Consider the following 114,422-nt stretch of genomic DNA (forward strand, 5'->3'; position numbering starts at 1 on the left):
TGCCGCCCACAGCGACGGATGCTCGCTGCGTTGCTCTTGAACCAGGCGTACGGCTCTCTCTCGGACCTCGGGGGAAAACTTGGTTTGCTTGCTCATGGGCTCCATTCTCTCAAGAATTGGAGCCTCCACTAAACCCGGGGCGGTTCAGACTGCTAGACCTTCTGGAAGAGCAGGTAATTCTTTTCGATCGCGGAGAGCAGCCGAACTACAACTTGATGAGTTCCATCATCTATTACATGCGAAGTTTCGGCGATCGCGTTCACCATCCCCGTGAGGATGTTGCATACGCGCGGCTCGTTGAGCGGGACCCCGGCATGCAAATTGTGGTTAGCCGATTGCAGCAGGAACATCGTGTGATTGCCACGGTTGGCGAGGCGTTATCAGACCGCCTCGCTGAGGCTGAAGGAGATGTGATAAGTTCGCGCGCGGCTTTGGAGGCCGCTGGAGCAATGTACCTTGTGTACTATCGAAATCATCTTTCGACAGAGGAGCGACACGTCATGCCGCGCGCTGCTCAGCTACTGACGCGCGAGGATTGGGCAGCAGTTGACACTGCCGTTCCGGCGAGCGACGACCCGCTCTTTGGGGAGAACTTCCAGGAACGTTTCGCGATGCTGCGCAAGCAAATCGAAAGCGAGGCGAGTGTGTCCGGCCATAGCTAGATTCGGCATCCCCGCCATCAACCAGATCAATTGCCAACATGCCGGTCCGGCTTCTTCGCGCAAGAAGCTGGCGATGCTATTCGGAGAATACTCTGGGGCTCAGCCTCCTGATTTGCTGCCGGCGCGTTCGGCCGGCAGCGTCCCGAGGCGCTGCTGCTACAGACTAAAGTCCATCACGATGCGGCCCTCGATCTGGCCGGCCTTCATGCGATCGAGGATGCCGTTGATGTTCTCCAGCTTCTCGGTGGACACCGTCGCTTTCACCGCGCCGTTGGCGGCGAACTCGAGCGCTTCCTGCAAATCGCTGCGAGTGCCAACGATCGAGCCGCGGATCGTGATGGCCTTCAGCACCACGTCGAAGATCGGCGTGGGGAAGTTGCCAGGCGGCAGACCGTTGAGCGAAATCGTGCCACCCCGGCGTACCATGCCGATGGCCTGGGAGAATGCCTGCGGCGAGACCGCCGTGACCAGGACGGCATGGGCACCGCCGATTTCCTTTTGCAGGAAGGCAGCGGGATCGGTGGTGCTGGCGTTGACGCCGACTTCGGCGCCGAGCTTGCGGGCAAGCGCGAGCTTTTCGTCGTCAATGTCAACGGCCGCCACGCGCAGGCCCATGGCGCGCGCGTACTGCACGGCCACGTGGCCGAGCCCGCCGATGCCGGAGATCACCACCCACTGGCCGGGGCGCGTGTCGGTGACCTTGAGCCCCTTGTAGACCGTCACCCCCGCGCACAGAATCGGCGCAATCTCAACAAAGCCGACGCTATCCGGTAGCAGGCCGACGTAGTTCGGATCGGCCACCACGAATTCGCCGTAGCCGCCGTTGACGGAGTAGCCAGTATTTTTCTGTTGCTCGCAAAGGGTTTCCCAGCCTTGCAGGCAGTGCTCGCAGTAGCCGCAGGCGCTGTAGAGCCAGGGAACGCCGACGCGGTCGCCTTCCTTCACGCGTGTCACGCCCGCCCCTACACCGGACACGAACCCTACGCCTTCATGGCCGGGGATGAACGGCAACGAGGGCTTGACCGGCCAGTCACCCTGGGCAGCGTGCAGATCGGTATGGCAGACGCCGGATGCTTCGATCTTGACCTGAATCTGGCCTGGGCCGGGCTGCGGCACAGGAACTTCCTCGATGGACAGTGGTGCGCCAAACGCATGCACGACCGCGGCTTTCATCATGGCTGACATAGGAGCTCCTTTTCGACGACGGCTGCATGTCACGCCGGGGTTGTGCGGAGCAACATGCCATCTTGGCGCCGCTGCGGGCACGCAAGTCATGATAGGAATCAGGCCACTGCGAGTCCAGAAGGATTCGGGGTCGGTCCCTGCCACGCGTACTGTTCTCGGCAGGGACATTCCTGCTGTTTCGACATAGCGATGACCTGCTTCATGTCCTTGCGTCCAAACACATCGGCAATCCAAAAGTCAGGCTTTTTCGATGCATCGCGATAAAAACTCTGGCATACCGGCGCCGTTAGTAGACGCCGGCGACACCTTCAAATTTGGCCCATGCACTGCGTCCCGCGAACAAATGTGCGAGTCTCCAGGTGTCGAAAAGGCTACGTCTCATCTGAACCTTCAACTGATTGAAGGCCTCCCTTAGGTGCGCGCAACTCCGTTTCGCCTTTGGCCTAAGGGCCATTGCAGTCGGATAGGCAAACACTACAATTGGATCAACGTGGTGAACAGCAGACAAAGCCACGGATTCAGTTTGGCATTGGGCTCAAAAGGTAAGTCGCGCCTGACCGCCGTTTCTACCCAGCACGGAGGAGGTGAAAATGGTCGAATCAAGAAGCGGACTTTGGAGGCGGAAGGGCGCAATGCTGGCCGCAGCCGGACTCCTGGCGCTATCGGGGGCTGCCCTGGCCACCAACCAGTCGCAACAGCGCCAACAAGGCAGGGACGCAAACCAGGCTGCCAAACAGGAAGCGCGCGCAGGTAAGGTCGACTGCCGGGCTGCAAACCAGAAGAGCAACTCCCAGTGCCGGCAAGACAAGCGCGACACGAAGCAGGAGGGCCGCCAGCAAAAACGGGACATCAAGTACTAGCGCGGCCGATGCGCGCCGACGAAACGGTTCTGCGGATCGTCCTTGGCATGGGGCACGGCATCAGCGTCAGGCCGAAAAACACACCAGACAGGTAATGCAGAGGATCTGTCATCGAGCCCTCAAGGTCCGAAGCCTGAACGATGGCTCCCGCTCTACGTTGCATGCACGACGCCCCGCGGGCATCAGACTTGACGATACGAAGGAACAAAGGCGAGCACCAGCCCTTCACGCACCATCGCCTGCCTCGTCCTTCCAATCACCACCCAACGCCAGCAATAGTGCGATGCGCTGGTTGAGATGATCGGCCTGGACGTTGATGAGATCCATCTCCGCGGCCACGAGGGCCTGCCGCTGCATCAGCAGGCCCCGCGTATCCGAAGCGCCGATGCCCGCGCGCGCCTCCTCTCGCAGCACCAGTACACGGCTGTCATCCACCCGCTCGCGCAGTTGCCTGGTGCGCTCGACATAGCCGGATTCGGCTTGCAGTCCCGCTTCCACTTCGCCCAGTGCCTGCAGCGCGGTGTTGCCATAGGCAATCAAGGCGGCTTGCTCTTCGGCGCTGTAGTAGTCCGCCCTGGCCTTGAGCTCTCCGCCGGTGAAGATCGGCGCGAAGAACGAACCATTGAGTCCCTTGATTGGGCTACCGGCCTGGTTGAGCAGGAACACGTCGCTCCGGATGCCGGTGATGGCCGCGCTGATGGAGATCTGTGGCAGGCGCGCCGCCTCCGCCGACTGCCGCATGTCGAAGGCCGCCGCAACACGGTGCGCCGACGCAGTCAGATCCGGCCGACGCCCGACCAGGTTTGCCGGCAAGCCCGCAGCAGGGGCCGGGGGCATGGCCGGCAGTTCTGGCCCGGTCGCGATTTCCCCCGCGGGATAGCGGCCCAGCAGCAATTCCAGCGCTTGCGCGGCCTGGCTTCTGACCAGCTCGGCTTTCCCGATTGCATCGCGTTGCGCGCGAAGCGCATTCCGCGCTTCCAGCAGCTCGGTCTCCGGCGCTATCCCGATCTCGACGCGCTGGCCGGTGATCCGCACCAGGTCTTCCTGCATCGCGGCGGTCTGCCGCAGTCGATCCTCCAGCTTCGCGCTGTGGATCAGCGTGAACCATGCCCTGGCGGTAGTTGCCGCGACCACGCGCTGGGCCCAGAGATAATCGTCCCTTGTAGCCGCATACTGTGACTCCGCAGCGCGCGACTGGGCGCGGATGCGTCCCCAGAGGTCGATTTCCCAGCTCGCGCCGATCGATAGGATCTGCGTTTCCGAATTGCCCGCCCTCCCTTTCACGCCTGCGCTCGGGAGCAGGCCGCTGCGCTGGATGGCGACCAGCGCCTGCGCCTGCTGAACGCGCACCGCGGCCAGCCGGAGATCGCCGTTGTGCGCAATGGCTTCCCGCACCAGCCGCTGCAGCTCGCCATCGTCGAAGGTGGCGAGCCAGCCATTAGCGGAGGTGCCGGCCGTGGCCGCGTTCGCCCACGTGGCCTGTCCTTCGAGTGCCGGCACGGCCTGGCGTCGAAGGTCCGCGCCCTCGGGCGGTGTCTGCAAGGCGCAGCCGCAAAGCATGGCGACCGGAAACGTCAGCAGCAAGGTCTTTTTCAGTTGAAACGACAACACGGACTTCCCTCTTCCAAATCTCTGGCAAATCTCAAATCGAGTGGACCTAGTGAAGCTTGAACACCAGGTAGTTCAGCTTGGAACTGACGCGCAGGAAGACCATGCGAATGATGTGGAACATCGCCATACGCTCCGTATAGATCGCGCCCGCACCGATTGCCCCAACCGGAAGCATCAGCCCGCTGGATTCGTCACGCAGGTCGAGCTTGACCGCGAATCGGTTCGGCACCACGTCGGTGGCGCCGGTGTTCGGGATCATGCCGCCCTGAGTAAACTGGCCTTGCGATTGCGCCCAGACAATCGAATCGACTTTCGCCTTGATAATCTCGCCAGGACTCGTCGGCAAATAGATCTCGGCGAGATCGCCCTCCTTGACGTTGTAAAGCTCGTTCTGCTTGTAGAAGGCAACGACCTCCTGCTGGTCCTCCACAAAACTGAACGCAGGCGAGAACGGGAACGGCACGAGCATGGTGCCCACGCGTACCTGCAGGTTCACGACCGTGCCATCGGAGGGCGCCCGGTAGACAGTCTGCTCGAGCTCCCATCGGGCGTTCTCGAGCATGACCTCGGTTTCCGCCCGCTTCGCGCGCGCCGTCGCAATGGCGGCAAACTCCCCCTGGCTTCTGGCCGACAGCTTCTGACGGGCCTCATCCTCTGTGGCCTGCGCGCTAACCACCTCGCCTTCCAGTTCACGCTGGCGGGTCAGTGCATCTTCCCGGTCGAACTTCGACCCGGCCCCCGCCGCAAGCAGCGCGTCATGCTCCTTGAGCCGCTGACGGGCAAGCGTCAGCCTGGCCTGCACGGTGCTGACCCGTCCGGCCGCGCCGCGCACCGATTCGCCAAGCTGGCGCGCCGATGCCTCGGCTTCAGCCAGCGCGGCATCATCGGCCATCAGCCTGCCTTCGAGTTGCCTGATCGAGGCCTGGTAGGGAGTCGGGTCGATCCGCAGCAGGACATCGCCCCTCCTGTAGCGTCGGTTGCCTTCGGCCGGCAGTTCGACGATGCGGCCGCGGACCTGCGGCACGACCTGCAGTACCTTGCCCACCACCCGCACGTCATGGGATGACGGCGCCACCACGTTGAGCGTAAGAACCAGCATCGTCATCGCCACCACGGGAATCGTGACCACGATGATCATGGACGTCGTGTTCCAGGGTAGCCATTTGAACTTGAAGAAGATCAGCCATACGGCCAAGGCGTAGACGCCAAGCAGCAGCGCATCCATTCAGATCCGCACCTTTCCGGCGTGCATGCCGCTGGTGATGCCCATCGTCGTGGATGCCTGCAGGCTGACCATCTGCGTCGGCCCGTAAGCCCCTTCATGTGCCGGCACGTGCGTCGACGGTACCGTGTCGCGGCCATGCTCGTCATCGTCTTCCGGCGCCTTGTCGGTGCCATACGCGGCCCGGTAGAACACGGGCTTCGTGTGCGCCCAGAGCCAGGCCAGCGGCCACAGCAATCCTCCAAAGAAGAGCGACAGCAGACACAGCGAATGGATGGCTTCCTTTTGCGGATGGCGCTTGCGATGCGCGATCTTCTCGGGCCAGATATGCAGCATCCAGAACAGGTAGAGCCCTGCCACCGGGACGAAGACCAGGACCACCCAGGAGATGGCATTGGCCGCGGTCTCCAGGGCCTTGCCACTGAGTGCGGATGCGAAAGCAGGTTCGCTCGATGCCAGCAGGCCGATGCCTGCCAGCAGATAGGGGCGCAGTTTCATCGAGTTGTCTTGAGATGGATTGTTGGCACGCGATTGCACAATGCACCGGCCGGTCAGGAGCCGGTTGCCTCGTCGCGCGGGTCGCCGCGGTAGGCGTCATTGCGCGCGCTTCGCGCTTGCCGGCGCAATGGTGATTCATCCGTGCCTTCATCCGCGGGGGCATCGTCGGCGTACAGAAGGTTGTACTTGCTGCTGGCCGGCTCGCCGGCAGCGCGACAGACCGCAGGTGTGGTGGGTAGTCCGACTCCCATGCACGCATCGGACTGGTTTCGCAGCGCTTGTGACTCCGGTCCGCGTGAGTGCTGCGCATACGCTTGCCCAATGCCCGCGATCAGCAGCGCAACGCCAAAGGCTCGGATGGCCGAGGGGCAGTTCTTGATCATGTCTGCAGGTTCCTTCGATTGACATCGGATGTCGTCGATATGCGTTGGCACTGTCGCGACATCCCGATAGAGCCCACACGTTATGGCAACGCGTCAGTCGTGACTATCAAAGGAATTAGAAAAATGCGCCTCGTACTCCGGGGCGGACCAATGCCGAATGCCGGCACTTTCTAAGTTCTTAGATAGAACTCATGGCATGGCCGACCTATCCTGTGCGCAGTCGCACATCCCTCGGGCGTAGTCCAAGCTTGCCCGACCTGCATAGTTCAATGAATAGTGTTTCCTCGATCGCCGCGAGCATCGTTGTCGTCGCAACCGCAAGCACCCTGTCCGGGTGCGCAATACCAACTCCCGAAACCTTGGGCCCGTTCCAGGAACCGTGGCCATGGATGAAGATCGTCGCCGTCAATCGTACCGATCATGATGTGCTGGCGGTGCACGCCGGCCTTTGCGAAACCGGGCCCACGTCGCGGCAGTCGCAATCCATCCCTTCCTATTGTTTCCTCGGCAAGAAGCCCGAGGGACCCATTGCGATCACCTGGAACGATGCCAGCGCCGGTGCGCAACACACCGCCACGGTGCCGCTTCCGCCCCTGTGGCCGGAAGATCCCCGCCCCGAGGACTTGACGGGCGGCTACCTGTGCGTGCTGTTGCGCAACGATGCGCGAGCGAGCCTGACCATCACCGCCACCGCGGAAGGCTGCGCCGTTCTGTAGAGGATCGCGATTGCGGGGGTGCAGGGCGCCACAGGTTGGCGCGTCGAGCCACTTTGGACCGGCTATTTCAGCACGGTCCACCTGACAACTGCGCTTACTGCACCGAGTAGCCTCGGCCCGTCATGCAGGCCCGCGAGGCTTGCCAGTACGACGTCGCGGCCCAGTCATTGCTGGCTTGCATCTGTGCACTGGCGGCAACGGCCTGGCGCCGTTGCTGGCGATGCGCCACGCCACCCGCGATCGTTCCGACTGCCGCGCCCGCCGCAGCGCCCTTGCCCGCGTCGCCACCGATCGCGCCCACAACAGCGCCCGCAGCAGCTCCGCCCGCAGCGCCGCGAACACGCTCGCCACCGGGCAGGATGACCGGAGTCGGCGTGCTTGCCACGCGGTACGGATCGATGCCGGTCTGCTGTCGGGCCCAGCCGTAGCAGGCCCCATCGTCATTGTTCTGCTGATACGCCGATTGCCCGCGCGCCGGATAGGCGATGGGCTTCTGCAGCATGGTCTGAGCCCGCGCCGTTCCGGCCGTTCCGGGTACCGCGCCCGACATCAGAACGAATGCCGCACACGCGACAAGCGTTAAGTCTGGACGATTGCTCATGAACTCTCCTGATGAGGTGCCAGGTTTGGGGCGCCTACGGGGCATCGGACTGCCATGCCCACGTGGTAGTCGGCTCACGCACAGGCGTGACGACCATCCGATCGTCGCCAACTCCGCGCCGTCCATCCCTGGCCAAAGAAAAATGCCCGCCGGGGAGACGGGTAATCTGAGCGGCCTTGCCTTTGTGGAGATACCCGAGGCACATCCGCAGAGGGGTCGGTCACCCGTCGCCTCAATGCTGACCATGCAGCGGAGCGCTCGCAATCACAGGAATTAGAAAGCGATAGATCGCGTACCGTCCGTACCGGCATTGCGCTGGCGATACGCAGACAGGCGCTCGCACAACTGCCGCAGACTCCCCGCAATATGCGCGGACTGGATCTCGATCTCGTCGTCCCAACCGTCGGCTTCCGCAGCGTAGTCGCGCAGGTCTTCGCACAACTCCGCCAGTGCCGATGGCCCGACGACCGCCAGGCTGCCCGCGATGCGGTGCAGAAGTCGCGACAGCCCGATCACGTTCTGCTCCGTCCGAATCGCATCGTACTCATCGAGGTCCGCCCCGGTCTGCGCGAGGAATGCGTCGGCATACCTGGCGGGTATCTGCGGCAGCTCGGGGAGATCATCGTCCGTATGGCCCACGCCATCCTCACCGCGTGCAAGCACCGACGCCAGTCCGGCGAGAGACACCGGCTTGGTCAGATAGCCCGTGAAACCCCTCGCCCGCGCTTCCGCGATGTCCTCCGGTCGTGCGTTTGCGCTCACCGCATAGACGGGGATGTCGATGACGGCGTGCTGCATTTCCCGAAGCAGGTCGAAGCCGTTCATGACGGGCATGTCGATATCGGTCAGGACCATGTCCATGTGCTGCCCGGCCAGTGCCGCCATCGCCTCGCTGCCATTGCCCGCGACGATGACTCGTGCGCCCAGGGCAAGAAGCTGATCGCGCAGCAGATTCCGGTTCAGCAAATTGTCTTCCGCGATCAGCACGGAGTGGCCCGCAAGCGGCGAGGTGGGTCGCGCGATAAGGCCTTCGTCGCTCCGCTTCGGCGGGTGTTCGCCGGTGATGACCGCCAGCGTTGCTGCGTGGATGCCCGCGAGGCTGTAGCTGGACACCTCGCGACCGCCATCCAGCCGTGTCGTTGCAACCAGCGGCCCCAACTGCTTCAGCCAGACGATCGAGACCGGTTTCGGCCACCAGGCCAGGACGTGTCCGGGATCAAAGGCTTCGGTCACCAGCAGACAGTCATATCTGTCTGCATCCACGGGATCATCCAGGTTTGAGCGCTCCGACGGCTGGCACGCGCCCCAATCAAAATGGTTCAGCAATCCCTCAATGCACTCGGCTTCGCGCGACAGCACCAGTGTCCGGTTCGGCGGCAAGCCCGGGCGCGCACGGGGCGGCGCCGTATCGGACGCACCAAGCGGCAGACGAACCGTGACGCGTGTTCCCTCGCCCAGGGTGCTATCCAGCATGATGCGGCCACCCATCCGTTCCGCGAGTCGCATGCAGATCGACAGGCCCAGCCCGGTGCCGCGCGCCTGGGCGATCCGGTTGTCGGCGACCTGGGAAAACGGCCGGAAAAGCTGGTCCTTGAAGTCTTCCGGTATGCCAATGCCCGTATCGGCGATGACGATCTCCAGATTCCCTTCCTCCCATCGCGCACGCAGAACGACCTTGCCCGACTGAGTGAACTTGAACGCGTTGCCAAGCAGGTTGTTGACGATCTGGCTCAAGCGCACCGGATCGAGATCGAGCCGCGACGGAATGCCGCTGCTGTACACCGCCAGGAAGCTCAGTCCGCGCTGCGCGGCAAGCGGGGCATGGGCAATCGCGATACGGCCGAGAAGCTCGGTGAGTGAGACGGGCTGCGCCTTGATGCGCAAAGCACCCACGTCGATCTTCGAGAAATCGAGTACGTCGTTGACGATCTGCTGCAACCCCTCGGCCGACACCTGCATCGCACCGACCCGCATTCGCTGCTCCGGCTCCAGCGGCCCCATCGTGACGAGTTCCATGTTCCCCAGCAGCGAGGCAAGCGGCGTGCGAATCTCGTGGCTCATCGACGCGAAGAAGGCCACCCTGGCGCTGGCCGCTGCTTCCGTCGCGAGTCGGGCGTCGTGCAGGAGCTGCTGCGCACGCGCCGCTTCCGCATAGGTGCCGGTCAGGAAGCGATGGTTCCAGTAGCGGTGCAGCGCGAACAGCAATGCAAGCAGCACGATGACGATCGCACCGGTGACAATCAGTTCCTCCGTCATCGCCCGAATCTGATGGCCGATCGGGAGCGCGAATATCAGGTGCCCGAAATCGGCCACGAGTGGCGGGCGGCGTAGTGCCCAGCCATAGTCCGGGACCCAGTGAAACATTCCGTCCTGCCGGGCTTCCAGCTTGGCATCCACGCGTTGCGCGTTGGCACGTGCGCGGGGCACGACCAGCGGCGTGCCAACGCTGTCGAATACGATCGGTTCAGGGATCGACAAGCTTGGCCCGGTGGGCCGCAACAGTTCGTGTAGCGGGATGCGCGTCAGCACGACGGCGTAGAGCGCATCGCCCTTTGCGACCAGCGAGGCACCAACCATCTCCGGATCGATGCCTGCCGCACTGCCCGGGACGCCCAGCCATTCGACGCGCTTTTCCCGCGCGGCCTGCAGGACGTCGATATCGCGACTCCGGAAGCGATCGAGGATTGTCTTGACGATGCGTGCCGGCGGCATGGGCGGCAGCACCCGCCGCGCCGCCGCGCCCGATGCGTCGAGCGATTCATAACGATACGTTGCACCGCTGGCGATCGAGATCATTTCGATCGACGGCCTCTGGCTGGCGGCAATCAGCGTGCGGACTGACTGGTCGCAGCTCCGCTGCAGGACGTCGTCGGCCGGCGCGGACGGCAAAACCTGCACGCAGAGGCCGTCCTGACTGCGCGGTGAGAGCGGAAGCGTGCGATTGGCACGCAGCTCCAGGATCAGATTGCTCGCGGCCAGTGTGCTCCGGCGCTCAAGGACGGCATCGACGACGCCCTGCTCATAGAGGCGCGCCACCTGCTCCTGGGCGCGCAGCGAGCCGTTGAGCCGAACGAGCACGCTCGTGGAGGCGATTGCGACGGCAAGCAATCCCAGCAACACGATCACCATCGAGAAGACCCGGCGTTCCCGCTGCAGATTGCGTTCCACAGCGCGGAGGTCGGGCGACGGCTCGAACGTGCCCTGCATCAGGTCAGACCGTTGTCGCGCGCGTATGCGACGAGGTCTGCGTTGCTGGTGATGTTCAACTTGCGCATGGCCGAGCGCTTCTGTGTCGCCACGGTTCCCAGGGTGCGTTTGAGGTATTCGGCGATTTCGGTGACGGTGCTTCCCACGGCGAACATCCGCACGACTTCGATCTCCTTCGGAGACAGCCGGCTGGCGCTTCCGCCCGCCAGCGCGCCGGCCCTCGACATCCTGGCCGAGATTCCCGGCGAAAGGCGCAGGCCCCGACCAGAGATCGCATCCATGCAAATCTGCCGCAGAATGTCTGGGGCCTCGTTCTTCCCCACGATCCCCGCGATACCTGACTCCTGGAGGCGCGTAAGCAAACCGCCGTTGGTGAGCATCGTGAAGACGACAATCGGCGTATCGGGGCTGTAGTGCTTGAGTCGCTGGATCAGGCGAAGCCCGTCATCGCTCTGTTCGGAATGGCCCATTGTGAAATCCGTGACAATGAGATCAGGCCGGTGCGCCTTCAGCGCAGCGCAAAGCTCCCCACCGGAAGAGCACATTGCGGAAACCTGGACATTCGGGATCTCGCTCAGGGTGGTCTTGACGGCGAGCTGAATCACCGGGTGATCGTCGGCGATCACAGCGGAAATGGTACGTCGGGACATGCGCGTTAATTCTCCACACCCCGAATCGGCTCCGGGATGCTATCTGCTTCTACAGCCTGCAACGGATGGTCCTGCCTTGACGCGAGAAATACCTTTGCTCGTTCAGTGGGACAACAATTGAACGGAGCGGTAACGCACCAGCCGGGGAACAGCCTGCATAGGGCTCGCGATGTTAGCAACTTGCACAAAGTCCCGTTTGACGAATCGGGTCAGTGACTTGACTAATCGTCCCACGGCTCGGACAGGCCACAAGCCACCGACGTCGCCACCGGCGTCTTCAGGATAACGCCCGGCCCATGGCAGCCTTTCTGCCGCGAGCTGCAGTATTAGCCTTTACCGTCCGCACCTCCCCCGGGTCAGATTTCAGCGCAATTCAACAGACGGCCGAGCGTGGAAACCCGGTTGGAGCGTTTGCAATGGCTTCGGCCAGGGTTACGGCCTGTTCACCCGCGAAGGAACCGTCTGGCGGCGCACAGCGCCGCGTGCGGTGCGGCTTTCCTTGGGGCTGCAACCAAATTGCGCGTGATACCAGCGCGAGAATCCGCTCGGCGCGGAGAATCCGAGCAGGGTCGCCACCTCGGTCAGCGGCCGGTCGGTCTCCATGACATGGCGCGCCGCGAGTTCCATGCGGATGTCGTTGACGATCGACGAAAAGGGCTGCCCCTCTTCCGCCAGCCGGCGCTGGACCGTGCGGCATCCGATACCCAAGTGCTCGGCCACCTGCTCGATGCTGCAGCGCCCGCTTGGCAGCAGCAGCAGGACAATGCGCCGAACGTCCTCAAGCATTGTTGCCTGCTGTGACACGACAGAGGCGTCTATCAACTGCTGCACGTAGCGCGCCATGGCCGGATCGGCATACGGGTTACGGGCGTCAAGATCGGCCTTCGAGCAGATAACGCAGTTGAAGTCGTAGTTGAACTCGACGTTCGGGCCAAAAAAATGTTGATGCACGCTGAGGTCGCGCGGCGCCGGGTGCTCGAAACATACGCGTGCCGGCTCCCAGTCGGGCTTGTGGAGCTGGCGTATCAACCGCACCATCACCCCCAGCGCCAGTTCGACCCGCTGACGCGTGGGCTCGTGCGCATGGCCGGCCATAACCACTTCGCGGATGATGACCAGGTCACCGCACTCCTCGATCGCCAGTGACAACGAACCGTTGAGCAACGCCTGATAGCGCATCAGCATCCGAAGCGAGTCACGCAACGTCGGCTGATCGCGGATCAGCAGCCCTACCGGCCCAAGATTGGACAACAGGCGCGACTCGGCCATGCACAGGCCGAAACTCTCGTTGCCTGACAGGGTTGCGGACGCCTGAAGCAGGCGTCCGAGACGCTCCACAGGAATCATGACGTCCGGCTCGCGCAGCACGCTCGGACTTAATCCCGCATCGAGGAGCATTCGTACCGGATCCAGGCCGGCGGCGCGAGCGACCTCGTTAAAGTTCGTGAGGGCTGCGGCGCGGACTAGTGACGACATTGGGCGTGTAGGGTGGGTTTTGTCACTTAATGATAAAAGCCTGTCGCGTTGTGTCAAGCAAGAAGCGCCGGCAGCATCCACACTGCTCTGAATCGATCGGCACAATCGATCACAGGAGACAACGTCATGAATCAGCCCCTGGAGGCGGCACCCGCCGTGGTCCGCGCAACATCCCTGAGCAGCTCGATCCGGGTCGAACCCGTCACTTGCACGATCGGTGCGGAACTCAGCAACGTCAATCTGGGCGCGGCTGCCGAGGATGACCAGCAGATGGCGGAGATCCGGGCATTGCTCCTCAAGCATCGTGTGCTTTTCTTCCGCGACCAGGACATCACGCGCGCGCAGCACGTGGCGTTTGCGAGCCGCTTCGGCCAGCTGGAAGACCATCCCGTGGTGGGGAGTCACCCCGACTACCCGGGACTGGTTCAGATCTACAAGACTCCTGACAGTCCTCCCGAGCGTAACGAGAATTCCTGGCATACCGATGCCACCTGGCGCGAACAACCGCCGCTGGGCTGCGTGCTGCGCTGTATCGAATGCCCGCCTGTGGGCGGCGACACGATGTGGGTCAACATGGTCGAGGCTTATAACCAGTTGCCTGAGGAGATCAAGACGAAGATCGCTTCATTGCGCGCGCGCCATAGCATCGAGGCCAGCTTCGGCGCCGCGATGCCGATCGAGAAGCGTCTTGCACTGAAGGCTCAGTACCCTGACGCCGAGCACCCGGTGGTGCGGATTCATCCCGAAACCGGAGAGAAAGTGTTGTTCGTCAACGGAAGTTTTACGACGCACTTCACCAACTACAACGTGCCAGCCAACGTGCGTTTTGGGCTGGACAAGGCACCGGGCGCCAGCAATCTACTGAACTACCTGGTCAGCCAGGCCATGATCCCCGAATACCAAGTGCGTTTTCGCTGGAAGAAGAACAGTGTCGCGTTCTGGGACAACCGTTCAACGCAGCATTACGCGGTGATGGATTACCCGCCAAGTCACCGGAAAATGGAGCGCACCGCCATCATCGGTGACACGCCTTATTGAGAATTGGCACTGTTAGTCAGACATGGTTTCTACGACCCCCACCGTTCTCATCGTTCCCGGCTTGCGCGACCATGTTCCGGAACACTGGCAGACCCTGCTTGCGACGAAGCTGCCTCGCGTCGTTTCCGTCGCTCCGCTCGAGCAAGACAAGCTGAGTTGCGCTGCCCGTGTCGACGCGATCGATCGCGCTCTGGCCACCATCGACGGGCAGGTCATCATCGTGGCGCACAGCGCAGGAGCGATGATGATCGCCCATTGGGCGGCCCGAGGCGCCGCACGCAACATCCGCGGCGCACTGCTTGCTGCACCCGCGGATCTCGAGACGCCCATGCCGGCAGGCTATCCGCCGACCGATACACTGCGCGACCACGGCTGGTTGCCCATCCCTCGGGGAAAATTGCCGTTTCCGAGCATCGTCGCGGCGAGCAGCAACGATCCTCTGACGCCCCTCGATCGCGCGCGTGAACTGGCACAGGCGTGGGGAAGCCGCTTCGTCGAACTCGGCGAGGTCGGGCATCTGAATCCGGTTTCGGGCTATGGCGAGTGGCCGCCGGCGGAAGCGTTCATTCGCGAGCTCTCGTGATTGGCCCACGGACCTCGGACATCTGATTACGGCACGTGGCTGTGCAGACCCGGATCAGGCGCAACAAAAGCCGTCGCGCCTGATTTCCACTAGAAGCCAGGCGGGACGAAAACCCGCCCTCCCTCCGCAAAATAAACACGCCAGATCGGCGCCGGCTCATGGTTGCGCAAACCTGTTCCAAGGTACCGTGGCGAGTTCAGTCGAAGTCTCTTCGTATTATTCCGGCTGGTAGTTAATGGACCTCAGCAGGGCGGCCTGTTGCTGGTATGCCTGCTTCAGGTCCGCCATCAACTCGTCCGAGGTGGCGGCATCACCCTGCTCCATGCCCATTTCCTTGATGCGGTTCTGCACCGCGGATTGCTTGAAGTACGCCAGCGTTGCCTCGCGAACTTTTTGCTGGACTGCCGGAGCGACATCCGGGCGCGACCACACGGCGAACCAGCCTGCTTGCGACAGCTGCGGGTAGCCGAGCTCCTGGAACGTAGGCACATCCGCCAATCCGGAAATCCGGGTCGGATAGGCCACCGCAATCGCCTTGATCTTTCCCGCCCTGATCAGCGGCAATGAGGTCGTCACCCCATCGAACATCAGCGGTACATGGCCGCCCATGAGGTCGTTCAATGCCGGAGGAGAGCCCTTGTAGCCCACATGCCGCATTTGCATGTGGGTGAGTTGCCCGAGCAGCATGCCCGAGGTGTGGCCCTTCAACCCCGGAGCGTAAGACGCAAAAACGAGGCCGTTCTTTTGCGATTTTCCGTAGTCCACCAACTGCTTCAGGTTGGAGACCGGTACATCCTTGTTGGCAACCAGCACCAACCCCGTTCTGCTGATCTGGGCCAGGGGCTTCAGGTCGCCAAATGGTTTGTAATGGACCTTGTTGGCCAACGGCGCTTCGCTCACGATACCGCCCTGGATGACCAGAAGGGTATGACCATCCTTGCCGGTGGACTGCAGATCGCTGATCGCCAACGCACCGGCGGCGCCTGCCTTGTTTTCCACGATTACCGGCTTGCCCCATGTCTTCCGCAGGCCTTCCGCCAGCAGCCGCGCCAGTGCGTCAGCGCTGCCGCCGGCCGGCCCGCCCACCACAAGGCGGATCGGCTTCGTTGGCCAATCTTCCTGTGCCTGAGCCGTGGCCATCCAGCCGGCGACACCAACACCGATTGCCAGGGCGTATCCGCTCCGCCAGAAGTCATTGTTATGCTGCTTCATGTCCGTACCTCTTGATTAATGCGCTTGCGCGTCTGGAAAGCCTTGTCGATGACGAGCTATTCTCGGATCGCACTGCTCAACCGGCTTGACCGAGCGCGACAAGTTTTTGCCGATTCGCGCAAACAGAGGGAAAACCCTGCAGAGATATTGCAAGCCGGATTTTCCGGCGACGACTTTGGTCTGGCGGTTATCCTTCACGGGCGCTGCCGTGGCGATCCGCTGGCAGGCCTAGGATGCGCTGCCCTTGAACGTCTCGGTACCGAGTTTCACAAATGCGCGTACCGCTGGCGATACTTCCCGGCGTCTGTAAGCCAGCGCCAGGTTCACCGAGAGCCGGAAGTCGCTGATCTGCTTGTAGGTGACACCCGGCTGGGAGAAGTTCTGCATGGATTCCGGCACGATGGCCATGCCGTATCCCGCAGAGGCCAGGCAAATTGCAGAGATGAAATCCTGGACGCGATATTCCAGGTGAGGCGTGAACCCTCCGGCCTCGCCTAGGGCGGATAACGCGGCCCCGAATCCTTCCTCCTCCGCAAACTGCGGGACGATGAATGATTGATCGGCCAGTGCGCGCGCGGAAACTGTCGCTCGTCTTGCAAGGGGATGGCTTTCTGCCATGGCAGCCAGCAGACGTTCAGTCTGCAAGACTTTACTTATTACACCAGCCGGATAGAGCCGTCTCGGCCTGACGATTCCCACGTCAATCTGCCCATCGCTAAGCGCTTCGAGCTGCCTTGGCGTTTCCATTGGCACGATCTCGAGCCGGACCATCTCGCGTGATTTCCGGAACTCGCTCAGCAACATGGACAACAGGCCGCTGCTCACGCCGGAGGCCACATAACCAACACGGATCACGCCAGCCAGCCCTCTGGCAGCCAGGCGTCCGACCTCGTCGGCACGCTCGATGTGCCGCAACGCAGCGGCAGCCTCGGCATGGAACAAGTGCCCCGCATCGGTCAGTGACACCGGCTTCCTTTTGTTCCGATTCAGGAGCGTAACTCCGAGGCCTTGTTCCAGACGCTGGATCTGGGTGCTGAGCCCCGATTGCGCTACGCCCAATCGATCTGCTGCCTTCGCAAAGTGAAGCTCTTCCGCCACGGCGAGGAAGCACTGCAACTGGCGTACGTCGATCATCGTTTTAATCTTAATTGTGGAACAAAGATTATAGTTTTCCGTCTGGAACATATCAAAGAATCCGGATGAAATAGCGCCATCCCACATCTCGGAGACCAATCGATGAACGCCCCGCTTCCCGCGGCATTGCTTGCCGGCAATGACGAGCCCCGCTTCCAACTATCCGCGCACCCGGACCACGATCGCATCGTGCATGTGACCATTGATCGCGATGCCCTGCTTGCGTTTCTGCATGAGGCGCGCAAAGTCGATGTACAGAATCTCGAGTACGTTCCGTTCATGCGCTACGAGCTCGCAAGCACACTCGCCAGGCATGTCGGCGATGACTTCGCGGCAACTGTCAACGGCATCGTGAAAGACCGGCAGCACGGCGGCTTTACGGTAGGACTCCAGGAACTGACGGCGGACGCCGACGATTTCGTGCGCTTCGGCACGGCCATCGGGCACCTGCTGGGTCCCGGCAACCACGACGCGATGTCGGGCACCTACTATGCCCGCTTCGTGGTCAAGCATACGGACAATAGCGACTCCTATCTGCGCCAGGCCTATCGGCTCTTCACCATGCACACCGACGGCACCTTCGTTAGCGAAGCGACTGACTGGCTGTTGATGATGAAGTTTGCGGAACGGAATGCCGTTGGCGGCGAGTCCCGATTCCTGCACCTGGACGACTGGGAGGACATCCACCGGTTTGTATGCCACCGCCTCGGGACAAAGCCTTTCCTCTACAAGGCTCCAGGGTCCAAGAATGTCAGCGATAGCGTCGAACGCCCGCTCTTCTTCCAGAGCGAGTTCGGGTTGTCCATTTCCTTCATCGATCAGTTTGTACAGCCTCGCAATCGTGAGGAAGCTGCGTTCCTGAACGACCTGTCGACTTCCATGGAGGCCTCGCCGGGAACCAAGGAAGTGTCGTTGCCCGTTGGCGATCTGGTTGTCCTGAACAACTACTTCTACGTCCATGGGCGCGCGCCGTTCGAAAAGAATGCTTCGCTGTTCCGAGAACTGATGCGCCAGCGCGGGACACTCGCATGAGTGTGTAATGAGATTCGGCACGGCTGGCCGTGACGGCGACCGAGCCTGATAAACGCTTCAAACAAGATGACATCTCGAACAGAAGTTGTAGCAAACCAACTCGCTCCGAGCGCTGGATTGCCTGCCAAGGCGGCCGATGCCGCCTATGGCGCCAACCGTCAGGTTCATCGACGACTACGCCCCATCCTTTCGCTCGCCGATTTTGAAGTCGCCGCAAAGCGGGTGCTTCCGCGTCCCATCTTTGGCTATATTGCCGGAGCCGCGGAGGATGAAAAATCGCTCGCCGCCAACCGGACGGCATTCGACGAGGTCAGGTTTCGCCCCAAAGTCCTGGTCGACGTCTCAGGACGATCGCAAGCGACCGAGATCTTCGGGCAACGTTATGCGTCTCCCTTTGGGATAGCGCCTGTCGGAATCAGTGCGATTGCCGCATACCGTGGCGATGTTGTCCTGGCGCAGACAGCGCGCGAGGAGCAGATACCTGCAATAATGAGCGGCACGTCCCTGATCCCGATGGAGGTCGTTCACGCCGCCGCCCCAGGTACGTGGTTTCAGGCCTATCTGCCGGGCGATGCCAGGCGACGGGACGCCCTGATCGAGCGGATTTGCGCGGCCGGGTTCGCTACGCTGGTCCTGACGGTGGACATTCCCGTCTGGGCCAACCGGGAGAATAACGTCCGTACTGGCTTCTCACTGCCCTTGCGGCCATCTGTCCGCCTGACATTCGACGGCTTGTCCCGGCCACGCTGGCTGGCGGGGACGTTCGCCAGAACGCTCCTCTCGAACGGAATGCCGCACTTTGAGAATTCCTTTGCCAATCGGGGCGCTCCGATCCTGTCGGCCTCAGCGATTCGCGACACGACAGGACGCGATCACCTGAACTGGACGGACATCGAACGCATCCGGCAAAGGTGGCGCGGCAACCTGGTCATCAAAGGCATCTTGCACAGGTCCGACGCAGAACGTGCTGTCGCCCTGGGTGCCGACGGCATCATCGTCTCGAATCACGGCGGTCGGCAATTGGACGGTGCCGTGGAACCGCTTGCCGTATTACCGGAAATTTGTGAAAGCGTTGCGCACAAGACGACCGTCATGATGGACAGTGGTATCCGGCGAGGTGGTGATGTTCTGAAAGCGCTGGCGCTGGGAGCCCGCTTTGTCTTCCTGGGGCGGCCCTTTATCTACGCTGCGTCCGTTGGAGGAACCGAGGGCGTTCGCCACGCCATCACTCTCTTGCGCGACGAGGTCGATCGAAACATGGCCATGCTTGGGGCGAACACCCTCGCTGACGTGAACAATTCCGTTGTTGTCTAGTCCGATACACCACGGAAGCCCCACGGGAGCGGAATCGCTCCGGTGGGTCAAGGGGAACGCCATGACTCCAGCAAAAGCCATTTACCTCGATCCCCCAACTGCGCCGAGCCGAGGCCTGGAGCAGGCGTCCGAAACGCTCGACTGGAATCACGAGCTCCGGCTCACGGACGTTGGCCCGGCCGAAGTACGCTCGGACTTGTTCCGGCGTCAAACATCATCCGTTGCAGGTCGAGCCTGACGGTGCACGCGACTTCACTGTAGTTGGTGAGGGCTGGGGCGCAGTAAAGGCATCGGGCGACGGGCCGCGCTCGCACTCAGAGCTCCTGAACGAGTTCCTCTGCCAGTGGCCACGTTCCATAGCCATCCGCCGGTCCAAGATGCCCGACTTCACCGGCGTCGACGAACCGGCTGCCCCAGGCCTGCGCCAACTCGCGGATTCGCTCAAACTTCCCGAGCGGATCGTTGCGACTCGCGACTACGATACTCGGGAATTTCAGATGCCGCCTCGGAATTGGGATCCAGCCCTCATCTGCCAGCGCCTGCGGATCCTTGTAACCGGGCGGCAACGGGCTTTCGTAGTCAGTCGGCGCGGCAAGCAATACGCCCTGCACAGTGCGCTCCGTCTCCTCTGCCCAGTGAACGGTAATCAGGCAGCCCACACTATGAGCAACGAGGATGAACGGCCCTGAGATGCTGCTGACGACACACTCAAGGTTCGCCACCCTGGCACGGCGCAGCCTCTTGTCCTGATCAATCTGGGGCACGACGCGCACCGCTCGTCCCCGCTGCTGCAAACGCTCTGCAAGCAGCGACTGCCAGTGCTCCGACATGTGATCGCGAAAGCCGGGAACAATCACAACCGTTGGCTGATCTTCGGATGTCATGAAACTTGAATTCCTCGTTTGATTTGAAGACTCGTCAGTACAGTCCTGCTTGCTCCTCCAGAGCCGCCCATCAGAACACGTGGCGGATACCCACGGCGGCGCCAAACATCGAGCTCTGTCCATTGGACAGCGTGTAGTTATTGACCGTAAGACTGGTAGCGAAATGGCTCGCTGCCGATTCCATGGCCAGCCCGGCGTTCTTCGCGTAGGCCATGGTCAGATAGATATCCGTACGCTTCGAGAACGAGTAGTCGGCAATCAGGGCAATCTGCCAGGGATTGGCAACTTGCGTGTTACCGCCAAGGCTTTTCACGTTCTGATAGTCATACTCGAGCGTGAAGTCGAGTGCTGAAGACAGGCGGTACTGACCGCCTATCCAATAGAAATCGTCACGCATGGTCACGGCACCGTTCTGGTCCTTGTTCTTGCCCCAGCGATAGCCGCCCATTACCTTCGCCGTGTCATTGAAAGCGTAGCTGCCCATGACTGCGGCCTTCCTGAAGGTACCGCTGCCAGTACCGATCGTCGGATTCCACTGATCATAGCCAACGCCTACTCCGAAAGGCCCAGAGATATAGCTCAATCCTGCGCCATAGGCGGAGTCGCGGCGGAACTGCCCGGGAACTTCACCATTGCCACCGGCAACCGGAACGTTGGCGGCAACCTGCGGAAGCGTCGTCCCTACGCCGAACGACATGTTGGCCTGTGCGGTGAGGCCACCGAACACCCCGACATACTTCACCGCATTGTCCTCGCGGAAGTTGGCTCCGGCGACCACACCGATCGGTTCATACTGGGTGGCATACCGGGCCGGGATGAAGTTGGCCAGCGTAGAGAACAGCGACTGATATTGCCGACCGAAGGTGATCTGCCCATATTCCGAGCCAAGACCAACAAAGGCCTGGCGACCAAACAGGCGGCCGCCTTGTTGCGACGTGCCAGTATCGAGATTGAAGCCGCTTTCCAGAACGAAGATGGATTTCATCCCGCCGCCCAGATCTTCCGTGCCGCGAAGACCCCAGCGCGATCCGGAATACCCACCGGAGTTCTCGCGGACAACGCTATGGCCGGCACCGGACTTGAAGCCGTTGGTGGCCGATGGCACGGCGGTGCCGACGCGGTTGACATATTCCACGTTGACGTCTGTGACACCGTACAGGGTCACGCCGGATTGCGCACTCGCTGCCCCACATGCACTGACAGCGGCCAGTGCAAGAATCTTTCTTTTCACCAGAGCTCCTCCACGTTAATTGTTGTAGTCTCCAACCTTGTGACGCGCGGTTACCACGAGGTCAAAGCGTTGCCACGAGACGAATTGAGATTCGATTCCTGCCCTTTGCGCAAAACAGCCGCGCGTATTCATGGGCGAGCGCGGCCCCTCGCCCTTCGGGCGAGCGATTGCGCTTCGTCCTGTTCTAAAGCTTGAATTTCCTGAAGGCCTACGGGGGTAGCAGGGCCAATGTTTGCACCGCTTCGAGTCGCGGATTCAACTACGCCGCCAGTCTCGGCTCGCTTTCGCGTTCACATCACACAGCGCGCATCAAGAGCATCCGAATCGCAGTCTGATTGCAGAGATTCCCTGACAGGGGCGATTGCTCCAGGTACGGAGCTCAACTCTGTCAGATCACGTCTGGTCTCTTACGCCTCGCTACCCGCTAGTTGAGAGCACTCTGTCAGCACCCCGTTAAACAGCACAGTTCACTAGTCGATCTGGATCCCTGCATCGGCAGCGATCTTCGACCAGAGCTGCAGATCGTGGCTGACCATCTCGCGGAACTGCTCCGGAGTCTTTGCAGGTGGCGGCCCAAAGTTCATGGTTTTCATTGTGGCTGCGACATCTGGAGATTTCTGGACCTTGTTGATTTCATCGGCCAGCCTCTTCAAAATCGCCGGGTTGGTTCCCGCCGGTGCGAAGACGCCGAACCACCCCACTGCATCGAACTTGTAGCCCTGTTCACCCATGGTCTTGACATCGGGCAGTTGCGGTGCGCGCGCATTGCCTGCAATGGCAATGGCGCGGACCTTCCCCGAGCGCAGGAAGGGAACTGGCGCGCCCGGATCGGTCCAGCCGATTTTCACGACCCCTGAAGCGAGGTCCGTCAACAACTGATTCGAAGTCCGATATGGCACGTGATCGGTCTTCATGCCGGTTTGCTTCTTGAGCCACTCCATCATCAACTGCGCGGAAGATCCCGTGGACCAGGTGGCGTAGCCGTACTTGTCCGGATTCGCCTTCACGAACTGGATAAGCTCCGGCAGGTTGTGAACCGGCAGATCGTTGCTCACCAGCAGCACCACCCCACCCTCGGCTGTCTCGGCGATCGGCACGAGGCTCTTCTTCGGATCGTAGGGGATGGTCTTCAGTACGGCTGGGGAAATGACCATGTTCGATGCCGTGGTGTAAAGCAGCGTGTACCCGTCGGACGGTGCCTTGACAACTGCGCTTGTCCCAACGATTCCACTGCCGCCTGGCCGGTTGTCAATGATGACCGGTTGCTTCAAGGCTACCGACAGGCGTTGCGCCATCAGGCGTGCCAGGGAATCGGTTCCTGATCCTGCCGATGACGCTACGATCATCTGAATCGGGCGTGTGGGCCAGGTATCCTCCGCCCACACCGGCGCCGAAGCGCTCAACGCCACAAGCGCTGCCGTGCCCAGCGTGACCGCAAACAGCTTTTGCATTTGAGATGCCATTGTCACCCTCCATATAACTGCCCTGTCAGCGATCGCTCTGCCTGCGCTCTTTCCAGGTGCCTCGTCCTGGCAGCAAGGCAACGCCAACTGCAAAGGCCATGCAGCCCGATGCGGCACGAGCAACGCTGACGCGAAGCACAGCGCGCGAAGGTCGCGTGAACCGTTGGCTAACACTGCGTGACTCGATGACGAGACCCGGCCTATGGCTGCCGCAAGCGCCGGGATTCGTCGCCTGACCTCAGGCCGGCAGATTTTCCTGCTTGCGCAGGAATCCCTGGTGGCCACCGTTTCGATTGGGCGAGAAGCCATTGGCCTGAAGCGTCTCTTCCACGGTGTCGTAGAACACGCCAAGCTTCAGGATCTCTCGCGTCTGCTGCGCAGTCGCGATGGGGCGACCGAACTCGCCGGAGATGCGCACCAGTTGCTTGATCTGCTCGACAGAGCTCATCTTGCCCGTTCGGGTCTGGTTCCAGAGTACATCCTCGATGCCGCACCGGACGTGCAGGCCCAAGGCAAGGCCGATCATGTTGATGGGCAGCACGTTCAGCACCGAGCTCTCCACCGTTACCACGGCGCCGTCCGGCACGGCACGCAGCATGTTTGCCAGGTTGAAGATATTCGCCTGATCCATGCCGCCGCTGATAGCCACCCAGTTCATCACCAGTGGGCCCTTGTAGACGCCGCGGCGGATCATCCGCTCGATCGTTTCAAAGCTGTTGATGTTGTAGACCTGAAACTCGCTCTGGATGCCGGCGGCCGACAGGCGTCGGATGTGTTCCTCGGCCCAGCTGGGATTCGAGGGCACGATCATGTCCTTGTACGTGTCGTAGAGATGTGAAAATCCGCGTGACACGCCCTTGAAGTCATCCAGTCCGGCATGCTCCGTCACGTTCATCTGCGTCGTGTTGACTGTCACCGTCACCTGATCGGGCTTCGGATCGAGGTCGGCCAGCATATGCCGCGTGTCGTCGCTCAGCCATTTGGCGGCCTGGCCCTCTTCGGGCGCGAAGCTGATGGAGCCCCCAACCTGGATCACCATTTCGGGCACGGCGGCGCGCACCCCGGCGATCAGCTCGTTGAACATGGACAAACGCTTGCTGCCCTTGCCATCGGCTTCGCGGACATGCAGATGCAGCACCCTGGCACCGGCTTCGTAGCAATCCACCGCCTTCTGGATCTGTTCTTCCATGGTGACAGGGATATCTTCGGGGAAGTCCGCGGGAATCCAGCCCGGCGCATACGGAGCGGCTGTAATGATCAGCGGTTGCTGGTTCTCGGGATACAGGTGGCCGTCAAGGAAGTTCATGGTGATGGATGTCCAGGATGAATTGTGAATATTGAGAAGGTCGGATCAGATGAGAGAGTTTCCCGGGCGGGGCACTGTCAGATCACAAAGATTGACGAGCCCGTGGTCTTTCGAGCCTCGAGGTCCCGGTGTGCCTGGACGGCATCTTCCAGGCCATAGCGCTGATTGATCTCGATACGGATGCGGCCTGCCGCGACATGGCCGAACAGCTCATCGACCAGTTCCGCTTTTTCGGCTGGATCGGCGATATAGTCGGCAAGGCCCGGGCGCGTCAGGTAAGCTGAACCTTTGCGGGCCAGAATTGCCGGATCGAACCCGGTGACTGGGCCGGAGGCGAACCCCACGCATACCAGCAGGCCGCGACGCTTGAGGGAGTCCAGCGAGGCCATGAAGGTGTCCTTGCCCACGCTGTCGAAAACCACCGACACGCCTACGCCATCCGTCAGTTCCCGCACGCGTTTGGCCACGTCCTCATGGCTGTAGTTGATCGTGTGATCACAGCCATGGGCGCGCGCCACTTCGGCCTTGGCATCGGTGGAAACCGTTCCGATCACGGTCAGCCCCAGCAGCTTGGCCCATTGCGAAATGATCAGACCGACACCACCCGCCGCGGCATGCAGCAGAATGGTGTCGCCCGCCTTGAACGGGTAAATCCGGCGCATCAGGTAGGAGGCTGACAAGCCCCGCATGGTCATCGCCGCGGCGACTTCGCAACTGATCGCCTCCGGCAGCTTGATCAGCGGTGCGGCAGAGATCAACCGCTTCGTGCTGTACGCGCCCAGCGTGTTGGTGAAGCCCGTATAGGTCACTCGGTCACCGACCGCCAGATGGGTGACGCCGGCCCCGACGGCCTCGATCACGCCGGCGGCTTCATTGCCGATGCCGCTGGGTAGCGGAATCTGATAAGTACCGCTGCGGAAGTAGGTGTCCGCAAAATTCAGTCCCGCGGCCACGTGACGGACGCGGACCTCTCCCGGCCCCGGCTCGCCGACAGCGGCGTTCTCAAAACGAAGGACCTCGGGCCCGCCCGTTTCGTAGATCCTAACGATTTTCGCCATGTCGTCTCCTGTTTTCTATCGAATATGAAAGTGCACCTGCGGCCTGCCAGTTGAGTTCGCCGGAGGGACAACCTGTGTGGCGATCATCAGGCCTGGCTCGGCTTTCCGCTTTCCCGTTGGCGTCTTGCGCTTTCCCTTTTCTGACAGGGATCCGCCAGTCACTCTCACGTTGGCGTCGGCAGCGCGCACGCTGCAGGCGCGATCGAGTTTTCAGTAGAACCTGCGTAAGTAGCCTGGAACGCGTACTTAAGAGCCCCATGGGTACACGTCGATGAGACCGCGTCGCGGCGAGCACCATCGGTCAGGAAAGCGGCCGAGTTCGGCCAGTTTGAGCCGTTGGATTTCCGATACTCGATGACCGAGTTGGCCGATGAACTGCCGTGCGATCTTCGAGGAAAAGGCGCCGTTCCGAACCCTGAACAGGCCTCCGAGCTGGCGCTACTGCACGAGAACTTTGCAGAACCGCCATTTCAGAGTCGGCCCGCGAGCGTCGCCCGAAGACAGGATAGTATTTCTCCTCGCGATGCTTATGCGCGTATGCTGAAAGCACCACCCGGCAAGCAACTTCCAGGAGTTCCACCATGGCCAAGGGTCAGTTGCGCGGCAGCCGCGAAGCCAGCAAACCCACCATGTGCTGGATCAAGAACCCGGCTTGGGACCTCGTTTGGGTGCTGAATGCCCTGTGGCTAGCCCCTCTGGTCCTTCTGCTGGCCTGGGGTCATGACGACGTGCGCGCCAGCCCGGTGGACGGGCTGTTCTTTGCCTTTGCGGTACCTCTATGGTTCGGCCACCGCGTCTCGTCGGCCTGGTTGGCCTACGCAACCCCGGCCTACCGTCCCCTGCTCGCGACGCAGCGGCTACGCTTCGTAGTGGCTCCGCTGACCATCGCCGTGGCCTGCTTCGCCCTGTTTCTGGCGCCCGAGAGCGTGCTGCCGATGCCGGTGGCTGAGCGCGTGGTCTGGTTGGCCGTTCTGGACTACCTGCTGGTGAGTCACCATTTCGCGGCGCAGCATTTTGGGCTACTTAGCCTCTACCGCTCGCGCGCGGGACGAGCATCCGACGCGGTCACGCGACGGCTCGACCGGTGGTTCGCGCTCGTCGTGGGCGGCGGCTTCGTCGTACTGGCAGACGCCCTGGCTGGATCGATTGCCTTCCAGGATCGCTGGATCGACCCGCTGCTGGGGGTGGGCTGGTCGGATGTGTTCGCGCGCACGCTGCACGATGGCGGCATTGCCTTCGTCGTGATCCTGACTGGCCTGATGCTATACGTCGAACTGCGCTCGCAGCGTGCATCGCTGCCGCGCGTGGCCTACGTCCTTAGCGTCTCGTCCATGGTGCTCTTGGCCTTCCTCGCGCGCGACCCCTTCCTGTTCATCGTGCTGTGGAGCGTGCAGCATTGGAGCGCGGCAATGGGACTCGCCTCGCTCGCGGCTTCCGGTGGGGATCAGGCGCCTGGCACACACTGGCAGCAACTGCTGGCGCCCATCAATCGACGCGGCTGGGCAGTGCTGCTCGTCCTCGCCGTCGTCTCCACCTTGCTGCTACCGGTGCTGGAGGTGGAGGCCGTGACCGACGAATACGCTTACGCCGATCGCATCTTCGGCGATGCGGCGCGCTGGCTGCGCTCCTCGCCCTACGTGCCGACGCTGCTGGCACTGGGCTTCGCGACTGGCTTCATCCACTACTTGCTGGATCGCGCTGTCTTCCGATTTTCCTCGCCCGACGTCAGGCACGCCGCCCGCGGGCTAATCGAATGATGATGCCGCGACCGGCCACTCATGGCTGCGGACTCAGCCAATCGATGCAGCATCGCATAAGGCGCCGGGGGATCCTCTCGCGGGGCGTTTGCGTATGTATCCGCGACAACCGAATTGGTCTTGCACAAATTCGAGCTTCAGTTCGCGTTCCATCTATCCATGCTTTGTGCCCCGGCAACGCTGCCATGCGACTGATGGGATAGCGCGGATCAGTCGCACCCCACACCAGTCCTAATTAATGATCGGATTCTTCTTCTGCATATCGTCCTGGATCATTTTTGACCAGGCTGCGCCCACTTGCCGCTCGGTCACGTAACCGCGTTTCCTGGTATCAAGCTGATCGAACCGCTTGTAGACTTCAGGCATGCCAGCGCGTGCTTCTTCACGGGTCAGTTTGCCGTCATGATCGGCATCGGCCTCCTTGAAGCGTTCGGTGAACCACTTCTTTCTTTCGGCCGGCGTCATTCCCTTTGGCGGCTGCGGTACTTCGTTGACATCCGTGGTAGCCGACGAAGTCGATGGTGTCATTTGCTGTGAGGGCTGCGCGATAGCAGCACTGTTGGCGAGGCTAATCGACAAGCCCAAGGCAGTGACAACGAATTTCAGTTGGACCATTTTTCCCCTCGACTATTGATTTGTGACGGCGTATCGGCAGTGTGAGATCGCTTTGTAGTTCGCAATCGCATCGTTCCAGAGTGCAGTTCCGGTAACAACGGAATTCTCCTGGGTACCTGCACTAGTATTGGTGAAAATGCGGCTGGCCATTTGACATTTTGGGACCATCGTTTGATGCAGCGGGACATCTCGGGGGACCTGGTGGAAGCCGCGCACGAAGTCCCACGGCGGCCGCCTGTTGGCCACCCCAAACGAGAGCTTTGGCGCCAGGTTTTCAGTCTCCATCCCGTGCAGTCCGGACCGTACAGCAGCCGCCGATCCGACTGGGCCGCATGGCTGGGGAGGCCGGCGGTCATCTCGCTGCAATTTCCGAAATAGGAACCGAGCGACCGCTACCGCGCTGCCTTTCGCCATTTTGGCAGCCCAGACTGACCGTCGCAGAAGGGTCGGTAGTTGTCACGTCTCGAGATAAGCACGGCTCGCCCGAAGAATCAATGACTTAGGCCTCCATGTCTCAAATTAACTGGGCTGGATTCTCAAAGTAATTGGGTTAAAAGCGCGATCTGTCTCACAGTTCATGGGTACACACATAGATGAGACCGCGTCGCGGCGAGCACCATCGGTCAGGAAGGCGGCCGAGTTCGGCCATTTTCGGTCAGTCAGCCGACAGCCAGCAACTGACCGGATCCGGCCCAATTTGCGCCAGTCATTCTTGTTGCACTCAACGACCGAGATGTGCCGAGCGGCTGTGTGGCGGCGAGACATGTCCAACGGATGACGTGGCGCAAACGAACGATCGCCGCCCTCCGAAAATCGCCCACGAGCCCCCGGGGAGGACCGTACGGGCGCCCGCTAACCGCATGCCAGCGGGAGATTAGGATTTCCGAACGCGTCACAAAATCGAAGCCCGGATCGAGGCACTAGCACGTGAACCTGCCTTGACCAGCACAAGTAGGATTCGCGCTACCGCGCTTGCGCCATGTGTCGGATCAGCACGCTTGCCTGTGCGGCTGGGTTAAGCATAAAGCTCAAGCAAGGTGCGCTGATGCAGACCTATACTTCATTCGATTCTCAAGGCGCACAGTCCCATGGGCGTGCGGTGGCGGTAAGGCGTACGCGCAGGAGAGATAATCGTGAGAACAAACGATCACACGCTACGGCGTTTCAAGCGCGCCGTCCTCGTCTCAGCGCTCTTTTTGACAATCGGCCAACCGGCATATTCCCAACAGCCTCCGACGCCAAAGCCGGGGCAAACCGCTGCCGTGCAGGAGACCGCATCTCAGGCGCAAGCTCGGGCGATCCTGATGCGGATGGCTGAGTTTCTCGGGAACGCCCATGCGTTCAGCGTCAAGCTGCGCGGTGGCTACGACGTCGTGCAACCGTCCGGACAGAAGATTGAATACGGTGAACTGAGAAATATCACGGTAAGCCGGCCCGAGCGATTGCGGGTTGAGAGCGAGCGCAGCGACGGCACCAAGACCTTGGCCGTCTTTACGGGCAAGGAGATCACGGTGGTCGATTTCGCCAATAAGGTCTATGCGATAGAACCACAACCAGGCAACCTGGACGACACCATCGTCCATTTTGTTCGGGATCTCCATCTGCGCTTCCCTCTGGCCATGCTGCTGGTGAGCCGGCTGCCCGCGGAATTCGATGAGCGGGTGCGGCAGGTTGATTATGTGGAGAAGACCAATATTCAAGGCGTTCCCACCTACCATCTTGCCGCGCGCAGCGATGGGGTAGACATCCAGATCTGGGTCGCGGACGGGAACCAGCCCTATCCAGTGCGCGTTGTCCTGACTTATAAGAATGAGCCAGGCCAGCCTCAGTTCAGGGCGCAATTGTCTGACTGGAACTTCACCCCGAAGCTTGCCGATGACACATTCGTGGCGCGGCTGCCAGACGGTGCGCAAAAGATCGCGTTCGCCGCGCAGATTCCCACTGCGTCCGCCGAAGCGCGCAAGGCGGCGTCCGCCAAAGGAGCCGGGAAATGAAAACAATTTCATGGCGTGGCATTACCGCGGTAATGCTGGCATGCCTGCTCATTGGGGGAAGCGTGCTTGAGGCAAGCGCGCAGGGTCGGGCAGGCCGTGGGGGCGGCGGTGGTGATCGCGCTCAACGCAGTGGTGGCGGTGGCGACGGGGGCTTCTCGCGCGACGGAGCGGCCGCTAGTGGATCGTTCTCCTCTGGGCGCGGCGGCGGCGCTGCAGCGCAGAGTACCGGCAGTGGGCAGGCTGCGTCCGGCCAGCGCAAGCAAGCGGCCGGCGAGAATCAGGCACAACGGCAGTCTGCTGCGACGCAAGCGCAACAGACATCTGGCGCCAATCAGGCGCAACGTCAGCAGAGTAAGACTGAGAGCCAGACTCAGCGACAAGCCACTTCCAGTCAGAATCAGGCTAACCGCCAGGCTAGTTCCAGTCAGAACCAGGCGACCCGGCAGAGTGCGGCCAGTAACTATCAAAGCAACAGCCAAGTCTCGGTGAACTGCTCCGGTTGCGGCGGTTCCGATTGGGACAACGACGCAGCGGCAGGATTTGTCGCCGGCGCTATGGTGGTCGGCACGGCTGCGGTTGTGGCGAATGCCGCTGCTGCACCACCCCCTGTCAGCACAGCGGCGCCGATGCCTGCGCCGCCACCTCCGCCAGCGCCACCACCCTGCAACGTCGCACCGATCACGGTGAGCGGCGCCTCCTACTACAAGTGCGGTTCAACGTGGTACACGGCGGGATACGGGAGTGGCGGCGTTGTCTACGTCCCAACTCAGCCCCCTCCCGGCCAGATGTAGGACTTCCTGCGAAGAGCTTGCAGGCACCCGCAGCTATCTTGCGTTTGCCTCTCCCGCTTGTCGCGGCTCGGTCACGATCCTGGCGCCGACGTCCTCCAGCAGCCGCTGAAAATCGGGCGATGCCAGGATCGGGGAATAGATGTGTGCGGTCGCGAGCATGACCGAGTGACATACACATGCAGATCTTCGGGACGCCCGCCGAGAAGGCGTTGTGATCGACGCTTTGCGAAAAGGGAGTGAGCGTCAGCGAAGCCACCAATGACAAATGGGATCCGCTATGCTCAAGTAATGACCGAGCATTGGTGAGTGTGGCGCCTGATTTCACTGATCTGCGTCTATGCCTTGGCCAGTCGCTACCGAGGTTCGCGACTTTTTGATGCCTACCCATCAATGACTGAAGTCGGCCCGCTAGCCGACGTACTGCCCGGCAACGCTGAGAGTCTCAGAAGGGCCGGTAGTTGCCCCCGGTACAATGAAACCCGTGCGTGGATAGGCCTACGGCAGAGACCGGAGCGCCGGTCGGTCGCTCGCGGACGTACGCCGTGCATCTCCTTGCCTCGAAATTGGGATCCTGGAAGTCGATTCCCGCGCGCCGGTGCCCGTAGGAGAGCGCATTCGCGGTCTTTGATTGGCCGTAGGCAATCCACGGGTCCTCACTTCGCGCGCGCTCCCGACCGGTCCATTCCGGCACTATCCGGGCTCCCTACGGCCATTCGGTCCATCTCTGCTAAGACAGAGCCTCCCGCACAATGACCGATGTCGGCCCGCCAACGGACGTACTGTTTCGCAACGCTGAACGTCTCAGGGGGTCGGCTCCAGCCGGCTGGCCCAGGCGTAGCCGATCTCGCGGTCGATCGGACCCTTCTCGGCCAGTTGCGGTCATTTGTTCGGATCGCTGGAATGGCCCTATCTGATCTGAGGATTCAACCGGTCAACGCAACGGATTGATAATACGTTCACCCGCATTCTGAAGTGGTTGGCGAGTGGTGTATTCGCCGTATGAGACATTTTTCGCCAGTCCAGAACCTTCACATTCGCCGGGCGGCTGAGCGCCTCGGTTCCACGGGTCTCGATATCTCAGCGCTCGAGCAGAAACTGCTGACGGAGCGAGGAAGCATTCGTCTGTTTGATGACACCATTCCAACGCTGCTTGAATTGAAGGCGCGCGGCATAAAGTTGGCCATTGCTTCCAACTTGGCTGCCCCGTACGCGCCTCCTCTACTTGATTTGCTTCCCTTCAAATTCGATGCCTACGCTTGGTCGTTCGAAGTCGGCCACCTCAAGCCGAGTGCGGAGATTTTCGAGTGGGTCACATCGAGACTTGGTGTGCCTGCAGCTGCCACGCTGATGCTTGGAGACACTTATAAAGCCGACTACGTCGGCGCGCTTCAAGCTGGCCTCCCGGCCAGGCACTTGGTTCGTCCGCCTAAACCGCCGTCCGGCGGGATCATGATTCAGTCTTTGCCAAATTCTGGATCTCCCCCTAGCCATAACTGAATAGAAGGCAGATCGATCATGGGATCGCAGTCACGCGCTCGGCAGCAGATGGCCGGTTCCGGCTGGCGGTGGGTTGTGGCAGCAGGTATTTTCCATCGAGAAGAGCCAAGCCAACCTGAGAGCCCTCCAGCAGAACGCTGGCGATGCAGAGCGCCTATGCCATCACCCCCAATCAAGCGCGGCGTAATGTACGTGTCCTCAACCGACGACGGTGAGTGGGTAGGTTGCGGATGTCCTTGCCGCGATCCACCAGTAGGTCGGCATTCAAGCTCGAAGGCATCGTAGCTAAGCGCGCAGGGTGGTGTACTCAGCCAGCCCTCCAACGCGTTGGTTCAGCTCTGCGGCGCGCCACCGCTGTCTGCGGCGGAATCACTGGGGGTGCGACTGGCGGCGACCAGGCTGGCAATGCGGGCGCACAACTCGCGAGCAGTAATGTCAGCAACGAGAACGGAAATCCCTGAGAATTTCCTGTGCGAGCCCTTCGATCCCCGAGTGCGATCGCGCAACCAATGCTTCGGACTGGAAGACTACATCTGCAGCGAGGTTAGGCATGAGCCCGCCCCCGTCGGTACGGAGCCGTACCGCAAAGCGGTGGCCCCATGCCATCAGCCGGGATGCAGTTCGCGACCCACGCGATCTGCCAGTGCGATTTTGAAGCGCCTAGCCGTCCGCCACCGCACCGACTTCAGCTTGGATTGATGTCAGCCTTTGTCCGTCGGGGCTGCGTGATGAAGGAATGCTTCCTTCCTGATGCCACGGCGTGCGGATCCTGTTCAGGGTGGTTCGCGTGCCCCGAGGACACTCTACGCCTGAATCCCTGGTTTCTTCCGAATCGAATCGAGGTAGTTCAAATGAAATCCATCCACGCCATCACCTTTGCCGCCGGCGCAGCGTTACTTGCGCTCGCGGGCAGTTTCTATACTCCCCTTGGCCAAGGGCAAGGCAATGCGCCTGCGGCCTCGCCCACGAACCCCAACCCCACGCATGAGACGGTCAGCGAGGGCATGTCTGATACGGCGGTCACAACCAAGGTCAAGGCCGGTCTGCTTGATCAGAAAAATCTGAGTTCGATGCACATACATGTACGCACACGCGAAGGTGTGGTACGCCTGACTGGCAGCGTTCCTTCCACGACGGAACGGCAGATGGCAACCGAAGTGGCCAAAGGCGTCAGCGGGGTGAAGAAGGTAGAGAACCATCTGGGCATCCACAAGTCCTGATAGGTCGTCAGGGTTCCTGAGGAGCCTTTGTCGGCCGGCAAAGGCTGCGCAATGCCTTGCCGATGTCCGCCGACGTCTGTGACCGGCCGATTCACATCAACACAGGAGCAATCATGCATAGTCCTCATTACCTCCGCACTGCACCGCAAGTCCGAGCCCGGTGGCCGCGCGTCATTGCCTGTCGCTGAGGAACGCCATACCTATCAGGCCGCCGTGGACGCATCGCTGGAAATGACATTCCCGGCGAGCGCCCCCATCTCGCCGGGCGCCGCCGTGTTTGCGGAATGGCAGGTCATTACCCCGCGCGACGAGACAGACTGGCAGTTGGCTGCCGGCAGTGAAAGCCAGCCTTACGGCGCCAAGCCAGTCGCGCAACGCAAAGGTGGAAGGCGTACGTATTGAAAGATTGCCCAGGCCAGCGCTCGGCGCCCGTCCAATGGGCCTACCCACCCTACCTGGAGTCACCCCGTGAACGTCAATGAACTGGATCACAACAGCAGCGGACCGCGAGCAACGATCGTCGGCAACAATGAGCCTGACCACTCCGGGCCCGGACCCGTCATCATGGCCGCCTACACGCTCGAAGGCAATCTAGTTCTCGGTCCAGTGGCGACAAGCTCGGCAAGGTTAATCACATCATGCTGGATGTTCCTGGCGGGCGGATCGCCTATGCGGTGCTGTCATTCGGGGCTTTCTGGGAGTGGGAACAAAACTGTTCGCCGTGCACTGGTCGGCACTGACGCTCGACACCTTGCGCAAGAGCTTTGTGCTGGGCATCGAAAAGGCGCGGCTGGAAGCCGCACCAGGCTTCGATCAGGACCATTGGCCTAGCATGGCGGATCCGCAATGGGCCACCAGTATCCACGAGTACTATGGCACGCCCCCGTACTGGAAGACGGACCGGCGCGAGCAGAAACTGGACATTTGATCTGATCGTGCCTTGCGTAAGGCATCCGGCCATGTGAAGCAATATCAGGGCGCAGCAGGTTTGACGCATGCCTGGCCGAGACTAGCGTTGCATTCAGGACTCTACAACCAGTAAGCCCACACGCGCGCGGTCATTTCCTTCATGCGCATACCGACCGAACGGTCGCCCCACTGCTCAAGCGTAATGGGATTGGACGCGGCTAGGTCCACGTCGAACATGGCCTGCATCTGTGCGCCGAACTCCTGTCCCAGGATGACGGCGTTGACTTCGTCGTTGTATAGGAAACTGCGCCAATCGAGGTTGGTTGAGCCAATGGTGGACCAGACACCGTCGATAACCGCCGTCTTTGAATGCAGCAGCACATCACGCCGCTCGTAGATCTTTACGCCGGCGCGCAACAGCTCGTCGTAGAAGGAGCGCCCGGCGAAGAAGACCAGCCAGGAATCGGTCTTGCTTGGCAGAATGAGTTTGACATCGACACCACGGCTTGCGGCATCCTTCAGCGCGGCCAGCAGCTGTGGATCGGGAACGAAATAGGCGTTGGTCAGACCTACGCTGGTTACCGCACTGCCGATTGCCGAGAGCAGTGTCGCGTAGATGAGGCTGTAGGGCTCATCAGGCGAACTGCCGATAGCGCGAACGACCTCCTTTCCGGTGTTGCCGAGTTGAGGGTAGTAGTTCCTCGGTGCGAGCGCTTCACCCTTTTGCTTTGCCCACGTTTCAAGAAATAGCTTTTGGAATTCGCGGACCACCGGGCCTTCCACTCTCACGTGGGTGTCGCGCCAAGCCGGGCTTCCATCAGACCGATGCCTGGCTCTCGGCCTGAACGATCCACTTGAATAGACGCTGCTGATATTGATGCCGCCGACGAAGGCGATCTGACCATCGACAATCAATAGTTTGCGGTGATCGCGCTGATTAACCTCCCACCCTTTCTTTGCGGAAAGTGGGTTGACTGGATTGAACTCCAGCACGTTGATACCGCTGTCGGAAAGGCGTTTGAAGTACTCCTTGGGCGAATTGATCGCCCCCACGCTATCGTAGATGAAGTTCACCTGGACGCCCTGGGACTGTTTCTCGATGAGCGCATCTGCAAAGCGATTTCCGACAGCATCGTCCTCGATAATGTAGGTTTCCATGTTGATATGGTCTTTCGCATTGCGGATGGCGGCAAACATGGCCTGAAACGTGGCCGGACCGTCCTGCAGCAGAATTACCTTGTTTCCCACCACCAGCGGGCTTCCGACGATCGCCGCTTCGAACGCCAGATGCCGATCGAAGATATTCGTTTCATCGCTGTGGCTCTTGAGCCGGCTTAGGATCTCCTTGCTTTGCTGGTCCGAAAGGGGACCGTGCGCCCCCCCGAGTTGCACAGGCTGGGCGGAACGGTTCCGCATATCCGGGACAATGGTCGGTAGCACGCCGCATCCACCAGCGAGGGCGAGCAAGATCAACAGTATCGCTCTCAATGTCATTGGAAGTCTCACGGCAGACACGCGTAGCATCGGAGCTTCCCGGAAGATGCTTGCCGGATCCAGTCGTCAGGGGTGCTTGTGTCCATCGGGCTGGTGACAGCGCACGAAGATCGTCACCGAGGCGGTGGTGACATGGGTCAGGCCCAGCGTCACAAGCGCGTACCACCAGGGGGAGACCACGCTGGCCGAGTGTATCGGCGGCGCCTTGGCAAGATCAAAATGCGTAAGAGACAGATACGCCGATTTTCTGGGCATTTCGGTACGCTGGCGGACAGCGCGCGGTTACGCGCCGCCAGGCTAGCCAAGGGAGTCTCTGGTTGAATCCGGCCGTATTCGGTTGCAATTAAATATATGCCACGAACTGTGCGCTGGCGGACGGCACCCGGGCCGGGTGTGAACTATATATAAACAGGAAGCAGCGATCAGTTTCGACTGGACGCACGGTAACTCTGAGAGCCGTTCTCGTCGGTGAAAGCCCGTCATCGTCTCTCCCGATCAAGTGGCCCGGCAGATTCGCCAGGCTAATCAACCTCAGTGATTAAAGATTTCCCGGCAAATAGCTAATCTTCCCCTCCTTCCGCATATCGATCCGGTCCCCTTGAAAATGAGAGGAAAATGACAACAGATTATCCCAGTGCCAGCACCATCATCGTTTATCAATGCAGTCATGGAGAATGGTGTTTTGCGGAGGTTGATCCGGCGGCGTGTATCTACCGTTTTGGCCCGTTTGACAGCGAGAAGGCGATCCATGAAATTCTTTCTGTGATCTACCCTGACGATCCGCACCGGCTAACCATTGAAGCGCCGGCCGACTACGACGATGCCACGATCTTGCGCACGGCAACGCGGGCCGGCGCTGCCCCACCAGGCAGCCCTTGCCCGACCGTACAGGGAGGATCAGGGACATCAACCTCGTGGTGGAAGCTTTTCTTCAGCCGCCACGCTCCTGCGCTTGCCCCGCTTCGCGTACTAGGATCGAACAGCAAGAACCCATCAGGCAGGGGGACGCTGACACTGTGATTCACAGGAGTCCACCATGGCACTGAATTTCCCGAATCCCAGCCGCAGCTACGATGCGTCGCGGCACTGCGTTTGTTTCTGGGGCTACGACAACGCACGCGAGGTCACATTCCAGATCTCTGACGATATTCTTGCGCACTTGAGTCAGGAGCCCACCTCCGAAGAGGCCACCTTCCTGGCCACGTTTGACCGCCATCGCGAACAGATACTTCTGCTGGCAAGGGAACTCTACACGCCAGGGATGCGCAACACGTACACCATTTCGTAGTGCCGGCTCCAGGCTGAGCGGCGGAGTCGCCCGGGGCACCCCGCCTTGCACCTCAAATCGACGATATGTCCGGCAGCAGCCGGTCGAACTCCCGCTTCACGACCGCGTAGCATTCGCATACGCGCTTTTCCAGGCCCACCCGGTCAAGCACCGCAATATGCCCATGGCTGTAGTGAATCAGGCCCGCGGCCTGAAGCTTCAAGGCGGCCTCGGTCACGCCGGAGCGCCGCACGCCGAGCATGTTGGCGATAAGTTCCTGCGTCATCGTCAGGTCGTTGGAGGCCAGCCGGTCAATGCTCAGCAGCAGCCATCGGCACAGTTGCTGGTCGATGGAGTGATGGCGGTTGCAGACGGCGGTCTGCGCCATCTGGGTAATGAGCGCCTGCGTATAGCGCAGCAACAGATGCTGTATCGGCCCGCCTCGCGCGAATTCCTGCTTCAGGATCGCAGCGCTCAGGCGGTATCCGTGCCCGGCGCTTTGCACGATGGCTCGGCTCGGGGTCGTTTCTCCCCCCATGAAGATCGCAATCCCGACCATCCCCTCATTCCCCACGATTGCGATTTCGGCGGACGCGCCGTCTTCCATCACGTACAGCAGTGAAATGATCGAATTGGTCGGAAAGTAGACGTAACCTAGGTGGTCACCCGACTCGTACACGACATGGCCCAATGGCAGCTCCACCAACGCCAGGTGCGGTGCAAGGCGCTCCCGGTCGGCTACCGGCAGCGCCGCGAGAAGGTGGTTGGACTTCGGATCATGTGCGCTCATGACTGCAGCTCCCAGACCGACCAGGTTGAAATAAACAACGTGGACGCCGACGTCGGGGTTCACTAGAGGTTGACCCAAGGTCCGTTAACAGCCAGACCATGAGACGGTGGTGGATCACTTGCCTTCTAAATATAGGTCGGCGGATCGAACAGGCAAATGCCAGGAAACATGCGCCGGATGTCATGTGCACTGCATGGGGTTCGCCCTTTCCGGCGACGCCCTGCCCGTTCGGGCGACTTCCTGCAATGGAATAAATACCGCGCTTCCGTACGCCCCCGGACGGCACTCGTCCTCTCGCTGAGTCTTATTACACAGCGGTATGTCTCGTATCATTCCAAGAATATGACGGCTGTCGAAGACATGCTCTCCTACAAGGCAATGGCCGACGCTCATGCAGAGGGGGTCAGGAAGCTCAATCCCCCGTTCAAAGCGCTTTACGACAGCATGTCCGACGTTCAGAAGCGAAACGCCGATTCAGTCTTCCGAACCAACCCACACCACATCTAGCGCCTGGCGCGGCGCCCCGCACCGTCCGCCCACTACGGCCAGCGCCCGACTTCCGTCAAGCGACAGGAGAACATCATGACCCCATCTAGAGCGCGCATCATGCGCACCGGTTCTGCTGGCGGCAAGATCGTGGCCGCCTTTGGCCTGACCTTGGCACTCGCTGCCATGTCGGCCTTGCCGGCATTTGGCGCGGACAACCACTATGGGCGCGCCTCGCCCGAGCAGAACGCCCGAAACCATGAAGGTCCACATGGCACCTACTATCAGAACAGCCACCGCAATCAGCACAATACGTACTACCGCGGCGGCAGCAGTTACTACCACGGCTTATACCGCGACCCTTATGTCTATGCCCCGCCGCCAGTGACCTATGTACCCGAGCCGACGCCGGGAATCACTCTCCTTTTCCCCCTGCAGTTTCGTTGAGCAGGAGGAGTGACGGAATGCCAGAAGGTGCCTCCCCTCATGCGTACGGCACCGGACTGACTTGATATTCCGTCACGACTATCCTTTGGGATGGATGAGGACGTCTCTATCGATACAACGTAGCAGCAACGAGTACTTCAGCGAATCCCTCGAATCGGTGTTCAGGATTCCATGGCAAGGCCATCGACATCGCGATCCGCTAGAACGGCTGCCATCCGCCTGGTTGAATCAGCGGACGGCATGTTTTTGCAGAACCAGGAGCGCATCATGTCACTCGGAATCATGCTGTTGATTGTTTTGGCTGTCTTGCTCGTGGGGGCAATCCCCAATTGGTCGTACAGCAGCGGTTGGGGCTACGCGCCTTCAGGCACACTCGGAGCGCTTCTTGTTGTGCTCCTTGTCCTGTTGCTACTAGGCCGACTCTAAGGCGGCCCTTCTGGAGCGTGCCGCACCGTGAGCCGGCCATGCACGGCAGGCGCATGGCCGGCTTGCTGAATCGGCGAAATTCAATCTGAGGAGCGCTCGCGCAACCAGCCAAGCGCTCGGTGACAACGCGGTTGCCACCTGTCATCCCGCGGCCGGATCGCCTCAGCATCCGGCTCGCAACACCAATGAAGAGGTACATCATGAACAAGGACCAAGTGAAGGGCCGTGTCACGGAGGCCGCCGGGAAAGTCAAGGAAACCTTCGGCAAGATGACCGGAAACAAGCAAACGCAAGCTGCGGGGACCCTGCAGAAGGATACCGGCAAGACGCAGGCAGCGTATGGCGACGTCAAGGCGGATATCAAGAAGACGGATTAAAGCAATACAGAGAGGACAAGCACCCGAGCCAGCGCACGGACGGCGGGATGACAAAGGCGACTAGTCGGCTGGCCGCCTTGTCCCGTTCCCGCTCTTCCCCGTTTAACGCCGGCGCCAGGAGACACCTATGCTCGACACCATGCTGAATCAGTTCCCGCCCCTGGCGCAGGAAGCCTTCCGCGAGACCTGTCTGCGCAACGGGGTCGCCCCCGACGGATTTACCGTGACTGCGGTTGAAGACGCTGCAGGCGTTGTGCCGGCACGCGGGCGCAGCATCTCGGTACGCTTCGGAAGAGAAGTCCGCCAGTACGACGGAAGCCAGACTGCCCAATGGACCGTCGACTTCGAGGACGACCTCAGATCGTGCGTGTTCGGCTGAGTTACCCTGCGCCCGCGTACGGCAGCGGACCGACTTCCTGCGACTCATGGGGAGAATATTGTCATGGCACAGGCAGGCGACCAGGCCTTTGCAGCCGGGTACTTAGAACATTCATACCCGGCTCCCTGCGCGGCCGCAGGAGGTAGCAGGAAATGAAATGCACACAAACATTCCTCAAACGGACGGCAATCCTGATCGCCGCGCTTGGCATCGTCTCCTGTAGCGGCATGAGTCGGCGAGACACCGATACCATAGCGGGGGCGGGCATCGGCGGCGTCGCGGGTGCAGTGCTGACTGGCGGCAGCGCCTTGGGGACTGTCGGCGGAGCCGCCGTCGGCGGCGTCATCGGCAATCAGGTCGGCAAGTAGCGGCAGCAGCGCGATGTCCAGCGCGCCAATCCCATGGAGCCATCGTGAACTTCATCACCAGCGCCGGCCCGCTTATTTCGCTGATAGCCGGAATCCTGATTCTTGTGATTCCACGGCTGCTCAACTATATCGTCGCCATTTATCTCATTGTCATCGGCCTGCTCGGATTGTTTGGCGGACATCTGCGCTGAGAGGACATGGGATCCTGCTTCCTGCCGGATTCCAGCCGGACTTACTCGAGATACCATCATGCGTGCTCTGCTCTGTCTTCGCTTCAAGGATGCCACTTCCGCCCGCAACGGTTGGGCAAAGCTGCTTCCCCTCGTGCGCGGGCCGGCCCGTGTGACCGGCCCCTGGTTCCTGGGTGGAGGCCTGCGGCCGGTTGAGGGCTTGCCGGCAGCCGACAGCACCCACACCACGTTCCGGCACGAAGCCTCTATCGCGGGCTATAGCATCTTTGCGATGCTTGGCCTTGGGCTGGCGGGATACTACGGCGATCATTCCGGCGCCCTGAGTGGCCTCGCCACCTATGGCCTCGGCTTTGTGACCTTCGGTATCTGTGGCTGGCTCCTGGGCGCTTTGATCGGCGCCACGCTGCCGCGACCGCGGCTGGCTCGTCAGGCTGCGCTCTTGTCGCAGGGTGAGATCATCATGATCGTCGGTTGCAAATCCTCCGAGAAGGAAACAGTCAAGACGCTGCTATACGAGCTGGGCGGAGTCGGCATTGACGAGCACGGGGACTTCCTGCCTCATCTGCGCTGGACGCGAGCATGACCGTTCCCTGGCACTAGGCCGTGCCGGCGGGAATGAAAGGCCTAGTGAAAGTAAGATCTCCGAATTCAGAGATTGATCAGACCCGCCGCGACGTTCACACATAGCCCCAGCACTGCGATATTGAAGAAGAACGAGAGCACGGATTGAGCGAGTACCGCTTTGCGGATGGACCGCGATCTTATCGCCACGTCCGACGTTTGCGAGGTCAACGCGATCGTGAACGAGAAAATGCAGGAAGTCCCAGTAATTCGGCTCGAGCGCGCTATCGGGAAAGCCAAGTGCCGGGTCATCGGTACTCCCCCAGGCTAGCGTGCATCATCGAATTGACCCGTCGAGCTTGGCGGTTGGGGTGGCTTCGGTCACTTGAGGTGCTCGGGCAATTCCTCGAGCTTGAACTCCAACTGCTCAATCTGACGATCGAGATTCTCAGACCTACGGCCATACTGCAGCCGCTTGAGTTTGGCGATCAGCAGCTTCAGACGCTCGATCTCAATGGTGCAGCCGCTAAGCTGCTCGCGCAGCATCGCCACATGCTGATGCAGGCAACGACGTCGTGTCTTTTCCCTCGCAATGCGCTGTCGCGCGCGAGTGCCATCGCCTTCAGCGCGGCGATGTCGTCGGGTAGCCCGGAGAGATCTGTTCGCAGGCCGCCACCTGGTGAACAGCGCATCAGGTATGCGTTCAGGCACCGCAATGCGATGATTGACCCCCCTCGCTTGCGTTTGGCACATCGAATACTGTGCCAGGTTGAAGGCGACGACTGACGCAACTGGATCACTGCGTTGCAGGAGGGCTAACGACGTTCGTCTCAGGCCCACGCCTTGCCGGCCGCCTCAATCAGGGCGCGAATGTGGGAATTGTTACCACGACTGAGAGATGCCACGATGAGCGGCGAGAATTCCGCCTGCTCAAGCGGGGGCGAGCGCCAGGTATCCCTCGCGCTCGCTTCGCGAGGCATGTTCTTCCCGTGTCAGCATCATGCTGGTCGAGACCGGTAGAGGCACCTCGCTTGAGCGGGCGACTGGAAAGCGCTACGCTGGTATAGGGCCTCCCTGCATAGCCGCTTTAACGCATCGTTAGCCCTGATTCAAACGGCTGAACACGGCCACCCCGAGCGCCGGCTGTGCGTGGCCGGGGGAGGGCGGCGAACCGCTGTGGAAAAGGAACGTCGGAACGCGCGCCGAAGGCAGGCCGGGCGTCCTGCGCGAGCGGCCATTCCATCCACGATCTGATGCCTATGACGCCCGTCCTTCCAGTCCCGAAGCTCATTCGATACCGGCCGCGCGCCGCCATCGCGCTAGTGATCGGCGTCATTGCCGCGTTCTTGGCGCCGGTGTCGCTGCGCCCCTTGGTGCGCGTCATCCTCGGCTGGGACATCGCCATTTGGTCGTATCTCGCGCTGGTCTGGTGGCTGATGGCCAGGGCACCACAAGACATGGTCAGGGAGATCGCCATTCGCGAGGACGAGACGGCCACTACGTTCCTGCTGGTCGTTTGCATCGCCGCAATCGCCAGCATTGCCGCCATCGTGCTCGAATTGGCGACGGTGAAGGACCTGGAGGTCGGCGCGGGGCTGGCGCATCTTGTCTTCACCGCGGCGACGCTGTTCGGCGCCTGGTTTTTGATTCCGAGCATGTTCGCGCTGCACTATGCGCGGCTCTTCTACAGCTCGGCGCAGGGGGGGCGATGCGCACGGAGCAGATCGGCGGAGTAAATGGCAGAAAGAATTTCATAAATTACGTTTTCGTTGTCGAAAGTGCCAAGGCGGCAAATGCACGCCGCTGGGTCAAGCTTCGCAAAACACCCTCGCGAAAATTGCGATAACTTCACATCAATGAGGTCGGTGCGATACCCGGCAGCCCCGGAATAATAAAAACCCCTTCATATTGCAGAGACGCTGGACACATTGAAGTGTCCAGCTGCGCGAATAAACCGGTCATCTCAATTCGCAAGGAAAATTTCGGGCTCGCCGACGAGAATGACGCGCCGATTTTCTGTGCGTCGAGTCTGCGTTCACACTTGAGCCGGGCGCCGTCCAGCGCACAGTCCGTTACATTGATTCAACACGACCAGATCCGGCCACAAGCTCAGCGCACCTCATTACCATGCTCCCCCTTCTCACAGATGATTGACCTATATTTCAATAGTGATCCCGCCGTCCTGCGGTGGCGCCAGCGATTGGATCAACGTGACGAGTATGTAATCCGTTCTGTTTTAGGAGATGTGACATGAGCGTCGCTCATGATCCGACGCCGCACGGCAGTCCGGTGTCGGAGAACAGCATTGGCGCTTCCAATCGGCACCTGTGGACTCGGTTCTGGGCCATTGCGAGACCTTACTGGTTCTCCCGGGATAAATGGACGGCAATTGGCTTGCTTGTTTTGTTGATACTGCTGCTGTTGGGGCAAACCGAAACAAATGTACTGTTTAACGAGCAATCCGGAGAATTTACCTCAGCATTGGCGGCCAAGGATACTGATCGCTTCTGGGCCTCCATCGTAAAATGCATCTACATTCTGATCGTGGCGGTACCGATATATGCATTTTACTATTATATTAGAAATAAACTCGGAATTCGCTGGCGGCGCTGGTTGACCAATCACTATCTGGACGGCTATTTCAAGGATAGAATTTTTTACAAACTCAATTCAGATGCCGCGATAGACAATCCGGACCAGCGAATGACGGAGGACATCAATACATTTACGCAGCAGTCTCTATATTTTCTGTCGGTTAGTATTGGTGCGCTGCTGCAACTCATAGCGTTCAGCAACGTCCTGTGGACGATCTCCAGGTCGCTTGTCTTCTTTCTTGTTCTCTACGCCGTCGCTGGCACCTCGATATCGATATATTTCTTCGGGAGAGTCCTGATCGGCCTGAATTTTTATCAGTTAAAGCGGGAGGCGGATTTTCGATTCAGCCTGATCCGGGTTCGTGAGAACGCTGAGTCCATTGCGTTCTATGGTGGCGAAGCTCAGGAGTCTTTTCATGTGAGGGGACGTTTTGAACAGGCCTTCCGCAATTTCAACAAACTCATCAACTGGCAGCTGAATCTGAATTTGTTTCAATATGGATATGGCTTCCTGACCATCATGCTGCCCAGCGCCATTGTCGCTGCGCGCGTTCTTTCAGGCGAGCTCGAAGTCGGTCGCGCCATCCAGGCTGCCGGCGCGTTTGCGGCCATACTGAGCGCATTGGCCGTGATCGTTGACAACTTTGAAAATCTGAGCCGATTTGTGGCGGGGCTCGATCGGCTGGACACATTCTCCATCTCTCTGACCAGGAAGGCGGCAGCCTCCCCGAATGCGGGGGGCACGATCAAAGCCATGCAGGACGCCCGCCTGGCGCTAGCACATGTCACGTTGCAGACGCCGAATCAGGAGAGGACGCTGGTCAAAGACCTAACTGTGTCGATTAACCCGGGAGAGGGGCTGCTAATTGTCGGTGCCAGCGGAGGTGGGAAGAGTTCTCTGATGCGCGCAATCGCGGGCTTGTGGAACTGCGGCACGGGATGCATCATGCGGCCCAAGCCGGACGAAATGTTGTTTTTGCCGCAACACCCTTACATGGTGGTCGGCAGCCTGCGCAACCAGCTGCTATATCCGAATAACAATGACAGGGAAGTATCCGACGAGGAACTCTTGCTGCTGTTGGAGATGGTCAATCTGCCGGATATTGTTGGCAGATTTGGCGGGCTGGACGCGGAGCTGGATTGGGGCAAAGTGTTGTCCATTGGAGAGCAACAGCGCCTCACGATTGGGCGTGTACTGCTCGCAAAGCCGCGATATGCGATGCTGGACGAGGCTACCAGCGCCCTGGATATTGGCAACGAGGAAGATCTATATTTGCGATTGGCCGGCATGCCGACGACGCTTGTCAGCGTTAGCCATCGACCCACACTCCTTAAATATCACCACCAGGTTCTGGAGCTGCCCGGGGACGGGAGATGGCAACTGCATCCGACCAGAGACTACCGCTTTGGTTGGTAGATCCTCGCCTGGAAAACTGTGGATTCGCGCCGAAAGGCGCTGTCGCCATCAGCAGACGAGAAATCACCGTGAGGTGTGTGCGCTGGTACCTGCGTTACAAGCTCAGCCCTCGAGACCTCGTTGACATGATGGCCGAGCGAGGTCTGTCGCTTGCGCACACGGCGACCACACGCTGCCTCAACCGCTGCGCGCCGGAATTCGTCAAGCGCTGGAATCGGTTCGCGCGCTCCGCTGTTTGTTCATAGCGTGTCGACGAGGGCGTATGTGAAGGTCCCTGACAATTGGATCTAACATTACCGTGCGGTTGACCGAGCAGAAAAGACGGTCGCCTCGCGCAAACGCCGCGATCACCACCACCAGAAACATCGACATTGCCAGCAGCGCCTGGATGATCATCCAGGCCTAGTTGCGACGAATGAAGAGTGGGCAGATATTGCCGGGAGAGGAGCATACCGCAGCGCGTCTAGATTGAACTGATTCTGTGTGATTCTTCCCTTGCCTTGGCAAATAGGTTTACGTTCCCACCTCGCCGGGACGTAGCTTAGGATCGATCGCACGGTCGGCTCTGGTCTCGGCCAGACATGCGTCAACCATACTCCGAACCGAAGTGACATATTGATTGGCGCCGATTGCGCTCTGGAGCGCCTCGCTCCACTGGTCAGTATCACCTCTTGGCCAGAGGCCGACGACGATCGACGCATCCGGGAAACGCCGCTGCACGCGCCGGACAAGGTAGCGCAAGTGGGACGGGATGCCTTCAATGTTCAAATAGAAAACACACACAATCGCCGGCACGATGACGTCCAGACCTTGCATGCTGGCGCGCGAGGCCGCGTCATGAGGGACAACCCGGCAATCAAGATCATGCTTTCCGAGGAGTTGCGCGACAATGGTCGACGCCAATTCGTCGAGGGGGCCCCGTCCGGCTATGCAAAGGACCTGGCCTTCGGCGCTTCTTGCCGGCGCGGTTTTGATACTCGGCGAGAGGATGGCGGGACCTGGTTGGTGCGAATCCTGTTCGGCGATGTACGGTGCTAAGGCGGCCGTTTGGCCGTTAATTCCGGCTGGATTTGGTTCGATGTCGGCAAAGCTGTCCAGACCATCGACGAGATCGGTTACCGTAGTTTCTATTCGCGCCAGTTGTGCGGCCGTTACAACGCCGCGCAACATATCGCTGGCCGCAAGCTGCAATCCCTTGATGGCGACCTCGTCGTAATACGAGGAGAGTGACCGGTCTCGCAGCAGAATTTCGGCTTGCTCGAGTGTTTCATCCGGATCGCCGGCCAGCGCTCGCTGGTAAAAATTCTCAACTGGCGTGAGCGTCGGCTGGTCACCGAGCAGCACGTCCAGCATTTCGAGTCTCCCGAAATGCCGGCCGAGGACTACCAGGCAAAGCGTCAGCGGGGTGGACAGGATAAGCCCGACCGGGCCCCATATCCAGCTCCAAAAGATCGCGGCAACAACAACGGAAAATGGCGAAATACCCGTGCTATGGCCATATAGCATCGGCTCGATGACCTGACCGGCCAGCAGCTCGACGATCACGAAAAGCGCCAATGACCAGATCGCCATCGACCATTCAGGACTGACTGCTGCGGCGAGTGCGGAAGCCAGAATAGCGACGATCCAGATTCCCACGTAGGGTACCAGGCGCAACAACGCGGCGAGGATGCCCCACAGCACCGGGCTTGGTATGCCAATCAAGAAGAGCCCGGTTCCGATTACAACGCCGACGCCGGCATTGACAGCGAATTGCGAAAGGAAATACCGGCTGAGGCGCCGCGCGGCGTCATCCATCGCGGTGGTGGTCCGGTGCAAATCGGCCGACCCGAATAGCCGAATAGCCCGATCCCTAAGGTCATCACGCTGTAGCAGGATGAAGATGGTGACGATGAATACAATGAAGGTGGTCTCAATCGGCCTAACGACGGGCGAGAGTATTTGCCGCGCCAGATGAAAGGCCGTCGGAGCCGGCTCGATGACTTCGACCGGAAGTGCCGCGGGTGGCTGAGCCGGCGGCGAGGCGGACAGGGGCCGAGCCGCTTGCGGCAAATCAACGGTTGCCCGTCGAAACGACTTTCCAGCGGTCCCGGCCATACTGCTGAGCTTTCCAATTGTCAGTCGATGCGCGATATTGATCTTTTCTTCGATGGTGGCCTGATAGCGAGGCATGCCAATTGCGAGATCCGTAATCTGTGCGGCGATCACGCCCCCCAACAAGACCATCATCGAAATTGAAATTGTCACGGAGACTAGAACCGATACGATCCGGCCGAGCTTGATACGACAAAGGAAACTGACCATTGGCGCTACTAGGACGCTGAGAAAAATCGCGAGCGTGATCGGGATCAACACATCTCGGCCAACATAGAGTCCGGCGACGACGGTCACGCCGATGGCGAGGCTGACCAGGCCGTGGAGGCTGACGGACTCGGAAGGCTTCAGGTGCGCCACCTGCCTCGCGGGGCGCGGGTCGACCGACTCAGGCATGATCAAAGGTCCGCAGTGTTCGCCTTCTCGATGAGAATCAACCCGCGGCATCGGAAGGGATCGCAACAGCCGATCCCGTCGCAATCAGGTCGAATCATCCGCTTGGCGCCAAGCGTCTCAGGGTTGCCCCATTTCATTGAGGGTACGGCAATGTCTGAGCAGGGGTCGTGCGACAGCGTACGGAGACGCGAACTGTGCAGTCGAACTGCGAAATAGCGCCAGGGCAGCGCTCGGGGTATCCGTGGCAATTGCTCGACATATATCGCCAAATGCGCACATCATTTTTTCGGGGAGGAGGTCGTCCATTCTGTGATCGCGAGAGCACTGGAGTCCCACGCTACGTGTTCTGCGGTCAAGTTTCCAAGCTCTCCCGGGCAATCGCAGTCGTCGCCGTCAACGACGGGCGGCAGACGGAGAGGGCAGCTCGTGATTGGACGGTCACCAACGGACAGTCTACAGGGGCGCCAGGAATCCTGGATGTATCAAGAAATCGAGGGCTGCTAGGTTGCGCGCGAGGCTTGCAGCGTTATGTGGTGTTGCCCGCTACCGTACAGACGTTTCCATGTCGTGTGTGAGAAGGTGGCACCACACCTGCACGAAATGGCAAACCTCGCAGGCATGTCCTCGCGGACATCTCTAGATGTCACGCCTGAGTTGTTGCAATGCAGTTCATGTTGGTGAGGAATTTTAGGAGCGCATCATGAATAACATCATCTGGCTTGTTGGACTTGTGGTCATTGTCTTGTTCGTGCTTGGATACTTGGGTCTGAGATAGGAATTTCTAGAGTTTGTATAAATCTCCGAGGATTATCGACACCGAAACTGTTGTGCCACTGGTAGTGACATTAGAAGTCGGCGGTTGCGCTATGTGTCAACTACCGCTGTAAATTCGGCATTTGCTGTCCCATGAGGGTCTCCGTATTGCTGTGAGCTATTGCAATACTTACCATACCCACGTCACGTGCCGAGCGAGTTGGGTGGGCCGCAAAGGCACACGAGAAGCTGACGTCACTCTGAGCCGTCGCGAACCGGGTCCACCCAGTCGCTGCTTACTGGATACGGACTGCCCAAAGGCGAATGGCCCCGCCTCCGATCACCTACCCGCAGGAACTTCATTCCGCCTTGCTCTACGTGTGCTTCCACGGGCAGGGATATCGGTCTTAGACCTCTTGTAACGTCTCCGTTCGTTGACGACGATAGCTTGATGAGCCTCGGCAGCGGGATGCATATGACGAGAACGTCCGGAGACCATAGCATCGCCGAGTAACGCGCCCGTATGTCCGGCGCGACCTCTGCCCTCGTCCAACTCGGTCGAGGATTTCTTTCTTGTTCTGCTCTGAGAGATCGCCGGCGCGCATGTGGCCTTCCCTGTCATGCCCTCTAGCGCTCAACCAAAGTCGTCGCTCTCGAAGAGTCGTTTTGACCGTGAGAATGTACGTTATGCCCAAATCGCATTGATGCGCGAATAGCTCGGCCGCATGCTGCAAAATTCGCGCAGGGGCCTGCGGAGTACCATCGCCAGAAAGCAGCTGATCCTTCTCGTCGCCGTATGATGCGATCAACGCTCTTTCCGCGCCATCGCGCAGCAGGCCCTGCCAATATGAAAGAAGACCTCGCACATTTGCCAAGGGAACTAGCGGATCAGTTCACCGGGCCGTTTCTGCGCTTCGTCCGAATTGAGGCGATGGCTGGCGCCATCCTGTTACTTTGCGTGGTGGTTGCATTGTCGTTGGCGAATTCGGCCTGGTCCTCTCAGTACTTTGCGCTCTGGGAGATACGAGTCGGTTTATCGTTGGGGAATATCGAATTCTCGCGCTCGTTACAGCACTGGATCAACGACGGTTTGATGACGCTGTTTTTCTTAGGTGCCGTAAAGAGCCCCCCGGTTGGATCGCCGGCCACGGTCCGCACACGCGGCACTGCTTTCTGGTGGGACGGATTCGAAGTGGCTCATCGTGATCGGCGCAAGCGAAATAGGGCTCGAGTTGGGGTTCGTATGGCAGCGGCTCGGCAGCCAAGTCACAGTGTTAACGAGCATGCCAACGTGCCGATCGAAGCGGTAGGCAGCCGGTTCACTGACCGGAGATCAGCCGAGCATCGTCAGTCGGAATTTGTCTCCAAGGAAGCCCGCAACGACCGAACCGAGCTTCAATCATTGGAGCAATAAGGGCCGATTGGCTGAAATTCGAAACCCTCTCCGGCCAGTTGCGGCTGGCGCAAATTCAACGGCGACTTCCAAGTGTGGATTCAACTGGTCGACGCAACAGATCGATGAAATCGCTCAGCCGGTGTATCGAAATCTAGGCGTCTTGCGCGGACGTTCGTTGAGACGCTTGGCCACGGCCCGGACATATCAGGCTGCATCGCGACCGCCCGCCGGGGTGGCCACGCCGCCACTGCCGTTACTCGAGCCGCCTCCATCCCCGCCGCATGCGGCAAACAGTGAAATCACCACGGCAAGTGTTGCAAGAGCGATATGCAGGCTGGCGATAAGCCCGCCACGTGAGGGCGGTTGCCCGGCCGACCAGCGGGGGAGGAGCTATGCAAGGAAGCAATGACAACGTAAGTGCCGCTATTCGTTCCCAACATGGAAGCTCTCCTTCCCGACTCCGTGAGTTGACCAGGCCAACGCTGACATCTCGTCAAGGGGACCGGAATCTGCCGACCCGATGCGAAGGGATCCGCGCTATGCGCCATGACCTGCCGTATAAAGCGACATGTATTGGCCGGACAATCGGTACGATGCCGGACATTGTGGTCATTCGGATGCCAATCCCGGCCAGATCAGCGGAATCGGGGACGCACCCTGTGCGGCGCCACACCTGATTCCTGATACTGGAAATCCGCTGCCGGAGACGGGATCAGAGTATGCACATTGTTGATTCACGGAGCGCGCTCGGTGCTATTCAGATCGAAGGAAAAGCGGATCTGGTGTGACCGCCGGTGCCAGAGACAGCCGGCCAACGTCGTCGCCATGGCCTTGGTCAACAAAATGGTTCGCATTGCCTGGGCGCTGTTGGTGCGCGGGACAGCATACGAGAAAAATCATGTGTCAATGCAATCGCGTAGCCGGCCTTCTACGGGATACCTCACCAACACAAACATCCACCTCGATCTTAGTGGGCAGGGAGCCGGGTTATCGTTTCGAGTCTTTTTGCAAGAGCTTCTCGTGCAACTCGACAGTTAGCGTTTCGACACGCTCAGCTAATTTTTGGGTAAGTTCTGTTAGTTCAGTATTCCGCTGCAGCAACTCCAGCAGTTGTGCAGCGCTTTGCGCGGCAATTGCCTGCCGCTGCTCGTTAGCGACAGCAAGGGCCTCCCTGTGTCGCGCGTCAGCCTTGGCATGTGCGTTGTCTCGCGCTGCCTGTCGCGTCTGAGCAAGCAAAATGAGCGGCGCGGCATAGGCTGCTTGGAGACTGAATGCGAGATTAAGCAGAATGAATGGGTAAACGTCGAACTTGGTGAAGCCGACGGCGTTCACCCCAATCCAGATGGCGACGATTACCGTTTGTGCCCCTAAAAAAACGGGCGTCCCAAAAAAACGCGCGAAGGCTTCGGCCTTCAGCGCGAACCGGTCGTTGCCAAACGCCGTGGCAAGATGTTCGTGAGGCCGGTGGAAGCGAAAGTGATCAACGTTCGGAACTTCGACCGGAGCGGCATGGGAGCCGGAGTTCTCTGTTTTCATACATTCCCCAATGTCAGTAATCGTTCAAGACCGGCCCGAAACGACGTCTGCGGCACCATACCGGCGGAGATTCACCGCAATGAATAACGGAAGCCTATCGTCAGACGATTCCTCACCGCAGGCATTCAGGAATCTACAACCAGTAAGCCCACACGCGCGCGGTCATCTCCTTCATACGCACACCGTTCGAACGGTCGTTCCATTGTTCAAGCGTGATGGGATTGGATGCGGCGAGATTGCGCTCCGGCGTAAAGCTCTACGAGCGGCGTGACGTGCTGCTGCATTCGAAGATAGCGGTTATTGACGGTGTTTGGTCCACCATTGGTTCGGGCAACCTCGACTGGCGCAGCTTCTTGCACAACGACGAGGTCAACGCCGTCGTCCTGGGACAGGAGTTCGGCGCACAGATGCAAGCCATGTTCGAGGTGGTTCGTCGTAAAAGGAGCGTCCGGCGAAGAACCACGAATCGGTCTTGCTCGGGAGGATGAGTTTGACATCAACACCACGAGATGCGGCATCCTTGAGTGCGGCTAGCAACTGCGGGTCGGGGACGAAAATGCGTTGGTCAAATATACGCTGGTTACCGCGCTGCCGATCGCCGAGAGCAGTGTCGCGTAGATGAGGCTGTAGGGCTCATCCGGCGAACTGCCGATGATGCGTACGACCTCCGTCTCTGTGTTGCTGAGTTGTGGAACGACGGTCGCTAGAAGGTCGCGACATCGTTGCGCGCCTTTCCCTCAAGCACCGCCCTCACCACTTTGACGCACCGCAAAAACTCAAGCAAACCGCATTGATCCGTATTAAACTTTCATAACTTTCTGAAAATTCGAAACAGACAAGCATGCAGCTATCACCCCTGGTTCAGCGGTTTGTGCTCCATTTCGGTGAGATGGGCAGCCGCTGGGGTATCAACCGGACGGTGGGGCAGATCTACGCCCTGCTCTTCACCGCCTCCCGCCCGCTCAATGCCGACGAAATCGCCGAATCTCTCGGCTTTTCGCGCTCGAATGTCAGCATCGGCCTCAAGGAACTCGAATCCTGGAACCTGGTGAAGCTGTCTCACCAGCCCGGGGACCGCCGCGAGTATTTCTCCGCCCCCGATGACGTCTGGGCGATCTTTCGGACCCTGGCCGAGGAACGGCGCAGGCGCGAGATCGACCCCACCTTGTCGATGTTGCGCGAAGTCCAGCTGGAGGCGCCATCGTCCGCCGAGGACCGCCACGCGCAGGCACGCATGAAGGAGATGTACGGCCTGATCCTGCTGGTCACCACGTGGTTCGGCGACATGCAGAAGCTCGACGTCGCCACGCTGGAAAAGCTCATGCGACTGGGGTCGCGCGTCACCAAGCTGCTGGATGTGAAGGACCGTCTGGCAAGCGCCATCGGCATGGGCGGCGAGAAGGCCGGCGCCAATGCCACCAAACCCGCCGCCAAACCCACTACCAAGACCCCCGCCAAAACCGCCCGCCCCCGCAAGGAGTGATCCGTGTTTGCCAGTCTCGACCCCGTGGTGCTGGCGCGCATCCAGTTTGCCGCCAACATCACGTTCCATATTCTGTTTCCGACCATCAGCATTGCCCTCACCTGGGTTCTGCTGTTCTTCAAGCTGCGCTACGGCAAGACCGGCGACGAGAGCTGGATGGCCGCCTACCGCTTCTGGGTCAAGATCTTCGCGCTGACCTTTGCACTGGGCGTGGTCAGCGGCATCACCATGAGCTTCCAGTTCGGCACTAACTGGCCCGGCTACATGGAAACCGTCGGCAATATCGCGGGTCCGCTGCTGGCCTATGAGGTGCTGACGGCGTTCTTCCTGGAAGCCACTTTCCTCGGCATCATGCTGTTCGGCATGCGCCGCGTCAGCAACCGCACGCACACCATCGCCACGCTGCTGGTGGCGGGCGGCACCACGCTGTCGGCGTTCTGGATCCTGGCGCTGAACTCGTGGATGCAAACCCCCGCCGGGTTCCAGATGATCGATGGCCGCGCGCATGTCACCAGCTGGATCGAAGTCGTCTTCAACCCCTCCTTCCCCTATCGCTTCACCCACATGCTGCTGGCATCCGGCCTGACGGTGGCCTTCCTGCTGGCCGGCATCTCGGCCTACCGCTGGCTGCGGGGCGATCGCGCCCGCGAGGTCATCCAGTCGATGCGCACTGGCGTGGTGCTGGCGGCGATGCTGATTCCGCTGCAGATCGTCGCCGGTGACCTGCACGGCCTGAACACGCTGCATCATCAGCCCGCCAAGATCGCCGCGATGGAAGGCATCTGGACGACCACGAAGGGCGCGCCGGCCGTGCTGTTCGGCCTGCCCAATGCCACCACGCGGACCAATGACTACGAGATCGCCATCCCGAAGCTGGCATCGCTCTACCTGGCCCATGACGTCGACGGCGAGATCCAGGGCATCGACGCCTTTGGCGATCGCCATCCCCCCGTGGCCCCGCTGTTCTTCGCCTTCCGCATCATGGTGGGCGTGGGTCTGCTGATGCTGGTGGTCTCCTGGCTGGCCGCATGGCAGTTCCGCACGCGCGGGGCGCCCGCGCCGTGGATGGCCCGTGTGCTGGTGGCGATGACGTTCTCCGGCTGGATCGCGCTGGTGGCAGGCTGGTACGTGACCGAGATCGGTCGCCAGCCCTACCTGGTCTATGGTGTGCTGACGACCGCGCAGGCGGCGTCCAAGGTGCCCGCCATGATGATCGGCAGCACGCTGGCCATGTACCTGACGCTCTACGCCGTGCTGATCGCCGCCTATATCTCCGTGGTCTACCACCTGGCCCGCAAGGCTGGCACTGCCGACAGCGGACCGGACCACCATCCGGTCCACCCACAGGACGACGAGCGCGGGATCGAAACCCCGCAACCCGTCATCGCCGGCCACACCCGGAGCGCGCAATGAACCCGACCACGATTCCCGACCTCTCCCAGCCGGCCGGCTGGATGCCGCTGGTCTTCCTGGCCCTGATGGGGCTGTCGATGCTGATCTACGTGATCCTGGACGGCTACGACCTGGGTGTGGGCGTACTGCTGCGCCGCGCCGACGATGCCGACAAGGACACCATGATCGCGTCCATCGGCCCGTTCTGGGACGCCAACGAAACGTGGCTCGTACTCGGCGTGGGGCTGCTGCTGACGGCCTTCCCGCTGGCGCACGGCGTGATCCTGACGCACCTGTACCTGCCCGTGGCACTGATGCTGGCCGGGCTGATCATCCGCGGCGTGGCGTTTGACTTCCGCGTCAAGGCCCGGGACCCGCACAAGCCGTGGTGGAACTTCGCGTTCTATGCGGGATCGCTGCTGGCCAGCTTCTCCCAGGGCCTGATGCTGGGTCTCTATATCACCGGCTTCCGCTATGACCTGCCCAACCTGCTGTTCGCGGTGGCGGTCGGCCTGTGCCTGGTGGCCGGCTACTGCCTGCTGGGCGCCAGCTGGCTGATCATGAAGACCACGGGCACCCTGCAACTGCGCGCGATCTACTGGGCGCGGCGCAGCCTATGGCTGACGGCGCTGGGCGTGGCGGCCATCTCGATCGTCACGCCGCTGGTCAGCGCGCGCATCTTCGAAAAATGGTTCGCGCTGCCCAACATCATCCTGCTGGCGCCGATCCCGCTGATCACGATGGGCCTATTCGTGGTGATCGAGCGGGTGCTGCGCAGGATGCGCGACCTGCACGCACGCGGCAATGACCGCTGGTGCTGGGTGCCGTTCGTCGGCACGGCGGTGATCTTCCTGATGGCGTTCAATGGACTGGCGTACAGCCTGTTTCCGTACCTGGTGGTCGACCAGATCGACATCTGGCAGGCGGCCAGCGCGCCGGAATCGCTGATGGCGATCCTGGTCGGCGCGGCGATCGTACTGCCGACGATCCTCGGCTACACGGTCTACGCGTACCGTGTATTCTGGGGCAAGGCCACGGACCTGCATTACTACTGATCCACCCCGCTTCACTCCGATTCACCCACACCCCGCGATCTCCGGCGCCCTGACGGCGCCCAAGCGCTCATGGCACCAGGATCACCCAGCCCCACAGACCCTGCCACCGGCCCGCTGCTCAAGCGCCTGCGCAACCGGGCCGGCGCGCAGGTACGCGCGCTGACGCGCAGCAATTCAGGACTCACGCTCGACTACGACAACCCGCCCGGCGACCCTGGGCTGTTTGGCCCCGACGCGGTCTGCTGGCGCGTGCACGCGGATTTCCCCGCCATGCTGGCCGGCGGCGTCAGCGCGCTGCTCCTGCAGGCACTCCATCCGCTGGCGCTAGCCGGGGTGTGGGACCACTCCTCGTTCCGCACGGACATGCAGGGCCGGCTGGGCCGCACCGCGCAATTCGTCGCCGGCACCACCTACGGCAGCCACGCCGATGCCATGCGGCTGATTGAACGCGTGCGCCGCATCCACGCCGGCGTCAAGGGCACGGCGCCGGATGGCCAGCCCTATACGGCCGACGATCCCGCGCTGCTGACCTGGGTGCACGTGGCCGAGGTATCGAGTTTCCTGGCCGGCTACCTGCGCTATGTGGGACCGCTGTCGGCGGCGGATCAAGACCGGTATTTCGAGGAGGAAGCCACGGTGGCGGCGCTGCTGGGCGCACCGGACGTGCCACGCTCGCGCGCGGCGATTCACGCCTACCTGGAAGCGCAACGGCCCCACCTGGTGAACAGCGATCGCACACGTGAAGTGGTGCGGCTGGTGATGATGATGCCGGTAGCCAATCCGCTGCTGGTTCCCGCGGTCCGCACGATGGCCGATGCCGGCGTGGCACTGCTGCCGGCGTGGGCACAACAGGCCCTTGGCTTGCATCGCCCGTCAGTACGGCGATCGTTGTCGGTTGCCGGCATGCGCGCGCTGGCGCCGACCTTGCGCTGGGCGCTGGGCCCCGGCCTGGCGGCACGCGCCCGGCGGCGCGTGGCCTGCACCGCCTGAGCGTCGGCAGACGGCCGACTGCTTCCCAGACGATTGCGCGACGAAGTTACTCCGCAGCTGTTGCAGCTGCAGCGGGTGCCGGGCTGCCGCGCAGCGTTTTCTCCTTGAGCCGCATCACCAGGAACGGCGCGATCGCCGACACCCCCGCGCTCATCAGGAACAGGATCCGGAACGCATGCTCGGCGGCCATGCGTACCGCCATCGCGTCGCCCTGGTCGCCCGCGCCGATGGCGCGACGGAACATGCTCATCAGCACGTCCTCGCCGCCTTGCACCCCGGTCACCGCCACGCCACTGTGGCGCAGCAGCGCGATCAACACCGTCGTCAGCACGGCCACGCCGACCGCCCCGCCCAACAGGCGCGAGAACGCGGTCAGCGCCGTGGCAATGCCCACCTGCTGATGGGGCACGGCGTTCTGCGTTGCCACCAGCCCGCTGGGCAGTTGCAGGCCGATCGACAGCCCCAGCATGATCATCACCAGCGCCGCCGGAATCACCGCATGCGGCGGCACAAACGCCAGCGCCACGATCGCGAGCGGCGCGACGATCGATCCGGTCAACTGCATCGGCTTGTAGCGGCCGCTCCATGACATCAACCGCCCGGAGATATAGGCGCCGAAGGGAATCGCCAGCGTCAGTGGCACCAGCCGCAGCGCCGCCGTATCGGCATGGGCGCCGCCCACCACCTGAAAGCGCAGCGGCAGCAGCACCGACATCGCGATCAGCTGGAAGAAGCACAGGAACAGCGTCACGCAGCAGATGGCGACCGTCGGCACGCCGAGCATCGCCAGCGGGATCACCGGATCCGTCGCGCGGCGCTCCTGCCAGATGAACAGGGCCAGCCCCGCCAGGCCCGCTATCAGAAGGCCGATGGTCTGCGGCTCCAGCGGCGAATGCCCCTGCCCCAGCCGGGTCAGGAACACGAGCACGCCAGACAGGCCGCCGCCGAACAGCAGCGCCCCCAGATAGTCGATCCGATGCTTGCGGCCACCCACCGGCAGGTGCCGCAGCGCACGGCGCACGACCGCCAGCGCAATCAGTGCGAGCGGAATGTTGATCCAGAAAATCCAGCGCCACGACAGGAAGTGCGCCAGATAGCCGCCGATCACCGGGCCAGCCATGCTGGCCACGGCCCACACCCCGCTCACGTAGCCCTGGTAGCGGCCCCGTTCACGCAGCGGCACCACGTCGGCGATGGTCGCCTGCGAGACCGAGATCAGCCCGCCACCACCCAGCCCCTGCAGGATGCGCGCGAGGATCAGCATCGGCATCGTGGTCGCCAGCGCGCAAGCAACGGACGCCAGCAGAAACAGCACGATGGCGAACGTCAGCACGGATCTGCGCCCGAGCACGTCGGAAAGCTTGCCGTAGATCGGCGTGACCACCGTGGACGCCACCAGATAGGCGGAGATCACCCACGCCATGTCCTCGAAGCCATTGAGCTGCAATGCGATGTCCGGCAGCACCACGGCGACGATCGACTGCTCCAGCGCCCCGAGCAGGATGGCCAGCATCAGGCCGAAGATGACCTGCATGACCGGCACATCGGGCGGCGATCCATCGGATTTGCGATCGGCGGATGGCGAAGCAGGCGTGGGGTGAGGCTGGGGTGTGGACTCGACGGCGGACGCTTGGAGGGCGGACATGAGAGGGCCTGCGTGGCAGACGGCGGCGATGCGGGCCGGAATCGACGCGCCGCAGGGGACACATCGGTGCCCGGCGGGCCTTGTCTGCTCTTGTGGTCAAGGAGAGCCGATATTGTAGGCGAGCACCGCTCGCGCTGCTCGGTCTTTCAGCGGGCCCACGCTCCCCCGACTTGTAATGGATGCGCGACTCTCCACGGCGGCTGTCCAGCCGCCGGGCCGCCTGCCATGCCATCGTCATTGCGGCGCCGGGCCGTATGGCCCTGCCGCGCGATGCCGTTCCGGGCGATCAGAAGATCAGAAGGTTTCCCAATCGCCACCATCGGCAAGGGCCGGCGACGGCGCGGCGGCCGGACGGCGGCGCGCTGGCGTGGCCAGCACGGGCTCCTTGCGCTGGCGCGTCACAGGTGGACGGGGCTTGGCGGGCGCGGCCGGCTGGCGCGACGACAACACCGTGGTCGGCTGCGTCTTGCGCTCCACCGGCGGACGCACGGCGGCCGGCACGGCTGGCGCACGCGCGGTGCGTGGCGCCGGCGCCGCTGCCGGCAGTGCCGGCGCGGACGGGGTCACGGCGCGAGAGATCGCGCGTACGCGCGTCGGCGCCACGGTCGCCGCTGCCGCAGCAGTCGCCGCGGGGCCCGCGATCCGCCGGACCGGCGGCGATGCCGGGATCGATGCCACCGGGCGGGCCGGGCGGGCCGGGCGGGCCGATACCATGGCCGATACCACGGCCGTCTGCGCCGGGCGACTGTCGCCCAGGTCGAATTGGGCGACTTCCGCCACCAGCCCCCCCGCCTGCTGCAACAGGCTTTCCGCCGCCGCGCTGGCCTCTTCCACCAGCGCCGCGTTCTGCTGCGTCACGCCTTCCATCTGCGTGATCGCCAGGCTGACCTGCTCGATGCCGGCCGATTGCTCTTCGCTGGCGGCAGTGATCTCGCCCATGATGTCCGTCACGCGGCGCACCGCGCTGACGATGTCGTCCATCGTCTTGCCCGCCACTTCCACCTGCTTCGCGCCGTCCTTCACCTGCCGCACCGATCCGTTGATCAGATCGCCGATTTCCTTGGCCGCTGACGACGAACGCTGTGCCAGGCTGCGCACTTCCGCGGCCACCACGCTGAAACCGCGGCCCTGCTCACCCGCGCGCGCCGCTTCGACGGCGGCATTCAGGGCCAGGATATTGGTCTGGAAGGCGATGCCTTCGATGACGCCGATGATTTCGGCCACGCGAGCGGACGAATTCGAGATGCCGTCCATCGTTTCCACGACGCTGCGCACCACGCGGCCGCCCTCAGTCGCCACGTCCGACGCGTTGGCAGCCAGTTGGTTGGCCTGACGCGCGTTCTCGGCGTTCTGGCGCACCGTGGACGTCAGCTGCTCCATCGAGGCCGCCGTCTGTTCCAGCGAAGCGGCCTGCTCTTCCGTGCGCTGCGACAGGTCCGAATTGCCGCTGGCAATCTCGCGCGCGGCCGTGTCGATCGAACCCGCCGCCTGCTGGATGCCGCGCACCAGCGTGCCGAGCTGGCCAAAGGCACGTTCCAGCGCGCCCAGCACGCGGCCCATCTCGTCCTGGCTGCGCACGCGGATGGCGTGGGCCAGATGGCCCTGTGCCAGCGCCTCGGCGGCATCCAGCGCCTGGGTGGCCGGGCGCGTCACGGAACGGGTCATGCCGATGCCCAGCACGGCGGCGATGAACGCGGCCAGCACCGACAGGCCGATCAGCAGATTGCGGGTGAAGACGTATTGCTCGGAGGCTTCCTGCACGGCGGCCACTGCCAGGTTGCGGCCGGACTGGGCGGTCTCGTCGAGCTTGTCGAAGTACGCGGCCTGCGCGGCAGGCAGGGTCACGACCAGGCCGGCGCGGGCGCCATCGAACTCCCCGTTGCGCAGTTGCTGGAGAACCAGGTCGAGCTGGCCGTTGTACGCGCCGCGCGCTTGCGTGAGCTGGTCGAACATCGTCTTCAACTCCGGCCTGCCCGATGCCTGGATGATCTTGGCGAGCTGATCGAGGATGCCGCTGACCTCCTCGCGGATCTTGACGATATTTTCCGCGTTCTGCGCGGCAAGCGCCGGATCTTCGGTCAGCGCGGCGTCACGCACCATGACGCCGATCGTCAGCACGCGTTCCTTGGCGCGGTTGAGATCGATAACGCGCAGCAGCCGCTGCTCCACGGCCTGATGCATGGCGTCGTTCATGCCCCGCAACGCTGACACACCCACGGCCGCAACGGCCGCCAGCAGGAAGACCACCAGGCAAAATGCCAGGGACAATCGCGTCCCGATACTCATGTTTCGCAAGCCCATCACTGCGCACCTTCCCTCGTTCTATGTCATTCGTAAAGCGCCGGCGGCATCACCCGGGTCCGGGCGTCGCACGGCCCCCTATCGGCGTGATGGAGACGCTTCTTTAGGCGGAAAACGAATTGAGGGGAAAAGTGCCGGCAGTTCGGCGAATTGCTGGAGTAACGGATGGCTTTTAATCTGCCCCGTGCGCTCCGGTTGTGCCGGTAACGGCCTCTGCGGTGACAAACCGCAACCGAAATGACGCGGGCTCAAAAAAAAGAAGCCCACGCGCGGGGTGCTCGTAGGCTTTCAGGACTGCTTTGAAAAAGACCGGTTGTGGCCGGTCCGAACACCGAATATAAACCCGCTTACATGAGGTGTAAATCGCGCTTCTATCAGGGAATGCCCTCATAGCGGGTGTAAACGATACAGCACACGAATGCTAAAAATGATGGTTGAAATCACTTTTAGCCTTGTCGGCAAATAACGACCGCTTCCCGCAAACCTTTAGCTGGCGCGGCTTGTGGTGATTCGGGCGCCCGTCTTCATGGGCATTCGCGACCAAGCGCTACATCAATCACTTTGCAGTAAGCAACAAATTAAATAGAGCAAATCCTCTACGCCCGGACAAGCCATGGCTTCGTCAACGCTTGTAAAACTTTGTTACTCTTCCGCCTGAAGTATTCCCCTTCTCTCCTGGCAGCGCCGCGCGAGATCGCCAACGGGGCAGCGCCATCCCATTTCCCGGGATACCTGTCCGCGGCAGTCAAGACGGCCAGCCTCTGCGCCGGTTCCGAGAGCGAATGTTTCATGTCTCGCCAAGATCAGGCCGCGTTGTACGTCACTTTTAGTGCGACGCCGATCTGTGCGCCTGGTCATCGGACCGTTGTCAGCCGCCAGAACCCTTGCGGGCTCTTCCGGAGAAGTTGTGAAGCAGGAAATCAAGGCCCCCAGACCCAGCCGAAAACTGCAGCATCTGCAATTCGCGGCCCACAACGCCAGTCGCAATTCGGTCATCGTCCACCTGTCGAATGGCACGCGGCTGACCGGGATCGTCGTCGCCTCGGACAATTACATGCTCCTGCTTGGCAGGGATGCCGAGGACCCCACCCCCACACTGGTTTACAAGCGCGCCATCACGGTGGTCACGCCCGCGCACGCGCCGGAAGCCGCCGCAACCTTGCTGGAAGCGGAAGCGTCACCGGATTTCGTGCGTCTATATATACCGCGCACCCGCAAGCGCCGCTGACCCGCCACGGCATGGCCGCCAGGCAACCGGCTGCCTGCCGCAACCGCTCGGGGGACGATGCCGCACCCCTCGAAACTCTAGCAAAGATCACTCTAAAGTCTCCTACCGCCCTGTCGATAACCCTTGCAACGGAGGCACTCTACGCCCTGCAAAGCAGGCAGCCAACGTTACGGCACCCGCCGGAATGCCTACAACATTGCAAATAGGAGTCGTACCATGGCGCAAGTCATCAATACCAACATTCTGTCTCTGCAAACGCAGAGCAACCTGAACACGTCGCAATCGTCGCTGAACACCGCGATCCAGCGTCTGTCGTCGGGCCTGCGTATCAACAGCGCAAAGGACGATGCAGCCGGCCAGGCCATCGCCAACCGCTTCACCGCCAACATCCGTGGCCTGTCGCAAGCTTCCCGTAACGCCAACGACGGTATCTCGATCTCGCAGACGACTGAAGGCGCGCTGACCGAAGTCAACAACAACCTGCAACGTGTCCGTGAACTGTCGGTGCAAGCCGCCAACGGCACGAACTCGTCGTCGGACCTGAAGTCGATCCAGGACGAAATCAAGCAACGCCTGGCTGAAATCGACCGCGTGTCGGCCCAGACCCAGTTCAACGGCGTGAAGGTTCTGGCCAAGGACCAGAACATGTCGATCCAGGTTGGCGCCAACGACAGCCAAACCATCACGATCGGCCTGAAGGAAATCACCTCGAGCACCCTGGGTGTTGCTGGCTTCAGCGTGGCAGGCCCGCAAGCTGGCGCCGCAACGGTTAACGCCGCTGCTGCACAAGCTGCTTTCGGCACGGGTTCGACCATCACCAACGCGTCTTCGAACGCAGTGACCACCGCCGACCTGCAACGCGCACTGGGCCTGGCCACGGCAACGGTTACCAACGGTACCAACGTTGTTGCCGACAGCAACGGCAAGTGGTTCGTTGAAGTGCAAACCAGCACGATGTCTGCAGCCGACGTCGCAACGCTGAAGTCGAAGGGCTTTGCCGCTCCGGCCGCCGGCGCCAGCACGACGCTCTACATCGCCGTGGATACGGCCAACGCTGGTACCTCGGGTGCTTCCGCAACGTTCGCACTGGCCAACGCTTCGCTGACCGCTTCCGACTTCCAGAACACGGCTACCGCCAACCCGCTGAAGACGATGGATGCGGCACTGGCTTCGGTTGACAACCTGCGCTCGTCGCTGGGTGCTGTGCAGAACCGGTTCGAGTCGACGATCAACAACCTGAGCACGACGGTGAACAACCTGTCGGCTTCGCGTTCGCGCATCGAAGACGCTGACTACGCAACGGAAGTGTCGAACATGACCCGCGCGCAGATCCTGCAACAAGCTGGTACCTCGGTGCTGTCGCAAGCGAACCAGACCACGCAAGGCGTGCTGTCGCTGCTGCGTTAATCACCGCGCTGCAAAAGGCCGGGCCGCAAGGCCCGGCTTTTTTGCCGGAATGTTTTGCAGGCAGACCACTGCCTGCAAAGCGTTTCAACCGGACAAGAATCACAGCCTTACCGGACGGAGCAGACCATGGCATCCCCTACCCTCGTTTCCTTTCCGGCGGCCCGCAGCTCCGCCGATTCCGTGACCGCCGCCCCGGCACCCGCCGCGCCGGCCGCCACGGTTGAGCCCGTTCGTCCGGCGCAGGCCGCCACGGACACCGATGGCCGCTCCGCGCCCGATGACTCTCCGGCCAGGACGGCGGCAGCAGTCCAGGAACTGGTCGACGTGCTCAAGACCACGTCCATCGGGCTGCGCTTCGAAATCGACGAAAACACCCACCGCGTCATCACCAAGGTGATCGACAAGGAAACCGGCGAACTGATCCGCCAGATGCCGAGCGCGGAAGTGATGCGCTTTGCCCAAGCGATCGACAAGCTGCAAGGCTTGTTCATCAGCCACGCCGTTTGAGCGCGGCCTCCCGTTGAAGAAGACACAAGGTACATAACATGGCAAGCATCTCGAACGTCGGTGTCGGTTCCGGCCTGGATCTGCAGTCGCTGCTCACCAGCCTGCAAACCAACGAAGAAGCGGCCCTGCAGCCCATCACCAACCAGGCCACGAGCTTCCAGTCCAAGCTGTCCGGGTACGGCCAGGTGAAAAGCGTGCTGGCGGCATATCAAACGGCCGCCCAGGCCCTGGCGGATGCCAAGACGTTCAGCGCGACCAAGCCCGTCGTGGGCGACAGCACCATCTTTTCGGCGACGGCCAGCAGCAGCGCAGTGCCGGGCAGCTACACCGTCAACGTCACCAGCCTGGCCGCTGCCCAGACGCTGGTCACCACCCAGCAGGCCAGCCAGACGGCGGCGGTCGGTGGCGGCACGCTCACCTTCGACTTCGGCGACCAGCTCGCCACCGGCGGCGCGGCCACCAGCACCAAGACCGTGACGATCGGCTCCGATACCTCGATGCAAGGTATCCGCGATTCGATCAACAAGGCCAACATCGGCGTGACCGCCAGCATCATCAACGACGGCAGCGGCACGCCCTACCGCCTGGTGCTGACCTCGAACAACACCGGCACGCAGGGCACCATGCGCGTGAGCGCCAGCGACAGCAACGTCAACGCCCTCGTGGCGTTCGACCCGGCCAGCGCCGTGCAGGCAAGCGGCGTGCAGCAGAAAGTTGCCCCGCAGAACGCCGCGCTGACCATCAACGGCATCGACATCGTCAGCCAGACCAACTCGGTGACCGACGCCGCCCAGGGTGTGACGCTGAGCCTCACCAAGACCGGTACGACCTCGCTGACGGTCAACCGCGACAGCGATTCCATCGTCAATGCTGTGCAGGCTTTCGTCACGGCGTACAACAACGTCCTGACGACCGCCGCACAGCTGACCGCGTTCGACACCTCGTCCAACAAGCCGGGCGATCCGTCATCCGGCGCGGCGCTCAATGGCGACAATACGCTGAGCTCGATCCAGTCCCGCCTGCGCGCGATGCTGAATGCCCCGCTGAGCGACGGCAAGGGCGGCACGATCAACCTGTCCGACATCGGCGTCTCGTTCAACATGAACACCGGCACCGGCAACGTGAACTACGGCAAGATGACCGTGGACACGGACAAGCTCAAGTCGGCTATCTCTGGCAACCTGCAAGGCCTGACGTCGCTATTCTCCGGCACCAGCGGTGGCAGCGGCATCGGCAAGCAGGTGTCGGACTACGTCGATTCGCTGAACGCCACGTCCGGCGCGCTGACGGTGGCCACGGACGGCATTACCGCCACGCTCAAGCAGCTGAACGACCAGTACAACGAGACCAACGACCGGATCACGGCGACGATGGACCGCTACCGCGCCCAGTTCACGCAGCTTGACCTGCTGGTTTCGCAGATGAACCAGACCAAGAGTTACCTCACGCAGCAGTTCGCGTCGCTGTCGAGCAGCAGCAAGTAAGCCCGGAGATTTGCCATGTTCGCGCGCCAAGCCATCAATGCCTATGCCCAGGTCGGTGTCCAGACCGGGGCCATGAGTGCCAGCCCGCACAAGCTGATCGTCATGCTGTACGACGGCGCGCGGTCGGCCATCGCCCGGGCGAAGTTCCATCTGGAAGCCGGCGAGGTGGAAGCGCGCGGCAATGCGATCTCCAAGGCCATCAACATCATCGACAATGGCCTGCGCGCGGTGCTGGACCACGAGGCTGGCGGTGAGATCTCCGCCAACCTCGAATCGCTGTACGAATACATGACGCGCCGCCTGATGCTGGCCAACCTGCGCAGCGACGCCACCCTGCTGTCCGAAGTGGATACCCTGCTCGAGAACCTGTCCTCGGCCTGGTCCGCCATCGATCCGGCAGCGGCCGCCGATACCGCGCAGACGTCCCTGGCGTCCGACGCGCAGCCCATCCTGCAGGAAACCTGAAATGTTTGCCACGTCCCCCATCGTGAGAAGCTACGAAGAGCTGCTGGTGCTCTCGGAGCAGATGCTCGACGCCGCGCGCGCGTCCAACTGGGATGCGCTGACGGACCTGCAGCGGATCTACATGGCCGAGGTGGATCGCCTGCGCCAGCTCGACCACAGTGTGCCGTTTTCGGATAACGAACGCCTGCGCCGCTTCCAGTTGCTGGAGCGCATCCTTGCGTACGATGCCCGGATCCGCGACCTGACCATGCCCCGCCTGGCTCACCTCGGCGAGCTGATCAACAACTCGCGCCGCAAGCTGGAGCTGTCCGCGGCCTACGGCGCGGCCGTCTGATCACGGCCCTTCCCCGATGAAGGGCCGGTATTGACGCGTATCACGCTTATCGACATCCGCTGACGCGCGCCCATGACCGGCATTCAAATTCCTCCCGGCCTGGTTCCGAACCAACTGCCGGACGCACAGCTGACCCGCCCCGCGCTGGCCATCGACAAGCTCGCGGCACTGATGCCGGTGCCCGAGGTCACGCAAGGCGACGTACAGTCGTCCACCGGCGAGACCGTCCAGGCGCGCCAGCCTGTCACGGTCACCCCCGGCGCGGGCGATCCGCGCGCGGCAGCGCAGAATGGCTCCACGCGCGAGACGCTGAGCTTCGCGGCGCGCGCCATCCTGGACCTGTTCGAAGGCGGCGACGCCCAGCCGCTGCGCACCAGCGCCCCGCTGCTTTCGGCCCCGCCGGCATCCGGCGCGAACACCGCAAATGGCGCCAATGGCGCGGCGGCGACCCTGTCGGCCGCACTGGCCACGCTGGTCGACCAAAGCGGCATGTTCTACGAATCGCACCTGCTGCAGTGGGCCACTGGCCAGCGTCCGCTGTCGACGCTGCTGCAGGAACCGCAGGCCACGCTGCGCGTGCCGGCACAGGCATTGCCGCCCGCCTCCGGCGCGCCTGCGCAGCCGGGCGCGAGCGTTGGCGCCCCCGTAGCGCTGCTGCCCTATGGCGGACCGGCCGCATCGGCCACGCCACCGCCGAGCGCAACGATCCTGGCCGAACTGACCCGCCCGACCATCTTCCCGCTGACCACCGGCGTACCTGCCCAGCCTGCGCAACCGCAGCGCGAAGCGCAGGCAAGCGCCCAGCAGGGCAGCGCGGCAGGCCAGCAAGGCGCAGCCCAGACGCCGGCCGCCGAACAGCGCCGCGCCGCGCACGCCAGCGCCGCGGCACACGCGTACCAGGTGACCGCCGAGGTTTCCCACGACGGCCACCACATCGCGCAGGCCCAACGCGCAGCCATCATCGCCAGCTGGAATTCGCCCGATGCCCCTTCGGCGCGGCCGCAGGCCGACGCCGGTCCGCCGGTTCATCCGGGCAGCGAAGGCGTGGTCCGCCAGCAGCTGGAACTGCTCGCCACGCAGCAGTTCCGCTGCACGGTCGACGCCTGGCCGGGCCTGCCCGTGGACTGGGAAGTCACGCGGGAACAGCAGCGTGACGGATCGGCCGGTGCGGCGGATGCCGTCAACTGGAGCACCCGGCTGCGCCTGTCGCTGCCGCGGCTTGGCAATGTCGACGCCGTGCTGACGCTCGGCGCGCACGGGCTGGAAGCGCGGCTGGTTGCCGCCGACGCCACCGCCGCCGCGCAGCTCGCCCGGGGCCAGGTCGACTTCCGCAGCCAGCTCGATGCACGCGGCATCGCGCTGCTGAACCTCAATGTCAGCACCGCCGACGAAGCGTCGGTGGCCGCCGGCGTTGCCATGGAATTGCCAACATGAGCGCGAACGATCCCGATCGCGGCGTCGCCGTCGCGCTGTCCTATCAGGCCGCCGACAAGGCGCCCCGCATCGTCGCCAAGGGCTACGGGCTCTCCGCCGAAGCCATCATCGCGCGCGCACGCGAGGCAGGTGTCTACGTGCATGGCTCCCCTGCACTGGTAAACCTGCTGATGCAGGTGGACCTCGACAGCCAGATCCCCCCGCAGTTATATGTGGCCGTGGCCGAGTTGCTGACGTGGCTGCATCAGATCGAACAGGCCACCGAAACGCCCTAGGCGGGAATCACTCCGCCCCCTCCGCCTCGAGCCGGACTCCTAAGTCCGCCAGCCCGCGCCCCGAGCGCCGGCTTCGTCACGTCCATTCGAATTGGCGTGGGAAATGTCCGTTGTTCTCCCAAGGCTCCTCCTCCGCTGCTTGATAGAGTTGCCGGGCGCTGACCCAGCCTGCGGCCACGGTCATTGCGCGAGGATCGACCTTAAAAAAGACACCATGCGAACGAACCTTTCGGCGGAACCTGCACAGCGGGCGACAGCAAAGGCATGGGCCAGCTACAAGGCCCGCAACTTCCAAGAGACTCTGAAATTTGCAGAGCGCGCCGAAAAGCTGGGCACGCGGCTGCCCGATGCCTCTTTTCTTCGCGCAGTCACGTTTTTCTCTCTCGGCTCCCTGGAGGAAGCCAAGCGCCTTGCCGAAGCCGGCCACGAACGATTTCCCAACCACGCCGGATTTACGGCGCTGGTCGGTGCCGTGGAGGTTCAGATCGGCACGGACCTCCCCCGTGCCGCCGAATTTCTGCAGCGAAGCCTGGACCTCGACCCGAATGTCGGCTCGGTCTGGCAGAATTTTGCCGCGACGCTTTTCAACATGGGGGACTTTGCGGGTTCGCGGAAAGCCGGCGCGAGGGCCCTGGAATTCTCGCCCAACGACTCGACCACGCTTGGAAACTACGCGAGCGCTCTTCGGGAATCCGGCGATGCCGTCAAGGCCATCCCTTACTTCCGCAAAGCTTGTTCCCTGGATCCGACGCACAAGATCAATCGCTCCAATACGCTGCTCGCGTTGCTCTACGACGAGCATATCAGCGCGAAGGATCTTCTTGACGAAGCGAAAGATTGGGCCACCGTACTTGGTCGGACGGTGTCAAAGACCGCGCCGGTTTTCGAGCCAAAGCCCGGCCGGATCCGGATTGGCGTCCTCTCAAACGATCTGTATCGGCATGCATGCGCCTACTTCCTGCTGCCGCTGATCGCGAATATCGATCGCACGCATTTCGAAGTTGCGCTTTTCGGGCTGAACCCGCGGACCGATGCGGTCACATCGAAGATCATGCAGTATGCGGAAACCTTCTCCGATCTTTCGAAATTGAAGGAAGACGAGGTCATCCAGCATATTCGTGATGCCGGGATCGATGTATTGATCGACCTCGGCGGCTACACGGGCCTGTCGCCACTTCAGTTCATGGCGCATCGGCTGGCGCCGGTCCAGTTCACCTGGCTCGGATATCCCGGTACCACGGGCATGCCTACGATCGACTACCGGATCACTGACGCAGTCGGAGATCCGGTAGGTTTCGAATCGCATTACACAGAGAAGCTGCTGCGGGCGCCAGTCTTTGGCGTCTACCACGCGCTGGTCAGCAATCCGCTGCACATCTACTCACAACGGTACCGCGTCCGACAAACACCGGCACTGAAGAATGGATTCATCACATTTGGTTCCTGCAACAGCATTGCAAAGCTGACGCCGAAAGCCATGCGCTTGTGGAGCGCTGTCATGGCGCGATGCCCGAACAGTAAGCTGCTGATCGAGGCATATGGCGTGGACATGGACGATGTACGCGGGCCACTCCAGATCCGTCTTGAGGCTGCCGGCATCGATTGCGAGCGCGTGACCTTCGTGCCTCGTATCGGTGCAAACCAGTATGTGACTTACCACGACATCGATATCGTCCTCGACACGGCGCCGGTGACCGGCGGCACGACGACTTGCGACGCCATCTGGATGGGTGTTCCGGTTGTCACTCTCGCCGGAGACACATTCCACCAGCGAGTTTCCGCTCCGTTCCTGCATACCGCTGGACTTGATGACCTCATCTGCAGCACGGAAGAGGAGTATGTCAACGTCGCTTGCGAACTGGCGCAGGACCCGACCGCGCTGGATGCCTTGCGCGCCACGCTCCGGCAACGCATGGAACAGAGCCCGGCCTCCGATGCAGCTGGCTTTGCGGCCTGGTTCGAGGAGCAGGTCTTTGAAGTCGTCAAGGATCGCAAGCCCGTCGAACGTGTCGGCGCGCGACGCCAACAGGGCATCTACTTCAACGGCAAATGGTACCCGGTGCAGGACCTCGTGCTGTCCGTCGCGGCCCATCTGCAATTGGGTGAGATCGAGCCGCTGCGCAACGTACTCGAGAACCTGACGACGACCTGGCACCGACACTGGATGGTTGCGTATGGTCTGGCGGAAATCGAATATCGCACTGGCGACAAGAACGAAGCCATTGAACTGTTGGTAGAGAGTATTGGACTGCGGCCGTACTCGTTGCCGCTCTATCGAATCCTGGCTGGGTGGTTGCAGGAGAACAACCTGGATTCCACCGCCCTCGAAGCGCTGCTCGGCGAACAGTTTGGCCTGGACATCGCCACGTTGACCAGCAGCCCCATGCCCAGTGTCTTCGAAGTCATGGGCATCGAAGTGGTCAATGTGCCAGCGGAAGAGGTGGCAGCATGAAGGCCGTCATCCTGGCCGGCGGTCTGGGCACCCGGATCTCCGAGGAATCGCACCTGCGGCCCAAGCCGATGATCGAGATTGGCGGCAAGCCGATCCTGTGGCACATCATGAAGATGTACTCGGCGCATGGCGTCAACGAGTTCGTGATCTGCCTGGGCTACAAGGGCTACGTCATCAAGGAATACTTCGCCAACTACTTCCTGCACATGTCCGACGTGACGTTCGACATGCGCGAGAACCGCATGGCGGTGCATCAGCGCAAGGCCGAGCCGTGGAGCGTCACGCTGGTGGATACCGGCGAGGACTCGATGACCGGCGGCCGCCTGCGTCGCGTGCGCGACTACCTCACGCCGGGCGAGGCGTTCTGCTTCACCTACGGCGACGGCGTGTCGGACATCGACATCACCGCCGAGATTGCCTTCCACCGTTCGCACGGCAGGCGCGCCACCGTGGCCGCCGTGCAGCCGCCGGGCCGCTATGGCGCGCTCGAACGCGACAACGAGAAGGTGTGCGGCTTCACGGAAAAGCCGCGCGGCGATGGCGCCTGGATCAATGGTGGCTTCTTTATCCTGCAGCCGGAAGTCATCGATCTGATTCCCGATGACCTCACCAGCTGGGAAGAAGCGCCGATGCGCCATCTGGCCAACAGCGGCCAGATGGGCGCGTTCGAACACACCGGCTTCTGGCAGCCGATGGACACGCTGCGGGAAAAGAACCTGCTGGAAGACCTCTGGCAATCCGGCAAGGCCCCCTGGAAGACATGGTAATGAATCCCGTGGCTTCCACCCTGGCGGCCTATGCCGGCCGCCGGGTTTTCCTCACCGGCCATACCGGCTTCAAGGGCGCGTGGCTCGCGATGCTGCTGGCGCGCCTGGACGCGCAGGTAAGTGGTTACGCACTGGCGCCCAACACCACGCCGAGCCTGTTCGAGGCTGCCCGCGTGGCGCCGGCACTCGTGCGCCATACGGTGGGCGATATCCGCGACGCGGCGGCCCTTGCCCGCGCGATGCAGGACGCGCAGCCCGAGATCGTGTTCCACCTTGCCGCCCAGCCGCTGGTGCGCGCGAGCTACCGCGATCCGGCCGACACGTGGTCGACCAACGTGATGGGCACGGTGAACCTGCTGGACGCCGTGCGCGCGTGCCCTTCCGTGCGCGCCGTGATCGTGGTGACCACCGACAAGTGCTACGACAACCAGGAATGGCTGTGGGGCTATCGGGAAACCGATCCCCTCGGCGGCCATGACCCGTACAGCGCCAGCAAGGCCGGCACGGAGCTCGTGGCGGCCAGCTATCGCAAGTCGTTCCTCGCGGAGCGCGGCGTGCTGCTGGCCACCGCTCGCGCCGGCAACGTGATCGGCGGCGGCGACTGGTCCGAGGACCGCCTGATCCCCGACGCCGCACGCGCGGCCGCGGCTGGCCGGACCCTCGAGATCCGCAGCCCGCAGGCCACGCGTCCGTGGCAACACGTGCTGGAGGCACTGCACGGCTACCTGCTGCTGGGCGCCCGCCTGCTGGCCGGCGACACGGCGCTCGCCACCGCCTTCAATTTCGGCCCCGATGCGCGGGACAACCTGCCCGTCGCCAGCGTGCTGGCCGGTCTGCAGCAACACTGGCCCGCCCTGCAATGGGCGCACTGCCCGCCGCCGGGCGCCGCGCCGCACGAGGCCCGCAACCTGTATCTCGACTCCGCGCAAGCCCGCACCGTGCTGGGCTGGCAATCGCGCTGGACGCTGGACGAGGCGCTGGCCGCCACCGCGCACTGGTATCGCACCGTCCAGCTGGACCCGGCCCACGCGCGGGACATCACCGAACAACAAATCGAGCAATTCTGCGCATGAACGCTGCCGCCACCGCTCCTACCCCGACCTGCCGCGCCTGCGGCGCGCCGATGACGCAGACCGTCGTCGACCTCGGCCTGTCGCCGGTCTCCAACGCCTTCATCAAGCCGGAGCATATCGACCAGGGCGAGATGTTCTACCCGCTGCACGCGATGGTGTGCCACCAGTGCTGGCTCGTGCAGCTCCGTGACGCCACGCCGGCCGAGACGCATTTCCACGACGACTATGTCTACTTCTCGTCGTTCTCGACCTCGTGGCTCGACCACGCCCGCCGCTATGTCTCGGCGATGACCGACCGCTTCGGCCTGACCCCGGCCAGCCGCGTGATGGAGATCGCCAGCAACGACGGCTACCTGCTGCAGTACTTCCACCAGAACGGCGTGCCGTGCCTGGGGATCGAGCCGTCCGCCAATACGGGCGACGCCGCGCGCGCCAAGGGCATCGACAGCCGTGAACTGTTCTTCGGCGAGAAAACCGCCCGCGCCCTGTGCGAGGAAGGCTGGCAGGTGGACCTGCTGCTCGGCAACAACGTGCTGGCGCACGTGCCGGACATCAACGACTTCGTCGCCGGCATGCCCGTCGTGCTCAAGCCCCAGGGCGTGGTGACGCTGGAATTCCCGCACCTGCTGCGCCTGCTGGAGCAGAACCAGTTCGACACGCTCTATCACGAGCACTACTCCTACCTGTCCCTGACCGCGCTGGTGCCGATCCTGGCGCGTGCCGGCCTGCGCGTCTTCGACATCGAGCACCTGCCCACCCACGGCGGCAGCCTGCGCCTGTTTGCCTGCCACGACGGCTCCGGTCACGCGAGCACGCCGGCCGTGCAAGCCTGCCTTGACGAAGAAGCGAAGGGCGGACTCACATCGCCGGCGCGCTATGCCCTGTTTGCCGAGCGCGCGCGCCAGGCCAGGCGCGACCTGCTGGCCTTCCTGATCGAGGCGCGCCGCGCCGGCAAGCGCGTGGCCGCCTACGGCGCCGCCGCCAAGGGCAACACGCTGCTGAACTACTGCGGCGTGGACACGGACCTGGTGGAGTACGTGGTGGACCGCAACCCCGCCAAGCAAGGCAAGCTGCTGCCGGGCACGCGGATTCCCGTGCTGTCGCCGGACGCCATCTACGCCAGCCGCCCCCACTACCTGCTGATCCTGCCCTGGAACATCAAGGACGAGGTGATGTCGCAGATGGCCGGCATCCGCGCCTGGGGCGGCCGCTTCGTGGTAGCGATCCCCGAGACCGTGGTCCTGCCGTGATCTTCACCCCGTCCCGCATCGCCGGCGCCTGGCTGGTCGATCCCGAACCGCTCGCCGACGAACGCGGCTTCTTCGCGCGTACGGTCTGTGTGGAGGCATTTGCCGAGCACGGGCTGGACGCGCGCTTCGTGCAGCAGAGCGTGTCGCGCAATACGCGCGCCGGCATCCTGCGCGGGATGCATTTCCAGACCGGGGCACACGCCGAGGACAAGCTCGTCCGCGTAACCACCGGCGCGGTGCATGACGTCATCCTGGACCTGCGCCCCAACTCCGCCACGTACCTGCAATGGCAGGCGGTGGAGCTGTCCGCCGAAAGTCAGCGCGCACTCTACATTCCCCGGGGCGTGGCGCATGGCTTCCAGACCCTGACGGACCTGTCCGAAGTCTTCTACCAGATGACGGTGCCCTTCGCGCCCGGCAGCAGTGCCGGCGTGCGCTGGAACGACCCCGACATCGGCATTGCCTGGCCGGCATGCGCGGACCGCATGATTTCCGCGAAAGACCTGGCCCTTCCCACGCTGGCGGATCTCCGCGAGCGTTGATCGATTTCCATCCGATAACCACCCCCTGACACCAAGCGGAGCCACCCATGAGTACTGAACAATTGCAGAAGCTGTCCGACGCATTGCGCACGGTGGGCGGCAGTGCTGCCGCCCGCGACAAGGTCATCGCGCTGTGCAAGAGCATCGAGCAGGACCTGGACGCCTATGAAGGCAGCGTGCGTGACGACATTACCGGTCCGATCATCGATGCCCTGTACAACGAGCAGTCGCGCCTGCGCAAGACGCTGGCCGACGGTACGGTGTTCGAATTCCTGTACCGCACCAAGATCGCGCGCGACTTCCTGATGAGCACCCCGGCACAGCCGGACCACGTCTGGGAACCGCAGACCACCAAGCTGCTGCTGAAGCTGTGCGAAAAAGGCGGCAACGCCGTGGTGGGCGGCGCCTACTTCGGCGACCAGGTGATCCTGATGGCGCGCCGCCTGGCGCAGGCCGGCGGCACCTGCCACGCGTTCGAGCCCAATGCCGACCAGCTCGGCATGCTGCGCAACAACGCCGAACTGAACAAGGTGGAGAACATCCGCAGCTGGCGCCTGGGCCTGTGGTCGGACAGCACCACGCAACTGCGCTTGGTCGGCCATGACTCGTTCGCCCACGCCGAGCACAGCGACGGCCCCGCCGGCGACGACAGCTTTGCCACGGTGACGATCGACGACTACTGCGCGCAGCAGAAGCTGGACAAGCTGAGCCTGATCATGCTGGACATCGAGGGCGCCGAGCTCAACGTGTTCAAGGGCGCCGCGAAGCAGCTGGCCCGGCCGGCCGGCGAGGCCCCGAACCTGGTGTTCGAGGTGCATCGCCACTACGTCGACTGGAGCGCCGGACTGGAAAACGCCGAGATCATCCGCCTGCTGAAGGGCTTTGGCTACCACGTGTACGCCGTGCGCGACTTCAACTCGAATGTCGACATGCAAGGCCGCCCGGTGGAACTGGTGCCGGTGACCGACGTCTTCCTCGAGGGCCCGGCACACGGCTTCAACATGGTCGCCGTCAAGGATCCGTCGCTGCTGCAAGGCAAGGACTTCGCCGTGGTGCCGGGCGTGAGCCCCAAGCTGCTGTGGCACCGTGATCCGGCCCTGCACCACCCCGTCAACTGAGGCCAGTCATGCGCTGTACGGTGATCGGCGGGGCCGGCTTTGTCGGCCGCCGCCTGGCGGAAGCGCTGCGGCGCGCCGGCCATGAGGTGTGGGTGCCCGCGCGGGGCGATCGTGCGTTGTTCACTCGCGAACTCGGCCATGTGTACTACTGCGCGGGCCTGACCGCCGATTACGCGGCAAGGCCGTTCGACACGGTGACCGCGCATGTCACGCTGCTGGCGGACGTGCTGCGCGCCGGCCGTTACGCGCACCTCGTGTATCTGTCATCCACGCGGCTCTACGACTCGTCGAACCTGCCCGTGGGCGACGAGGGTGCCGCGCTGACGCTGCAGCCGGCCAATCCGCGCGCGCTGTACGACCTGTCCAAGGGGCTGGGCGAAAACCTCTGCCTGACCGTGGCCGCGGGCCGTGCCGCCGTCGCGCGGCTGTCATGCGTGTTCGACTGGGAGCCCGAATCGCCGGGCTTCCTCTCCGAATGGCTGATCCGCGCCGCCACGGAACGGGCCTTCCGGCTCGACAGCGATGGCGGCTTCGTGCGCGACTACATCCATCTGGACGATGTGGTGCGTGCCCTGACCGCCATCTCGACGCGCAAGGCCGAGGGCATTTTCAACGTCGCCAGCGGCGAGAACGTGTCCAATGCCGCGCTGGCGGAAGCCTTCAACCGGCAAGGCTGGGATATTTCGCTGACGCGCGCGTCTCCCGAGCAGCGCGCGGCGATCTGCAGCACCACGGCGCTGCGGGCGCTGGACGTCGCGCCGCGCGGCGTGCTGGAGGTGGTATCGACCTACCTGGAGGGGATCAAGACATGGAACTGATCGGCCATACCCGCGAGTCTCTGGCGGCCTACACCTGCGCGCAGGTGGCCAACCTCGTGCCGGACGGCCGCGCCGATGCGCTGCTGCCGGTGGTGTTGCGGCACCTCGACGAATCGCTCGCACGCGTGGGGCGCTGCATCGACGCCGTGCGCATGTGGCGGCCCGGCCAGTTCAACTACCTCCACTCGTCGCAGTATTGCCAGTTCCTGTACTACCTGGCCAATACGATCTGGCGCAACGAGCGCAACGCCGAGGTCTGCACGAAGCTGTTCCTGCTCAACAAGACGCTGAACGCGATCGATCTGTTCTACGAGATCGACATGCCCGAAGTGTTCTTCATCGGCCATTCGGTCGGCATCGTGCTGGCCAAGGCAACGTACGGCAACTACCTGGTGCTGTACCAGAACTCCACGGTCGGCAAGAACCACGGCGTGGCGCCGGTCATCGGCGAAGGCGTGGTGATGTATCCCAATTCGGCGATCATCGGCCGCAGCCATGTGCGCAACGGCTCCGTGATCTCGCAGGGGGTCAGCGTGCTGAACCGCGAAACACCGGGCGACTGCCTGACCTACGCGGGCGAAGGCGGCGACCTGGTGTTCAAGCCCGCCTACGAACGCGCGGCGGCGGAATACTTCCGGATCTGATGCGTCCGCGTCAGACGCGGACGGCCCTCAAGCCGCTCAGGCCCCTCAGGCCAACAAAAAAGCCACGTCGCCCCCGGATTCCGGGATCGCGACATGGCTTCCTGTCGTTTTGCCAGCCTGATTTGCCAGCTGGTCTCGTGGCCACCCCGGCCCCGCACGGGGCCGCGGCCAGCCGCACGCCGTCACACCGGCATGTTCATCATTTCCTGGTACGCGGCCGCCAGGCGGTTACGTACCTGCACGGCAGTCTGGAACGACACGTTGGCCTTCTGCATGTCGATCATCACGTCGTTCAGCGCCACGCCCGGCTTGCCGAGTTCAAACGCCTCGGCCTGGCCGTAGGCGTGTTCCTGCACGGCATTCAGCCGCTGCATGGAGCGCTGGAGTTCGCCGGCGAAGCCTTCGGTGGCGGCCGAAGGCGCCTGGGTGGCGGCACCGCCTCCCGCTACCTGCGCCAGGCCGCGCAGTTGCTGGAGCATGCCCTCGATGGAAGAAATGGTCATGTCGCTTCAGGGTCCCTAAGTCAGAGGAGAACGGACGAAGCGCGCTATAGATCACACGTCGTCCAGTTTCAGCCCTCGCACTGTACCCAGCCCGCCTCCACAGCCAAAGGATGAATTCGGCTGGAAAACCTCGCCTATTCCGCCAATTGTCCATCGCCCATCTGGCCGATCATCGCTACCGTGCCGGATCTGGCGGTTCGCCGCGCTTTTTGCAGCCCGCCCCCGGTAGTGAATATCAACCATCGCGGGGAGTGCGCGTGTTTTTTCAGCAGCGTAGTGTGAGCCGTGCCGAAATGAATAACGGCAGCAAAGGCCAGAGTGGCAAGAGCAGGGTTTCCCCTGCCAAGCCGGAGACGCGCGCATGAACGCGGCAGCCACCCTGCCGAACGGCGCGGCCCTGGTCGAGAAAATCAAGGCCAACCCGCGCCTGCCCCTGATGCTGGGCGGCGCGGCGCTGGTCGCGGCCATCGCCGTGGGCGTGATGTGGTCCCGCGCGCCGGACTACAAGGTGCTGTACAGCAACCTGTCCGAGCGCGATGGCGGCGCCGTGATCGCCTCCCTCCAGCAGATGAACGTGCCGTACAAGTTCGCCGAAGGCGGCGGTGCGGTGATGGTGCCCTCGGAAAAGGTCCACGAAACGCGCCTGCGCCTGGCGTCCCAGGGGCTGCCCAAGAGCGGCACCACGGGCATGGAGCTGATGGACACCCAGAAGTTCGGCATCAGCCAGTTCGCCGAACAGGTCAACTACCAGCGCGGCCTGGAAGGCGAGCTGGCGCGTTCGATCGAATCGATCGGCGCCGTGCAGTCCGCCCGCGTCCACCTGGCCATTCCCAAGCCGACGCTGTTCGTGCGCGAACGCCAGAAGCCCACCGCCTCGATCGTGCTGCAGCTCTACCCCGGCCGCGCCATCGATGAGGGCCAGGTCGCCGCGATCAGCCACCTGGTATCGTCCAGCGTGCCGGAACTGACGCCGAAGTCGATCTCCATCGTCGACCAGCACGGCAACCTGCTGTCCGGCACCAGCGACCGCTCGCTCGATGCCAGCCAGCTCAAGTACGTCCAGCAGGTCGAGCAAAACTATGTGAAGCGCGTGGAAGCCATCCTCGCGCCGATCCTCGGCAAGGACAACGTCCACGCGCAGGTCACCGCCGACGTGGACTTCGCCTCCGTCGAACATACCGACGAAAGCTACAAGCCGAATCAGGACCCGACCAAGGCCGCGATCCGCAGCCAGCAGACCAGCGAATCGAACACGCAAGGCGCGTCCCCGGTAGGCGGCGTGCCCGGCGCGCTATCCAACCAGCCGCCCGCCGCCGCCGTAGCACCGGTTACCACGCCGCAGCCGCCGCGCCAGCCCGGCCAGCCCAACCCGCAGGCCCAGGCCGGCCAGGCCAGCCAGGCCACGCAGACGGCCGAGAAGACCGGCCCGAGCAGCAACCGCCGCGACTCCACCACCAACTTCGAGCTGGACCGCGTGGTACGCCACGTGCAGCAGGCTCCCGGTGGCGTGAAGCGCCTGTCGGTCGCCGTGGTCGTGAACTATCGCCAGAAGGTGGATGCCAAGGGCAAGCCCGTGACCGAGGCGCTGTCCGCCAAGGAACTGGCGCAGATCGAGAACCTGACCAAGGAAGCGATGGGCTACTCCACCGAGCGCGGCGACTCGCTCAACGTGGTCAACAGCCCGTTCACCGCCGACGTGGACAAGGAACCGGAACTGCCGCTGTGGAAGCAACCGCAGATGATCGACCTGGCCAAGACCGGCGTCGGCTACCTGCTGCTGGCCCTGCTGGCCGTGTTCCTGTGGTTCAAGGTGGCTCGTCCGGTGCTGCGCAAGTACACCGCGCCGCCGCTGCCCGCTCCGACGGACACCCCGCTGGCCACCGAAGCCGTGCTGCTGCCGACGGAAGAGATCGTCAATCCGGAAGTGCTGCGCCTGGCCGCGAAATACGAAAGCGATCTCGCCCTGGTGCGCGACGCCGCGCAACGCGACCCGCGCCTGGTCGCCAGCGTAATCAAGAACTGGATGGCCAATGACGAACACTAACAAGGGAATGCCCGAGAAGGGCCTGCAGAAGAGCGCCATCCTGATGATGGCGATCGGCGAGGACGCAGCGGCCGAAGTGTTCAAGCACCTGTCGCCTCGCGAAGTGCAGGGCCTGGGTTCGGCGATGGCCAGCCTGTCGGCGGTGACGCGCGAGGAAATGGCCGAGGTGCTGTCCGAGTTCCGTTCGGAAACCGAGCAGTACCTGGCGCTGAACGTGGATTCCAGCTCGTTCATCAAGAGCGTGCTGAACAAGGCGCTGGGCGAAGAGCGCGCGCTGTCCGTGATCGAGGACATCCTTGAGTCGCGCGATCCGGGCGGCGGCATCGATTCGCTGAACTGGATGGACGCGACCTCGGTGGCCGAACTCATCAAGGACGAGCACCCGCAGATCATCGCCACGATCCTGATCCACCTGGATCGCCAGAAGTCCTCGGAAGTGCTGGGCTTCTTCACGGACCGCCTGCGCAACGACGTGATCCTGCGTATCGCCACCTTCGGCGGCGTACAGCCGGGCGCGCTGCAGGAGCTGACGGACGTGCTGACCAAGCTGCTGGCCGGCCAGAGCCTGAAGCGCAGCCGCATGGGCGGCGTGCGCACGGCGGCCGAGATCATCAACCTGATGAGCACGGCCCACGAGGAAGCGGTCATCGACGGCGTGCGCTCGCACGACGGCGACCTGGCCCAGAAGATCATCGACGAGATGTTCCTGTTCGAGAACCTGCTGGAAGTGGACGAACGCGGCATCCAGCGCGTGCTCAAGGAAATCGCCACCGAGTCCCTCATCGTTGCGCTCAAGGGCGCGCAGCAGGAACTGCGCGACAAGTTCATCCGCAATATGTCGACCCGTGCCGGCGAAATGCTGCGCGAAGACCTGGATGCCCTGGGTCCGGTGCGCGTGTCGCAGGTGGAAGCCGAGCAGAAGGCCATCCTGCAGGTGGTGAGACGCCTGGCGGAAGCGGGCGAGATCCAGATTGGCGGAGGCGACGATGCCTACGTTTGAACGCGGCTTTGCCGCAGGCCGCGGCCCGGGCCGCGGCGACCCCGGTTTCTTCGGCGGAAGCAGCGCACCGTCGGGTGCTGGCAGCAACGCCAGCAGTGGCGCCGGCATGGCGAGCGACGACGGCTTTGCGGCCTTCCAGCCCCCGGCGCGGGGCCGTGGCCGTGGCGACGACTGGCAGCGCTGGCAGATGGTCTCGCTCGATCCGCGCGATGCCCTGAAGAAGGCGCTCGAGGCCCAGCTCCCCGTGGAGCCGCCCCCACCGCCGCCGATCGACTTCGAAGCACTCGACGCCATGCGCGACGGCGCCCGGAAGGAAGGCTACGCACAGGGCTACAGCCAGGGCCAGACCCAAGGCTACGGCGACGGCCATCGTGAAGGCTATGCGCGCGGCCTGGAAGCTGCGCGCAATGAGGCGGCCCGCCTGCAGGAACTGGCCGGCAACTTCCGCGATGCGCTGGGCCATGTGGATGCGGAAATCTCCGACGCGCTGATTTCGCTCGCCCTCGACGTGGCGCGCCAGCTCGTGCGCAAGACCATGGAGATCGACCCGGCCGCCCTGCTGCCCGCCGCGCGCGAGCTGCTGGCCGCCGAGCCGCCGCTGTCCGGATCGCCTTGCCTGCTGCTGAACCCGGAAGACGTGGCGCTGGTGGAGACCCACCTGCGCGGCGAACTGGAAGCCGCCGGCTGGACCGTGCGCGCCGACCCCACCGTGGCACGCGGCGGCTGCATCGCCAGTGCCGCCAGCGGCGAACTCGATGCCAGCCTCGCCACGCGCTGGAGCCGTGTGGTGCGCGCGCTAGGCCGCAACGATCCGTGGGAGCCCCCGCATGCATGAGGCCCAGGCCCAGGTGTCCACGCCTGCCGCACCGGTTGCGCACACCGCGCGCTGGCGCGAGGCGCTGACTGCCGCGTCGACCGGCATTGCCGAGATCGACAGCAAACGCACCTGCGGCCGCCTGACGCGCGCCGCCGGCCTGGTGCTGGAAGCCGTGGGCCTGCGTCTGCCCGTGGGCAGCGACTGCCTGATCGAGCTGCCCGCCGGCCAGCACAGCCACGGCGGCCCGCGCACGGCCGAGGCCGAAGTGGTCGGCTTTGGCGCCGATCGCCTCTACCTGATGCCACAGTCGGACGTCGTGGGCCTGGTGCCCGGCGCCCGCGTCTATCCGCTGGAACCGACGCCGCTGCCCGCAGGCGTCACCGCCCCGCGCGAGCCCGGTTCCAAGCGCCTGCCCGTGGGCGACGGCCTGCTGGGCCGCGTGCTCGATGCCGCCGGCCGCCCGCTCGACGGGTTGGGCCCGATCACCGCCGCCAGCGAAGTACCGCTCGCCGGATCGCAGATCAATCCGCTGATGCGCGCCCCGATCGAAACGGTGCTGGACACCGGCGTGCGCGCGATCAACGGCATGCTGACCGTGGGACGCGGCCAGCGCATGGGCCTGTTCGCGGGCTCCGGCGTCGGCAAGAGCGTGCTGCTCGGCATGATGGCCCGCTACACCAGCGCGGACGTGATCGTGGTCGGCCTGATCGGCGAGCGCGGCCGCGAAGTGAAGGACTTCATCGAGAACATCCTGGGCGAGGAAGGCCGCAAGCGTTCCGTCGTCGTGGCCGCCCCGGCCGATACCTCGCCGCTGCTGCGCATGCAAGGCGCCGCCTACGCGACGCGCCTGGCCGAGTACTTCCGCGACAAGGGCCAGCACGTGCTGCTGATCATGGATTCGCTCACGCGCTACGCCATGGCCCAGCGGGAAATCGCCCTGGCGATCGGCGAGCCGCCCGCCACCAAGGGCTATCCGCCTTCCGTCTTCGCCAAGCTGCCGACGCTGGTGGAACGCGCCGGCAACGGCCCGGAAGGCGGCGGTTCCATCACCGCGTTCTACACGGTGTTGACCGAGGGCGATGACCAGCAAGACCCGATCGCCGACTCCGCGCGCGCGATCCTGGACGGCCACATCGTGCTGTCCCGCAGCCTCGCCGAAGCTGGCCACTATCCGGCCATCGACGTGGAGGCCTCTATCAGCCGCGCCATGACGGCGCTGATCGATGCGCCGCAGTTTGCCTCCGTACGGCGCTTCAAGCAGTTGATGTCGCGCTACCAGCGCAACCGCGATCTCATCAGCGTGGGTGCGTATGTGCCGGGGAACGATCCGGAGCTGGATCTGGCGATTCGCCTGCATTCGCGCATGGAGGCCTTCCTGCAGCAGGACATCCACGAGCGCGCGGATTACGCGGGCTCCATCGCCCATCTGCACGATCTCTTCGAGAGGACGCAACATGGTTAAGCACTCGCCGCTCAACACGCTGGCCGACCTGGCCCAGGACAACACGGAGAAGGCCGCGCGCGAGCTCGGCCGGCTGCAGGGCCTGCGCACACAGGCGGAGCAGCAGCTCAACGCGTTGACACAATACCGGCTGGAGTACCGGACGCGCATGCAGGCCATCGCGGCGGAGGGCATGACATCCAGCCGCTGGCACGATTTCTCGCGCTTTCTCGATTCGCTCGACCATGCCATCCGCCAGCAGACCAGCGCGCTGGACAAAGCCGAGGCGGACTTGCTGGCCGGCCGTGCCAACTGGCAGCAGCAGAAGCGCCGCCAGAACTCCTTCGACACCCTGATCACGCGCGCGGAAGTGCGCGAGCAGCAAGTCAGTGCGCGGCGCGAACAACGCGCCAATGATGAATACGCGGCCCGAATCGCCCGCCAGCCGGCGAGCCGCCAGAACTAATCTGACCAGAAGAACAACATGATCGATATCAGCCAGCTTGTCGGAAATGCCCTGAAGAACCTCAAGCCGGCGGACGCCGCGCGCAACGGCGCGGATGCCAACGCCTTCCATGACGCGCTGTCGCGTGCACGCGATAACGGCCAACAGGAAGCCCGCGCGGCCGCGCCGTCGCCAAAGCCCGCGGCAAAGCCGGCCACCACGTCCCAGCCGAAACAAGCTGACGCGTCGAAGGGCCAGGATCAGGGCAAGAACCAGCCGGCCCAGACCACGCAAGCCGCGCAGGCCAATCCGCAGAAGGACGCGGGCAGCAGTGCTGACGCCAAGGACGCCAATTCCGACGCCAAGGACGGCGAGGACACCACCATCGTATCGGCCGATGCCGCAGCCGCTGCGGCGGCGCTGGCCGCCGCGATGCTGGCCCAGCCGGCCAACGCCGCGGCCGTGGCATCGGGCAACGCCGCCGAGGCTGCCGCCACTGCCAGCTTGAACGGTATGAACGGGCTGGCCGGTCTGAATGGTTCGAATGGGCAGAACGGGTTGAATGGGCTGCCGACGGCGCCGGCCACGCAAGCCGCTGCAACGACGACCGGCACCAGCGCCGACGCGGCCGCCGCGCTCGCGCAAGCCGACGCGCAGACGCAGACGCTGGCTCCCGCCGCGACGGTCGACACCGCGGCCAAGGCCACCACGCCGAGCCCCGCCGACACGCTGGCCACCATCGCCCAGCAACGCGCCGCGCTGCAGAACACCACGCCGACGACCGCCGACAAGATCGCCGCTGCCGTCACCACGCAGGCGCCGGCCGCTGCCGCCGCGGCACAGGACGCGCGCGGCCAGTCCGGTGGCCAGCAGCACGCCAGCCTTGGCCAGTCCGGCCAGCCGGCAGTGCTGCAAGCGTCCAACGCACAAGACAACAACACGCCGGCCGTCACGCCGTTCGCCGCGGCCCAGGCCATCGCGCGCACCGGCGAAGTGGCCGACACGGGCGCGACCAACGCCAGCAGCGCGGCCACGCTGGCATCCGCGATGGCTGCCCAGGCACCGACGCATACGGCAGCCGCCGCCGCTGCGACGGCCGCCGCACGTCCGGTCATCGCACCGAACGTGGGCGACGGCCAGTGGGCCCAGGCGCTCGGCCAGCAGATGGTGCGCCTGTCCACGCAAGGCAACCAGACCGCCGAACTGGACCTGAATCCGCCCAACCTCGGGCCGCTGAAGGTGGTGCTGAACGTGGTGAACGATCAGGCCCAGGCCCAGTTCGTCTCGCCGCACCAGGCCGTGCGCGCCGCTGTGGAAGCCTCGCTGCCGCATCTGCGCACGTCGCTGGCGGAAGCGGGCATCCAGCTGGGCCAGACCTCGGTCGGCGCCGAAAGCTTCGCCGGCCAGTCCGGCAACGGTGGCCAGCAGCAACAACGCCAGGCCAGCAACGGCAGCGCGTTCAGCCAGGCCACGGGCTTCGGCAACGACACGTCCGCACCGGCCGCCGCCCCCGCACCGCGCGCCCCGCGCACGCTGGCGCGCGGCGAGGTCGATACGTTCGCCTGACGGCTAACCCCGGGCGCCTGCGGCATCGCACGCGCCCGGGACGACACCTGACGTGCGACGCCATCGCACGTCCCCTTCCGGAACTTCGCACGACACGGCATGGTCATTTGTGCGACGATTCCCTCTCCCCCCCACCACGCCCGCCCGCCATGCCAATGCTCCGCCAACTCCTGCTTGCCGCCACCGCGTTTGCGGTACTGAGCGCGCCGCTCGCCGTCAATGCCGCCACCGACGATGGCCCGGCCTATGGCCCGGAGCTTGAAGGCTTCGACTACCCCTATCCGGTGCAGCACTACAAGGTTTCGTCGCAGGGCCAGCCGCTCGACATGGCATTCATGGACGTCAAGCCGGAAAAGCCGAATGGCCGGGCCGTGGTGCTGCTCCACGGCAAGAACTTCTGCGGTGCCACGTGGCAGGAGTCCATCCGCCAGCTGAGCGGCGCCGGCTACCGCGTGATCGCGCCGGACCAGATCGGCTTCTGCAAGTCCACCAAGCCGCCGCACTACCAGTACACATTCCAGCAACTCGCGCGCAACACGCACGCGCTGCTGGCGTCGATCGGCGTCGGCAAGGTCACAGTGCTGGGGCACTCCACGGGCGGCATGCTGGCGATGCGCTACGCGCTGATGTATCCGCAGGAGACGCAGCAACTGGTGCTGGTCAACCCGATCGGGCTGGAAGACTGGAAGGCCAAGGGCGTACCGTCGCTGTCCGTGGACCAGTGGTATGCGCGCGAGCTGAACACCACGGCGGACCGCATCCGCAACTACGAGAAATCGACCTACTACGTGGGCCAGTGGAAGCCGGAGTATGAACCCTGGGTGCAGATGCTGGCCGGGATGAATCGCGGCACGGGCAAGCAGATCGTGGCGTGGAACTCGGCACTGCTGTACGACATGATCTACACGCAGCCGGTGGTCTACGAGATGGGGGCGATTCAGGCGCCGACGCTGCTGATGATTGGCGACAAGGACACCACGGCCATCGCCAAGGATGCCGCGCCGCCCGAGGTGCAGGCGCGGGTCGGACGATATCCGGAACTGGCGCAAGCTACCGCGAAGGCGATTCCGAATACGACGCTGGTCGAATTCCCCGAGCTGGGCCACGCCCCGCAGATGCAGGACCCGCAGGCGTTTCACAAGGCGCTGCTGGAAGGGATGGCGCGGGTGAGCGTGCGCTGAGACGGAGAATGCCCATCGGTGCGCCGCCGGGTGCACCGGGCGAGACATGGCATGCGCCTGCCCTGCCAGCGCAACGAAGCCAGGATCTTTTCGAGGCGACCTCCAAGGAGGAAAATTCAAAAGCAAGCGCCGGAGTGTGCAGATCGTCGCAGCTGCCTACGATGAGGCCATCGACATCCTGACGATCCGCACGAAGGAGCCTTGCCATGGAACCCCTCGCCCGCCCTATGACGCAACCCGTCCGCAAGCCCGCCCAACCTGCCGCCAAAAGCGCCCAGGCCACCACCGTCCGGCATACCGGCTTGCCTGCCGATGACGCCACGTTGTGGGACGCCGTACGCCAGCGCGACGCCGCATTTGACGGCCGCTTCTGGTATTCGGTACGCACGACTGGCGTCTATTGCCGCCCGTCCTGCGGCGCGCGGCTGCCGCTGCGCGACAACGTGTCGTACTACGCCACGCGCGACGACGCCGAGCACGCCGGCTTCCGCCCCTGCAAGCGCTGCAAGCCCGACCAGCCTTCGCTGGCCGAACGGCAGGCGGCGCTGGTACTCCAGGCCTGCCGCCAGATCGAGTCGTCACCCGAGATGCCGTCGCTCGATGAACTGGCCCGCGCCGCCGGGATGAGCCCTCAGTATTTCCATCGCCTGTTCCGTCGTATTACCGGCGTCACACCGCGCGACTACGCGGCCACGCATCGCGTGCGGCGCGTGCATGAAGCGCTCGATCGCAGCGGGTCCGTTACCGAGGCCATCTACGAAGCGGGCTTCAACTCCAATGGCCGCTTCTATGCGACGTCCACGCAATCGCTGGGCATGACGCCGCGCGCGTATCGCGCGGGCGGTGCCGATGTACACATCCGCTTTGCGGTGGGCCAGTGTTCGCTCGGGGCGGTACTGGTGGCCTGCAGCGACAAGGGTGTGGTGGCGATCTCCCTCGGCGACGACCCTGACGCGCTGGTGCGCGAACTGCAGGACCGCTTTCCGAGCGCGCAGCTGGAAGGCGGCGACGAGCGCTTCGAGCAACTGGTGGCGCGCGTGGTGGGGCTGGTGGAAGGGATGCGCGATACCGACCCGGCGCTGCCGCTGGATGTGCGCGGCACGGCGTTCCAGCAACGTGTGTGGCGCGCCTTGCAGGAGATCCCGGCCGGGCAGACCGTGAGCTATGCCGACATCGCCGCACGCATCGGCGCGCCGCGTGCGGTGCGCGCGGTGGCCCAGGCATGCGCCGCCAATACGCTGGCGGTGGCCATCCCGTGCCATCGCGTGGTGCGGCAGGACGGCGCGCTGTCCGGCTACCGCTGGGGCGTGGAGCGCAAACGCACGCTGCTGGAACGCGAAGCGGCCGACGCCCCGGTATCATCCGAGGCCTGACACGCGCACCCTGCCATGACGTTCGACCTGTTTGACGCCCTGCCCGCCGATCCCGACGCTTCGCCCGCCATCGACACGCTGGCGCCCGGCGCCGTGGTCTTGCGCGGCTTCGTGCGGGACGTCGAACAGGACCTGCTGGCCGCCGTGCGCGACGTGAGCGCGGCCGCGCCGTTCCGGAACCTGATCACGCCGGGCGGGCTGCGCATGTCGGTGGCCATGACCAATTGCGGCGACGCGGGCTGGGTGTCGGACCGAACAGGCTATCGCTACGATCCCGTCGACCCGCAGTCGGGCGAGCACTGGCCAGCGATGCCCGAGGTGTTGCGCGCCCTCGCACGACGGGCGGCGGAAGCGGCCGGCTATCCCGGCTTTGCGCCCGACGCGTGCCTGATCAACCGCTACCTGCCGGGCACGCGGCTGTCGCTCCATCAGGATCGCGATGAACTCGACCTGCGCGCGCCCATCGTGTCCGTGTCACTGGGCCTGCCCGCCACATTCCTGTGGGGTGGCCTGCACCGCGCCGACCGGCCAGACCGTATCCGGCTGGCGCATGGCGACGTGGTGGTGTGGGGCGGGCCGTCACGGCTGGTGTTCCACGGCATCGCGCCATTGGCCGACGGCGATCACCCGCTCACGGGCCACGAGCGTATCAACCTCACCTTCCGCAAGACACGCTAGCGGCCGCCGACGTCGCGCCGCTGCGCCATGAAGTCGCGCGGCGGACGGCCCAGCGCGCGCCGGAACATCGTCGAGAACGCTCCCGCATTCGCATATCCTGTTTCCGCCGCCACGTGGGCCAGCGGCTTGCCCCGGCTCATCAGGTCGATCGCATGCGCCAGCCGCAACTGCTGCCGCCAGTTGCCGAAGCTGGTCTGCAATTCGGTCTGGAACAGACGTGCCAGCGTGCGTTCGCTGGCCCCGGTGCGCGCCGCCCATTCCGCCAGGCTGGCAGCCGATCCGGGATCTTCCATCAGCGCATCACACAGCGCCTTGAGCCGGCGGTCCGATGGCAGCGCCAGTCCGAGCGACAGCGTCGGCGCCGCGGCCAGTTCCTCGATCAGCAGGCTGGCCGCCAGGTGGCGGCGCTTGTCGCCACGCCTCGCGCCCTGCGTCAGGGCATCGATCAGCTCGCGCATCAGCGGTGACACCTCTAGCACCACACAGGCATCGGCCGGCAACGCACACGCGTGGGGATCGAGATAACAGGCATAGAACCGCACGTGGCCCTGCGTCACCACCTCGTGTGGCACGCCGGGCGGAATCCACACCGCGCGCAGCGGCGGCACGATCCACGTGGTCCCCGCCGCCGTGATGCGCATGCTGCCGCTGACCGGAAACGACACCTGCGCCCACGTGTGGCGATGCCGCGGGATCATCGCATTGGGCGGCGGCAGGCGCAGGTGCGCAATGACAGGCTCCGCCGCACTGGGACGCGTACGCGGCGCGGGGTCAAACAGGGGGCGCTGGATGGGACGTGGGGGCACGATCGGGACGCTGGCGGGAATTCGTAAGAAATTGCCCGGAAAGTGTAACTCCGCCAGACGGCCCGCGCCTACGATGTCGGCAATGACAACGATGCCGTCGGCGCCAAGCGTGCGACTGGCGCCCAGCGAGACTGCCTCCGATGCCTGCCACCCCCGGCCGCGCCGATTCACGTACCGAATCACGTGCCGACGCCCCCATTGCCCCCACCGCCCCCACCGTCCCACCCAAGCCCGCGCCGCTCGCCGGCCGCGCCACGGACTCCATCCGCGCCGCACTGCTGATCGCGGCCTGCATCAGCGCGGTCTGGATCGCCGGCCACGCCGTCGGTGCCCCGGCCGCACTGATCTGGGCGGGCGCGCTGGTGGCCTCCACGGTCTGCTGCTGGGCCCTCGGCGTGCTGCCCGAGCCCACGGCCACGTTGCTGTTTTTCCTGTGCGCGGTCGTGTTCCACATCGCGCCGGCTCCCGTGGTGTTTTCGGGCTTCACGTCGACGGCATGGTGGCTGATGTTTGGCGGTGCCGTGACGGGCGTGGCGCTGCGCAGCACGGGGCTGGCGTTGCGGCTGGCCGACATCATCTTCCACAAGCGCGTGGGCACCTATCCGCAAGTGATCGCCACGGTGGCGATGAGTGCGGTGGGACTCGCGTTCCTGATGCCGTCCACCACGGGCCGCGTGCTGCTGCTGATGCCGATCGTGCTGGCGCTGGCCGAGCGGCTCGGCTTCGGGCCGGGGTCCAACGGCCGCATCGGCATGGTGCTGACCGTGGCCGCGGCCAGCTACATGCCGCCCACCTCGATCCTGCCGGCCAATATCCCCAACAGCGTGCTGCTGGGTGCCGCCAGCTCGCTGTACGGGATCAATCTCAGCTATGGCAGCTACCTGCTGCTGCATTTCCCGATCCTCGGCGCTCTCAAGACCGTTGTGCTGGTGTGGCTGGTTTGCCGGCTCTTTCCGGAGACCCGGCGGATGGCGTCGCAACCCGCCTCCACGCGCACGGCAATGGGTGGCCAGGAGAAGACGCTGGCCATCATCCTGGCTCTTGCCGTGGCCGGCTTCGCGACCGATGCGTGGCATGGCGTCTCGCCGGCCTGGATTTCACTGGCCGCCTGCATCGTCTGCCTGCTGCCGGGCGTCGGGCTCGTATCGACCAAGGCCCTGACGGAACAAGTGCACCTGATCCCGCTGCTGTACGTGGCGGGCTTTCTCGGGCTCGGCGCGGTGGTGGAATCGACGGGGCTCGGCACCGCGATCAGCGCGGCGCTGCTGCACTGGCTGCCGCTGGCGCCGGGGCACACCGTTGGCAACGTCGGCGCGCTCGGCGCGATGGGCGCCGTGCTGGGACTGATGTCGACGCTGCCCGCGTTGCCCGCCGTGCTGACGCCACTGGCGCGCGACCTGGCCAGTGCAACGGGCCTGCCGCTGGAAACCGTGTTGATGCTGCAGGTTCCGGTGTTCTCGACGGTGTTCTTCCCATACCAGTCACCCCCCATTGTGATTGCCATGCAGCTGGGCGGCGTGGGGCTGCGGCACGGCACGCGGCTTTGCCTGTCGCTGGCGGCGATCACCGTACTCGTGTTGCTGCCGCTCGACTTCCTGTGGTGGCGCCTGCTCGGTTACCTGCCGTAGCCGCCGCCGAGGGATGCGGCCGGCATCGCTGCGCGCTGCCGGCCATCAAGCAGGCGCGCAAGCCGCATCCCGATCTGCGCCTCGATCTACCACTCCATCCTTTCCAGCGCCGCGTCGCCAATCGCCCTGGACTCGACATACAAGTCGAGATCGTAGGTGCCCAGCAAGGCCAGCAACTGCGTGGCGCTGATGGTTTCGGGATTGAGCTCCATGTGGGATATCCGGCTCTGGCTGATGTTCAGTCGGGCGGCAGCTTCCGCCTGGGTCAAGCCGGCGATCTTGCGAGCGCCCTGGAGCACCTGCCCCAGTTGCTCGGTGGTGGCAATCATGACTCTGAACATCGCGGGCAATCCGATAGGAAGACACCCAGAATCTATCAATTCCAACGGGTGACTGACCACTGATCGCGGCTTGCGCACCGGAGGATTGCCCGTGAGACGGGGCAGCGTGTCGCCTGCAGCGCACATCTCCGCCAAAACCGTTTGCTGCCAAAACAAGGCGCCCCGCAAGACGGGGCGCTTGAATTTGAAATGTCGGGGGGCTAGCGGCGCGTCGCCTCGAACAGGAACCAGACCCGCTCCTCGGTCTTGTCGATCCAGTTCTCGATCAGGCTGGCGGTTGCCACATCGTCCTTCTCGTCGCACAAGTCGTGCAGTTCGCGCATGTACTTCACCAGCGACTCGTTGTCGTGGCGCAGTTCATCGAGCATCGCTTCCGGGGCGACGAAATCGGCGTCGTTATCCTTGAGGCGCTTGAGTTCGTTGATCTGGCCCACCGAGCGCAGCGTGGTGCCGCCGAGCTTGCGGGCCCGCTCCGCCACCGGGTCCACCATCTCGTAGACAAAGCCGGCCTGGTCGTCCAGCAACAGGTGATAGTCGCGGAAGTGCGGTCCGCTCACGTGCCAGTGAAAATTCTTGGTCTTCACATAGAGCGTGAAGACGTCCGCCACCAATTGTGTCAGGCCCTGTGCAATCTCCTTGCGCGCCTCGTTGCCGAGGTCGGTCGGAGTGGTCAGGCGGTTGTTCTCGCGTTGGGTCGCCATCGATAGTCTCCAGCGAGTTGATGAGGGCAGCATGGCAGTACGTAGCAGACTCCGTGCCCACCTCTTGCCGACCGTGCGGCCACGCAGGACGCGGCAATCCGTGCGCACGCCATCGTGCGCGCCGGGCAGCTTTGCAAGACATTGAAAAAACTACATCGATCGCCGAGGGACGCCGGACGCGACGGCCCGCGCGATGGGGCCTACTGCCATGGCAGGGGTCACGGCGAGATCATCGTCGCCGTGCCACGATGATGAGGGCGATGCCGCCAAGGATGGCGCAGGCGCCGACGGCCAGCCGCGCCGTCATCGGCTCGCCCAGCCACGCAATGCCGCCGAGCGCGGCCAGCACCGGCACGCTAAGCTGCACGGTGGCCGCGGTGGTCGACGACAATCCGCGCAACGCCGCATACCAGATCACATAGCCGACGCCCGATGTGACGGCGCCGGACGCGATGCCGCACAGCACGCCGTGCAGGTCCACCGACAGCATCGGCAATGCGGCCGCGCTGATGGCCACGGCAAGCGGCACGGCGCGCACGAAGTTGCCGGCGGTCGCCGCCAGCGCATCGGCAGCGCGCTTGCCGCGCAGCGAGTAGACGCCCCAGCCAATGCCCGCGGCCGCCATCATGACCGTGGCGCCCGGTGGCGGTGCCTGCAGCCCGGGCAGCACCAGCCACACCAGGCCAGCCAATGCGAGCGCGGTGCCGAGCCACTGGATCGCACGCAGCCGGTCGCCCTGCCACAAGCCGTGGCCGATCATCGTCGCCTGCACGCAGGCAAACAGGATCAGCGCGCCGGTGCCGGCGGACAGCCGCAGGTACGCAAACGAGAATCCGCAGGCATAGACCAGCAGCGCCACGGCCGCGGGCCAGTCACCGGCCATGCCCCGCTGGCCGCCGCGCACGCGCAGGATCAGCATCAGCACCACGGCGGCCGAGGCGATGCGCACGAACGTGAACGTCGCCGCGTCGATGCCGGTGCCCTTGAGCGCCAGCCGCGCCAGCAGCGAATTGGCGGCAAACGCGGCCATCGCCAGCGCGGTCAGCGCGGCGGTGGCCGGGGCGGCGGGCAATGTGGACAGGGATCGCGCCATTTGTGAGTCATCCGTCGATGAACAATACTGGGGCGATGGTGCGCCAGTTCGCAAGCCCGGCGCACGCCTTTTTCTGCCAGGGAGACACCGATGCTCAAGGACAGTCAGGCTTTCAGCGGCTTTTCAGTCAACGATATCCCGCTGGCAAGGGACTTCTACGCGAACACGCTCGGGCTGCATGTCACCGAGGAACACGGCCTGCTCACCCTGCACCTTGCGGGCGGCAATCACGTGCTGCTGTATCCAAAGTCGAATCACGCACCCGCAACATTCACGGTGCTGAATTTCCCGGTGGAGAGCGTCGACAAGACCGTGGAGGCGCTGATGCAGCGCGGCGTACGGTTTGAAATGTATGACCAGCCCGGCCTGAAGACCGACGCGCGCGGGATCATGCGCGGCAACGGGCCGACCATCGCCTGGTTCAGGGACCCTGCCGGCAACATCCTGTCCGTGCTGGAGGATTAGCGCAGGTAGTCGCCGTGGCGCGTGCGGATATCTTCCACGTTGGCCAGCGTGCCGGACAGGTGGGTGCGCAGGCTGGCCTCGGCGCGGGCCTGATCGCCGGCGGCGATGGCGTCGATGATGGCGGTGTGGTCGCGCAGCACGGCGTTGGCCTTGCCGGGGATCGGCAGATGCAGGCGACGCAGGCGGTCCAGATGGCCGCTCTGGCGGCGCACGAGCGCGAACAGGTCCGGAACGGCGGCGGCCTCGTATAGCTGGCGGTGGAATGCCTGGTCGTTGACGCTGAATTCGGCCAGGTCGTCCAGGTCCAGCATGCGCTGCTGGCGCGCCACGGTGGCGCGCAGGCGCTCGACCAGCACCGGGTCCGGATGCTCGGCCAGCGTGCGCACGATCTCCAGTTCCACCGACCGGCGCAGGAAATGCGCCTGCCGCGCCAGCGCCACGTCGATACGGCTCACGCGCGTGGCGTGCTGCGGAAAGACGTCGACCAGCCCCTCTTCGGCCAGCCGGATCAATGCGTCGCGCACGGGCGTCTGGCTGATCCCGTATTGCGTGGCAAGGTCCGGCCGCGACAGCACGGTGCCCGGCGGCAGCGCCATCGAGATGATCAGGTCCCGCATATGTTCGAACACCTGCGGCGCCGCCTGGCGCGTGCGGTCGAACTGGAACTGGATCGGCAGGGCTTGAAGCGTGGCTTCCATCGGATGCGTCTGAAATTGTGATGCGGGATGCGCAATGCGGCAGACATTGTCGAGACATGCCGCCCCATCGGCCCGGATTCTAGCCCAAACCTTTCGCGTTGACGTACTAATATATTAGTGCTTTAATGCTTCGAAACAACGGCGCACATGTCCGGCACCGTCCCGGCGACATCGGGCAGGTATCCGGTAACCCGGGCAGCGATCGGGCTCCGATCCAGCGGGCAAGCGCGCCGTGACGACTTCAACGGTGGAAGAGACACATGACGGCTCACAAGAAGACGCCGGACGCGCTGCGCAGCGCGCGCTGGTTTGCCCCCGATGACCTGCGTTCGTCGGGGCATCGCTCGCGGATCATGCAGATGGGCTACTCGCCCGACGAGTGGATGGGCAAGCCGCTCATCGCCATCATCAACACCTGGTCCGATATCAACCCCTGCCATTCGCACTTCAAACAGCGGGTGGAAGACGTCAAGCGCGGCATCCTGCAGGCCGGCGGTTTCCCCGTGGAACTGCCGGCCATTTCTTTGTCGGAAAGCTCCGTCAAGCCGACCACGATGCTCTACCGCAACCTGCTGGCGATGGAGACGGAAGAACTGATCCGCTCCCACCCCATCGACGGCGCCGTGCTGATGGGCGGCTGCGACAAGACCACGCCGGGCCTGCTGATGGGTGCCACCAGCGCCGGCGTTCCGGCCATCTACGTGCCCGCGGGGCCCATGCTGCGCGGCAACTACAAGGGCAACGTGCTGGGGTCGGGGTCCGATGCGTGGAAGTTCTGGGACGAGCGCCGCGCCGGCAATATCAGCAGGACCGAGTGGATCGGCATCGAGGGCGGCATCGCCCGCAGCCACGGCACCTGCATGACGATGGGCACGGCCAGCACGATGACGGCCATCGCCGAGTCCATCGGCATGACGCTGCCCGGCGCCTCGTCGATTCCCGCCGCCGACGCCAACCACATCCGCATGTGTTCCGAAGCGGGCCGCCGCATCGTCGACATGGTCTGGGAAGACCTGACGCCGCAGCGCATCCAGACCCGCCAGTCGTTTGAGAACGCGATCGCCGTGGCGATGGCGATGGGCTGCTCCACCAATGCGATCATCCACGTGATCGCCATGGCGCGGCGCGCGGGCCACGACATCGGCTTGGACGACTTCGACCGCGCCAGCCGCCACGTGCCCGTGATCGCCAACATCCGGCCAAGCGGCGACAAGTACCTGATGGAAGACTTCTTCTATGCAGGCGGGCTGCCGGGGCTGATGAGCCGTATCCGCGACAAGCTGCACCTGGACGCGCCCACCGTCACGGGCCGCACGCTCGGCGAGAACATCGCGGGCGCCGAGGTCTACAACGCCGACGTGATCCGCACCGTCGACAACGCGCTGTACCAGGAGGGCGCGCTGGCCGTGCTCAAGGGCAACATCGCGCCGGACGGCTGCGTGATCAAGCCGAGCGCCTGCGAGAAACGCTTCTTCAAACATACAGGCCCCGCGCTGGTGTTCGACGACTATCCGTCGATGAAGGCGGCAGTGGAGCGCGACGACCTCGACGTCACGGCCGACCACATCCTGATCCTGCGCAACGCCGGCCCGCAAGGCGGCCCCGGCATGCCGGAATGGGGCATGCTGCCGATCCCGAAAAAACTCGTGCAGCAAGGCGTGCGCGACATGCTGCGCATGTCCGATGCGCGCATGAGCGGCACCAGCTACGGCGCCTGCATCCTGCACGTCTCGCCCGAGTCGTATATCGGCGGGCCATTCGCGCTGGTGCAGACCGGCGACCGGATCTCCGTGGACATCGAGCGCCGCAGCATCCAGCTGGAAGTCTCCGACGAGGAACTCGCACGGCGCCGCGCGGCCTGGACGCCGCTGCCCCCGCGCTATGCGCGCGGCTACGGCTGGATGTTCTCGAAGCACATCCGCCAGGCCAACGACGGGTGCGACTTCGACTTCCTGCAGACCGATTTCGGCGCTCCTGTCGACGAACCGAGCATCTACTGATCCCCTGACCTCACCGCCCCCACCGCAATGACCCAGCTCACCCCTTCCCTGCGCGACGCGCTGAAGACCGTCAGCACCGCCACGCTATGCACCGCGCTGTTCAAGCGCGGCCTGCGCAACCAGTTCATCCAGGACGTACGACCGCTGAATCCGAACGGCGCCACGATGGTGGGCGAGGCCTTCACGCTGCGCTACATCCCCGCGCGCGAAGACCTCAACCCCATCACGGTATTCCAGGACCCGAACCACCCGCAGCGCCAGGCCATCGAGCAATGCCCGCCGGGCGCGGTGCTGGTGATCGACAGCCGCAAGGATGCGCGCGCGGCATCGGCCGGATCGATCCTCGTCACGCGACTGATGCAGCGCGGCGGCGCGGGCATCATCACCGATGGCGGCTTCCGGGACTCGCCCGAGATCGCCCAGATGGCGATGCCCGCCTACCACCAGCGACCGTCGGCGCCGACCAATCTGACGCTGCACCAGGCGCTGGAATTCAACGTGCCGATCGGCTGCGGCGACGTGGCCGTATTCCCCGGCGACGTGGTGGTGGGCGATGCCGAAGGCGTGGTCGTCATTCCGCGCCACCTGGTCGAAGAGATCACCGCCGAGGCCGTGGAGATGACGGCGTTCGAGGACTTCGTCACCGAGGAGGTCCGCAACGGCCGCTCGATCATCGGCCTGTACCCGCCGACGACGGAACAGGCGCGCGAAGATTTCGCGGCATGGCGCAGCGCGCGCGGCCGCTAAGGCTCACCCCATCCTTTCCATAAAAACACGGCCGGCACGACCGGCTCGCAGGAGACACGCATGACCCAATGGCAACGCACCCTGGTGCGCGGCGCCCTCGCCTTGTCCGCGCTGGCGGCAGGCATCGCCACCACCGCACCGGCTTACGCCGCCGACAAGTGGCCGTCCAAACCGATCACGTGGGTCGTGCCGTTCGCGGCGGGCGGCTCCACCGATATCGTCGCGCGCAGCATCGGGCAAGAGCTGTCGCGCGCGCTGGGCCAGCCGGTGGTGGTGGAAAACCGCCCCGGGGCGGCCGGTGCCGTGGGCGCGGGCTACGTGGCGCGCGCGAAGCCGGATGGGTACACGCTGTTCGGAGGCACCATCAGCACGCACGCCATCAACGCCAGCCTCTACAAGAACCTGTCCTATGACCCGGTGAAGGACTTCGAGCCGGTCAGCCTAGTCGGCTACGTGCCCAACGTACTGATGGTCAACGCCGACCTGCCCGTGAAGACCGTGCAGGAGCTGATCGCCTATGCGAAGAAGCAACCGGGCAAGCTGAGCTTTGCGTCGTCGGGCGCGGGCACGTCCACGCATCTGGCGGGCGAGCTATTCGCGGACCTGATCCACGTGCCGATGACGCACGTGCCGTACAAGGGCAGCCCGCAGGCCGTGCAGGACGTGGCCGCCGGACTCGTGCCATTCCTGTTCGACCAGCTGACGGCCGGGGACGCGATGATCCGCGCGGGACGTCTGCGCCCGCTGGCGGTCACCTCGCCGAAGCGTTCGGCCCTGCTGCCCAACGTGCCGACCATGGCCGAGGCCGGCGTGTCCGGTTTCGAGATGGTGTCCTGGCAGGCGCTGTACGCCCCGCACGGCACGCCGCGCGCCATCGTGGACCGGCTCAATGCGGAAGTGGTGCGCGCGCTGAAGCAGCCCGCGGTGCAGGAGCGTCTGTCGAAGTCGCTCGGCATGGAAGTGGTCGGCAGCAGCCCGGAGGAACTGGCCGCGCTGATGAGCAAGGAAATCCCGCGCTGGGCTGCGCTGGTGAAGAAGTCCGGCGCAAGCGCGGAATAGCACGCGACGGCTGTGCGGATCGATCCGCGCAGCCGTTCACGTCATCGCCCGCGTCATTGCCCACGCCCACTTCATCGCCCGCAGATCACGACACAGGAGTCAAGACATGATCAGCCGTCCTCTGGTTCGCCCGCTCCACGCCTTCGCCCGTGTTGCCGTCACGTTGCTCGCCGCGACGCTCGGCGCCGCCGCCTACGCCCAGCCCGCCACGACCTGGCCCACCCGCGCGGTCACGATCATCCTGCCGTTCACGCCGGGTGGCGGTACGGACATCGCCACGCGGCTCGTCGCGCAGCGGCTCTCGCAACTGTGGGGCCAGCCGGTGCTCGTCGACAATCGACCCGGCGCCGCCGGCAATGTCGGGCTCGAACTCGCCGCGCGCGCCAAACCCGACGGCTACACGCTGGTCGCCGGCAACGTCGGCACGCAATCGATCAACCCGTTCCTCTACAAGAAGCTCTCGTACAACCCGGATGGCTTCGTGCCGGTCAGCCTGATGGCCGAATTGCCGTTCGCGCTCGTGGTCACGCCCGGCCTGCCCGCCAAAACGCCGAAGGAACTGGTGGCGCTGGCCAAGTCCAAACCCGGCAAGCTGACCTTTGCCAGCTCCGGCACCGGCGGCTCGCCGCATCTGTCCGGCGAGATCTTCAAGGTGGCCACCGGCACCGACATGCTGCATGTGCCCTACAAGGGCGGCGGCGCGGCGATGACCGACCTGATGGCCGGCAACGTCGACATGCTGTTTGCCTCCGTGCTGGAAACCGCCGGCCATGTGAAGGCCGGCAAGCTGCGCGCGCTGGCCGTGACCAGCACGGTGCGCTCGCCTGCCATGCCCGAGGTGCCCACGCTTGCCGAGGCCGGCATCCAGCGTGCGGAATCGGGATCATGGGTCGGCCTGCTGGCGCCGGCCGGCACGCCGAAAGACATCGTCGACAAGATCGCGGCCGGCGTGAAGCAGGTGGTGGCCATCCCCGAGGTGAAAAAGCAGCTGATCGATCAGGGCGCGATCCCGGTGGGCAGTACGCCACAGCAGTTCGCGGAGCTCATCGCCAATGACCGCAAGCGTTACGCAAGGATCATCGCCGATAATCACCTCAGCGCGGACTGACGACACTCCGCGCCGACGCATCCTCCAAGACAGCCTCCAAGACAGGACTCTTCTCGCATGAAACCTCGCCTCCTGCAGCACGGCCGGCTCCCCGAACAGACGGAAGCCCGGCTGGCCGAACATTTCGATGTACACCCGTTCTGGGCCGAGACCGATCCCGCCGGCTATCTGGCGCAGCACGGTGGCGAGTTCGTGGCGATGACCGCGCGCGCCGCAACGGGCGTGGATGGCAAGATGCTGGCCGCGCTGCCCAACCTGCGCGTGATCTCCAGCTTTGGCGTCGGACTGGACAAGCTGGACCTGGACACGGCGCGTGCGCGCGGCATCGCCGTGGGCTACACGCCCGACGTGCTCAACGACTGCGTGGCCGATATCGCCTTCGCGCTGCTGATGGACGTCGCACGCCAGGTCAGCGCGGCCGATCGCTTCGTGCGGCGCGGCGCATGGCCGAAGGGCCCGTATCCGCTCACCACGCGCGTCAGCGGCAAGCGGCTCGGCATCGTCGGCATGGGCCGCATCGGCCGGGTCATCGCCAAACGTTCGAGCGGCTTCGACATGGAAGTGCGCTACTACGGCCGCAACCCGCAGGAGGGGCTCGACTACAGCTTCGAGCCCTCGCTGGAAGCGCTGGCGGAATGGGCGGACTTCCTCGTCGTGGCCACCTCCGGCGGCCCGGCCACGCGGCACCTGATCTCGGCCAGCGTGCTGCGCGCGCTCGGCCCGCAGGGCTACCTGATCAACATCGCACGCGGCACGGTGGTCGATGAAGCCGCGCTGGTCGACGCGCTGACCCACAAGCAGATCGCCGGCGCCGGGCTGGACGTCTTCGAGAATGAACCGCACGTGCCGGAGGCGCTGTTCGGGCTCGACAACGTCGTGCTGCTGCCCCACGTGGCCAGCGGCACCCACGAAACCCGCGCGGCGATGGCCAACCTGGTCTTCGAGAACCTCCAGAGCTTCTTCGCCACGGGCGCGGTGGTGAAGTCGGCGGTGTAGTCATTCGCCGGGGGTCTGTCGGGTGGATGCACTCGCCGGGCCCACTCATCAGGCCCACTCATCAGGCCCACTCATCGGGCCCACTCATTGGGCCCATTCATCGGGCCCATTCATCGATCCCGATCGCCAGCGCAATCCGGCAGCCTGAGCGCCGCAGTCACATGTGTAGCCGGGTCGACACAGGGCGGAAATACTGCCTGCACGCCCCGGCGCTACACTGGGTATTCCACTTCCAACGGAGCGTGCGATGCCCAATGCTTCCTCGTCGCCTCGACCGGAATCTCCGTCACGCCGCCGCCAGTTGCTGGCGGCCGGCCTGGGCGGCGCCGGCCTTGCCGCGCTGTCCGGCGCGGTGCAGGCGGCCGAACCCACGAATCCGGCAGCGGCCCCTGCCACCCCGCTCACCCCGCTCAGCCCGGTCGCCCCGGCCGCTGGCCAACCCCTGACGCAGACCGCGCAAACCACCGAAGGCCCCTTCTATTTCGATCCGGGCAAGGTCCGCCAGGACATCACCGAAGGCCAGCCCGGCGTGCCGCTTGAAGTCCGCTTCACCGTGGTCGACCCGCACGGCAAGCCGCTTGCCGGCAAACGCGTCGATCTCTGGCACTGCAACGCCACCGGTGTGTACTCCGGCTATGCGGGCCAGAGCGATGAGCGCGGTCACGCCGTGTCCACGCGCGGACAGACCTTCCTGCGCGGCAGCCAGCCGGTGGGCGCCGACGGCGTTGCCATGTTCCGCACCATCTATCCGGGCTGGTATGCCGGCCGCGCCACGCATCTGCATATCAAGGTGCTGAACGGCAATCGCGCCATGCTGACGACCCAGTGTTTCCTGCCCGATGCGCTGAGCGAATACCTCTACACGCAATTGGCGGGATACAAGCGCAGCCGCCTGCGCGAAACGCTGAACAGCAACGACGGCATCGCGCTGATGGCCGGCGAGACCACGCTGGGCGCCGTGCGCGAGGCGAAGGACCGCTACGTGGCCACGTTGACGCTGGTGGTGGGCACGGCGGCGGCGGCGCCGCACGAGTCCGCCCCTGGGCCGATGTCGGACGGTGGCAGTCCTCCGCCACCTCCGCCGAGCCGCGGCGCGCATGACGCGCCGTCGGCAGGCTCTGCCCGAGCCGCCGCCATCGTGCCGGGTACGCGGCTCTAGCCGGTCACCGCCGCCAGTCACCGCCAATCAGCGCGGCTTGAAATCGCGCTGTGCCGGAGCCGTCTGACCGGTGCCGTACTGGTAGTCGCCCGCCGCACCGTCGTCCGGCATGTCGAGTTCGATCACCAGCCCGCCGGGCAGCATCACGAAGATCTGCAGCGTGCTGTCCGCCGGCACGCGCGCGACGCGGAACGGATAGGGGCTGTTGCGCAGCTGCTCGATCACCGGTGCGGCCGGGCCATCGCTGCGAAAGGCGATATGCCCGACCTGCAGGTCGCCAGCCCGTGCATCGAGCCGGGCATCGTCGACGGCGTGGATCACGGCCTGATCGCCCGCATACAGCCACTCGCCCGGGAACGGAAACGGCGGCCGGTAGCCGGGCCGCAGCCCCATGATGTCGCCGAAAAAGCCATCCAGCACCTGCCGGCCACCGGCGGAGACATTGAGATGGTCAAAGCGCCAGGTGGGGGCGTCGGGTTGGTCGTGGGTCATGCGTGTCTCCTTGACGGAAGCGGAGGGCGGAAGGACGCCTGGATCGTTTCGAGGCGACCTCTTCAGGCAGCCACCTGCCACGCAGGATAGTCGCCATATCCGCGGTCATCGCCACCAAACAGCGTGTTGCCATCGAGCGCGGCCAGCGGCAGGTTCTCGGCCAGCCTGCGCGGCAGGTCGGGATTCGCCACGAACGGGCGGCCAAACGCCACGAGATCGGCGTAGCCCTTCGACAAGACCCATTCCGCACGCGCGCGGTCGTACTTGCCGGCGACGACAATCGGGCCGGCAAAGCGCGCTCGCACGCCCTGGCGGAAGTCTTCGGTGAATGCCGGGGCATCGTCCCAGTCCGCTTCCACCAGATGCAGGTAGCCGATGCCGCGCTGCTGCAGGAAGCTCGCCGCATCGAGGATCGTCGGCAGGATGTCCGGGCAGGCCATGCCGCGCGCGGTCAGGAACGGTGCCAGTCGGATCGCGGTGCGCGCCGCGCCGGCCTCGAGCGCCACCGCATCCACCACCTCCTTCAGGAAGCGCAGGCGGTTCTCGCGCGACCCGCCGTAGGCGTCGGTGCGCTTGTTGGAGCTGGTGCGCAGAAACTGATCGATCAGGTAGCCGTTGGCGCCGTGGATCTCCACGCCGTCAAACCCTGCGGCCATCGCGTTGCGGGCGGCGCGGCCGAAGTCGGCGACGATGCCGCGGATCTCGGCCTCCGTGAGCGCGCGTGGCGTCGGGCAATCCACCATCGCGCCGGCGCCCGTGGCCGGGTCCACCTTCCAGATCTGGCCGTCGAACGGCACGGCCGACGGCGCCACAGGCAACGCGCCCTCATGGAAGTCCGGATGCGACATCCGGCCCACGTGCCAGAGTTGCAGGAAGATGCGTCCGCCGGCCGCATGCACGGCATCCGTCACAGTGCGCCAGCCGGCCACCTGGTCGGCGCTGTGGATGCCCGGCGTAAAGGAATAGCCCTTGCCCTGCGGCGAGATCTGCGTCGCTTCCGTCACGATAAAGCCGGCGGAGGCACGCTGGGCGTAGTAGCGGGCATTCATCGCGGTGGGCACATCCCCCGGCTGGGCGCTGCGCGCACGGGTCATCGGCGCCATGACGATGCGGTTCGAGACCGGCTGGCCGGCCACTGAAAAAGGCGAAAACAGTCGCGAAGTATCAGACATGATCGGTAATTGTTAGCTATGCTCCCCAACAGCGGGACGCTTTTCGTGGTCCAGGGCCTCACTCTAGATGCCAATATCCGGGCGATAAACGCCCTGGGACGGGTAACACTTTCAAATCCGGTTTGTGAATGGGACGGCGCAGCTTCCAGAGGACTCCCGATGCACCGCAGCTGGTTTCTGGCGTTGACGATCGTATTGGCCACCCTGGCCACGCTGTTCCCGGTGGGGATCGGCGTGTTCATGGCCCAACTGGAAGCCAACCGGCGCGAGGCGGATCAGTTGAGCGTGTTCGCGGATGCCGCGCTCAAGCGCGCCGAACTGGTCATGACGCAGGCCACGAGCGCCATCGAGGAAATGGAGGTGCTGCGTGAGGAGCCCTGCTCGCCGGCCCACCTGGTCCAGCTGCGCCGCATCGCCTACAGCTATCGCCATATCCAGGATGCCGGCATTTACGGCGGCGGCCAGCGCCGATGCTCGGCACTGCTGGGCCCGGTCGAGACAAAGGGCCTGACGCTGCCGCCGCCCGACTGGCGCACGCCGGACGGGATGGAATACTGGTTCGACCTCGCCAACCCGTTCAGCGCGCCGCGCCGGGCCATGCTGATCGGCCGCAATGGCAGCAATGTTTCGCTGGACCCGCAGACCTTTGTCGACGTGGTCGATCGCGACGCGCGCATGCTGGCCGTGATCAACACGGAAGCGGGCCGCATCTTCGCGGCCTCGCAGGGCGCCAACCTGAAGCGGATGCAGGAGGCCTACGCCGACCACACGTACGGTGCCGGCACCGGCGCCACGCACGACGACGACGCGGCCGTGGTGCTGCGCCGCTCGCGCGTCATGCCGCTTGCGGTCGTGGTACTGGCGCCGCGCGCGGTGCTGCTGGCCAACTGGAAGGCGCTGCTGACAGGCGGGCTGGCGGTCGGGCTGGCGGCCGGGCTGCCCCTCGGCGTGCTGGTCTGGCGCCGCGCCACGCGGCGCTTCAGCCTGGAGGGCGAACTGCGCGGCGCGGTGCGGCGCCACGAAATGGCGGTGCACTACCAACCCATCGTCGCGCTATCCGACAACCATTGCGTCGGCGTGGAGGCACTGGTGCGCTGGCGCCGGCATGGACGCCTGGTGCGGCCGAACCTGTTCATCCCGATGGCGGAAAACGCCGGCCTGATCCAGCAGATCACCGACCAGGTGCTGGAGATCGTACTGACGGAGCTGGGCACGATGCTGCGCCGGCATCCGTCGTTCTACGTGTCGATCAACGTCGGTGCCGAAGACCTGAAAAGCCAGCGCTTCCTGGGCGTGCTGACGGCGCGGCTGCGCGGCACCGGCATCACGCCCGAGCAGATCCGCATCGAGGCCACCGAGCGCGGCTTCCTGGAACCCGACGTGGCGCGCGACACCATCCAGGCGTTTCGCGACGCCGGCCACCCGGTCTATATCGACGACTTCGGCACGGGCTATTCGAGCCTGTCGTACCTGCAGAGCTTCAAGGTCGACGCGCTCAAGATCGACAAGTCCTTTGTCGACACCATCGGGCAGGAGGCGGCGTCGAGCACCGTGGCGCCGCACATCATCGCGATGGCGCGCTCGCTCGGCCTGCAGGTGGTGGCCGAAGGCATCGAGGACAGCGCGCAGGCCGACTTCCTGCGCGAACAGGGCGTGGATTTCGGGCAGGGCTGGCTGTTCGGGCGCCCGGTGCCGGCGGTGGAGCTGGCGAAACTCCTGGCCAAATCCATGCCGCAAGCCGCGGCGTGACGCTAGAATCGTCGCCACATCCATTTCAAGAACACGCGCCGACATGTCCCTGCCAACCCTGTTCCTGACCGCGGCCGGCGTCGGCCTGGCGGTTGCCGCCCCCGTGGGCCCGATGGGGATGCTCTGCATCCGCCGCACCCTGACTGAAGGCCCGCGCGCGGGCCTCGCCATCGGCTTCGGCATCGCGTGCGGGGACGCTGTCTACGGCCTGGTGGCCGCGCTGGGGCTGGTCAGCGTGTCGCAGTTCATGCTGGCCTACGACAAGCCGCTGCATCTGGTGGCCGGCCTGTTCCTGCTGTACCTGGGCCTGCGCACGTTCTTCCAGAAGCCCGCCGAGCAGGCGGCCACGCTGCGCGGCAATGGCACCGGGCTGCGGTCGTTTGCCAGCGCATTCCTGCTGACGCTGACCAACCCGCAGACCATCATCATGTTCGCCGCGCTGTTCGCCACGCTGGCCCCGCGTGGCGCGTTCTCGACGAGCATCGCGATGACGACCGTGCTGGGCGTGTTCTTCGGGTCCATCGCCTGGTGGTGCGTGCTGGTGACGATGGTGTCCGGCGCACGCCATGCACTGGGACTGCGCGTGCGGCAGTGGATCGACCGCGCGGCCGGCTTTGCGCTGGCCGCCTTCGGCGTGGCGGAGATCCGGCGGGCGATGTAACGCCGCCGCCAGCGAACCAAGACAAAGGGCCGGTTTCCCGGCCCTTTGTCATTGCGGCGTGCAGGCGGACAACACTTGCCCTACCGCTTGTGCTGCTGCTCTGCTTGCCACGTTGCTTGCCGCGGCAACAGGCGCGACCTCTTATTCCGCCTTCGCGCCGGAGTCCTTGGCCACCTTGGTCCACTTGGTGGTTTCGGTCTTGATGAAACCGGCCAGCTGCGGCGGCGTCATGTCGCCAGCGGTCACGCCCTGCTCCTCGAAGCGCTTCTGCACGTCCGGCTGCTTCAGCACCTTGACCAGCTCCGCGCTCATGCGCTGCCGGATCGCTTCCGGCGTGCCATGCGGCGCCATCAGCGCGTACCACGTGGTCACCTCGTAGCCAGGCACGCCGCTTTCCGCCACCGTGGGCACGCCCGGGTACGCCGCCGAGCGCCGGGCCGTGGTCACGGCCAGCGCCTTGACCTTGCCGCTCTTCACATGCGGGTTGGCCGACGGGCTGGTCTCGATGGCCATCTGGATCTGCCCGGCGATCAGGTCGGTCATCATCGGCGCGCCACCCTTGTACGGCACGTGCGCGATGTCCGTGCCCGTGGCCGCGCGGAACAGTTCGCCGGACAGGTGCTCGGTGCTGCCGATGCCGGCCGACCCGTAGTTCACCTTGCCCGGATGCGCTTTGATATAGGCGATCAGCTCCTGCACGGTCTTGGCCGGAATCGACGGATTGACCAGCAGGACGTTCGGCGTGAGCGCCACCATGCCGATCGGCTCCAGGTCCTTCTGGAAGTCGTACGGCAGCGTCTTGTAGATACCGGGCGCCATGGTGTGGGCCACGGTGGCCAGCAGGAAGGTGTAGCCGTCCGGATTGGCGCGCGCCACGATGGACCCGCCAATCGTGCCACCCGCGCCGGGGCGGTTGTCCACCACCATCGGCTGACCCAGCCCTTCGCCGAGCTTCTGGCCCACGGCGCGGCCGATGATGTCGGTGGTGCCGCCCGAGGCGAACGGCACGACCAGCGTGATTGGCTTGGACGGCCAGTTGTCCGCCGCGAAGGCGACGGCGCCGGTGGATACGAGGGCGGCGCCAACGAGGGCCTTGAGCGCCGTGCGGCGCGCAGCGGTAGTCATCTTGCGGGTCTCCTGGGAATCATTGGAATTCTTGGCGAGGTGGCAAGGCCATCCCTGGCCCGGGTTGCCCCTTTTTCGCATTGCCCAAGACTGTACGGAGGTCTTGCCGCGCACACCAGCCCCGCTGCGGCGGGAGGTCTTCAGGATTTGTGAAGGGTCGCGCCCGGCCACCGGCCGGCGGTAACCAGCCCGCGCGCCACGGTGTCCAGCACCCCGCGCGCCGCCAGGCCGGCGGGCGACAGTTCGTCATCGGACAGGCTGACCAGCAGGTTCGGGCGTTGCACCCCGGCGTCGGCAATCTCGATCAGCGCGAGCGGATCGCCCAGATGGCGCGCCACGGCGGCCCCGGGCTGGATCGTGGCCCCCAGGCCCGCCCGCACGGCATCCATCAACACGGCCAGGCCGTCGATTTCGGCCACCACATTCAGCGGGCGCTGGCCGCGCGCGAGCGCCGCGTTCAGCACGGCGCGCAGCCCGTGGGCACCACTGGGCAGGATCAGGGGCAGATCGCCAAGCTGATCCAGGCGGACGGAATCCGTGGCCGGCAGCCCCGGCTGATCCGGGCGGGCGATCACGAACAGGCGCTCTTCCAGCAGCGGCGTCACGCTGCGGCGCTGGCTGGGCTCCAGCTGGAACAGCACGGCAAGATCGAGCTGGCGCGCGCCGATCATCGTCGCCAGGTTGCCGGACAGGCTTTCCACCAGGTGCAGGCGGATGTCCGGATAGCGCTCGCGCATGGCCACCATGAACGGCGGGCCCAGCACGGCCAGCGTGGTCGGCGCCATGCCCACGCTGACATGGCCCGACAGCCGCGCCGTGCGTGCGGCGCGCGCGGCATCGTCCGCATGCCGCAGCGCCAGTTGCGCCTGGCGCCAGAACGCCAGCCCGGCGTCCGTAGGCACCACGCCACTCGAAGTACGCTGCAGCAGCCGCGTGGAGAGCTCGCTCTCCAGCCGGCTGATCTGCTGGCTCAGCGCCGATGTGACCACGCCCAGGCGCTGGGCCGCCTGCCCCATGCTGCCAAGCTCCACCACGTGGACAAAGTAGCGCAGTTGCCGCAGTTCCATTTCCCCTCCCCGTCGAATCCAGCCGGTATTGTGCCTGTGGCGAAAAGGTCGCGCGCCGCGCGCCCCGTCGGGTGCCATCGCAAGTCGTGTGACGGCTCCTGCGTGTCCGGATCGTCACGTGTCGATCCCGTGTGGTGGAACCTTGCGGATGACATGCGGATGACATGCGCATGACGATATGACGGACGCTGCTCACCAGACGATACGCAGGTTGACCGCAGGGCGAGTATGGATGAGCATGTGGCCATGGTCCCCATGGATTGGCGTGATGCCGTCATCACCGCGCCCGGTCATTCTGTTCCACTTGCCGGCCCAATCCCACCGCAGCCTTTCCTCACCACAGGTTTCAACCGGAGCTTCCCACCATGAACAGCATTCCACCGACTCTGTGGCCGATGCCGGCATTTACCTTCCAGGCCTTTGGCGCGCTTGACGATCAGTTGCTTGATAACTGGCGCAAGATGATGGGTCTCAATTCGGATTTCGCCAAGTCCTGGATCGACGAGACGCAGTTCGACTGGGCGGCGTGCTTCATGCCGCAAGACCCAGAGGAGTTCTATGCGCGGCAGTGGACCAGCCAGATGCCGCTGATGTCGATCCCGCTGCACTATGCCACGGCGATGCTCGAACTGGGCGCCGCCTCCCAGCGTGCGTGGGTCGATGCCTGGGGACGCCTGCTTGGCGTGCCAATACTGCTGCCCGCGATGCCGGTGATGCCGGACATCGCCGCAGTGGCCACCGCCAGTGGCGATGTGGTGGACGTGCCTGCCGTGACCGTCCGCGAAACCCCGCAGCCGCGCAAGAACAAACCGCACTAAAAAACAGTCTTGAAACCGGTCAACGGCAGGCCGGCGCGCATCCGTTTACACAGTACCTTCTGCAAGGCCCGGCGGCTGGCGTGGTGCCACCGCCACAACCGCCGCCGGCATGCAGGATGCGTGCCGATCCTGGCCAAGTCGTTCGAGGAAGCTGACACCGCAGTGTCTATCCTTGAAGGTAGCGAAGTACTCGTATCAAGCCGCCTGCCCGATGGCTTTGTTGGGGCGCAGTCGAAGCAGGCATCTCACTTGCGCCCATCTCGCGAGGTACCTATGAGCAAGACCCAACTGTCCAGTCTGTTTGTTGCTGCCGCCGCCGTCGTGGCGATGCCCATGGCGTACGCGCAGCAAAAGCCGGTTGACCCATACACCCAGGGCGCCAAGGCGGGGAAGCCGGATCCATACACCGATGGCGCCAAGGCGGGCAAGTTCGACACCTACACCGATGGTGCCAAGACTTCGACACGGTCGGACCTGGCGCCGAAAAAATCTGACCCTTACACGGATGGCGCCAAGAGTGGCAAGCCTGATCCGTACACCGACGGCGCGAAGACCGGCAAACCCGATCCTTACACCGACGGCGCGAAAAAGCCGTAACGACGATCAGTCACATCGCGATGCGCCGTATCCGTCAATCGACGGGTAACGGCATATGCCCGGCACGACCAATTGGCGTCGCGCCGGGCGATTTTTTTGGTCATCGCCGATTTGGGGAGCAAGGGCCGATCGTCACTCGTGCCTGGCGATGAACGCCTCGACCGTGTCGTGCAGTCGTTCGGGATGCTCCAGGAAGATGAAGTGGCCACCGTCCAGGATGGCAAATTCGGCACCCGGAATCCGCTCTGCAAGCTCCGCGGAGAAGTGCGGCGGGGCGCAGAAGTCGCGCTCGCCCACCAGCACCAGCGTCGGCGTCGTGATCGACGGAAGATCCTCGAAGGCGTCGTGCCCCACGATCATGTCGATGCGGGCAAAGCCGATCTCCGGATCGAATGTGCCCGCCGCTGTAGCGTCTACCCACGCCTGCACCCGCTCCGGGTGCTCGCGCATGAATCTCGGATCGAAGAGGAATAGTGCGTTGGCCTCGGTGGACGCGCGCAGGCCGGAATCGGTCAACATGCGTCGCCGCATGTCGAACTGGCGACGGTAGAACGCATCCGCGCGTGCAATCGACGAGACAATGGTCGCGCTGCGTAATCGTTCGCGGTGATGAATCGCCAGCCATTGCGCGATGGCGCCGCCGGTCGAGGACCCGACCACGTGGACTGGCCCGCATCCGACCGCCTCGATGACCCGAGCCATGTCCCGCGCGTGCTGCGCAATCGTCATGTCGCGTGCGGTGCGCTCGGATGCGCCGGTTCCGCGGTGATCAGGCACGACCACCTGGTGATGCGCGGCGAACAGATCGATCTGTGGACCCCAGGATGCCCCCACTCCCGCCAGCCCCGCCAGAAGAAGCACGGGCGAACCCTGGCCCTTGACCTCGTAGTGAATCGAAACACCGTCGGACGTTACGTTTGGCACTTTGCTTCCCCGGTTCCCGGCGACGCGAAGGAGAAGTCGAATGCGTCAAGGATCGCGCCGTCGAGATTGATATTAGTGCCGCCAGACGTGCGTGACGAGCGCGGCCAGTCGACGGAAATCGGATGGAGATGTGCCTCAGCCCACGAGCAGTCGCCCGGTGAACAGGCGGTGCAGCGTGCGGACGAACAGGATCACGATCGCAACCGTCAGCGCCGCCAGCAGCAGGCCGGCGATGCCATCGAGCACGGTGTTGTGATCCGCATGGCCCGCATAGCGGATCGCCGCGTTGGCCAGCGCCGCCATCGGAAAGCTGATGGCCCACCACGACGCGGCAAACGGGATGGACTTGCGGAACACCTTGGCCGACAGGGCCAGGAACAGGAACAGGCCGAAGTAGAACAGCATGGCCGCGAACATGTCGACGTGCTGCACCATGTTCACGTAGGCCAGGAAACCCACCTCGAACGGCGCGATCAGGATGATCAGCGACGGCACCATGCCGGCCGGCAGCGGCTCATGGTGCACCACGCGTGAAACGATCATCACGAAGAACACCAGCGCCATCACCGTGCCAACGGCGACCGCGAACAGGTTGGCCTCGTGCGCCCACGCCATCGGCATGGTGCCGCCGGCCACGGCGATATCCAGCGTGGCCACGCCGGGGATCAGCCAGGCCGGCGCGGCATGCGTCGGGTCCACGCGCCCCTGCAGCAGCCGGTGGGCGATCACGAACGTCAGCGCCACCGTGGCCAGCGCGCCCGTCGTCCAAATGACCTGCCCCGTCATCTCGCTGTAGGCGCCGACGATCGACGACAGCAGCAGGATGGCGATGGTGATGGTGCCGAAGAAATTGCCCGCGATCGGATGCCGGAACTCGGCCTGCACGGCGGCCGGATAGCGCGCCCACTTCACCAGGTAGCCCCCTGCCAGCAGGAGAAAGGTGACGATGGCGACGATGCCGATGCCCTGCGCCACGCGTGGATCGACCCCGAACAGCTGATGGGCGCCGCGCCAGGCCAGCGACAGCCCCGACAAGCCCATCACGGCGCCGAACAGGTTGACGGGAAGATGCCGCACCGACCCGCGTTGCGCGGCGGAGCCGGTGGCGGAGGCAGTGGAGACGGAAACGGCGGAGGCAGTGGTGGCGGAGACGGAGGCGGCGGCGGTGGACGGAAGCGCGGCGATGTTCATGTTGCCCTCGATCAGGTGGGTGGGTGATCGCAGTATGGTCACCGCCGGGGCTGACCGAAACCTCGCCAATGGTGCAGATTCGGCCAACCTCGTTGGCCATGCCGCCATGTGCGTCCTTGTCCACCCTGCCGACATCGCAAAGCCGGCCAACGCGGCGGCATGTTCGGCCAGACGGGCTGGCAGAAGCTGCCTGATTGCCTAGAATCCGGCCATTGACACCCGTTGTGCCGCGGCGCCCCCCGCCGCCTGTATTGCCATGAAGATTGCCGTGCTTGCTTTTCCCCAGGTCCAGATGCTCGATCTGGTGGGTCCCATCGATGTCTTTGCCGAAGCCGCGCGCCAGGCCGGCAACCCCGATGCCTATGAATTCGAGATCGTATCGCCCGTATCCGGGCCGCTGACGGCCTCCAACGGCATGCGCATCACGCCGGACACCACGCTGGATACCAGCAGCCCCGATATCGACACGCTGCTGATCGCGGGCAGCCCCGAGGTACGCCTGATCGAACAGGACCCGGCGATTGGCGCCTGGCTGCATCGCTATGCGCGCTCGGTGCGGCGCCTGGGCTCGGTGTGTTCGGGCGCGCTGCTGCTGGCCAACGCCGGCCTGCTGGAAGGCAAGCGCGTCACCACCCACTGGAACAGCACCGCCAGGCTTGCCGGCCAGTTTCCGGGCGTGCGTGTGGAGCCCGACCAGATCTACGTCAAGGACGGCAATCTCTACACGTCGGCGGGCGTGACGGCCGGGCTGGACCTGGCGCTGGCGATGGTGGAGGAAGACTTCGGCCGCGCCATCGCGCTCAAGGTGGCGCGCGAATTCGTGATGTTCCTGAAGCGGCCCGGTGGCCAGTCGCAATTCAGTGCGCACCTGGCCGCGCAAGTCGCGCAGAAAGGCGGTATCCGCGACGTGCAGAACTGGATCCTGGAGAATCTGAACCAGCCCTTGACCGTGGACGGCCTTGCGGCCCGCGCCGGCATGAGCACGCGCAACTTCGCGCGCATCTTCAAGCGCGAGTCGCTGGTCACGCCGGCGGAGTTCGTCGAAAGCTCACGCGTGGAGGCCGCGCGGCGGCTGCTGGAGGAAACCCGCAACCCGCTCAAGCGCGTGGCCTCCCTGACCGGCTTCAGCGACCCCAACGGCATGCGCCGCGCGTTCCTGCGGCAGTTGAACGTGTCCCCAGCGGACTACCGCGCGCGCTTTCGCGGGGCCTGAACGGCGGGGCCTTGGCAGCGGTGCCTGAACAGCGCCGCCCCGCCGTGCTACGCTCGTCGCACTCCGGTCAACCTGTCGCGCCCCCATGACTACCGCCGACGTCCGCCCTGTCGTCTCCACACCTTCCGCCATCGTCCAAGGCACCTGCCTCGCCTTCCTGGCGGGCTACGTCGACGTGGTGGGCTTCATCGCGCTGTTCGGCTTGTTCACCGCACACGTGACCGGCAACTTCGTGATGCTTGGCGTGGAATTGGTCAGCGCGTCGCAAGGCGTGCTGGCCAAGCTGCTGGCCCTGCCGGTGTTTGTGGTCACGGTGGCACTGACCACGCTGTGGGTGGCCCGGTGCGAGCGGCGCCAGCTACCGGCGGTGCGACCATTGTTCTGGATGCAGGCCGCGTTGCTGACCGGCTTCATGGCCTGCGGTCTGGCGGCGGCGCCGATCACAGTGGCTGACTCGCCACTAGCCCTGCTGGCCGGCATGCTCGGCGTGGCGGCGATGGGCGTGCAGAACGCGCAGTCCCGGCTGGTGCTGCCCGACCATGTCCCCACGACCATCATGACGGGCAATACCACGCAGATCGTGATCGATCTGGTCCACACGATTCACGGCGCGGGCATTCCATCGGCGGAGCAGAACGCGGCCCGCACCCGGTTGCGCAAGATGTTGCCTGCCGTGGCCGGCTTTGCATGCGGCGCAGTGGTCGGCGCATTTGCGTATGCCACCGTGGGCTTTGCCTGCCTGGCCGCGCCGGTGGTCATCCTGGTCGTGCTCGCGGCGCGCAACCGCTGATCGCTGCACCCGCCGAAACCCGTTGCATGGCATGCGCGCAGGTGTCGCGCACGCCAGCACCGCGCCCGTTTTCGGTGCAACAGGGCAGCCGGCACGCGCCTGCTGGCTCACATCCACCACGCACCATCGTCATGCAGTGGTCACCCTCGATGGGCACGATTTGCTCATCGTCACCGGGCCATTCAGAATAGCGCTTCGTCCCGCGCCCCCGCCGGCGAAGAGAAAGCCTCATGAGCCACGCCGCCCTCGCCAAGGCTGACCCACCGGTCGCCTTTGGCCCGTTCACACTGCACATTGCCCAGCGCCTGCTGCTGGATGGCGGCCGCCCGGTGCGGCTGGGCGCCCGTGCCCGCGGCATCCTGGCAGCCCTGGTCGAACGCGCGGGCGAGGTCGTGAGCAAGAGCGAGCTGATCGCCTATGCGTGGCCCGATGGCGATGCGGAAGAAGCGACCTTGCGCGTACATATGGGCGCGCTGCGCAAGGTGCTAGGTGACGGCCAGGGCGGCGTGCGCTATATCGCCAGCGTGGCCGGCCGTGGCTACTGCTTTGTGGCACCGGTGGTCCGTCACGGCAGCGGCGACGCGGCCGGCACGGCGCCAGCCATCCCCCATCACAACCTGCCCGCGCGCGTGACGCGCGTGATCGGCCGCGACGACCTGATCGCCGCGCTGGCGCAGAGCCTGCCGCTGCGGCGGCTGCTGACGCTGTGCGGCCCCGGTGGCATGGGCAAGACCACCATCGCGCTGGCCATGGCCGAGCGGCTGCTGCCGGCCTATGCCGATGGGGTGCGCTTTGTCGACCTGGGCCGCGTCGCGGACCCGGGACTGGTCAATGGCGCACTCGCGGCCACGCTCGGCATGACGGCCGGCGCGGCGGCGCCACCGGTGCTGGTCGAGGCCTTGAGCGACAAACGCATGCTGGTGGTGCTGGACAGCTGCGAGCATGTAATCGACGCCGTGGCCATGCTGGTGCTGGAGCTGCAACAGGCCGCGCCCGATGTGCACGTGCTGGTCACCAGCCGCGAGCCACTGCAATGCGAGGGCGAATGGGTCCAGCGCGTACCGCCGCTGGCACTGCCTGCGGCCCGCACGCGGATCGATGCGACCGAAGCCATGCGCTATGCCGCGATCCAGCTGTTCGTGGAGCGCGCCATTCACAGCGCTGACACCTTCCAGTTGCCCGATGCCGACGCCGCCGGCGTGGTGGAGCTCTGCGCGAGGCTGGACGGCATGCCGCTGGCCATCGAACTGGCAGCCGCGCAGGTGAGCACCTTCGGCATCCAGGCGCTGCGCCGCCTGCTGGCGGACCGCTTCCAGATGCTGGCCCACAACAGCGCCATCGTGCAGCCACGGCATCGCACGCTGCGCGCCCTGCTGGACTGGAGCTATGACGGCCTGTCCACGCGCGAACGCACGACGCTGATGCGGCTGTCGATCTTCACCGGCGAATTCACGCTGGCGTGGGCGCGGGCCGTGCTGGTCGACCCTGAGTTCGATCGCGGCGACGTCGAGGCCGGCATCGCCGCGCTGGTGGCCAAGTCACTGGTCAGCGCGGATGCCAGCGAACCGGTGGTGCGCTACCGGTTGCTGGCCACCACGCGGGCCTATGCCCACGAACGGCTGGCGGAGGCCGGCGCGTTGCGCGCGCTGCGGGCCCGCCATGCATTGCACTGGCGCACCGTCTTGATGAGGACGTGGCTGGACGAACCCGAACTGACGCAGACCGAATGGGCCAGCCGCTATGGCGGCGCCATCGACGACGTGCGCGCCGCTATCGCCTGGGCCTTGTCTGCCGATGGCGATGCCGAACTGGGTGCCCGGCTGATCATCGCCGCGCTGCCGCTCGCCTACTTCCTGTCGCGGCTCGACGAATTCTGCGGCTACGCCGCCCGCGCGCTGGCACTGGCCGATGACGGCGCCGCGACGCTGGACGCCATGCTGACCGCGCGGCTGCGCGTGGCGCTGGGCACGCTGATCTACCACACCCGCGGCCTGGCCGCCGGCGCGGAAGAGGCCTATGACCGCGCGCTGGACGCATCCGTGGCGCTGCCGCAGGCCGGCGTGCGCCAGCAGGCGCTGACCGGCATCGGCATGCTGGCGCTGGCGATGGGCGACTACGCCGGTGGGCAACGCCACGCGGAATCGATGGGCGCGCTGGCCGCGCACGACAGCGATCCGATGTCCCGCCTGTGGGCTGACCACATGCTGGCGCTGGCGCATCACTATCAGGGCCACCACGGCACCGCGCGTCGGCTGGCCGAACGCGTGCGCGCGCACCCGAGCCGCCTGGCGCGGCCTGTGGACAACCTCACAGCGCTGGTGTGCCGGCGCGTCTGCATGCAGATCGTGCTGGCGCGCACGCTGTGGCTCGAAGGCCACGCCGATCGCGCGGCCGCCATGGCCGACCGATGCGTGGAAGACGCGCTGCACGACATGCCGCTGGCGCTGGCGCAAGCCCTGGCCTTCGCGGCATGCCCCATCGCGCTGTGGCGCAGCGACGAAGCGGCGCTGTGCCGCTACGCCACGCGGCTGCGCGAGCATTCGGCACGGCACGCGCTGGTGGCGTGGCATGGCTGGGTCGAATTGCTCGACACCGCGCTGAAGCTGCGCGACGCCAACGCGGATACCCCCGGCCTCGATGCAAGCCGGCAGGCCCTGCTGGCGCGCATCACGCATACGGGCGCCAAGCAGGTCGATCTTTACGCAACCTTTGGCGCGACGTTCCTCACACCGCTTGCCATCGACCGTGCACAGTCCGGCGTATCGGGCTGGTGCATGGCCGAGGTGCGGCGCGTGGCGGCGGAGGCCGATCCGCGCCGCCACACGACGGCAGGCCGCGTGATGGCGGCCGCGACGTTTACCGAGGTGATCGCGCTGGCCCGCCAGCAGGGCGCGCTGGCGTGGGAGCTGCGCGCCGCCACCAGCCTGGCCCGCGTTCGGCTGGAGCAAGGCGATGCCAGCCACGCCGTCGACGTGCTCGCTCACACCTGCGCGCGCGTGACGGAAGGCCATGACACGGCGGACTACCGT

104 protein-coding genes and 6 pseudogenes (1 of these 110 running past the window's edge) are annotated in these 114,422 nt (G+C 64.1%); 71 read left to right on the forward strand and 39 right to left on the reverse strand.

Annotated features, from left to right (window positions below):
* Positions 1-116 precede the first annotated feature (116 nt).
* Positions 117-662 (forward strand): hemerythrin domain-containing protein, encoded by a 546-nt coding sequence (locus AC1DOX_RS19410; RefSeq protein WP_441622610.1) that lies wholly within the window; start codon positions 117-119, stop codon positions 660-662.
* 156 nt (positions 663-818) lie between these two features.
* On the opposite strand, the gene adhP is transcribed toward AC1DOX_RS19410, so the two are convergent.
* A complete protein-coding gene (gene adhP / locus AC1DOX_RS19415) occupies positions 819-1,847 on the reverse strand; it encodes an alcohol dehydrogenase AdhP (RefSeq protein WP_441622612.1) in 1,029 nt (342 codons plus the stop codon).
* Positions 1,848-2,437: 590 nt separating this feature from the next.
* Here adhP and AC1DOX_RS19420 point away from each other — a divergent pair.
* Positions 2,438-2,707 (forward strand): hypothetical protein, encoded by a 270-nt coding sequence (locus AC1DOX_RS19420; protein ID WP_441622614.1) that lies wholly within the window; start codon positions 2,438-2,440, stop codon positions 2,705-2,707.
* Positions 2,708-2,932: 225 nt separating this feature from the next.
* Here AC1DOX_RS19420 and AC1DOX_RS19425 read toward each other — a convergent pair whose 3' ends face one another.
* The 4 genes from AC1DOX_RS19425 to AC1DOX_RS19440 are packed head-to-tail and all read right to left on the reverse strand — an operon-like array spanning position 2,933 to position 6,421.
* A complete protein-coding gene (locus tag AC1DOX_RS19425; protein WP_477114049.1) occupies positions 2,933-4,318 on the reverse strand; it encodes an efflux transporter outer membrane subunit in 1,386 nt (461 codons plus the stop codon).
* A 46-nt stretch (positions 4,319-4,364) separates the two neighbouring features.
* Positions 4,365-5,543, reverse strand: coding sequence for an HlyD family secretion protein (locus AC1DOX_RS19430; protein ID WP_441622618.1), 1,179 nt, complete (start codon positions 5,541-5,543; stop codon positions 4,365-4,367).
* A complete protein-coding gene (locus AC1DOX_RS19435) occupies positions 5,544-6,038 on the reverse strand; it encodes a DUF3302 domain-containing protein (RefSeq protein ID WP_441622620.1) in 495 nt (164 codons plus the stop codon).
* 53 nt (positions 6,039-6,091) lie between these two features.
* Entirely contained in the window at positions 6,092-6,421 is a 330-nt protein-coding gene (locus AC1DOX_RS19440; RefSeq protein ID WP_441622622.1) for a hypothetical protein, read from the reverse strand.
* Positions 6,422-6,810: 389 nt separating this feature from the next.
* On the opposite strand from AC1DOX_RS19440, the gene AC1DOX_RS19445 reads away from it, so the two are divergent.
* Positions 6,811-7,137, forward strand: a complete 327-nt coding sequence (locus tag AC1DOX_RS19445; RefSeq protein ID WP_441622624.1) for a hypothetical protein — start codon at positions 6,811-6,813, stop codon at positions 7,135-7,137.
* A gap of 94 nt (positions 7,138-7,231) precedes the next feature.
* Here the strand turns inward: AC1DOX_RS19445 and AC1DOX_RS19450 are convergent, their stop codons facing one another.
* From AC1DOX_RS19450 to AC1DOX_RS19465, 4 genes are all read right to left on the reverse strand, one after another.
* Positions 7,232-7,687 (reverse strand): YMGG-like glycine zipper-containing protein, encoded by a 456-nt coding sequence (locus AC1DOX_RS19450; RefSeq protein WP_441622705.1) that lies wholly within the window; start codon positions 7,685-7,687, stop codon positions 7,232-7,234.
* A 324-nt stretch (positions 7,688-8,011) separates the two neighbouring features.
* Positions 8,012-10,948, reverse strand: coding sequence for an ATP-binding protein (locus AC1DOX_RS19455; protein WP_477112512.1), 2,937 nt, complete (start codon positions 10,946-10,948; stop codon positions 8,012-8,014).
* Positions 10,945-11,595, reverse strand: coding sequence for a response regulator (locus tag AC1DOX_RS19460; RefSeq protein WP_441622628.1), 651 nt, complete (start codon positions 11,593-11,595; stop codon positions 10,945-10,947). The genes AC1DOX_RS19455 and AC1DOX_RS19460 overlap by 4 nt, the downstream gene beginning before the upstream one ends.
* A 432-nt stretch (positions 11,596-12,027) precedes the next feature.
* On the reverse strand, positions 12,028-13,071 hold the full coding sequence (locus tag AC1DOX_RS19465; protein ID WP_441622630.1) for an AraC family transcriptional regulator: 1,044 nt from the start codon (positions 13,069-13,071) through the stop codon (positions 12,028-12,030).
* Positions 13,072-13,197: 126 nt separating this feature from the next.
* On the opposite strand from AC1DOX_RS19465, the gene AC1DOX_RS19470 reads away from it, so the two are divergent.
* Both AC1DOX_RS19470 and AC1DOX_RS19475 read left to right on the forward strand, forming a co-directional pair.
* Positions 13,198-14,109, forward strand: a complete 912-nt coding sequence (locus AC1DOX_RS19470) for a TauD/TfdA dioxygenase family protein (protein ID WP_092136907.1) — start codon at positions 13,198-13,200, stop codon at positions 14,107-14,109.
* 22 nt (positions 14,110-14,131) lie between these two features.
* On the forward strand, positions 14,132-14,692 hold the full coding sequence (locus AC1DOX_RS19475) for an RBBP9/YdeN family alpha/beta hydrolase (protein WP_441622633.1): 561 nt from the start codon (positions 14,132-14,134) through the stop codon (positions 14,690-14,692).
* 216 nt (positions 14,693-14,908) lie between these two features.
* On the opposite strand, the gene AC1DOX_RS19480 is transcribed toward AC1DOX_RS19475, so the two are convergent.
* Together AC1DOX_RS19480 and AC1DOX_RS19485 are read right to left on the reverse strand one after the other, a co-directional pair.
* Positions 14,909-15,904, reverse strand: a complete 996-nt coding sequence (locus AC1DOX_RS19480) for a Bug family tripartite tricarboxylate transporter substrate binding protein (RefSeq protein ID WP_441622635.1) — start codon at positions 15,902-15,904, stop codon at positions 14,909-14,911.
* Positions 15,905-16,132: 228 nt separating this feature from the next.
* Entirely contained in the window at positions 16,133-17,089 is a 957-nt protein-coding gene (locus AC1DOX_RS19485) for a LysR family transcriptional regulator (protein WP_441622637.1), read from the reverse strand.
* 51 nt (positions 17,090-17,140) lie between these two features.
* On the opposite strand from AC1DOX_RS19485, the gene glaH reads away from it, so the two are divergent.
* Together glaH and AC1DOX_RS19495 are read left to right on the forward strand one after the other, a co-directional pair.
* Positions 17,141-18,070, forward strand: a complete 930-nt coding sequence (gene glaH, locus AC1DOX_RS19490; RefSeq protein WP_441622639.1) for a glutarate dioxygenase GlaH — start codon at positions 17,141-17,143, stop codon at positions 18,068-18,070.
* Positions 18,071-18,136: 66 nt separating this feature from the next.
* A complete protein-coding gene (locus AC1DOX_RS19495; RefSeq protein WP_441622641.1) occupies positions 18,137-19,384 on the forward strand; it encodes an alpha-hydroxy acid oxidase in 1,248 nt (415 codons plus the stop codon).
* A 314-nt stretch (positions 19,385-19,698) separates the two neighbouring features.
* On the opposite strand, the gene AC1DOX_RS19500 is transcribed toward AC1DOX_RS19495, so the two are convergent.
* The 5 genes from AC1DOX_RS19500 to AC1DOX_RS19520 all read right to left on the reverse strand — a co-directional run bounded on the left by AC1DOX_RS19500 (position 19,699) and on the right by AC1DOX_RS19520 (position 25,326).
* Positions 19,699-20,268 (reverse strand): RBBP9/YdeN family alpha/beta hydrolase, encoded by a 570-nt coding sequence (locus AC1DOX_RS19500; RefSeq protein WP_441622643.1) that lies wholly within the window; start codon positions 20,266-20,268, stop codon positions 19,699-19,701.
* A 70-nt stretch (positions 20,269-20,338) separates the two neighbouring features.
* Positions 20,339-21,499 carry a porin gene (locus tag AC1DOX_RS19505; RefSeq protein ID WP_441622645.1) on the reverse strand — a complete coding sequence of 387 codons (1,161 nt, stop codon included), beginning with the start codon at positions 21,497-21,499 and terminating at the stop codon, positions 20,339-20,341.
* A 470-nt stretch (positions 21,500-21,969) separates the two neighbouring features.
* The gene (locus AC1DOX_RS19510) at positions 21,970-22,962 is read right to left on the reverse strand and encodes a Bug family tripartite tricarboxylate transporter substrate binding protein (RefSeq protein WP_441622647.1); all 993 of its coding nucleotides are present in this window, start codon (positions 22,960-22,962) and stop codon (positions 21,970-21,972) included.
* A gap of 238 nt (positions 22,963-23,200) precedes the next feature.
* A complete protein-coding gene (locus tag AC1DOX_RS19515; RefSeq protein WP_441622649.1) occupies positions 23,201-24,268 on the reverse strand; it encodes a beta-keto acid cleavage family enzyme in 1,068 nt (355 codons plus the stop codon).
* A 77-nt stretch (positions 24,269-24,345) separates the two neighbouring features.
* Complete coding sequence (locus AC1DOX_RS19520; protein ID WP_441622651.1) at positions 24,346-25,326, reverse strand: quinone oxidoreductase family protein; 981 nt, start codon at positions 25,324-25,326, stop codon at positions 24,346-24,348.
* A 581-nt stretch (positions 25,327-25,907) separates the two neighbouring features.
* Here AC1DOX_RS19520 and AC1DOX_RS19525 point away from each other — a divergent pair.
* Entirely contained in the window at positions 25,908-27,083 is a 1,176-nt protein-coding gene (locus AC1DOX_RS19525; protein WP_441622653.1) for a hypothetical protein, read from the forward strand.
* A 231-nt stretch (positions 27,084-27,314) separates the two neighbouring features.
* Here AC1DOX_RS19525 and AC1DOX_RS19530 read toward each other — a convergent pair whose 3' ends face one another.
* Complete coding sequence (locus AC1DOX_RS19530) at positions 27,315-27,698, reverse strand: EF-hand domain-containing protein (RefSeq protein ID WP_441622655.1); 384 nt, start codon at positions 27,696-27,698, stop codon at positions 27,315-27,317.
* Between the two features lie 1,133 nt (positions 27,699-28,831).
* On the opposite strand from AC1DOX_RS19530, the gene AC1DOX_RS19535 reads away from it, so the two are divergent.
* From AC1DOX_RS19535 to AC1DOX_RS19555, 5 genes and pseudogenes are all read left to right on the forward strand, one after another.
* The gene (locus AC1DOX_RS19535; RefSeq protein ID WP_441622657.1) at positions 28,832-29,692 is read left to right on the forward strand and encodes a DUF2092 domain-containing protein; all 861 of its coding nucleotides are present in this window, start codon (positions 28,832-28,834) and stop codon (positions 29,690-29,692) included.
* 1,790 nt (positions 29,693-31,482) lie between these two features.
* The gene (locus AC1DOX_RS19540; RefSeq protein ID WP_441622659.1) at positions 31,483-31,980 is read left to right on the forward strand and encodes an HAD family hydrolase; all 498 of its coding nucleotides are present in this window, start codon (positions 31,483-31,485) and stop codon (positions 31,978-31,980) included.
* 851 nt (positions 31,981-32,831) lie between these two features.
* Positions 32,832-33,200, forward strand: coding sequence for a BON domain-containing protein (locus tag AC1DOX_RS19545; RefSeq protein WP_441622661.1), 369 nt, complete (start codon positions 32,832-32,834; stop codon positions 33,198-33,200).
* A 174-nt stretch (positions 33,201-33,374) separates the two neighbouring features.
* A complete protein-coding gene (locus tag AC1DOX_RS19550; RefSeq protein WP_441622663.1) occupies positions 33,375-33,602 on the forward strand; it encodes a hypothetical protein in 228 nt (75 codons plus the stop codon).
* A gap of 66 nt (positions 33,603-33,668) precedes the next feature.
* Positions 33,669-34,128 (forward strand): annotated as a pseudogene (locus AC1DOX_RS19555) (PRC-barrel domain-containing protein).
* A 101-nt stretch (positions 34,129-34,229) separates the two neighbouring features.
* On the opposite strand, the gene cls reads toward AC1DOX_RS19555, so the two are convergent.
* Entirely contained in the window at positions 34,230-35,525 is a 1,296-nt protein-coding gene (gene cls / locus AC1DOX_RS19560) for a cardiolipin synthase (protein WP_441622707.1), read from the reverse strand.
* Positions 35,526-35,669: 144 nt separating this feature from the next.
* Positions 35,670-35,858: a hypothetical protein gene (locus AC1DOX_RS19565; RefSeq protein ID WP_441622665.1), complete on the reverse strand. Its 189-nt coding sequence runs from the start codon at positions 35,856-35,858 to the stop codon at positions 35,670-35,672.
* Positions 35,859-36,218: 360 nt separating this feature from the next.
* On the opposite strand from AC1DOX_RS19565, the gene AC1DOX_RS19570 reads away from it, so the two are divergent.
* Complete coding sequence (locus tag AC1DOX_RS19570; protein ID WP_441622667.1) at positions 36,219-36,623, forward strand: hypothetical protein; 405 nt, start codon at positions 36,219-36,221, stop codon at positions 36,621-36,623.
* A 16-nt stretch (positions 36,624-36,639) separates the two neighbouring features.
* Positions 36,640-36,891, forward strand: coding sequence for a DUF1488 family protein (locus AC1DOX_RS19575; protein ID WP_441622669.1), 252 nt, complete (start codon positions 36,640-36,642; stop codon positions 36,889-36,891).
* A 52-nt stretch (positions 36,892-36,943) separates the two neighbouring features.
* Here the strand turns inward: AC1DOX_RS19575 and AC1DOX_RS19580 are convergent, their stop codons facing one another.
* A complete protein-coding gene (locus AC1DOX_RS19580; protein WP_441622671.1) occupies positions 36,944-37,660 on the reverse strand; it encodes a Crp/Fnr family transcriptional regulator in 717 nt (238 codons plus the stop codon).
* 582 nt (positions 37,661-38,242) lie between these two features.
* On the opposite strand from AC1DOX_RS19580, the gene AC1DOX_RS19585 reads away from it, so the two are divergent.
* From AC1DOX_RS19585 to AC1DOX_RS19615, 7 genes are all read left to right on the forward strand, one after another.
* Positions 38,243-38,593, forward strand: coding sequence for a hypothetical protein (locus AC1DOX_RS19585; RefSeq protein ID WP_441622673.1), 351 nt, complete (start codon positions 38,243-38,245; stop codon positions 38,591-38,593).
* A gap of 267 nt (positions 38,594-38,860) precedes the next feature.
* Positions 38,861-39,019, forward strand: coding sequence for a DUF3309 family protein (locus AC1DOX_RS19590; RefSeq protein WP_441622675.1), 159 nt, complete (start codon positions 38,861-38,863; stop codon positions 39,017-39,019).
* Between the two features lie 200 nt (positions 39,020-39,219).
* Positions 39,220-39,396 (forward strand): CsbD family protein, encoded by a 177-nt coding sequence (locus tag AC1DOX_RS19595; RefSeq protein ID WP_441622677.1) that lies wholly within the window; start codon positions 39,220-39,222, stop codon positions 39,394-39,396.
* A gap of 127 nt (positions 39,397-39,523) precedes the next feature.
* Entirely contained in the window at positions 39,524-39,775 is a 252-nt protein-coding gene (locus tag AC1DOX_RS19600) for a hypothetical protein (protein WP_441622679.1), read from the forward strand.
* 152 nt (positions 39,776-39,927) lie between these two features.
* Positions 39,928-40,143, forward strand: coding sequence for a glycine zipper 2TM domain-containing protein (locus tag AC1DOX_RS19605; RefSeq protein ID WP_441622681.1), 216 nt, complete (start codon positions 39,928-39,930; stop codon positions 40,141-40,143).
* Between the two features lie 44 nt (positions 40,144-40,187).
* On the forward strand, positions 40,188-40,334 hold the full coding sequence (locus AC1DOX_RS19610) for a DUF3096 domain-containing protein (protein ID WP_078196252.1): 147 nt from the start codon (positions 40,188-40,190) through the stop codon (positions 40,332-40,334).
* A gap of 58 nt (positions 40,335-40,392) precedes the next feature.
* A complete protein-coding gene (locus AC1DOX_RS19615; protein WP_441622683.1) occupies positions 40,393-40,917 on the forward strand; it encodes a hypothetical protein in 525 nt (174 codons plus the stop codon).
* A gap of 65 nt (positions 40,918-40,982) precedes the next feature.
* Here the strand turns inward: AC1DOX_RS19615 and AC1DOX_RS19620 are convergent.
* Positions 40,983-41,199: pseudogene (locus tag AC1DOX_RS19620) on the reverse strand (DUF1345 domain-containing protein); the annotation flags it as partial.
* Between the two features lie 95 nt (positions 41,200-41,294).
* Positions 41,295-41,563, reverse strand: a pseudogene (locus AC1DOX_RS19625) (transposase domain-containing protein); the annotation flags it as partial.
* Positions 41,564-42,154: 591 nt separating this feature from the next.
* On the opposite strand from AC1DOX_RS19625, the gene AC1DOX_RS19630 reads away from it, so the two are divergent.
* From AC1DOX_RS19630 to AC1DOX_RS19640, 3 genes and pseudogenes are all read left to right on the forward strand, one after another.
* Entirely contained in the window at positions 42,155-42,631 is a 477-nt protein-coding gene (locus tag AC1DOX_RS19630; RefSeq protein WP_441622685.1) for a DUF1345 domain-containing protein, read from the forward strand.
* A 514-nt stretch (positions 42,632-43,145) separates the two neighbouring features.
* Entirely contained in the window at positions 43,146-44,906 is a 1,761-nt protein-coding gene (locus AC1DOX_RS19635) for an ABC transporter ATP-binding protein/permease (RefSeq protein ID WP_441622687.1), read from the forward strand.
* An 8-nt stretch (positions 44,907-44,914) separates the two neighbouring features.
* Positions 44,915-45,194: pseudogene (locus AC1DOX_RS19640) on the forward strand (hypothetical protein); the annotation flags it as partial.
* 225 nt (positions 45,195-45,419) lie between these two features.
* Here the strand turns inward: AC1DOX_RS19640 and AC1DOX_RS19645 are convergent.
* The gene (locus AC1DOX_RS19645) at positions 45,420-47,396 is read right to left on the reverse strand and encodes an AI-2E family transporter (protein WP_441622689.1); all 1,977 of its coding nucleotides are present in this window, start codon (positions 47,394-47,396) and stop codon (positions 45,420-45,422) included.
* A 1,600-nt stretch (positions 47,397-48,996) separates the two neighbouring features.
* Here AC1DOX_RS19645 and AC1DOX_RS19650 point away from each other — a divergent pair.
* Positions 48,997-49,563: a Na+/H+ antiporter NhaA gene (locus AC1DOX_RS19650; protein ID WP_441622691.1), complete on the forward strand. Its 567-nt coding sequence runs from the start codon at positions 48,997-48,999 to the stop codon at positions 49,561-49,563.
* A gap of 969 nt (positions 49,564-50,532) precedes the next feature.
* On the opposite strand, the gene AC1DOX_RS19655 is transcribed toward AC1DOX_RS19650, so the two are convergent.
* Positions 50,533-51,081: a DUF1003 domain-containing protein gene (locus AC1DOX_RS19655; RefSeq protein ID WP_441622693.1), complete on the reverse strand. Its 549-nt coding sequence runs from the start codon at positions 51,079-51,081 to the stop codon at positions 50,533-50,535.
* A 230-nt stretch (positions 51,082-51,311) separates the two neighbouring features.
* Between AC1DOX_RS19655 and AC1DOX_RS19660 the strand changes: the two are divergent.
* A pseudogene (locus tag AC1DOX_RS19660) lies at positions 51,312-51,506 on the forward strand (phospholipase D-like domain-containing protein); the annotation flags it as partial.
* Here the strand turns inward: AC1DOX_RS19660 and AC1DOX_RS19665 are convergent.
* Positions 51,494-51,749 (reverse strand): annotated as a pseudogene (locus tag AC1DOX_RS19665) (phospholipase D-like domain-containing protein); the annotation flags it as partial. The pseudogenes AC1DOX_RS19660 and AC1DOX_RS19665 overlap by 13 nt on opposite strands.
* Before the next feature lie 173 nt (positions 51,750-51,922).
* Between AC1DOX_RS19665 and AC1DOX_RS19670 the strand changes: the two are divergent.
* From AC1DOX_RS19670 to AC1DOX_RS19685, 4 genes are all read left to right on the forward strand, one after another.
* Entirely contained in the window at positions 51,923-52,564 is a 642-nt protein-coding gene (locus tag AC1DOX_RS19670; protein ID WP_441622695.1) for a GbsR/MarR family transcriptional regulator, read from the forward strand.
* A 3-nt stretch (positions 52,565-52,567) separates the two neighbouring features.
* Complete coding sequence (locus AC1DOX_RS19675) at positions 52,568-53,977, forward strand: cytochrome ubiquinol oxidase subunit I (RefSeq protein WP_441622697.1); 1,410 nt, start codon at positions 52,568-52,570, stop codon at positions 53,975-53,977.
* Positions 53,974-55,011: a cytochrome d ubiquinol oxidase subunit II gene (locus AC1DOX_RS19680; RefSeq protein WP_441622699.1), complete on the forward strand. Its 1,038-nt coding sequence runs from the start codon at positions 53,974-53,976 to the stop codon at positions 55,009-55,011. The genes AC1DOX_RS19675 and AC1DOX_RS19680 overlap by 4 nt, the downstream gene beginning before the upstream one ends.
* 69 nt (positions 55,012-55,080) lie before the next feature.
* Positions 55,081-56,001 carry an oxygenase MpaB family protein gene (locus AC1DOX_RS19685; protein ID WP_441622701.1) on the forward strand — a complete coding sequence of 307 codons (921 nt, stop codon included), beginning with the start codon at positions 55,081-55,083 and terminating at the stop codon, positions 55,999-56,001.
* 46 nt (positions 56,002-56,047) lie between these two features.
* Here the strand turns inward: AC1DOX_RS19685 and AC1DOX_RS19690 are convergent, their stop codons facing one another.
* Positions 56,048-57,646 carry an MDR family MFS transporter gene (locus tag AC1DOX_RS19690; protein ID WP_441622703.1) on the reverse strand — a complete coding sequence of 533 codons (1,599 nt, stop codon included), beginning with the start codon at positions 57,644-57,646 and terminating at the stop codon, positions 56,048-56,050.
* Positions 57,647-57,940: 294 nt separating this feature from the next.
* The gene (locus tag AC1DOX_RS19695) at positions 57,941-59,947 is read right to left on the reverse strand and encodes a methyl-accepting chemotaxis protein (protein WP_477101547.1); all 2,007 of its coding nucleotides are present in this window, start codon (positions 59,945-59,947) and stop codon (positions 57,941-57,943) included.
* A gap of 907 nt (positions 59,948-60,854) precedes the next feature.
* Between AC1DOX_RS19695 and AC1DOX_RS19700 the strand changes: the two genes are divergently transcribed.
* From AC1DOX_RS19700 to AC1DOX_RS19775, 16 genes are all read left to right on the forward strand, one after another.
* Positions 60,855-61,175, forward strand: coding sequence for an RNA chaperone Hfq (locus AC1DOX_RS19700; RefSeq protein ID WP_441622069.1), 321 nt, complete (start codon positions 60,855-60,857; stop codon positions 61,173-61,175).
* A 216-nt stretch (positions 61,176-61,391) separates the two neighbouring features.
* Positions 61,392-62,582: a FliC/FljB family flagellin gene (locus AC1DOX_RS19705; protein WP_441622071.1), complete on the forward strand. Its 1,191-nt coding sequence runs from the start codon at positions 61,392-61,394 to the stop codon at positions 62,580-62,582.
* 126 nt (positions 62,583-62,708) lie between these two features.
* Complete coding sequence (locus AC1DOX_RS19710) at positions 62,709-63,089, forward strand: flagellar protein FlaG (RefSeq protein ID WP_441622073.1); 381 nt, start codon at positions 62,709-62,711, stop codon at positions 63,087-63,089.
* 38 nt (positions 63,090-63,127) lie between these two features.
* Positions 63,128-64,573 (forward strand): flagellar filament capping protein FliD, encoded by a 1,446-nt coding sequence (fliD, locus tag AC1DOX_RS19715; protein ID WP_441622075.1) that lies wholly within the window; start codon positions 63,128-63,130, stop codon positions 64,571-64,573.
* Positions 64,574-64,588: 15 nt separating this feature from the next.
* On the forward strand, positions 64,589-65,038 hold the full coding sequence (fliS, locus tag AC1DOX_RS19720) for a flagellar export chaperone FliS (protein ID WP_092136864.1): 450 nt from the start codon (positions 64,589-64,591) through the stop codon (positions 65,036-65,038).
* A gap of 1 nt (position 65,039) precedes the next feature.
* Positions 65,040-65,372: a flagellar protein FliT gene (locus tag AC1DOX_RS19725; RefSeq protein WP_092136863.1), complete on the forward strand. Its 333-nt coding sequence runs from the start codon at positions 65,040-65,042 to the stop codon at positions 65,370-65,372.
* A gap of 72 nt (positions 65,373-65,444) precedes the next feature.
* A complete protein-coding gene (locus AC1DOX_RS19730) occupies positions 65,445-66,806 on the forward strand; it encodes a flagellar hook-length control protein FliK (protein WP_477101546.1) in 1,362 nt (453 codons plus the stop codon).
* Positions 66,803-67,081: an EscU/YscU/HrcU family type III secretion system export apparatus switch protein gene (locus AC1DOX_RS19735; RefSeq protein ID WP_441622080.1), complete on the forward strand. Its 279-nt coding sequence runs from the start codon at positions 66,803-66,805 to the stop codon at positions 67,079-67,081. The genes AC1DOX_RS19730 and AC1DOX_RS19735 overlap by 4 nt, the downstream gene beginning before the upstream one ends.
* A 214-nt stretch (positions 67,082-67,295) precedes the next feature.
* Entirely contained in the window at positions 67,296-69,533 is a 2,238-nt protein-coding gene (locus AC1DOX_RS19740; RefSeq protein WP_441622082.1) for an O-linked N-acetylglucosamine transferase, SPINDLY family protein, read from the forward strand.
* Positions 69,530-70,300 (forward strand): glucose-1-phosphate cytidylyltransferase, encoded by a 771-nt coding sequence (rfbF, locus tag AC1DOX_RS19745; protein WP_092136859.1) that lies wholly within the window; start codon positions 69,530-69,532, stop codon positions 70,298-70,300. Before AC1DOX_RS19740 ends, rfbF begins: the two co-directional genes overlap by 4 nt.
* Complete coding sequence (gene rfbG, locus AC1DOX_RS19750) at positions 70,294-71,373, forward strand: CDP-glucose 4,6-dehydratase (RefSeq protein ID WP_441622085.1); 1,080 nt, start codon at positions 70,294-70,296, stop codon at positions 71,371-71,373. Before rfbF ends, rfbG begins: the two co-directional genes overlap by 7 nt.
* Positions 71,370-72,623, forward strand: coding sequence for a methyltransferase domain-containing protein (locus AC1DOX_RS19755; protein WP_441622087.1), 1,254 nt, complete (start codon positions 71,370-71,372; stop codon positions 72,621-72,623). Before rfbG ends, AC1DOX_RS19755 begins: the two co-directional genes overlap by 4 nt.
* A complete protein-coding gene (gene rfbC / locus AC1DOX_RS19760) occupies positions 72,620-73,165 on the forward strand; it encodes a dTDP-4-dehydrorhamnose 3,5-epimerase (RefSeq protein WP_092136856.1) in 546 nt (181 codons plus the stop codon). Before AC1DOX_RS19755 ends, rfbC begins: the two co-directional genes overlap by 4 nt.
* A 47-nt stretch (positions 73,166-73,212) precedes the next feature.
* The gene (locus tag AC1DOX_RS19765; protein ID WP_092136855.1) at positions 73,213-74,283 is read left to right on the forward strand and encodes an FkbM family methyltransferase; all 1,071 of its coding nucleotides are present in this window, start codon (positions 73,213-73,215) and stop codon (positions 74,281-74,283) included.
* Positions 74,284-74,291: 8 nt separating this feature from the next.
* Positions 74,292-75,101 (forward strand): NAD-dependent epimerase/dehydratase family protein, encoded by an 810-nt coding sequence (locus tag AC1DOX_RS19770; RefSeq protein WP_441622089.1) that lies wholly within the window; start codon positions 74,292-74,294, stop codon positions 75,099-75,101.
* The gene (locus AC1DOX_RS19775; protein WP_176860919.1) at positions 75,092-75,745 is read left to right on the forward strand and encodes an LbetaH domain-containing protein; all 654 of its coding nucleotides are present in this window, start codon (positions 75,092-75,094) and stop codon (positions 75,743-75,745) included. The genes AC1DOX_RS19770 and AC1DOX_RS19775 overlap by 10 nt, the downstream gene beginning before the upstream one ends.
* 182 nt (positions 75,746-75,927) lie before the next feature.
* On the opposite strand, the gene fliE is transcribed toward AC1DOX_RS19775, so the two are convergent.
* Positions 75,928-76,248, reverse strand: a complete 321-nt coding sequence (gene fliE, locus AC1DOX_RS19780) for a flagellar hook-basal body complex protein FliE (RefSeq protein ID WP_092136851.1) — start codon at positions 76,246-76,248, stop codon at positions 75,928-75,930.
* Between the two features lie 361 nt (positions 76,249-76,609).
* On the opposite strand from fliE, the gene fliF reads away from it, so the two are divergent.
* The 9 genes from fliF to alkB all read left to right on the forward strand — a co-directional run bounded on the left by fliF (position 76,610) and on the right by alkB (position 86,793).
* A complete protein-coding gene (gene fliF / locus AC1DOX_RS19785) occupies positions 76,610-78,292 on the forward strand; it encodes a flagellar basal-body MS-ring/collar protein FliF (RefSeq protein WP_441622092.1) in 1,683 nt (560 codons plus the stop codon).
* Positions 78,293-78,299: 7 nt separating this feature from the next.
* Positions 78,300-79,292 carry a flagellar motor switch protein FliG gene (fliG, locus tag AC1DOX_RS19790; RefSeq protein ID WP_092136849.1) on the forward strand — a complete coding sequence of 331 codons (993 nt, stop codon included), beginning with the start codon at positions 78,300-78,302 and terminating at the stop codon, positions 79,290-79,292.
* On the forward strand, positions 79,279-80,127 hold the full coding sequence (fliH, locus tag AC1DOX_RS19795; protein ID WP_441622094.1) for a flagellar assembly protein FliH: 849 nt from the start codon (positions 79,279-79,281) through the stop codon (positions 80,125-80,127). The genes fliG and fliH overlap by 14 nt, the downstream gene beginning before the upstream one ends.
* Positions 80,120-81,571, forward strand: a complete 1,452-nt coding sequence (gene fliI, locus AC1DOX_RS19800; RefSeq protein ID WP_092136847.1) for a flagellar protein export ATPase FliI — start codon at positions 80,120-80,122, stop codon at positions 81,569-81,571. The genes fliH and fliI overlap by 8 nt, the downstream gene beginning before the upstream one ends.
* Positions 81,564-82,016, forward strand: a complete 453-nt coding sequence (gene fliJ, locus AC1DOX_RS19805) for a flagellar export protein FliJ (RefSeq protein ID WP_092136846.1) — start codon at positions 81,564-81,566, stop codon at positions 82,014-82,016. The genes fliI and fliJ overlap by 8 nt, the downstream gene beginning before the upstream one ends.
* 18 nt (positions 82,017-82,034) lie before the next feature.
* Positions 82,035-83,561, forward strand: coding sequence for a flagellar hook-length control protein FliK (locus tag AC1DOX_RS19810; protein WP_441622097.1), 1,527 nt, complete (start codon positions 82,035-82,037; stop codon positions 83,559-83,561).
* 149 nt (positions 83,562-83,710) lie between these two features.
* Complete coding sequence (locus AC1DOX_RS19815) at positions 83,711-84,742, forward strand: alpha/beta fold hydrolase (RefSeq protein ID WP_441622099.1); 1,032 nt, start codon at positions 83,711-83,713, stop codon at positions 84,740-84,742.
* 206 nt (positions 84,743-84,948) lie between these two features.
* Positions 84,949-86,115: a bifunctional DNA-binding transcriptional regulator/O6-methylguanine-DNA methyltransferase Ada gene (gene ada, locus AC1DOX_RS19820; RefSeq protein ID WP_477101544.1), complete on the forward strand. Its 1,167-nt coding sequence runs from the start codon at positions 84,949-84,951 to the stop codon at positions 86,113-86,115.
* Positions 86,116-86,130: 15 nt separating this feature from the next.
* A complete protein-coding gene (gene alkB, locus AC1DOX_RS19825; RefSeq protein ID WP_441622102.1) occupies positions 86,131-86,793 on the forward strand; it encodes a DNA oxidative demethylase AlkB in 663 nt (220 codons plus the stop codon).
* Here alkB and AC1DOX_RS19830 read toward each other — a convergent pair.
* Entirely contained in the window at positions 86,790-87,599 is an 810-nt protein-coding gene (locus AC1DOX_RS19830; RefSeq protein WP_441622104.1) for an AraC family transcriptional regulator, read from the reverse strand. The two genes, alkB and AC1DOX_RS19830, sit on opposite strands and share 4 nt — an antisense overlap.
* 140 nt (positions 87,600-87,739) lie before the next feature.
* Between AC1DOX_RS19830 and AC1DOX_RS19835 the strand changes: the two genes are divergently transcribed.
* Complete coding sequence (locus tag AC1DOX_RS19835; RefSeq protein ID WP_441622106.1) at positions 87,740-89,227, forward strand: SLC13 family permease; 1,488 nt, start codon at positions 87,740-87,742, stop codon at positions 89,225-89,227.
* An 86-nt stretch (positions 89,228-89,313) separates the two neighbouring features.
* Here the strand turns inward: AC1DOX_RS19835 and AC1DOX_RS19840 are convergent, their stop codons facing one another.
* The 3 genes from AC1DOX_RS19840 to AC1DOX_RS19850 form a co-directional block, all read right to left on the reverse strand.
* A complete protein-coding gene (locus AC1DOX_RS19840; RefSeq protein ID WP_441622108.1) occupies positions 89,314-89,568 on the reverse strand; it encodes a helix-turn-helix domain-containing protein in 255 nt (84 codons plus the stop codon).
* Positions 89,569-89,768: 200 nt separating this feature from the next.
* Positions 89,769-90,269 carry a Dps family protein gene (locus AC1DOX_RS19845; protein ID WP_441622110.1) on the reverse strand — a complete coding sequence of 167 codons (501 nt, stop codon included), beginning with the start codon at positions 90,267-90,269 and terminating at the stop codon, positions 89,769-89,771.
* 229 nt (positions 90,270-90,498) lie between these two features.
* Positions 90,499-91,362 carry a DMT family transporter gene (locus AC1DOX_RS19850; protein WP_441622112.1) on the reverse strand — a complete coding sequence of 288 codons (864 nt, stop codon included), beginning with the start codon at positions 91,360-91,362 and terminating at the stop codon, positions 90,499-90,501.
* Positions 91,363-91,452: 90 nt separating this feature from the next.
* Between AC1DOX_RS19850 and AC1DOX_RS19855 the strand changes: the two genes are divergently transcribed.
* Positions 91,453-91,827 carry a VOC family protein gene (locus tag AC1DOX_RS19855; protein ID WP_441622114.1) on the forward strand — a complete coding sequence of 125 codons (375 nt, stop codon included), beginning with the start codon at positions 91,453-91,455 and terminating at the stop codon, positions 91,825-91,827.
* Here the strand turns inward: AC1DOX_RS19855 and AC1DOX_RS19860 are convergent.
* A complete protein-coding gene (locus tag AC1DOX_RS19860) occupies positions 91,824-92,525 on the reverse strand; it encodes a GntR family transcriptional regulator (protein ID WP_441622116.1) in 702 nt (233 codons plus the stop codon). The genes AC1DOX_RS19855 and AC1DOX_RS19860 overlap by 4 nt on opposite strands.
* 260 nt (positions 92,526-92,785) lie before the next feature.
* Between AC1DOX_RS19860 and araD the strand changes: the two genes are divergently transcribed.
* The 6 genes from araD to AC1DOX_RS19890 all read left to right on the forward strand — a co-directional run bounded on the left by araD (position 92,786) and on the right by AC1DOX_RS19890 (position 99,594).
* The gene (gene araD / locus AC1DOX_RS19865; RefSeq protein ID WP_441622118.1) at positions 92,786-94,525 is read left to right on the forward strand and encodes an L-arabinonate dehydratase; all 1,740 of its coding nucleotides are present in this window, start codon (positions 92,786-92,788) and stop codon (positions 94,523-94,525) included.
* Between the two features lie 27 nt (positions 94,526-94,552).
* On the forward strand, positions 94,553-95,272 hold the full coding sequence (locus AC1DOX_RS19870; protein WP_441622120.1) for a ribonuclease activity regulator RraA: 720 nt from the start codon (positions 94,553-94,555) through the stop codon (positions 95,270-95,272).
* Positions 95,273-95,332: 60 nt separating this feature from the next.
* Positions 95,333-96,331 (forward strand): Bug family tripartite tricarboxylate transporter substrate binding protein, encoded by a 999-nt coding sequence (locus AC1DOX_RS19875; protein WP_092136834.1) that lies wholly within the window; start codon positions 95,333-95,335, stop codon positions 96,329-96,331.
* Between the two features lie 106 nt (positions 96,332-96,437).
* On the forward strand, positions 96,438-97,439 hold the full coding sequence (locus AC1DOX_RS19880) for a Bug family tripartite tricarboxylate transporter substrate binding protein (RefSeq protein WP_441622122.1): 1,002 nt from the start codon (positions 96,438-96,440) through the stop codon (positions 97,437-97,439).
* 57 nt (positions 97,440-97,496) lie between these two features.
* On the forward strand, positions 97,497-98,435 hold the full coding sequence (locus tag AC1DOX_RS19885; protein WP_441622124.1) for a 2-hydroxyacid dehydrogenase: 939 nt from the start codon (positions 97,497-97,499) through the stop codon (positions 98,433-98,435).
* A gap of 247 nt (positions 98,436-98,682) precedes the next feature.
* Positions 98,683-99,594, forward strand: a complete 912-nt coding sequence (locus AC1DOX_RS19890; protein ID WP_441622126.1) for an intradiol ring-cleavage dioxygenase — start codon at positions 98,683-98,685, stop codon at positions 99,592-99,594.
* 27 nt (positions 99,595-99,621) lie between these two features.
* Here the strand turns inward: AC1DOX_RS19890 and AC1DOX_RS19895 are convergent, their stop codons facing one another.
* Entirely contained in the window at positions 99,622-100,086 is a 465-nt protein-coding gene (locus AC1DOX_RS19895; RefSeq protein ID WP_441622128.1) for a VOC family protein, read from the reverse strand.
* Between the two features lie 62 nt (positions 100,087-100,148).
* Positions 100,149-101,258, reverse strand: coding sequence for an alkene reductase (locus tag AC1DOX_RS19900; protein WP_441622130.1), 1,110 nt, complete (start codon positions 101,256-101,258; stop codon positions 100,149-100,151).
* Positions 101,259-101,417: 159 nt separating this feature from the next.
* Here AC1DOX_RS19900 and AC1DOX_RS19905 point away from each other — a divergent pair, with 159 nt between their 5' ends.
* Positions 101,418-103,007: an EAL domain-containing protein gene (locus AC1DOX_RS19905; protein ID WP_441622132.1), complete on the forward strand. Its 1,590-nt coding sequence runs from the start codon at positions 101,418-101,420 to the stop codon at positions 103,005-103,007.
* A gap of 43 nt (positions 103,008-103,050) precedes the next feature.
* Complete coding sequence (locus tag AC1DOX_RS19910; protein ID WP_477112510.1) at positions 103,051-103,668, forward strand: LysE family translocator; 618 nt, start codon at positions 103,051-103,053, stop codon at positions 103,666-103,668.
* Between the two features lie 141 nt (positions 103,669-103,809).
* Here AC1DOX_RS19910 and AC1DOX_RS19915 read toward each other — a convergent pair whose 3' ends face one another.
* Together AC1DOX_RS19915 and AC1DOX_RS19920 are read right to left on the reverse strand one after the other, a co-directional pair.
* A complete protein-coding gene (locus tag AC1DOX_RS19915) occupies positions 103,810-104,793 on the reverse strand; it encodes a Bug family tripartite tricarboxylate transporter substrate binding protein (protein WP_092136827.1) in 984 nt (327 codons plus the stop codon).
* Between the two features lie 140 nt (positions 104,794-104,933).
* Positions 104,934-105,860: a LysR family transcriptional regulator gene (locus AC1DOX_RS19920; RefSeq protein ID WP_092136826.1), complete on the reverse strand. Its 927-nt coding sequence runs from the start codon at positions 105,858-105,860 to the stop codon at positions 104,934-104,936.
* Between the two features lie 365 nt (positions 105,861-106,225).
* Between AC1DOX_RS19920 and AC1DOX_RS19925 the strand changes: the two genes are divergently transcribed.
* On the forward strand, positions 106,226-106,678 hold the full coding sequence (locus tag AC1DOX_RS19925) for a polyhydroxyalkanoate granule-associated phasin (protein ID WP_441622139.1): 453 nt from the start codon (positions 106,226-106,228) through the stop codon (positions 106,676-106,678).
* Between the two features lie 273 nt (positions 106,679-106,951).
* A complete protein-coding gene (locus AC1DOX_RS19930; protein WP_477101543.1) occupies positions 106,952-107,275 on the forward strand; it encodes a hypothetical protein in 324 nt (107 codons plus the stop codon).
* A gap of 132 nt (positions 107,276-107,407) precedes the next feature.
* On the opposite strand, the gene AC1DOX_RS19935 is transcribed toward AC1DOX_RS19930, so the two are convergent.
* Positions 107,408-108,199 (reverse strand): alpha/beta fold hydrolase, encoded by a 792-nt coding sequence (locus AC1DOX_RS19935; protein WP_441622143.1) that lies wholly within the window; start codon positions 108,197-108,199, stop codon positions 107,408-107,410.
* 135 nt (positions 108,200-108,334) lie between these two features.
* On the reverse strand, positions 108,335-109,390 hold the full coding sequence (locus tag AC1DOX_RS19940; protein ID WP_477101542.1) for an SLAC1 anion channel family protein: 1,056 nt from the start codon (positions 109,388-109,390) through the stop codon (positions 108,335-108,337).
* Between the two features lie 256 nt (positions 109,391-109,646).
* Here AC1DOX_RS19940 and AC1DOX_RS19945 point away from each other — a divergent pair, with 256 nt between their 5' ends.
* From AC1DOX_RS19945 to AC1DOX_RS19955, 3 genes are all read left to right on the forward strand, one after another.
* Positions 109,647-110,603: a GlxA family transcriptional regulator gene (locus AC1DOX_RS19945; RefSeq protein WP_441622145.1), complete on the forward strand. Its 957-nt coding sequence runs from the start codon at positions 109,647-109,649 to the stop codon at positions 110,601-110,603.
* A gap of 85 nt (positions 110,604-110,688) precedes the next feature.
* Positions 110,689-111,393: a YoaK family protein gene (locus AC1DOX_RS19950; protein ID WP_441622147.1), complete on the forward strand. Its 705-nt coding sequence runs from the start codon at positions 110,689-110,691 to the stop codon at positions 111,391-111,393.
* A gap of 230 nt (positions 111,394-111,623) precedes the next feature.
* On the forward strand, positions 111,624-114,422 hold the 5' portion of the coding sequence (locus tag AC1DOX_RS19955; RefSeq protein ID WP_441622149.1) for an ATP-binding protein. The gene runs 87 nt beyond the window's last position; only the first 2,799 of its 2,886 coding nucleotides appear in the window; the start codon lies at positions 111,624-111,626; its stop codon lies beyond the right edge, outside the window.

The organism is Cupriavidus sp. 01L415 (assembly GCF_056400065.1).

Coding starts and splice junctions, on each gene's coding strand:
- adhP (WP_441622612.1), bottom strand. CDS start 1,847: ATGTCAGCCATGATGAAAGCCGCGGTCGTGCATGCGTTTGGCGCACCA.
- AC1DOX_RS19420 (WP_441622614.1), top strand. CDS start 2,438: ATGGTCGAATCAAGAAGCGGACTTTGGAGGCGGAAGGGCGCAATGCTG.
- AC1DOX_RS19430 (WP_441622618.1), bottom strand. CDS start 5,543: ATGGATGCGCTGCTGCTTGGCGTCTACGCCTTGGCCGTATGGCTGATC.
- AC1DOX_RS19435 (WP_441622620.1), bottom strand. CDS start 6,038: ATGAAACTGCGCCCCTATCTGCTGGCAGGCATCGGCCTGCTGGCATCG.
- AC1DOX_RS19440 (WP_441622622.1), bottom strand. CDS start 6,421: ATGATCAAGAACTGCCCCTCGGCCATCCGAGCCTTTGGCGTTGCGCTG.
- AC1DOX_RS19445 (WP_441622624.1), top strand. CDS start 6,811: ATGAAGATCGTCGCCGTCAATCGTACCGATCATGATGTGCTGGCGGTG.
- AC1DOX_RS19450 (WP_441622705.1), bottom strand. CDS start 7,687: ATGTCGGGCGCGGTACCCGGAACGGCCGGAACGGCGCGGGCTCAGACC.
- AC1DOX_RS19460 (WP_441622628.1), bottom strand. CDS start 11,595: ATGTCCCGACGTACCATTTCCGCTGTGATCGCCGACGATCACCCGGTG.
- AC1DOX_RS19465 (WP_441622630.1), bottom strand. CDS start 13,071: ATGTCGTCACTAGTCCGCGCCGCAGCCCTCACGAACTTTAACGAGGTC.
- AC1DOX_RS19470 (WP_092136907.1), top strand. CDS start 13,198: ATGAATCAGCCCCTGGAGGCGGCACCCGCCGTGGTCCGCGCAACATCC.
- AC1DOX_RS19475 (WP_441622633.1), top strand. CDS start 14,132: ATGGTTTCTACGACCCCCACCGTTCTCATCGTTCCCGGCTTGCGCGAC.
- AC1DOX_RS19480 (WP_441622635.1), bottom strand. CDS start 15,904: ATGAAGCAGCATAACAATGACTTCTGGCGGAGCGGATACGCCCTGGCA.
- AC1DOX_RS19485 (WP_441622637.1), bottom strand. CDS start 17,089: ATGTTCCAGACGGAAAACTATAATCTTTGTTCCACAATTAAGATTAAA.
- glaH (WP_441622639.1), top strand. CDS start 17,141: ATGAACGCCCCGCTTCCCGCGGCATTGCTTGCCGGCAATGACGAGCCC.
- AC1DOX_RS19495 (WP_441622641.1), top strand. CDS start 18,137: ATGACATCTCGAACAGAAGTTGTAGCAAACCAACTCGCTCCGAGCGCT.
- AC1DOX_RS19500 (WP_441622643.1), bottom strand. CDS start 20,268: ATGACATCCGAAGATCAGCCAACGGTTGTGATTGTTCCCGGCTTTCGC.
- AC1DOX_RS19510 (WP_441622647.1), bottom strand. CDS start 22,962: ATGGCATCTCAAATGCAAAAGCTGTTTGCGGTCACGCTGGGCACGGCA.
- AC1DOX_RS19515 (WP_441622649.1), bottom strand. CDS start 24,268: ATGAACTTCCTTGACGGCCACCTGTATCCCGAGAACCAGCAACCGCTG.
- AC1DOX_RS19520 (WP_441622651.1), bottom strand. CDS start 25,326: ATGGCGAAAATCGTTAGGATCTACGAAACGGGCGGGCCCGAGGTCCTT.
- AC1DOX_RS19525 (WP_441622653.1), top strand. CDS start 25,908: ATGGCCAAGGGTCAGTTGCGCGGCAGCCGCGAAGCCAGCAAACCCACC.
- AC1DOX_RS19530 (WP_441622655.1), bottom strand. CDS start 27,698: ATGGTCCAACTGAAATTCGTTGTCACTGCCTTGGGCTTGTCGATTAGC.
- AC1DOX_RS19540 (WP_441622659.1), top strand. CDS start 31,483: ATGAGACATTTTTCGCCAGTCCAGAACCTTCACATTCGCCGGGCGGCT.
- AC1DOX_RS19545 (WP_441622661.1), top strand. CDS start 32,832: ATGAAATCCATCCACGCCATCACCTTTGCCGCCGGCGCAGCGTTACTT.
- cls (WP_441622707.1), bottom strand. CDS start 35,525: ATGCGGAACCGTTCCGCCCAGCCTGTGCAACTCGGGGGGGCGCACGGT.
- AC1DOX_RS19565 (WP_441622665.1), bottom strand. CDS start 35,858: ATGCCCAGAAAATCGGCGTATCTGTCTCTTACGCATTTTGATCTTGCC.
- AC1DOX_RS19570 (WP_441622667.1), top strand. CDS start 36,219: ATGACAACAGATTATCCCAGTGCCAGCACCATCATCGTTTATCAATGC.
- AC1DOX_RS19575 (WP_441622669.1), top strand. CDS start 36,640: ATGGCACTGAATTTCCCGAATCCCAGCCGCAGCTACGATGCGTCGCGG.
- AC1DOX_RS19580 (WP_441622671.1), bottom strand. CDS start 37,660: ATGAGCGCACATGATCCGAAGTCCAACCACCTTCTCGCGGCGCTGCCG.
- AC1DOX_RS19585 (WP_441622673.1), top strand. CDS start 38,243: ATGACCCCATCTAGAGCGCGCATCATGCGCACCGGTTCTGCTGGCGGC.
- AC1DOX_RS19590 (WP_441622675.1), top strand. CDS start 38,861: ATGTCACTCGGAATCATGCTGTTGATTGTTTTGGCTGTCTTGCTCGTG.
- AC1DOX_RS19595 (WP_441622677.1), top strand. CDS start 39,220: ATGAACAAGGACCAAGTGAAGGGCCGTGTCACGGAGGCCGCCGGGAAA.
- AC1DOX_RS19600 (WP_441622679.1), top strand. CDS start 39,524: ATGCTCGACACCATGCTGAATCAGTTCCCGCCCCTGGCGCAGGAAGCC.
- AC1DOX_RS19605 (WP_441622681.1), top strand. CDS start 39,928: ATGAAATGCACACAAACATTCCTCAAACGGACGGCAATCCTGATCGCC.
- AC1DOX_RS19615 (WP_441622683.1), top strand. CDS start 40,393: ATGCGTGCTCTGCTCTGTCTTCGCTTCAAGGATGCCACTTCCGCCCGC.
- AC1DOX_RS19630 (WP_441622685.1), top strand. CDS start 42,155: ATGACGCCCGTCCTTCCAGTCCCGAAGCTCATTCGATACCGGCCGCGC.
- AC1DOX_RS19635 (WP_441622687.1), top strand. CDS start 43,146: ATGAGCGTCGCTCATGATCCGACGCCGCACGGCAGTCCGGTGTCGGAG.
- AC1DOX_RS19645 (WP_441622689.1), bottom strand. CDS start 47,396: ATGCCTGAGTCGGTCGACCCGCGCCCCGCGAGGCAGGTGGCGCACCTG.
- AC1DOX_RS19650 (WP_441622691.1), top strand. CDS start 48,997: ATGAAAGAAGACCTCGCACATTTGCCAAGGGAACTAGCGGATCAGTTC.
- AC1DOX_RS19655 (WP_441622693.1), bottom strand. CDS start 51,081: ATGAAAACAGAGAACTCCGGCTCCCATGCCGCTCCGGTCGAAGTTCCG.
- AC1DOX_RS19670 (WP_441622695.1), top strand. CDS start 51,923: ATGCAGCTATCACCCCTGGTTCAGCGGTTTGTGCTCCATTTCGGTGAG.
- AC1DOX_RS19680 (WP_441622699.1), top strand. CDS start 53,974: ATGAACCCGACCACGATTCCCGACCTCTCCCAGCCGGCCGGCTGGATG.
- AC1DOX_RS19685 (WP_441622701.1), top strand. CDS start 55,081: ATGGCACCAGGATCACCCAGCCCCACAGACCCTGCCACCGGCCCGCTG.
- AC1DOX_RS19690 (WP_441622703.1), bottom strand. CDS start 57,646: ATGTCCGCCCTCCAAGCGTCCGCCGTCGAGTCCACACCCCAGCCTCAC.
- AC1DOX_RS19695 (WP_477101547.1), bottom strand. CDS start 59,947: ATGGGCTTGCGAAACATGAGTATCGGGACGCGATTGTCCCTGGCATTT.
- AC1DOX_RS19705 (WP_441622071.1), top strand. CDS start 61,392: ATGGCGCAAGTCATCAATACCAACATTCTGTCTCTGCAAACGCAGAGC.
- AC1DOX_RS19710 (WP_441622073.1), top strand. CDS start 62,709: ATGGCATCCCCTACCCTCGTTTCCTTTCCGGCGGCCCGCAGCTCCGCC.
- fliD (WP_441622075.1), top strand. CDS start 63,128: ATGGCAAGCATCTCGAACGTCGGTGTCGGTTCCGGCCTGGATCTGCAG.
- fliS (WP_092136864.1), top strand. CDS start 64,589: ATGTTCGCGCGCCAAGCCATCAATGCCTATGCCCAGGTCGGTGTCCAG.
- AC1DOX_RS19725 (WP_092136863.1), top strand. CDS start 65,040: ATGTTTGCCACGTCCCCCATCGTGAGAAGCTACGAAGAGCTGCTGGTG.
- AC1DOX_RS19730 (WP_477101546.1), top strand. CDS start 65,445: ATGACCGGCATTCAAATTCCTCCCGGCCTGGTTCCGAACCAACTGCCG.
- AC1DOX_RS19735 (WP_441622080.1), top strand. CDS start 66,803: ATGAGCGCGAACGATCCCGATCGCGGCGTCGCCGTCGCGCTGTCCTAT.
- AC1DOX_RS19740 (WP_441622082.1), top strand. CDS start 67,296: ATGCGAACGAACCTTTCGGCGGAACCTGCACAGCGGGCGACAGCAAAG.
- rfbF (WP_092136859.1), top strand. CDS start 69,530: ATGAAGGCCGTCATCCTGGCCGGCGGTCTGGGCACCCGGATCTCCGAG.
- rfbG (WP_441622085.1), top strand. CDS start 70,294: ATGGTAATGAATCCCGTGGCTTCCACCCTGGCGGCCTATGCCGGCCGC.
- AC1DOX_RS19755 (WP_441622087.1), top strand. CDS start 71,370: ATGAACGCTGCCGCCACCGCTCCTACCCCGACCTGCCGCGCCTGCGGC.
- AC1DOX_RS19765 (WP_092136855.1), top strand. CDS start 73,213: ATGAGTACTGAACAATTGCAGAAGCTGTCCGACGCATTGCGCACGGTG.
- AC1DOX_RS19770 (WP_441622089.1), top strand. CDS start 74,292: ATGCGCTGTACGGTGATCGGCGGGGCCGGCTTTGTCGGCCGCCGCCTG.
- AC1DOX_RS19775 (WP_176860919.1), top strand. CDS start 75,092: ATGGAACTGATCGGCCATACCCGCGAGTCTCTGGCGGCCTACACCTGC.
- fliE (WP_092136851.1), bottom strand. CDS start 76,248: ATGACCATTTCTTCCATCGAGGGCATGCTCCAGCAACTGCGCGGCCTG.
- fliF (WP_441622092.1), top strand. CDS start 76,610: ATGAACGCGGCAGCCACCCTGCCGAACGGCGCGGCCCTGGTCGAGAAA.
- fliG (WP_092136849.1), top strand. CDS start 78,300: ATGCCCGAGAAGGGCCTGCAGAAGAGCGCCATCCTGATGATGGCGATC.
- fliH (WP_441622094.1), top strand. CDS start 79,279: ATGCCTACGTTTGAACGCGGCTTTGCCGCAGGCCGCGGCCCGGGCCGC.
- fliI (WP_092136847.1), top strand. CDS start 80,120: ATGCATGAGGCCCAGGCCCAGGTGTCCACGCCTGCCGCACCGGTTGCG.
- fliJ (WP_092136846.1), top strand. CDS start 81,564: ATGGTTAAGCACTCGCCGCTCAACACGCTGGCCGACCTGGCCCAGGAC.
- AC1DOX_RS19810 (WP_441622097.1), top strand. CDS start 82,035: ATGATCGATATCAGCCAGCTTGTCGGAAATGCCCTGAAGAACCTCAAG.
- AC1DOX_RS19815 (WP_441622099.1), top strand. CDS start 83,711: ATGCCAATGCTCCGCCAACTCCTGCTTGCCGCCACCGCGTTTGCGGTA.
- ada (WP_477101544.1), top strand. CDS start 84,949: ATGGAACCCCTCGCCCGCCCTATGACGCAACCCGTCCGCAAGCCCGCC.
- alkB (WP_441622102.1), top strand. CDS start 86,131: ATGACGTTCGACCTGTTTGACGCCCTGCCCGCCGATCCCGACGCTTCG.
- AC1DOX_RS19835 (WP_441622106.1), top strand. CDS start 87,740: ATGCCTGCCACCCCCGGCCGCGCCGATTCACGTACCGAATCACGTGCC.
- AC1DOX_RS19840 (WP_441622108.1), bottom strand. CDS start 89,568: ATGTTCAGAGTCATGATTGCCACCACCGAGCAACTGGGGCAGGTGCTC.
- AC1DOX_RS19845 (WP_441622110.1), bottom strand. CDS start 90,269: ATGGCGACCCAACGCGAGAACAACCGCCTGACCACTCCGACCGACCTC.
- AC1DOX_RS19850 (WP_441622112.1), bottom strand. CDS start 91,362: ATGGCGCGATCCCTGTCCACATTGCCCGCCGCCCCGGCCACCGCCGCG.
- AC1DOX_RS19855 (WP_441622114.1), top strand. CDS start 91,453: ATGCTCAAGGACAGTCAGGCTTTCAGCGGCTTTTCAGTCAACGATATC.
- AC1DOX_RS19860 (WP_441622116.1), bottom strand. CDS start 92,525: ATGGAAGCCACGCTTCAAGCCCTGCCGATCCAGTTCCAGTTCGACCGC.
- araD (WP_441622118.1), top strand. CDS start 92,786: ATGACGGCTCACAAGAAGACGCCGGACGCGCTGCGCAGCGCGCGCTGG.
- AC1DOX_RS19870 (WP_441622120.1), top strand. CDS start 94,553: ATGACCCAGCTCACCCCTTCCCTGCGCGACGCGCTGAAGACCGTCAGC.
- AC1DOX_RS19875 (WP_092136834.1), top strand. CDS start 95,333: ATGACCCAATGGCAACGCACCCTGGTGCGCGGCGCCCTCGCCTTGTCC.
- AC1DOX_RS19880 (WP_441622122.1), top strand. CDS start 96,438: ATGATCAGCCGTCCTCTGGTTCGCCCGCTCCACGCCTTCGCCCGTGTT.
- AC1DOX_RS19885 (WP_441622124.1), top strand. CDS start 97,497: ATGAAACCTCGCCTCCTGCAGCACGGCCGGCTCCCCGAACAGACGGAA.
- AC1DOX_RS19890 (WP_441622126.1), top strand. CDS start 98,683: ATGCCCAATGCTTCCTCGTCGCCTCGACCGGAATCTCCGTCACGCCGC.
- AC1DOX_RS19895 (WP_441622128.1), bottom strand. CDS start 100,086: ATGACCCACGACCAACCCGACGCCCCCACCTGGCGCTTTGACCATCTC.
- AC1DOX_RS19900 (WP_441622130.1), bottom strand. CDS start 101,258: ATGTCTGATACTTCGCGACTGTTTTCGCCTTTTTCAGTGGCCGGCCAG.
- AC1DOX_RS19905 (WP_441622132.1), top strand. CDS start 101,418: ATGCACCGCAGCTGGTTTCTGGCGTTGACGATCGTATTGGCCACCCTG.
- AC1DOX_RS19910 (WP_477112510.1), top strand. CDS start 103,051: ATGTCCCTGCCAACCCTGTTCCTGACCGCGGCCGGCGTCGGCCTGGCG.
- AC1DOX_RS19915 (WP_092136827.1), bottom strand. CDS start 104,793: ATGACTACCGCTGCGCGCCGCACGGCGCTCAAGGCCCTCGTTGGCGCC.
- AC1DOX_RS19920 (WP_092136826.1), bottom strand. CDS start 105,860: ATGGAACTGCGGCAACTGCGCTACTTTGTCCACGTGGTGGAGCTTGGC.
- AC1DOX_RS19925 (WP_441622139.1), top strand. CDS start 106,226: ATGAACAGCATTCCACCGACTCTGTGGCCGATGCCGGCATTTACCTTC.
- AC1DOX_RS19930 (WP_477101543.1), top strand. CDS start 106,952: ATGAGCAAGACCCAACTGTCCAGTCTGTTTGTTGCTGCCGCCGCCGTC.
- AC1DOX_RS19940 (WP_477101542.1), bottom strand. CDS start 109,390: ATGAACATCGCCGCGCTTCCGTCCACCGCCGCCGCCTCCGTCTCCGCC.
- AC1DOX_RS19945 (WP_441622145.1), top strand. CDS start 109,647: ATGAAGATTGCCGTGCTTGCTTTTCCCCAGGTCCAGATGCTCGATCTG.
- AC1DOX_RS19950 (WP_441622147.1), top strand. CDS start 110,689: ATGACTACCGCCGACGTCCGCCCTGTCGTCTCCACACCTTCCGCCATC.